The sequence below is a fragment of the Cellvibrio sp. genome (assembly GCF_046347455.1).
Taxonomy (GTDB): Bacteria; Pseudomonadota; Gammaproteobacteria; order Pseudomonadales; family Cellvibrionaceae; genus Cellvibrio.
The window spans coordinates 519,043-612,400 of sequence record NZ_JAXMGC010000002.1; the positions used below are offsets into that span (position 1 = coordinate 519,043).

Genomic DNA, 93,358 nt, shown 5'->3' on the forward strand with positions numbered 1-93,358 from the left:
CTTGACCCAAAAGGTGGTGGATTGGATCGCGCGCGCTGAGCATAAGCCAGCCTTATTTTTATCGGCCTCCGCGATCGGTTACTACGGCATTCAAAAAATTGGTGACCAGACTGAATTAAATGAAGAGTCTCCCTCACAATCGATTTTTATGTCGAGCTTGTGCCGCGATTGGGAAGCGGCAGCGCGTTCTGCGAGTGAATATGGCGTGCAGGTTGCCACCATGCGTTTTGGATTGGTCTTAGGGCACGGAGGTGCGCTACCTATGATGCTATTACCCATCAAGCTGGGTATGGGCGGCGCGTTGGGGACTGGGAAGCAATGGATGTCGTGGATTCACATCGATGATTTACTGCGCGCAATAGCGCACATCTTGCAACTCGCTGAAAATCCAGCGGCACAACATTCGCTCAAGCCCTCCTACAACTTCACCGCTCCCGAAACTGTTTCGCAACTTGAGTTCAGCAAAGTTGCAGCGAAAGTCTTGCATCGCCCATGTTTTATTCCAACACCTGCGTGGCCCATGCGTTTGGCTATGGGCGAACAGGCAGATTTATTATTGGAAGGGCAGAGGGTTGTGCCTGCAAACTTATTGGCGAGTGGGTTTGAGTTTAAATATCCGCAGGTCGAATCAGCTTTATCCCAGTTATGTTCCTAGCCATGACAAATAATCAGTCTGGTTTACCTCCTCATGGAGTGGCCAAGGATCAAATTATTTTATTCGATGGTGTTTGCAAACTCTGCAATGGGTGGAGCCGTTTTATTATCCGCTGTGATACGCACAAAAAATTCAAGCTTTGCGCGGTACAGTCGGAAGAAGGTCAGGCGATTTTAAAATGGTTTGGCTATCCCACCGATTATTTTGAAACCATGCTATTGATTCAGGGGAATCGCGCGTTAGAGAAGTCAGATTCTTTTTTGGCGGTCGTAAGCCAATTACCATTTCCGTGGAAAATCTTAGTTGTGTTTAAAGTGTTCCCGCGAGCGTTTCGCGATTGGTTTTATGATCGCATTGCATTAAATCGTTACAGGATGTTTGGTAAGTACGAAATGTGTATTTTGGCTTCACCTGATCACGATGAGCGGTTTTTATAAAAAACCACCGCACCCGTTGAGGTTTCCGTTTGGAAGAAGGTGCAGTGGTAAAAAGGGAAAGGATATTGTGGGGATATCCTTTGTAGCCGCCGTGGTGTTAGCGGCTGGATGTGACCGAGTGTGGAGCTCGGTGGTAACTGCGAAACTGCTGAAAAACTCCTCGTATCCTTACCCGAATTATCCAATCGTCCTTAAGATTTAGCAGCAACGCTAGCGTTCAGGGTTACAGGCTTTTCGTAAGTAAAAGGCTGTAGTAATTCATCGGGTTTGCCTTTGCAGGCTTTAGCCAAGAGTTCGCGGCGCTGGGCCAGCAACAAGCCAATGGCTTCACTGTGCTGTTCGTCAATACCGGGAATATTTTCTTCAATGAGCTGAGTGATGTTGGCGGCAAGTTCTAAATACTTATCGTGTTCTTCTGCTAGTTTTCTGTCTTCAAACATGCTGCCATCCCGATCACAGAGCCATACGGCGACTACTGACATAAACCTTACCTCGTGGTTATACTGTTTTTATATACAGTATTGGCTGGCGGTGAATTTGTCAACGTCTATTTGTCGCGGCGTCCTACAGTCTTTAACAAATTCGAGCAAATCTCGCCTATTTTCGAAAGTCTTGGGTTTTTATACTGATTTCACTTTCCCAAGAATGCTTGGGTCAGGCTACCGCCATAGCGGTAGATTTATCAGTGTTTACAGGATCTACACCATGAGCAAACAGACCATGAGTCAAAAGATGTTTTTAAAACCCCTCGGATTGGCTATGTGCTTTGCCCTCGGCGCTCAAGATGCCGCAGCCGCAAATACAGGGAGTTTTTATATCGGAGCCGATGTGGGTTCTACCCAAGTCACCGGTGATACCTCCACTGGCAAAGATTCAGTTTTTGTAGCGGGGCAGAAATTCAAAGATTCTGACACTAGCTATGGATTGCATGCAGGCTTTCAGTTCACGGATTGGTTTGCGGCAGAGTTGGGTTACACCGATTTCGGTAGTACCAGCAAGCGCTTTAAAATTCGCCCTGACATTATGTTTATTGCTGCTCCGAACGATACGCAGGTTTTGGATGCAAAAGGTGTTTCGCTCTCAGGTGTATTCAGTTACTCCTTGAGTCAGAGTTTTTCTTTCTTGGGTGTCGTGGGCGTTACATCCATCAATTACGACAGCACCTGGAAGGGCGGATTTTCGCCAATGAAGGGCAGCTTGCGCGAGCATCACAGCTTTACCGAACAAGGATTACTACTTGGCGTTGGTGGCCGTTACGCGCTTACAGATTCGGTCGCATTGCACGTTGATCTTCGCCGCAATGATGTAGGTGACTTTGCGTTGGATGCTGCCAGTGTCGGGCTCGAGTACAACTTCTAATAGAAAATATTAGCAAACAGGGAGGTTTTGCTTTATGGCTATATCTTCCCCTTCATACCGTGGATAATGCGCGCTCTTTGATAGCCAACTTGTTAAGGATTTCGTGTGTCTGACGCCGCGCCCAAACGTAACATGCTGCGCTCCAGTTTAATTACTGGCTCTATGACGATGATGTCGCGCGTAACCGGATTGGCGCGCGACCAGCTGCAAGCCTACTATCTGGGCGCCGGTGCAGACGCCGACGCGTTCAATGCCGCATTCCGCATCCCTAATTTTTTCCGCCGTTTGTTCTCAGAAGGTGCTTTCTCGCAGGCGTTTATCCCTGTGCTCTCGGAGTATCGCGCTAAAGGTTCGCAAGAAGTACTCAAGAACTTGATCGACCGTGTAGCGGGTTGTCTAGGGTCTGTATTAATTCTGGTGACAGTACTGGGCGTGGTTGGCGCACCCGTGTTGGGGGCAGTTTTTGCCTCGGGCTTTATGGATGAACCGGCCAAGTTCGAAAAATACACCTCGCTGATCCGCATTATGTTCCCCTATTTGATGCTGATTTCCCTTAGCGGATTTATGGGGGCCATTCTTAATAGTTACGATCGTTTCGCCATCTCAGCCTTTACGCCGGTGTTACTCAACATAGTGTCGATTTTTGCGATGCTCGTGGTTGCCCCCTTGATGGGCTCAGTGGTCTTCGCGCTCGCGTGGAGCGTGTTGCTGGCGGGTGTCTTGTCGATTGCTTTCCAGGCGCCTCATTTGAAGCGCCTTAACATGCTGCCGTCCCCCAAAATGGATTGGAAAGATCCGGGAGTGAAGCGCATTTTGACGCTTATGGCGCCGGCGATTTTTGGCGTGTCCATTGCGCAGATAAATACCTTGTTCGACTCCATTGCAGCATCATGGCTGCCCGAGGGAAGTATTACCTGGCTCTATTATTCGGATCGTTTGGTAGAGCTGCCCTTGGGTATTTTTGCGGTGGCGATCAGCACGGTGATCATGCCCAACCTGTCGCGCTTGCACGCGACTGAATCTTCTGAGGATTTCAGCAAAACACTTGATTGGGCCGTTAGGTTCATTTTGCTCATCGCCTTGCCCGCCACGCTCGCGCTGGTCATTCTCGCCAAGCCGGTCATTTTTACCTTGTTCCAACACGGTAAATTTAACCCACAGGACGCGCTTATGTCGTCTTACAGCTTGCAGACCTACGCCCTGGGGTTGTTGGCTTTCATGCTGATTAAAGTCTTGGCACCGGGGTATTTTGCGCGGCAAGACATCAAAACCCCCGTGCGCATCGGCATGATCGCTATAGGTGTGGGCATTGCGCTCAAAGTCTTGATCGTCGCTCCGCTCAATATCTACTGGCAGATTGGTCATGTCGGTCTTGCACTTTCCACGGCCTTGGCTGCTTACGTTAACGTGAGCTTGCTTTACCGCGGCCTGCGCAAACGTGAAGTTTATCGTCCGGCAGCCGATTGGAAGAAAACCTGGCTGCGCTACGGTTTGGCGAATGCGCTTATGGTGGCGGTTTTAGTCGTCGGTACCCACTATCTCAACGGCTGGGCAGCCTGGAGCATTTTGGAGCGTATCGTCTACTTGGCCGTTTTGTGTGTTGGCGGCGGGTTGGTTTACCTGCTTGGGCTGGGTTTGGCTGGTTTTCGTCCTAAAGATTTTCGCGCCCCGCATTAACAGCAGGGCGCGCTGCTCCTGTATACTTCTCGCCCTTTGACGAGCGCGCACTGAAAGTCGCTCGATGGACAGCAACCAGATTCAGGTATCGGCAACCCGTGCAGATAGCGCAACGAGAATTTATCCGCGGCTTACACAATCTTCGCCCCGAGCACAAAGGCTGTGTGGCAACGATTGGTTCCTTTGATGGTGTTCACCTTGGCCACCAAGCGATTTTGCGTCAGCTTAAAGACGTTGCCCGCGCTCAAGGCCTACCTGCAGTTGCAATTGTATTTGAGCCGCAGCCCACCGAGTTTTTTCAAGGCGATAAAGCGCCCGCGCGCCTAATGCGCATGCGCGAAAAACTCGAAGCTTTATGGGCGGCCGGCATTGATAAAGTCTTGTGCCTCAACTTCAATCAGTCGCTACGTAGCCTATCGGCAGAACAGTTTATCGAACGCGTTTTGGTGCAGGGCTTGGCGATCAAGCATCTGGTCGTTGGCGATGATTTTCGCTTTGGTTGTGATCGCAAAGGCGATTTCCATTTACTCCAAACCAAAGGTAAAGAATTTGGTTTTGAGGTAAGCGATACCCATACATTGGAAATGGATGGCAGCCGCATCAGTAGCACGCGCATTCGCCACTTGTTGGAAGCCGGAAATTTTACAGAAGCTGAAAAGCTACTGGGTAAACCCTACGGTGTTTATGGGCGCGTGGTTTACGGCAAGCAACTTGGTCGCCAATTGGGCGTTCCCACCGCCAACGTTGAGCTGCGCCGTTACCGTTCGCCATTGCACGGAGTCTTTGCGGTAACTGCGGTATTTACTGATGGCAGCCAGGTTCATGGTGTTGCCAATATTGGTGTTCGCCCAACAGTAAACGGTTTGAAAAAGCCGTTGTTGGAAGTCCATTTGTTTAATTTCGCGCGCGACATTTATGGCCAGGTGATCGACGTTGTGTTTCATCACAAACTGCGCGACGAGAAAAAATTTGCCTCTTTGGATGAATTAAAAGCACAACTGCAAACAGATATTAGCCAAGCTAAAGCTTTTTTTAATATCTAACCCGCCTAAACTTTTCCAGCGTAAAAGGTGTGTTATGGGGCGCATTTGGGAGCAGGTCAGTTCAACCATAGTGGCTGAATTCTCAGATTTAAATGATGTGACTGAGCTTACGCGGGTGAGTGTGCGTTTGCTTATCGCCGCCATCTTGGGTGGCATTTTAGGGTTTGAACGCGAACAGCGTGGAAAATCTGCGGGAATAAAAACCCACATGTTGGTGTGCATTGGCGCTGCTTTGTTTGTGTTAATTCCGCAGCAAGCAGGCTTGGTTTCACAAGCTGATTTGAGCCGCGTGATGCAAGGCATTATTTCAGGTATTGGCTTTCTCGGTGCGGGTGCCATCCTAAAAGGTAATGACGAAAAAGACCTCAAAGGTTTAACAACAGCCGCTGGAATTTGGTTAACAGCGGCGATTGGTGTGGCGGCAGGGTTGGGGCGCGAATCTTCAGCAATCCTATGCACGCTGCTCGCGCTTATGGTGTTATTGATTATCCCCAAGCTAGCGAGTTTGGTTAGCCACAAAGACAACAGTTAATTTTTTTTAAACACACATTGTGAATAAGTTGAACGTGATGACTGATTACAAAGCAACATTGAATTTACCGAACACCGATTTCGCCATGAAAGCGAACCTCGCCCAGCGCGAGCCGGAAATGCTGAAGCAATGGCAAGCGAATGATCTTTACCAAAAAATTCGCAGCGCACGTGCAGGTCGCGAGCAATTTATTTTGCACGATGGCCCACCTTATGCGAACGGTGATATTCATATTGGTCACGCGGTTAACAAAATTCTGAAAGACATTATCGTCAAAAGCAAAACGCTGAGCGGTTTTGACGCGCCCTATGTTCCCGGTTGGGACTGCCACGGCTTGCCGATCGAACACAATGTGGAGAAAAAAATCGGCAAAGCAGGCGACAAAGTCGATGTAAAAACCTTTCGCCAAAAATGCCGTGAGTACGCTGCCAAACAAGTGGACGGTCAGCGTGTAGATTTCGTGCGCATGGGCGTGCTGGGTGATTGGGAAAAACCCTATCTCACCATGGATTACAAATTTGAAGCTGACATTATCCGCGCCCTTGGCAAAATTGCAGAAAATGGCCATCTCCACAAAGGTTTTAAACCGGTTTATTGGAGTGTTGTTGGCGGTTCCGCACTCGCAGAAGCTGAAGTCGAATACCAAGACAAAACGTCTTTCTCTATCGACGTAAAATTCGCATTTGTTGATCAAGCGGGCGTAGCAGCAAAAATTGAAAGTGTAAGTGGCACCGGCGAAATCGCGTTGGTCATTTGGACAACGACTCCTTGGACCTTGCCTGCAAACCAAGCCGTTTCTGCGAACGCAGAAGTGGATTATGTGTTGGTGCAAGTTGGCGATACACGTCTGCTTGTTGCAGAGGCTTTGTTAACCAATGTGTTGGGTCGCGCGCAAACTACGGAACATCAAATCGTTGGTCGTGTGAAAGGTGCGGCGTTAGAAGGCTTGTTGTTGCAGCATCCTTTCTACAATCGCCAAGTTCCTATTTTATTGGGTGATCACGTTACGACGGATGCCGGTACCGGCTTTGTTCACACGGCTCCAGACCACGGTGCGGACGACTTTAATGTGGGCGTGACATACGGAATCGGCACGCTCAATTACATCGACGACAACGGCTACTACCGTTCAAACGTAGATATTTTTGCGGGCGACCACGTTTATAAAGTTGATGAAAAAGTTATCAATTTATTAATCGAAAAAAATGCGCTCTTGGCGCAAGGCAAAATTACACACAGCTTCCCACATTGCTGGCGAACAAAAACACCGTTGATTTTCCGTGCGACACCGCAATGGTTTGTGAGCATGAGTAAAAACAATTTGCGTGATCAAGTTGCAAAAGCGGTTGATGGCGTTAATTGGGTTCCTGATTGGGGCAAGGCTCGTATCGACGCCATGTTGGCTACGTCTCCTGATTGGTGTATCTCTCGCCAACGCACTTGGGGCGTTCCCATCGCATTGTTTGTGCATAAAGAAACGCAAGAATTGCATCCAAAAACAGCTGAGCTTATAGAAGCAGTTGCGCAAAAAGTTGAACAAAGCGGAATGGATGCTTGGTTCGATTTGGATGCAGCAGAATTGTTGGGTGCGGAAGCCGACACTTATCAAAAAGTTACCGATACACTCGACGTGTGGTTTGATTCCGGCGTCACTCATTATGCGGTATTGGAAAAACGCGCAGGTTTGCGTTTCCCTGCGGATTTATATTTGGAAGGTTCTGACCAACATCGCGGTTGGTTTCAATCATCGCTCAAAACTTCTATGGCGATGAATGGCGTTCCACCTTACAAAACTGTGTTAACTCACGGCTTCGTGGTGGATGCGCAGGGCCGTAAGATGTCGAAATCCATTGGCAATGTCATGTCACCGCAAAAGGTGATGAACGACTTGGGCGCGGATGTTTTGCGTCTGTGGGTTGCGGCTACTGATTTCAGTACTGAAATGAGTGTGTCGGATGAAATTCTAAAACGCACAGCGGATTCTTATCGTCGTATTCGCAATACTGCGCGCTTCATCTTGTCCAATTTAACGGGCTTTAATCCTTCCACTGATGCCGTTCCTATGGAAAACATGTTGCAGCTCGATCGCTGGATTGTTGAGCGTACTGCTGCTCTTCAGAAAGAAATTATCGATGCTTACGATGGCTATCATTTGCATTTGATTTATCAAAAACTCCACAATTTCTGTGTTGTGGAGTTAGGTGGTTTCTACCTCGATATTATTAAAGATCGCCAATACACCACCAAAGGTGATTCGCTTGCACGTCGTTCCGCACAAACTGCATTGCAGCATGTAATTGAAGCTATGGTGCGCTGGATTGCACCAATCCTGAGTTTTACTGCCGACGAAATTTGGAAAGAAATTGCCGGTGAACGCGACTCAACGGTGTTTACTGCGGAATGGTATACCTTGCCTGCAGTTCCAGCTGATTCGTTTAGCAACGACTATTGGAGTCTAGTAGCCGATGTTAAAACAGCGGTGAACAAGGTACTGGAAGCTAAACGTGCATCAGGCGAAGTAGGCGGCTCATTAGGTGCAGAAGTCACGCTTTACTGCGAAGACAGTTTGGCCGTGGAATTGCGTAAGCTCGAGAACGAATTGCGCTTTGTGTTGATTACATCAACCGCAGAAATTCGTTCGCTCGCTGAAAAAGAAAACGCCGAACAAACCGAAGTTTCTGGATTGTATGTTGCTGTTAAAAAATCCGAGCACGCGAAATGCGAACGTTGCTGGCACCATCGTGCGGACGTAGGTGCTAACGCAGCTCATCCGGGCATTTGCCTGCGTTGCGTTGAAAACGTTGATGGCAAAGGTGAGGCGAGAAGTTTTGCCTAAATATTTCTGCAGTTCAATTAAGTAATGTTCTGTTAGATAAAGAAAGAGATATGTAGTCATGCGTAATTTAGCATTAGGCCCTGGTACTAAAGTCACTCTACATTTCGCGCTGCGCTTGCCAGATGGCGAATTGATTGATTCTAACTTTGAGCGTGATCCCGCCACATTTACCGTGGGCGATGGCAACTTATTGCAAGGTTTCGAAAAAGCTATTTTTGGTTTGCAAGAAGGCGATCGTAAAACGGTGGTGATTAAACCCGAGAATGGTTTTGGTCAGCGCAACCCAAATAACATCCAGGAGATTCCACGCAGTCAATTTGATGCGGAACTGGAATTGGAGGAAGGTTTGGTGTTGTCGTTTGCCGACGCACAAAAAACTGAATTGCCGGGTGTGGTAAAACGTTTTAACGATGACGTTGTGACCGTGGATTTTAACCATCCACTCGCTGGTCGTGATATTGTCTTTGAAGTTGCTATTCTAAAAATCGAGCCTGCTCAGGTTCATTAATTGTTGCAGTAAATAGGTAAAAGCATGACAGAAATTAAACTTGCCAATCCCCGTGGATTTTGTGCAGGCGTTGATCGCGCGATTGATATTGTAAACCGCGCGCTTGATGTTTTTGGTGCGCCTATTTATGTGCGTCACGAAGTCGTTCACAATAAATTTGTAGTGGATTCCCTGCGTGACCGCGGAGCTGTATTTGTTGAAGAAGTGGATCAGGTTCCTGATAACGTTATTTTAATTTTCAGTGCGCACGGTGTGTCGCAAGCAGTTCGAAAAGAAGCTGAAAGTCGCGGTCTGCAGATTTTTGATGCGACTTGCCCGCTAGTGACCAAAGTGCATATCGAAGTGACGCGTTACAGTCGTCAAGGGCGTGAATGTATTTTAATTGGCCACGAAGGCCATCCCGAAGTTGAAGGGACCATGGGGCAATACAATAACGCAAACGGCGGTGAAATTTATTTGGTGGAAGACGAGGCGGATGTTGAGGCATTGGTTGTAAAAAATCCGGATGCTCTCGCTTACGTCACTCAAACAACACTGTCTATGGATGACACTGCTAAAGTAATTGATGCCCTACGCAAAAAATTTCCCAACATCCAAGGACCACGCAAAGACGATATTTGTTACGCAACAACGAATCGTCAAGATGCGGTACGTCAACTTGCTCTCGAATGTGATTTGGTTCTTGTTGTAGGTTCACCTAACTCATCCAACTCGAATCGGTTGCGCGAACTTGCTGAACGTTGCGGCACAGAGGCTTACTTAATTGACGGCCCGGATGACATCAACCCAGATTGGATTAAGGCAAAAAACTCAATAGGCATTACCGCTGGTGCTTCAGCCCCTGAGGTCCTGGTAAAACAAGTGATCGAAAAACTCCAAACCTGCGGCGCAACAGCGCCACAGGAAATGGAAGGAACTCCTGAAACTATTAGTTTTTCCTTACCGAAAGCTTTGCGTTTGTAATCCAGATAATGTGTTCAAATGGTGGCACATTCCGCTGAGCTTAGTTCTGTCATTCGCAAACGGCCACCCCTCGCCAGTATGAGTTTGTAACCCTTACCGGGGGAAATTGCGCAGATACTAATACTGCCGGCCAAGAATGCACCTCCCGGATGGCTGTCTGCCTTACGGCTTTCTCCTGTGCCTATGAAGGATATGTACTCATCCACAGGGTTATTCGTTTTTATCTTTATCCCATCTGAGGCGGGTTGAACCACCAAAGCTTCTTCTGTTGAATCCTTAATGCCGTTTTCATTGGTATCAAAAAAAATTTCCCAGCCATCCTCCCAACGGATTTGCCGGCGCAGCGTAGTGCGTTTGTTCGCACTTACCGCTCTTTCGCGGGTAAATTCGATTGCTCCCATTAGGCTTTGGCTGAAAGTTTTAGTCTTATTATTTTGTACTTGATGAAATAGGCCTGGCAGTCCTGCAAAAAAGAGGATGCTTATAATACAAGTGCTGGTGATTAGATCTAAAAGGGAAAAGCCTTGCTGATGCATGTGTGTCTCTCCTTAGACAATTTAGTGGGGGAAGGCCGCAGGCTTATATGCCATATATAGCCACTCGTTCATCCTTGTTGACCGTACATCTTGACTGTCAGTCAAATGCTAACTGAATGTGATACTTTTGATCAATAGTATTGCTGTAAATGCGTCTTTGGTTAATGCAGCAAGTCAGAGAGAAAATTATGCAGCTTATAAATCGTCAAAACGCGTTTACTCTTGTTGAGTTACTGGTAGTGCTTATCGTTATGGGTGTGGTACTCCAATTGGCTTTACCCAATTTTAGAACGGCGATGTCTAACAACCGCAGTGCTGGGGTGGGCGGTGAGTTAATTGCGGCCTTAACTCTGGCGCGGACGGAGGCCATAAAACGTGCTAAATGGGTGAGCATCTGTCCGACGGCTAACGGGAGCAGTTGCGGTTCGGCTACGGACTGGGCGAAGGGCTGGATAGTGTATGTAGATGCAGCGACTTCGGATACGGATACAACGGCAACCGTCTTAACAAGTACGAATATAATTCGGGTTTGGAATGACCTGCCTCGCGGATCCGTAATCACTGCAAAAAAGTCCGCAACAAACTTGTCTTATATACGTTTTAATCCCTCCGGACTGCTCGCGCGCGTTGGCAATGATACGACACCGCGTATATTGAACGCGTACATCTCGAATTGTAAGGGCAACCAGCAGTATCAAATAAGCTTGGGCATAGCCGGTATGGTAACCAATACACTTATTGCTTGTCCTTAAGGTCGAGGAGAAAAAATGAAAAATATTCGTTGTCAGCAGGGCGCGACATTAATAGAAATCGCTATTACTGTTTTGATTCTCTCCACATCGCTGTTAGCGATGGCCACTTTGCAGGCACGCTCTTTACAATTTAATAAAAGTGCAGTGTTACGTTCACAAGCAAATATTTTTGCTTATGACATCATCGATCGCATTCGAATTAATCGCGGTGATGCCAGTGCCAATATTTCTGCTTATACAGCGGATTACGCAGTTACGCCGTCCGGCAATAGTGTTGCAACCTCCGATGTGAGTGAATGGCGCGCTAACTTGACCAACGCGTTACCTAACGGCAAGGGAAAAATCAGATGTGAGCTGTCGACTCGTGTTTGCTCAGTAACGATTCAGTGGTCAGAAGAGCAAATATTTGGCAGCTCGTCAGCGGACGCAACCTCCGAGCTTGTTTATTCAAGTTCAATTTAAGGTAAGTGAAAATGATGAATAACCAAAAAGGTTTGTCCCTTGTTGAACTAATGATATCAATTGTTATTGGCTTGATTTTGCTCACTGGTGTTACCCGGGTTTTCTTGAATAGCAAGGCGACTTATTCAACTCAACAGGCCTTGTCACGTGTCCAGGAAACAGGTCGGTTGGCTATTGAATTTCTATCGCATGATATCCGCATGGCAGGTTATACGGGCTGTGGTAGCCGCGCGAGCATCCCGATAACAAATACTTTAAATAGCCCAACGGCATTTAGTTATGATTACGGCAACGGAATTATTGGTTATACCGCAGCTTCCGTCCCCTCCGGATTATCTCCCACTCCGATAACCAGCCCTTCAACAGATGTTATTTCCATCAGGGGAGCTTCGGGCTCAGGAATAAAAGTCATTCAAAATAATAATGGCGCGCAACTGTTTGCTAGTGTTGACTCGGTAGAAACGAATGGGTGTGGTACAACAGATCGTATTAGCGGGTTATGCGAGAACGATATTGTTATGGTGACTGATTGCACTAAGGCAACAGTTTTCCAAATCTCTAACCTTACAACCACAGGGAGTGGAGCAGGGGCTCAGCTAAACGTTGTTCATTCCGGTTCTGGTACTCCAACGCCGGGAAACGCGGTTACCAGCTGGGGAGGGAGTAGCGTGAGCGATACCTTTGGTCCTGGTGCAGAAATAATGATGGCAACTAACACTACCTATTTTATTGCAACAGGAACCTCGGGGCGTCCCAGTCTTTACCAGCGAGTGAATGGAGGGACTTCCACCGAGTTACTAGAGGGCGTAGAAAACCTTAGCGTTACCTACGGTGTAGATTTGCTTCCCGCTGGAGTACCTGATTTTGTACCCGAGAGTTACGAAACCGCTACGACCATCAACTCAACTCCCGCGAATTGGGCAAATGTTCGTTCCGTTAGAATTGAAGTTCTGGTGGCCAGCATAGAAGACAATGTGCTTCCCGAAAAACAAAAATATAAATTTCCACTAAGTGCGGCAACCCTGACGACCCCAAGTGATAGGCGCCTACGTCAGGTGTTCACAACTACCATTGGAATTAGAAGTCGCTTGCACTAAAAATGCTTGCGCAACATTTAATGTGTTGAGGTCATCATGAAGAAAAAATTGGACATATATCGGCATCAGAATGGCGCGGTATTGATCATTGGTTTGATTATGTTGTTGCTCCTGACAATTATAGGTCTTGCCTCAATTCGGGGGACAGATTTGCAGGAACGAATGACGGGAAACATGCGCGATCACAATTTAGCATTTCAGGCAGCAGAAGCTTCATTGCGAGCTGGTGAGGAAGTATTAAACGCTGGTGCCTTGCCAAACTTCAGTGGTGCAACCATTGGATATTATCCAGATTTGATGCAGCTCAGCTCCTCCAATCCCAAGCCATTATCTTGGTCGAGCGCTGACTGGACTCGCTTGCATAACCGTCCTGTAACCTGGTCATCGACCGATTGGGATAACTGGAGCATCAGCTTGCCTGCATCGACAATTTCTAATGTGGCGCGTCAACCGCAATTCATTGTTGAGCGCTTGGTTATTCCTGCGAAGACGGCTCTTCAAGGTGGAGGTAAAGATGTGGTTAGTTTGGACGCTAATCCACCAGGAATTTATTACCGAGTTACTAGTCGTGGGCTAGGTGGTACATCAGATTCCGAAGTTATTTTACAGTCAACTTTTGCTCGTTGAGTCTAATCATGGAGCTCATCATGAAGTCACTTCATTTTGTTAGTGTAAAAATTGCAAAACTGGCAGCACTATTTTCGTGCGGGCTATTTTTATTACTGACTCAAATTACATATGCTGCGATACCAGAGCAACGTCCGCTGTTTCTCATTCCATCAGTTCGCCCGATTGTTATGTTAAACATGCCTAAAGAGCAGCAACTGTTTTATAAGTTGTACACAGATTATTTTGATTTAACCAATGCCAGTGGCGGCGCTCCAGATACAGTTCTGGATGGCGCTGATTTGACGTACAACAATTCCTATAATTATTACGGTTATTTCGATAGTGATAAATGCTACACCTACTCTTCTACTAATTCCCGTTTTGAACCTAGCGCTTGGGCAACAAGTAGCGGAACTGAGCCAACATCTACTACCCCTTACGCAAAAAACTGTACTGCTACAAACGACTGGAGCGGCAATTTTTTAAATTGGGCCTCCATGACCCGTATGGATGCCATTCGTAAGATTTTGTATGGTGGTTACCGGTCGACAGATACAGCTAAGTCCGTCTCAGCGGATGGTGAAGTCGTTTTGGAGCGTGCGTTTTTGCCTAATGACGCGCATTCCTTTGCGAAATTTTATTTACCTTCTTCCAATGCTGTCACGGAGTTACAAAAAGTTGTACCTGATGAGCTATCAGATGCGTCTGGCCTGACTTTGTGTAACACCACCGACTCCGCTGATCGCAGCGCGCCAGGGTCTGCTGCGGCTTTATCATTGTCGCAAAACGTGACGAGTCCGCCGCTGATTAAAGCTGCCAAAGGAAACTATTCGCTGTGGGCTGCAAACGAACGGTGGCAGTGTCGTTATAGAGATGTTGGTTTTAATCCGACAAATGCAAATAACTCAGCTAACAGCGGTATATCTGCAAGTGCAAATAGTCCTCGTCCTGGAGGTTATGTAGATAATGCGAACCATGCCAATGATGTTCCGGCTGCCTACACTAATTATGTGGCTCGAGTACAGGTTTGTAAAAGCGGACTGATAGCGGCTCCAGCTTATGATAATGAAAAGTGTAAGGAGTATTCGACTGGTAATGTGCGCCCCGTGGGCCTCTTACAGAAGTATGGCGAAGCCGATTTGGTTCGGTTCGGATTGGTTACCGGCACCTACAGTTTAAATAAACAGGGCGGAGTCTTACGCAAAGCTGTGGGGACGTTTGCAAACGAAGTAGAAGCAGCAACTGGACGATTCCTCAACCCCACCTATAGCATTATCCGTACGTTAAATAGTCTTCGTATATACGGTTATAGGTATGACGACGGCACATATCATGGTGTCGCTTGGTCGGATAATTGTATCTGGAACATAAATGCCTTTAATAACATAAATGCCTTTAATGATGGCAAATGCACCAACTGGGGCAATCCGCAGGCTGAAATCTATTTGGAATCCTTGCGCTATCTGGCAGGTCTCGGTGCCCCTACGGCTGCTTATAACGGTGATGACTCTGGCTTATTGTCCGGCTTAACCAAAGTTCCAGATACAAACACAACCGCGGGCACCGATTGGGCTGACCCCATAGATTTTAGCGACTCCGGAAATTATTGTGCCCCCCTTAACGTGCTTCAATTTAATGCTTCGATCACGTCTTTCGATGACGATGGGATCAATCTCACTCCATCTCCATTTTCAGCTGCCGCTACTGGAACCTTGGATAGCTACACCAATACGGTTGGCATTGGGGAGGCTCTTGCTGGGGACTATTTTATGGGTTCGAACGGCACGGGTGCGTTGACAAACGGTTTTTGTACGGCCAAAACCATTGGAAATCTCTCAGATGTTTCAGGTGTGTGTCCGGAGGCCCCTCGTCTACAGGGAAGTTATAATCTTGCTGGTCTGGCCTATATGGCTCGTAAGTATGGGTTAAAGGAGCCATCCGCAAGCACGCGCACCCGTCAGAAAGTAATGACGTACGGTGTTGCTCTTGCCGCAGCCCAGCCTAAGGTAGATCTAGCTATTCCCGGAACCAATCCTACGAAATACGTAACCATTATTCCTGCTTGCCGTAACCAGAACAGTTCAAGCAACTGTGCGATTGTAGATTTCAAAGTGATCCCCGATACAGCCTTAACAACCTCTACCACAACGGTAGGAAAGTTGTATGTCAACTGGGAAGACTCGGAGCAGGGGGGTGACTTTGACCAAGATATGTGGGGGACATTGGAATATTCGGTAACGAATGCACAATTAACCATTACAAGTAATGTGTTTGCTCAATCTGCATCAGGCGTCAAAATGGGTTTCGGCTATGTTCTCGCCGGTACGGCTGATTCAGACGGCTTGCACATTGCAGCGGGCGCAAACGGCTTTGATGAGCGTTTGGAATGCCTAACCTTAGCTTTGAATTGTGATGTGAACCAGGCTCATACGGATACCTATGCATTAGGGGTTCCTGCGGCAGCGGTGGCAAAATCCTTACAATTGCCCCTGTATTACGCTGCAAAGTGGGGGGGCTGGGCTGACGTTAAGAATAGTTCTGGTGTGACGGCGCAACCTACAGATGCTCAAATTGCCGCTACTGATCCTCTGAATCATACCTCCGGCGGCACTTATTACTATGCAATAGATCCGAAGAGCCTCGAAAATGATATTAATAGGGCTGTTGAGCAAATGGCTAATATCGTTGGCTCTGCTTCCACTGTGGCTGCTAACTCAACAAACTTGCAGACTGATACGCAACTTTTTCAGGCTCGTTTTGATAGCACCAATTGGACTGGCCAAATGTTGGCTTACGGTTTAAATCGCGATGGCACTTTAGGAACAGTATTGTGGAACACGGATAATACTTTAACTAGGCCAACACCAGCGGTAAGTCAAAGTGGCGGCGTGCCTAGTGGGCGCAACGTATATACGTCGAATGGTACTTCAACTACTGCTATTGCTTTGACTGCGCCAACTGACGCAGCAGACCTGCGAGACGCATTGAAATTAAGTTCTGAAAGTACTTACACGAATGCTGATGCTCGTTTCTATTGGCTTTTGGGTTCGTCATTTAATGAAGGTGCGGGCGTAGGAAAAGGTTTAAGAGTCAGGACGAAGGTGATGGGGGATATAGTGAACTCAGACCCTGCTTACGCTGGTGCCGCTTCGCTACGCTTGGATAAATTGCCCACAGGTACAAGTAGCTACGGTGCGTCTTCTTATCTAGCTTATGTGGTCGCTAAAGCTAGCAGAACACCAGCTGTTTTTGTCGGCGCGAACGATGGCATGTTGCACGCGTTTAACGCGAGCACAAGTGGTTCAGATATGGGTAAGGAAATCTTCGCCTATATTCCACGTGGCGTCTATTCGAAACTGGCCAACCTATCTTCACCCGCTTACACACACAGCTACGCGGTAGATGGCCCGATATACGTAAACGATGTTTATATCAATGGAGCGTGGAGAACGCTTGTTTCGGGTACGTTGGGTGCTGGTGGTCGCGGGGCTTATTCTTTAGATGTGACAGATGTATTGGCAGGAACTTCAACAGCTCCTAAGGTTGTTTTCGACGTTAGTGCAGATGATTCTCTCACTCCAACCAGCCTGAAAAACGACTTAGGTTATTCATACAGTAAAGTTGTTATTGTTCCGACAGTAAATGGAAAATGGACAGCATTTTTTGGTAATGGTGTCGAGAGCAATAACGGATACGCGAAATTGATTGCGGTTGATATTAACTCTTCGGCTTCGAATACAAATCTGGCGGCGTCTGGTTCTTATGTGGCAATCGACACCAAGGCAAAAATGAGTAGTACGCAGAACGGACTTGCTGGAATGGCATTGCTACCTGATACGAATGGCATTATTACCTACGCATATGCTGGCGATATTATGGGGAATATGTGGAAGTTCGAGATGACCAACAACAATAGCAGTAAATGGAAGGTCGCTTATGGTAGAGGGTATTCACCGGACCCTTTAATAAGAGTAATAGATAAAAATGGTGCTGGTCAGCCCATAACGACAGCTCCCGTCTTAGGTAACAATGCAAAAAAATCAGCCACAGCAACAATGGTTTATTTCGGTACCGGTAAATATAACGAGGTAGCGGATGTCAGCGATACTCAAAGACAAAGTATTTACGGTATCGTTGATGAGGGTAACGCGATAACCTTAACTGTCGCAAACCGCACTACGACCTTGCATCAAAAATCTATAACCGCAGAAGCTAGTGGTGTAAGAACTATTAGTGGTGATACTAACACTGCAACTAGTACCGCCGTTGACTGGACCAATTCAGCTATTAAAGGGTGGTTCCTTGATTTGGTGAACCCAACTACCCCCTCGCTGAGAGGCGAACGCGTAATTGCCAAACCATTATTGATATACGATAGATTGATATCTTACACATTCATTCCTTCATCCAATCCATGCGCGTTTGGCGGTGAAGGTTGGATAATGGATTTAGGTGGTGTAGGCGACCTATATGGTGCTTACAAAATGTTGAACAGTCATAAGTTAGACTATCCTATTGTTAGTGAGCCGCTACCAATTGGTGCGGGCGAGTATACGTTAATTGCAGGTAGCCAACTCGGGGGTATCACGCATGATTCAACTATTACCACAGAGAAAGTGGCAAACCCAGCTGGTTCTAGTGGTCGCATGTCCTGGCGTCAGCTTAAATAAGAGAATCTTATGAAAAAGTTCAGATTGAATGCCGGCTTTACTCTTGTCGAGCTTCTAATTGTTGTTCTCATTGTTGGTATATTGGCTAGGCTTGCTTATCCTAACTACCTCAATGCAACATTAAAAAGTGGTCGTGCTGATGCGAAGGTTGCTCTGGGGGAGGTCGCTCAGCGCTTGCAGCGATGCTTCACTACCGGCAATAAGTTTAATCCGTCTACGACGGGGGCTTGTACAATATACGACTCCATAAAATCGAGCGCTTCAGGTTTCACGTCATCTGAAGGATTCTATGTTATCAAGGAGGCGCAAGCCAACGACGTATCTGCAACAAGTTTCATTATAACCGCTGCACCTGTTTCGACTAAGCGCCAAAGTAAGGATACAAAATGTGCAAAATTGACCTTAACTCACACAGGAGTTCGCGCCGCTTACGACAGTGGTGGTACTGATACGACATCGGAATGCTGGTAAAAAAATCCCGCCTCGGCGGGATTTTTTTATTCGTCATCCAAGCCAAGTTTTTGTAATCGGTAACGCAATGATCTAAAGGTGATGCCCAGCTTTTTAGCCGCAAGGGTTTTATTCCAGCGAACTTTTTCCAAAGCATCGCAAAGAATTTCTTTTTCCACTTCAAGTAGGTAATCATCTATCGAAGGGTATTCTGCACAGCGTGCGGGGTAGTCGATGCGATTGTTTTTGTCCGTTGATGTTGATGTAAATCGCGAGCTATCCACTTCAGGTTTTGCAAATAGTTGAGCATCGCCATTTGGATTTAATTGGAGGTCATCTGCGTCTATTTCATCGTTATCGCAAAGCGTGAATGCTCGCTCTAAAATATTTTCTAATTCCCGAACATTGCCGGGAAATGGATAACTGTCCAGACGTTGTAAAGCAGCGTTGGATAATCTGGGTGCAGGCATCTGCATTTCGTTTGCAATTTTATCTAAAAGATATTTTGCCAGTAGCGGAATGTCTTCTCGTCTTTGGCGTAAAGGCGCAACACTGAGTTGAATTACGTTTAAACGATAAAACAAATCCTGCCTGAATCTTCCTTCTTTAACTTCTGTTTCTAGCGATTTATGTGTGGCACAAAGGATGCGCACGTCAGTAATGGTTTCTTCTGCAGCGCCAACGGGGCGTACAGATTTTTCTTGAATGGCACGCAAGAGTTTAACTTGCATCTCTAATGGTAAGTCTGCTACTTCGTCAAAAAATAAAGTTCCACCTTCTGCGGCTTGAAATAAACCTAATTTGTCTTGGTGTGCGCCGGTAAAGCTTCCTTTCTTATGGCCAAAAAATTCGCTTTCCATTAGCTCGCGTGGAATAGCACCACAGTTTACGGCGATAAAGGGCTTTGCTGCGCGCGGCCCCAGCTCGTGGATGGAGCGCGCAACCAATTCTTTACCAGAGCCAGATTCACCACTGATATAAATAGGCGCTTGCGAGCGAGCCAATTTTTGAATACTACGCGTTAAGTCTTGAATAGCTTTAGATTGGCCAATGATAAAACTTTCGGTGGGCAATTTTGCTGCGGGCAATTGGCTCGATTGAATTGCGGTATTCACCAGCTTACGTAGCACGTTTAAATCAACAGGTTTGGATATGAAGTCAAATGCGCCGGCTTTCATGGATTCAATAGCCGTATCTATACTGCCGTGCGCCGTAATAACCGCAACGGGAAGGCGAGGGAAGTTCTGTTGGATAAACTCAACTAAATCTAAACCCTTGCCATCGGGTAAGTGCATGTCGGTCAAGCACAAGTCATAGGTTTTTTGCAGCAGTAATTGCTTTGCTTTAGTAATATTTTCGGCGCTATCTGTTTCTAAATGCATGCGGCCGAGCGTAATTTCTACTAGCTCGCGAATGTCGGGTTCATCATCAATAATGAGTAAACGTTTGTTGGTCATGGCCTAATTCCCATTTTTATATTGCACTAGCACCCAGGGTTTTATTACCAGCGCCCACAAAACTGCATCTTGATCGTACCATTCTTGAGCTTGCGAATCTTTAACGGCATCTACCAATCCGGCTTCCATCCAAACTTTTACTTGCGTTGCATTATCTTTGGTGATTTGAGTCGCAACATGAATTAAATCGAGTGATTGATCCACTGCAATCGCATTACCGCTGGCAAAGAATCGCTGAAGTTCATGCCAACGAATTTTTGCAGTTTCCAGTACGAGTTCCGATGCCAATTCTTTTTCGTTCATAAGATTTCTATTTGCACTTGTTGTTGAATGCTTGAGCGACTTTTGATTGATTTGCTTTCCCAAGTTGGTGGCTAATGTAATTCCCTGCTTGGATAAGTTTCTCTAAGTCTACGCCGTGCTCAATACCTAAACCATTCAGTAAATAAACCAGATCTTCTGTCGCTAAATTACCCGATGCGCCAGCGGCATAAGGGCAACCGCCTAATCCCGCAACGGAACTATCAAAAACTTGCACGCCCATTTCGAGTGAGGCATATACATTTGCGAGCGCTTGGCCGTAGGTGTCATGTGCATGTATTGCGATTTTATCGATCGAAATTTCTTGCGCTACCTCGAAAATTATTGTTTTTATTTGGTTTGCAGTGCCTACGCCAATGGTGTCGCCTAAGGAAATTTCGTAGCAGCCCATTGTGAATAAATCGCGAGCAATTTTAGCGACAAGTTTTGGGTCAACATTACCCGAATAGGGGCAGCCTGCGACGCAAGAGATGTAGCCACGGACCGGAATATTGTTTTCTTTTGCTGCGCTAATTAATGTTTCAAAGCGTTGTATGCTCTCCGCTATTGAGCAATTGATATTTTTTTGGCTAAAAGCCTCAGACGCTGCTGCAAATATGGCGACTTCGTCAGCGTTGACGCTTACGGCGCGCTCGTATCCTTGCAGATTGGGCACAAGCGCAGCGTAAGTCACATCAGTTTTGCGAGAGATGCCCGAGAATACCTTAGCGCTGTCAGCCATTTGCGGAACCCATTTTGGATTTACAAAACTGCCAGCTTCGATATATCGCAAGCCTGAGTCTGTAAGCATTTCGATGAGTTTAATTTTGGTTGAAGTGGTAATGGTTTGCTTTTCATTTTGTAAACCGTCGCGTGGGCCAACTTCTACAATACGAACGTCTTTTGGAATTTGCATTTAATCTTCACCCCAACGTGGCATTAAATCTTGTTCTATGCCTAGTTGATCCAAAAGGCGCGCTACTATGAAATCGATAAGCTCGTTAATAGTTTGTGGCTGCATGTAGAAGCCAGGACTTGCAGGAATAATGACTGCGCCCATTTGCGTTAGCTTTAACATGTTTTCCAAATGTATTTGTGAATAAGGCGCTTCACGCGGAACCAGAATAAGTTGGCGACGTTCTTTCAGCGCAACATCAGCAGCGCGCTCAATTAAATTATTGCTGGCACCATGAGCGATTGCAGACAGAGTTCCGCCACTTGCAGGGCAAACCACCATAGAGCTCGGTGAGCTTGAACCGGAGGCAACAGGCGAAAACCAATCATCTTTTGCGAGTAGCTGTAATTGTTCTTCATCCGCAGCGAATATTTCATTTAAAAAATCCTGCTGTTGTTCAAAGCCAGCAGGAAGATCCAAATCGGTTTCGGTGCGAATAACAACTTCAGCAGCGCTCGAAAGCATCAAATAAACTTTACAGTTTGCAGCTAACAAACATTGCAATAAGCGTAAACCGTATTGTGCACCTGAGGCACCTGTAATCGCGAGGGTAATACTGCGTTGCTTCAGCATAAAAATCTCCGCTAGATAATGGCGCGTAAGATATCAGATATGAATGGTCTGTGCAGGCATCTTATAAAAGACGGATTGTTATTCAAATAGACAATAATACGGCATATTTTGAATCTGTGCTGCTTGATAGGCGTCAATGGCTTAGTGTCTAAACCTATTAATATTGCTACTGGTCATTTACGTGAGTTTATTTAATGAATTTACTGCAAGCTACAGGCGACAAGGCGCACATCCTATTTGATAAGGACGGCCACCAGTGTATTCAATTTAGTGATCTGGTGGTGGGTGAGGGTATTCAATCAAATCAATTTTTAATTATTGATGGAAAAGATGCGGCGTTGATTGATCCGGGCGGTGATTTAACCTTTACACCGCTTACGATTGAAATTGGTAAGCGCGTAAAGATTAATGAGTTGAAATACATTTTCGCGTCTCACCAGGATCCCGATATTATTGCGTCTCTGCCGCGTTGGCTAATGCATACCAATTGCCAAGTGGTCACATCGAAATTGTGGTCGCGCTTTTTGCCGCACTTGGCCTCTACTTTTGTAACACAGCAATACGGCCAAGCTTTAGAGAGGCGTATTATTTCGTTAGGTGATTCTGGAGGTGCGATTCCATTTGGTCGGTCAAGCATTATCGCCTTGCCCGCGCATTTTTTACATTCCGTTGGGAATTTTCATTTCTATGATCCGGTGAGCAAAATATTGTTTAGTGGCGATATGGGTGCTTCATTGTTGGAAGACCATGCTGACACAGCGGTTGTTGATTTTCATGCTCACATTCGGCATATGCGCGGCTTTCATCAACGCTATATGGCAAGTAATAAAGCATGCAGACTTTGGGCGAATATGATTAGAAAGTTGGATGTTGAAATGATGGTGCCACAACACGGAAGTCCCTTTGTCGGGAAGCCAATGATTACGCAGTTTTTGGATTGGATTAGCGAATTGGAATGCGGAATAGATTTAATGGATCAACAAAGCTTTAGTTTTAGGTTTTAGTGCTGATTTAGGTGGGGCGACTTGCTGCCCCACACTTTTACAGCGCGTGTTGTTTCAGTTGCTCAATCAGCTTTTGATGAACCCCACCAAAACCACCGTTGCTCATAATCACAATGTGAGTGTTTTTCTCGCAAAGAGAAATGGCAGAGTGAATTAAATCATCGAGATCGCGTAAGAGTTTGGCTGGGACAGAGCTTTTGTTGACAACCTCATCCATTGCCCAGTCCACGTTCGCAGGTTGATACCAAAGAACGTCGTCCGCATCGGTACAGCTTTGGTTGAGTGCGTTTTTGTGCACACCCATGCGCATGGTGTTCGAGCGTGGTTCTATTATGGCAATAATTTTTTCTTCGCCTACTTTTGCGCGTAATCCTGCGAGTGTTGTTTTAATAGCGGTAGGGTGATGCGCGAAGTCGTCATAGACTTTGACACTGTGTACGTCGGCCAAAACTTCCATGCGGCGTTTTACGCCCGCGAATTGTTCCAGTGCTTTAGCAGCATGTTCAGGTGTTACGCCAACGTGACGCGCTGCAATTAGCGCAGCCAGGCCGTTGTTAACGTTGTGTACGCCTGTTTGAGTCCAATTAACCTGAGCAACTTCTTCTCCTTTGTGTAGAACGGCGAATGAAGATCCATCGCTGGTCAATAATTTTGCTTGCCATTCGCTTGCTATTGAATCGTCTGTAAATCCAAATTGCTGTTGTGGCGTCCAGCAACCTTGTGCGATGACTTCTGCAAGTGCTTTGTCGTTGGATGGAGAAATAATCAAACCATTATTAGGTACTGTGCGCACCAAATGATGAAATTGTTTTTGAATGGCTGCAAGGTCAGGAAAAATATCAGCGTGGTCGAATTCCAAATTGTTGAGAATAACTGTGCGTGCGTTGTAATGAACGAATTTAGAACGCTTATCAAAAAAAGCGCTGTCGTATTCATCAGCTTCAACCACAAAAAAGGGTGTCGATCCCAAGCGTGCTGAGGTTGGAAAGTTTTTAGTGACGCCACCAATTAAATAGCCGGGCGACATGCCCGCATATTCTAAAATCCACGCTAGCATGGAACTGGTAGTGGTTTTTCCGTGCGTACCTGCAACAGCCAAAACCCACTTGCCTTGCAACACATGATCGCGCAGCCATTGTGGGCCGGATGTATAAGGAATGCCTTGATTGAGTACGTATTCCACCGCAGGATTACCGCGACTCATGGCGTTGCCAATAACTACTAAGTCGGGCGCGGGTTCTAGGTGAGCGGGATCAAAGCCTTGCATCAACTCTATGCCGGCTTGCTCAAGCTGCGTGCTCATAGGCGGGTAAACATTGGCATCGCTGCCGGTAACACGGTGGCCAAGATCTTTTGCGAGTTGCGCGAGGCTGCCCATAAAGGTGCCGCAAACGCCAAGAATATGAATATGCATGGTTAAGCTCGTATCCGTTTTATTGGATGCGAGCTTACCACGAACTTAAGGGACACATAAATTCTGTTGTGTTTTTGCGTTTATTAAGCAGCGTTAATCTTTGGCATCTCAATATGTGATGATAGATAGCGTGCGCGCTTTGACACTTTCATTAAGGTCAAATCTGCGATGAACAATCCGTCAACACAATTGCCAAATTCTGAGTCCACACTAAAGGCGAGCAGTTGGTAACCACCTTCTTCATAAAGCGCGGCATATTGTTTAAAAAGCACAGGCAACTTATGTCCTTGGGTTGCAAATTTTTGTTGCAAAATCTCAAAGCCCTGATCGCGGTTTAATCCTGCAAATTCCTTTTGCAAATTAATGAGCTCATCCTCATCTGTTTCGTGTGGATGTTTTCCATCCGCCAGCACTTCGTTCGCTTGTGGATCTGCGGGGCTGTAATAGCGCTGATAGTAAAACACCAAGGCATCACGTAAATTTTTAGGATATTGCGCGCTCATACTCACGGGCCCAAGCACGTAACGAATTTCTGGGTGATGTTGCAAATAGGCACCTAAACCTTGCCACAAGTAATCCAAGCTCGCTTTGCCCCAATAATGCGGGTGGACAAAGCTGCGACCTAACTCCAATGCCTGCTCCAGATATGCTTGGGCTGCAGGTTGGTAATCAAACAATTCCGCTGTGTATAAGCCTTTAACACCTTTTTTCGCGATAATTTTTTGGGCTTCGCCTAAACGATAGGCGCCTGCGATCGTCAGCTTATCTTCGTCCCAAAGGACTAAATGACGATAATAATGATCGTATTTATCCAGATCGCGACGGCTTCCGGTGCCTTCGCCAACTTTGCGAAAAGTATGTTCACGCAAGCGGCCTATTTCACGCAATACGGTTGGGTGATCTTCGTAAGTGCATAAAAATATTTTGTGGTTATCGCGGGTTTCGCCAATCAGTTTTGCGCTTTTCAATTCCTTTTTTAATGCGCTACTGTCCTCCGGGTGTGCAATTGTTTTTTCCGTTACAAAAATAGCTTTTTTACCTTTGCCTATTTTGTACAGGTGCTTTTTAAGGCGTTTGATGAGTGCTTTGTCCGCGAGTTGATTTGATTCCAGCGCGTGATGTGGAATAGCTTCCCCCACACGGAATTTAATTTCAGCTGAGCGTTTATTAAACATTTCATGCGCGAGCAAAGCCGTTGCAAGCGGCTTGAAAATCATAGAGGTGGTGTAAAACAGCCACGAATTTTTAGCAGAAACGAATATTGGCAGAATGGGGCACTTGGCTTTGCGAGCAAAATGCAAAAATCCTGCTTGCCATTTCCCATCGCGAATACCGCGCGCGCTTGCACGTGAAACTTCTCCCGCAGGGAAAATAATAATGGCTTGTTCATCTGTGAGTGCGTTAAGAATATTTTTGTAACTCTGCTTGTAGGCGCCGCGGGTCATATTGTCGAGTGGCAGTAGCAATTCATGCAGCGGCTCAAACGCCATCAGCATGTCATTGGCAACGATTTTCACATCGCGCCTCACTTCGCTAATCAGACGAATTAACGCCAAACCGTCAAGCGAACCTATGGGGTGGTTTGCGATAACAATTAAACGCCCAGCAGCAGGAATGTTGTCGCGGTCGCGTTGGGAAACGCTGTAACTAAAATTAAAATAATCAAAGATGCGATCTATAAAATCTATGCCCCTAACGCCCTGGTTATCGCGCAGGAAATTATTCACTTCTTGTTCGCGCGTCAGCTTGCGCAAAATAGATAGTGTCGAGTTACGAATGAGCGGCGCTTGGTCAGCAAAGCCAGGGAATTTGTTGGTGACGGATTGTTCGATGTTGAGCATGAGTCGCACCTTGCAGGCTGGATTTTTCCTGCAAGGCTATGACTAAAAAATGACAGTTGGATGATGCGGAGGTTACAGATTTGTGTCTAAAACGATTATTGACGAAGCAGCAATTGTTCTTCTTGTTTGCTCACATAATCACTGTAAGGCGCTTTAATGTGAAGGAGCTTGCCAGAGTTCAAATCAAACTCGGCATGATTTTGCAAATTGGTATTGAGCAGGCTGCCGTTGACTAAAATGTCGCCCTTGTTAGGTGTGAGGCTGTTGTTGTGCTGAACCAAAAACTCTTTGACTAAAACACACCCTGCCGATTGCGGCGGAGCCGGCAAGGGTTGAATCGCCGCAGCAAGTTGAAGGCGCGGGCTGGGGTTCCGCGCTGCCATATTTAATAAAATTTGCGCGCAACACACGGCGCGAAAACTACATTCGTGAATTTCTTCGCCGGTGAAATCAATCTGCAATGTGTCATCAGCGAGGAGTTGGCGTTGGCCGTTATAAAGGCTTAGCAAACCTTGTAATTGCTTTTCAAAGCGACGAACAACCCCATTAAAGCCTTCGTTGTTAAGTTGTTGGTAAAGCTTGCTGAGGTTCAACATATGCAAGCTTAAACGCACAGATACTTGAGTGGGCGCAACCGGTGCTGCGGGCTCGGGGGCTGCAGGTTCTTCTGGCTCAGGAATGGTTGGAATCTTTTCTACAACTGCTGTAACAATTTGATCGGCACTGGGAATTTTATCGCGCAGCGCGCTCCACCAGCGGCGGTGGATTGACCACCAGATAATCAGTAAACAAATGGTAACGGCGGTGGCCCAACAGGTCAGGAAAAACTCATCGTGCGCGGTACGGCGCGGTACTTCCAAGGTCACTTCCAAATATCCCGCAACATTGTTGTGGAGCGCTACAGGTGCCGTGAAGTTGTAGCGTTTGCCAAGCGCTGGTTGGTTGGGTCTGTAACCGCTTTGCACAAGAAGTTTGTTGTCCACATTGCGCAGCGTTGCGCCTATCACGTTCGGGTACTGACCCACTTCCTGCAAAATGGCTTGCAGGCTAACCATATCTTGGTTGAGTGTTGCATCTACAGCTTGGCGAGCCGTACTTGAGGCCAAAATTTGACCATAACGCTCGATGTTAGCTTGCTGGTTGCGATCAGCGTTATAGAGATAAAAGGTTGCTCCCATCAACCCCAGCACCAGCAAAAGAACGCTGCATAAGCTAAGTTGCGGATAGGTACGATAGTGACTGAACAGTGACATGTAATTCTCAAGCAAACAGTGTTATTGGAACCAGTCCGTGATTTGGCAATGCCTGACTGACAGGCATTCTAATGGGGCGCCATTCTAGCCTAATTGCCCCTGCTTCTGTAGGTATTTAAACAGGAGCTAAAGCCTCGAATCGGCGTGCTTTCACCAATATTTGAGTAGGTTCATGTAGGCGACTTAGGCTAAAATGCCGCGCACAAAAACAACCTTTGCTTATCCTGTCCCCGTACCTCAAAACTGGGATGCCTCGTGGAGTAACCCGTGAATAGTATTTTATTGATTAATGCATCTGGCGTTGACAAGCCCGGCGTAACGCGCGCTATCACCAAGGTGTTGGCCAAGCATAGCGCTAACATTCTGGATATTGGCCAAGCGGTTATTCACGATACACTCGCATTAGGCATTTTGGTTGAGATTGAGTTGAGCGGGGATACTCGCGCTGAACTGGAAAGTGAAATTGAACAATGCACTGCACCACTCGGTATTCAAGTGCGGTTCCAAACCATTAGTCACGATAACTACGCCCATTGGGTGGAACAGCAAGGAAAAACTCGTCACATAGTCACCTTGCTCGCTCGCCAAATTTCGGCTGCACAAATCGCTGAGTTGACCGCGGTTACTTCGCTGCATGGATTAAATATTGACAGTATTAATCGTCTCTCAGGGCGTGTTGGTTTGGATGTTGTTAAAGGCGAAGCTGAAAACACGGGCAACGCCTGTGTTGAATTCTCGGTGCGCGGTACGCCACAAAATATGGCCGCGCTGCGCGCTGATTTTATGGATTTATCCGTTCGCTTGAATGTGGATATTGCCTTCCAGCGCGACACCGTTTATCGCCGTAATCGTCGTCTCGTATGCTTCGATATGGACTCAACACTAATTGATGCCGAAGTGATTGATGAATTAGCAAAGGCTGCTGGCGTAGGCGAAAAAGTATCTGAAATTACCGAAGCCGCCATGCGTGGTGAGTTGGATTTCAAACAAAGTTTTGCCGCACGCATGGCGTTGCTGAAAGGTTTGGATGAAAGCGTACTTGCAGGCATTGCGGCTAATTTACGCTTGAACGAAGGTGCGGAAAAATTAATTTCCTCACTGAAAAAGCTTGGCTACAAAACTGCAATTTTATCCGGCGGATTTAATTACTTTGGCCGTTATTTACAAAATAAACTCGGCATCGATTACGTGTACGCCAACGAATTGGATATTGTGGACGGCAAAGTAACGGGCAATGTCGTGGGAACAGTTGTTGATGGTCAACGCAAAGCTGAACTTTTAGCGATGCTCGCACAACAAGAGGGGATTGCGCTTGAGCAAGTCATCGCCGTAGGTGATGGTGCGAATGATTTGCCAATGCTCAGTGTCGCAGGGTTGGGCGTTGCTTTCCGTGCAAAACCTTTGGTAAAAGCCTCTGCAGAGCATTCAATTTCAACGCTAGGTTTGGACGGAATTTTGTATTTGTTGGGCTTTAGAGAGCGCGATAAGCTGCTCTAAGAACATGCGCTATAAGCGCATGTTCTTTAAAAAAGTGCTGCTATTTAAGACTCCATATTGAAATCATAATTAAGATTTTGCGAAGGCTCTTGTAAGTAGTGGCCTTGGATGTAGTGCGCGCCTGCCTGCCATAGTGTTGATAAGACGCTCGCGTTTTCCACAAAGGGCACTATGGTTACTTTATTTTCTGCATGAAGTTTTTCAATCAGTTCAATCAAGGCCGCTGAACTTTCATTCTTGTGCTGAATGTCGGTTGTGAACGACCCATCAATTTTAATCATCCCCGCCGCGACGTGTTTAAGTGCATTAAATGGATTTAATGAGCAACCAAAATTGGTAATGGACATTTGGGTTTTCATTTTTGCCAAACCGTCTGCAAAGGCTTTGGCGGCATTCAAGTGATTGGTGACATCCACTTCGTTAGCTTGGAATGTGATTGAGTCGGGGGCGAGTTTCGCCGCTTTAAACGCGACCGCAAGCCAAGGTAATAAAGTATCGTCACATAGGGATTGACGCCCCAAATTCACAATCAGTTTTGTCTTGTTGCCTTTGGCTCTATGCTGCGACAGCATTTTGATGGATTCCAATATCACCCAACGATCTATCTTGATGCTAAGGTTAATTTTGTTTGCTTCTTCCAGAAAATCGTCGGGTTCTATTTCAACGCCTGCTTCGTTAAGCATGCGTAAATAAACTTCGTAATATTCTTCTTCCGAACCACGTAAGCTAATAATAGGTTGGAACAACAGGCGAAACTTGTCATTGTCGAGCGCCTGCTGAATTTCAACGGCGATATCGCGAGTTGATTGGGCTTTGTCGGTTACTTCTGGTTCGAATAGGCTGGCGCTATTACCCTGCGCTGAGCTGACCTTTTCCATTGCTACACGTGCTTGTTCGATAACGGTGCTTGCGCTGGTTGATGTTTCGTTGACTATGGATACACCGATACTGCAGGTAAGTTGTATCGTTTTTCCATCCACTTCGATAATGTGCTGGTCAATGGCTTTACAGAGTTGCACAGCGCGATTCACAGCGGCATCCGCCTTAATGTTTGTAAGAAGAATAGTAAAGCTGTGATCGCCGAAGCGAGCAAGAATGTCAGTCGGAGTGCTTTTGTTGCGCAATACGGCAGAAATATCACCTAGCACCAAGTCGGAACCCGCAACACCGTAAGCAGAAGAAACTCGTTCGTTAAAGTTGTCCAGATTTATATATAGCAAGCTTAAAGATTGCTGGTCGCCAATATGATCAATAGTGTGTTCTAGCATTTGCATCATATGCTGACGATTAAAGAGACCGGTCACCAAATCTTGCGATTTAATTTGGTCAATTTGCGCTTGCAGTTCTTCATTATTGGAACTGATTTCAGCACGCGTTGCTCGCGCCAGAAATTGAATGCAAGGTTCCTCATCATAGGTAACATGTGATACTTCCAGATTCACCGCGGTGGGAGTTCCATCCTGCATTACACCGCCAAAAGCTAGCTGGCTGGCACCGCCATCTTCTCCCTTCAGTGAGAACTCTTTAAGGAAGTTTTTAAGTTTGTTCTGCTCGCTGTCTGCAACCATATCCATGATTGGCATTGCTTCAATTTCATCGCGATTCTCATAACCGAATAATTCAGCAAAAGATTCGTTAGCGTATAGGTACAGGCCATCTTGTACATAAGCGATTGCATCGCGGGAGGAGTCCAGCAACTGCTGGCTGCGACGTTCTGCTTCGCGAAAACGGCGGTCTGCCGAACGGCGTGCTTGGCGATCGTGACGATTGTTCATTTCACGTTGGATAACCAGCAACAAATGCTGGTCATCGTCCAGATTAACCACATCGACGGCACCCATTTTCATGCCTTCAACACGTGCAAACAGTTCTTCATCTTCGTGCAATAAAATTACGGGTACATCTTTATTGAGGCGGCGAATATGTTTAAGGGCGATTTGCGGAGTGGGATTGGTTGTATTGTCGTTACCTATCAATAAATCCCAGGTTTGCTCTTGCAGAAGTTTAACTAGCGCTTCTTCACTATCGACATGTTGGGCGCGGCTTGGGCGGCCTGCATTGTGCAGCATGCTAATAAGGCGTTCTGCTTCTGTGCGTGAGTTGTTAAGGATGATCAGGCGAATGGTATCTATTGAGGTCATATTATGCTTTCTGGGCCGATCCTTTTAACCGCTGAGTGCGGAATCTGTGCCAACTATCGGTAATGAGTTGCGTTGTGATTTTTCAATCATACTCAAATTATAGGGTTATCTTACTTTAATCTTTTGTTTGCTCAAGCTAAGTGTCGATTTATGCGACTTGGTTATCTCTCGGTTGGTAGGTGCAGGTAATTTTGTGGGCAACAAAATACCCTAATCTTTATGTATCCCAAATCGAATCAAAGTCGTCTTTGGGCGCGGTTTCCTTCGGTTTGGGAGCCATGAGTTCGCGGTAGGTGAATTGGCTAAATGCTCCGGTACCGAATAATCGACGGGTTAATTGGATGTTTGTTTGGTCTCCGCGCAAATCCTTGTCTCCTTTGCGGAAAAGCCGTGCTTTTGTGTATTCCCGGAAAGACACTGCATTTGTGATCAGTGTTGCAGGTTGGTTGATCGCCTTCAGTGCAGGGATTTCCAGCGCACGCAAATACTCGGACGAGTCACCCGTTTTATGGATTATCGCCAGGCCCACAGGTGTGGCTTGGGCGGATAATATTTGAATTCCGAGTTGGGTTGCCCCTTTTGTTTGGTTGGCCCAACGTACCACGCCAAGACTCCAGCGATTGCGTTGCGGATCGCGCAACCCCAAGAGCTCGCCTGCTTTGACTTGGCTGGGAATTTCATCGCGCCATTCGATGCAATAGCCGCCCGGGCTACTATCGATCAAAGGTACGTGGTAGATCGGGTAGGTGTCTTTTAATATGTTTTGCTCTTGTTTCTGGATGGCGTATTCGATGCTATCCGTTGCCACGGCTTTGCCTGCTAGTGGAGTGCCCTGAATATCGAAGGTGCTGTCCCATGGGTCGTCTTTGGACTTATTTTTCTGTGTATTTTTCAGCTGAACACCGCGTTTTTGAAATATAGCCCCCAAACTATCTACCGACTGGGTTCCCAAAGTGCGGTTCAAAAAATGTGTAAAAATGGTTTCGCCGGCTAGGTAGTAGTGGATGTTAGTGAGCCCCACAGCGACGTCGAGCGCGCCGTGACTATGCTGCCGTTCAAAATTGCGTTGGGCGAGAAGATTCCACGCTCGGATGAGGTGAAGGGTGAGTGCGGGCGTAAGGTTTAGCTCGTTACGCAAGCTGGGGCTTTCCGTCGACTCCTGTGCGTTGGATGTGCTTACTTCATTGAGCTTTTTGCATATTTGCGATGTATTCAGCTCCAAAAGCAGCCTATTTTCACCGCCGGAAAAGCGCGATCGATACATGGGTGGGCCGCTGGAATCCATGGCGACTGCAAAGAGATTGTCGTGGTGGCTCCCTGTTTGGCTGTCGTGTAATTCCGCCAGAGCGCTAAGGTCGTTAAGCGCATCGAAGGTGGCGATTATTTCGTCTTGCCGCAATTGGTTTGGGCGCGCGCAGGCGAGCAGTAGGGTGCGCACATAAGCCAATCGAATGTTGTGGCATTTTTGTAGCTGCCCGTAGCTGTCTTCCACCGGGTTCTCAGATATGCCAAAGCGTAATGCGATTTGGTAGAGGGAATGAAGTTCTGTCCAAAGCTGTGCTGAGACGGGTACGTAAAGTTGGTAGTACCTTAACAACAAAAGGCTTATACCTGTGACTGCGCGGTGGATTGCCAACTGAAGAAGCTCAGTGTCGGGGGTGGGTTGGTGGCATAGATCGCGCACCGCAACCAGATACCCATTGATCAAATGCTTTTGCATGGCTTGGGCAACAGTGGCAGTTTTAACGGCGGGCTCGGGAAGAATCAACGGTTGGTTGAGAAAGTGTTGTGTCAGGCCCTCAATGATCTGCAGAGTTGGGCTGCGTAGGATTTCCAGCACTTGAATGCGGTTAGCTGGGGTGGTCTGGTAGCGGCCTACTTCGGGCAATGCTTGGTACAACAATCCGCTTACAAATTGTATTTGCGTTAGTGGCAACGACCGAACCCACGCTTTTACGCTACTGTCCCTGCTACCGTCGCAAAAGTTCAACTGTGCCAAATCCTGGATCGGCACATTGAGTTGCTCTATCAGCTGTTTGAGGGGTTGCAGTTCTGTCATGCCACTAGACGATCGCGTTAGGTTCGTTAACGGTTTATGTATTTACACTATAGTCCAATTATCAGGTTTGGCTTAGCTTTGTCAGCTAACATCTTGTGTTGGTTATTGTTTTCCGAAATTGGAACCCAGTTGTGCGTCTAATTGCGCCAGTCGTTGCGGTGTACCCACGTCGCTCCACCCGCCTCTGAATATTTCTGCACTAATACGGTTGTGTTCAATAGCATGCCGCAAGACTTCACCCAGCGGAAACTTCAGTCGCTTCTCGGGGTAATTATTGATTAGTCGCGGATGAATAAGGCTGATTCCGGCAAAGGTGTATTTTTCCAGTTGCGGGTTGTTTTCGAGCTTGCCATTAGCGTTTGGTGAGAAATCTCCGTTGGGGTGGAAATCAGGATTTGGCACCAGGACAAGATGTGCGTCTTCGTTCTTATCCAAGCGATATTTGGCGAGATTATCCAAGGGGTAATCAGTCCACACATCGCCATTCAGCAATAGAAAAGGCTCATCTCCCAACAGATCAAGAGCATTGAATAAGGCGCCTGCGGTTTCGAGTGGTTCGGGTTCTTCGGAATAGCGAATCTGTAATCCAAACTTTTCACCGCTTTTTGCGAAATCGCGAATCTTTTCCCCCAGATAAGCGAGGTTAATGATGACTTCAACTATTCCCGCCTTTGCCAAGCTTTCAAGGTGATACTCCAGCAGCGGTTTACCTCCCACCGACAGAAGCGGTTTAGGTAAATGATCGGTTAGCGGTCGCATACGCTGGCCGAGACCGGCGGCCAATATCATTGCTTTCATTCGTTTTTCCCCGCTGTTACGTAACCGCCATACCATGGTTGTTGCTCAATTGCGGGCAAAAGCTGTGTGCGAAACCAATCGGTAAATTCTTCAAGTTGGGGGTAGGATTGAGCAACGCTCAGGGTGTAGTGAATCACAAGCGGCAAGTCTTTCAGGTAGTTGGGTTTGCCGTCACGCAAATGCAGGCGAGCAAATATCCCCAGTACCTTGATATGACGCTGTAAGCCAATCCAGTCAAACCAACGCAGGTAACGCGCCTCGTCAATAGACTCGTCCAACACCTTTGCGTTGATGGCTGCTTCCCGATATTCCAGCGCTAGTCCGGTGACCAATTCGGCAGGCCAGCTGATGTAACAATCGCGGAGGAGTGAAACCAGATCATAGGTACACCCGCCCCAGAGCGCCCCTTGGAAATCAATCACGCCGAGGCTGCCATCTGCGCGGATGATTAGGTTGCGGGAATGGAAGTCGCGATGCACAAGCGTCTGTGGCTGTTCCAAGGCAGCGTCTTCCAGTGTTTTGTATAGCGCGTCTAGCATGATTTGTTCAGACGTATTTAGCGCATAGCCCAAAAGGTTCCCCACAAACCACTCGTTAAAAATCTCGAGTTCTCGTCTTAATAGCGCGCGATCGTAACGAGGGATAAGGCTTGGTTGATCTGGGCAGGCTTGCAACCCCAGAAGGCTTTTAAATGTTTGCCGGTATAGTTGCGGTGCTGTTTTCAAGTTCAAATGGCGATGCAATAGCTCATCGCCAAAATCTTCAACCAATAGAAAGCCTTGAGTTTCGTCTACAGCCAAGATCTTGGGTGTATTTACCCTGTTTTCTCCCAGATAGCGCGCCAGAGCGACAAATTGACGGCTATCTTCTGTTTGTGGTGGAGCGTCCACGGCAAGCCATTGTGAGGGAGATTCAAACCGAAAATAGCGACGGAATCCGGCATCGCTGGCAATAGGTGAAAGCTCGAGTGATTCTCGCTGTAACTGCTGTGCTGCCCAGAGGCTTAGCTGTTGCTGGCGCTCACTTGATGAGGGGGCTGAAGACATAGTCGCTCCTGATGAGATAGGCATGAGCCGAGCGCGATTCTACTGGAACTTGGCCGCGAAAACAGAAGCGGATGCCTATCTCGGGAAATCTAAACCCACATAGCGAAGGGTTTTAGGTATTCTCACAGTGAATTCATTCCCTGCCACGCCTGATTGCAGTAGAATCGCGGCAATTTTTTGCATGATCTTTGGCGATTAAAACCGCGACGACTCTTAAAGATCTTCTCCCACGAGACAGTTGTTAATGGCATTAGCCCCAGTATTTCCCTTAAAGCGGATGGTTATTGGTTTGCGCGCTGCAGGTTTCGCTGTAGCCGTGCCAGTTTTTATTTGCGCCGCCCCTGTGTTTGCCGAAGATTCTCCGGGCTCGCGTTTGGCTCAAGAGTTTGAAGATAGTCGACACTTGGACTGGGTTCCTGTTGAGAATCTGACCGAAGCACAAAAGCAAAGTTTGCCCAATCAATGCTGTAAAGGAGCCTATATACCTCCCGAGCGAACGGACGCGGAAGCAGATTTAGAGCCTGAGAAGGCTCCTGTTCGCACCCATTCCGACGAAGAAGTCAGTGTGAGGCAAACCCGGCTTTCGTTGCGCGGTAATGTGGCCATTACCCAAGGGAATCGCTCGATTGCCACAGAAAACGTCTCTTACGATAAGGAGACAAAGCAGGCGATCATGACGGGCGGTATTCAGTTGCGCGACCCTGAAGTCATGGTGCGTGCTGATAATGCCCAAATGAATCTGGATTCTGGGGACGCGCAATTCGATAACGCCCGTTTCGTACTTTACGAGACGCGTGTTCATGGAGTCGCGCAAGAGTTGCAGCGTTTCGGTACTAATGTCATCAACCTTCAGGAAAGCATGATCAGTAGCTGCGAGCCGGGTGATAACGCGTGGTCAATCCGTGGTTCGGAAATATCTTTGCATCCCGATGAGCATTACGGCACGGCCGAAAACATGCGGTTGAACATTAAAAATATCCCCGTACTTTACACACCTTATATACGTTTCCCTCTCGGTGATGAGCGCTTGACCGGTTTCTTAACGCCGACACCTGGTTACAGTACCCGCAATGGTTACGAAATGTCGGTGCCGTTTTACTGGAATATCGCTCCCAGTACAGATGCAACGATTACCGCACATTACATGTCTAGTCGTGGCTACATGCTTGAGCCGGAGGTGCGCAATTTAACGAGCTATTTTGAATCGCGCATAAGCGGAAGTTTTATTAATAATGATCACGGTGGCTACAGTAGCTCTGCCGAACAAAAGATTGCAGATGGCGAACTTACCGAGGAAGAAGCCTATCCCTACCGTGGGCATGATCGTTGGTTTGCGAAATTCGAGCAGGAAGGTGGCAAAGGAAGGGATTGGTCTACCCTCATCAGCTACGCAGACTTGAGTGATAGAGACTACTTGCGAGATATGTACAGCGGCTCCGTCGAATCCAGTCGTCAGGCTTACATTCGCCAAATGGCCTCGGCAGATTATCGGTCCGAGCATTGGTTTAGTGGTGTGAAAGTCGATGAGTACCGTCTATTAACGACTACTCAGTTGCCGTACCGTGAGTTGCCGCGTATTCATCTCGACGGTAGCTATCAAATCAGCGATTGGGTATTAAAACTTAATAACGAATACGTTAAGTTCGCCGAGAACCGTTATCTCCAAAGTTCCTTTTCCACACAAACTGACTATGACAACAAGCTCGCTAACACCATTTATGGTGAGCGTATAAATACCGATTACAGCCTTATGTGGGATAAATCTTTCACATGGGGATTTGTGAAACCAAAAATCGGTGTAAAAGCATTGGCATATGATTTGGACGATAAAAATTTGGTGTCTGGTTCTGACTCAGCTCCGCGTTTTGTCACGCCCCAAGCCAGTTTAGACACCGGGCTTTACTTCGAGCGTGAAGCCAATGTTTTTGGCGGGAATTATGTGCAAACTCTTGAGCCTCGCGCTTTCTACTTTTACAGTGCCTATAGAAATCAGGATTCGCTTTTCAAGCTAACGCCGAATAAAAGCTTTGTAAACTTTGATACTGGGGATCTTACGTTTAACTACAGCCAGTTGTTCCGTACCTCGCGGTTTGCCGGTGGTGACCGATTGGATGACGCTAATCAATTATCGCTGGCGGTATCTACAGCGTTTGCATCACAAAACACCGGTGCTGAGCGTTTGCGCATGAGCATTGGACAGGTTTTTTATTTCCGCGATCGCGAAGTGACAATCTTTGATAGAGATACGGCAACCTCTGAACTCATAGACGATACTCGTCGCGCAACCTCTGATTGGGCCGTACAAGTAAGCGGGCAGGTGAGTTCGCGCCTACACATGAGTGCAGACGCAGCCTACGATCAGAATCAGGATCGGTTGGATAGTGCAAACGCCGGCCTTCACTACATGGACGACTCCTATCGAATTGCCAACATTACTTATCGCTACACCTTGAAGCAGGTGGTTAATAGTCCATCTAATCCAGTTCCGCAGATCGTCCAATCAATCAACCAACTGGATACATCAATAATCCTTCCGATTAACAATCGCTGGAGTATTATCGCGCGCAACAACCACGATTTTACTCACGGTGTGGAACTAGATACTTTTGCCGGGCTCGAATACAACGATTGTTGTTACAGAGTTAGATTACTCGGCCGTCGTTGGTTACGAGTGGACTACACGACGGAAAATTTCCTGGCCAATTTGACTAACAAAGACTTCGAGCCGGGCATTATGCTCGAACTGGAACTTAAAGGTTTGGGTGGAATGGATCGTAAGATCAGCAATCTGCTTGAACGTACAGTGACAGGTTTTAAAGACCGCGAGAAAAATTTACGCTAGCTAACAAGTGAAGACATTTATGCAAATGAGATTAATGAAAAAAAAATGCAGCCTTTTGATTGCGGTGCTTTTATTGGTTGCACCGCAATTTGTACCGCAAGCTATGGCTGCCAAAGCGGTTGGTCTTGACCGTGTTGTTGCGATTGTTGATGAAGATGTGGTCTTGGAGAGCGAGTTGAATGATCGCTTGCAAGCGGTGTTGTCGCGTTTGAAAGGTCAGTACTCCCAAAGTCAATTGCCGGAAGAAAGCGTGCTGCGTAAGCAAGTATTAGAGCAGCTTATTGTTGAACGCGTGGAATTGGGTTTGGCCAAGCGTTACGACATTAAAGTGGAAGAAGATGAAATCGACCAAGCAGTTGAACGGATCCGCGAAAAAGGCAAGATGACAAATGAGGAACTGGCTGCTGATTTAAAACGCCAAGGTCTATCAATCAGTGGCTTGCGCGCACAAATTCGCGACGAGTTAACCATCAACCATTTGCAACAAGGTGTGGTTAGTAGCCGTATTAAAATATCGCCACAGGAAATCGATAACTTCCTTGCATCCAGCGACGGTAAGTTTGCGACTTCGCCGGATTACCACATAGGTCATATTTTGATTGCCGTTCCAAGCTCTGCCGATTCAGATACCATTGCGGCAGCGGAGAAAAAAGCAAAAGATATCTATCAAAAATTACAAGGTGGCGCTGATTTTGCGCAAATGGCCATTGCTAACTCTAATGATCAAGCCGCTTTGCAAGGTGGTGATATTGGTTGGCGTAAGCTTGCGCAATTACCAGAGCTTTTTGGCAACCAACTTGCGAGTTTGAAAGTGGGTGAGGTAACTCAGCCTTTCCGTAGTGGCGCGGGCTTTCATATATTAAAAAATATTGAGCAGCGTGGAGGTGGGCAGCAGCTTATAGAGCAGACTCATGCTCGTCACATTCTGGTGAAAACATCCGAAATTGTGGACGATAACCAAGCGCGCGAAAAATTGTTGGCGCTGAAAGAAAGAATTGAAAAAGGCGAAGATTTTGCGAAGTTAGCAAAAGAAAATTCTGAGGATACCGGCTCCAAACTGAGCGGTGGCGATTTGGGTTGGTCCGCTCCCGGTATGTTTGTAGCTACCTTTGAAGAGACTTTGGCAAATACTCCCATCGGAAAAATTAGCCGTCCTTTTAAGAGTCAATTTGGTTGGCATATTTTGCAAGTGCTTGAGCGTCGTAAAGAAGATATGAGTGAGCAAATGAAGCGTAACCAAGCTCAAAACGTGATTCGCTCACGTCGCTTTGATGAAGAGTTTCAATTGTGGTTAACGCAAATTCGCGAAGAGGCCTTCGTCGAAATAAAAAATTAGTAATTCTCTAATAATTAGAGCGCGGCTAGACAAGTCTTACAAAGAATCTTGTTGATGCCGCGTTTTGGTTTTTTATTGCTTTAGCAATTGTATTGGTAGGTTAATAATGGACGCATGTTTTCGTATCGCCCTTACACCCGGTGAGCCCGCGGGCATCGGTCCTGATTTGGTGGTTAGCCTTGCTCAACAGGCGCAAGCTCACGAAATAGTGGCAATTGCCGATCCTGCGCTTCTACAAGAGCGAGCGCGGCAGTTGGGTTTACCTTTGCAGATTCGAATTGTGAATTTGGTCGATTCACCGCGTCCGTCGGCTCCCACAGAGTTGGCCGTATTGCCCGTTGAATTGAATACAACTGTTACACCTGGTGAGTTGAACGTGCTCAATGCAGGTTACATTTTAAAGACGCTTGATGCGGCAATTGCGGGTTGTGTTTCAGGTGATTTTGCCGCCTTGGTTACCGGCCCCGTTCACAAAAGCGTTATTAACGACGCTGGCATTAATTTCAGTGGCCACACCGAGTACCTTGCCGATAAAACCGCGACTGAAAAAGTGGTGATGATGTTGGCAACCAAAGGGCTGCGTGTTGCTCTTGCTACAACTCATTTGCCTTTGAAAGATGTTGCGGCTGCTATCAACGAAAAGGAGTTGACGCAGGTCATCAAGATTTTGCATCGCGATTTGCAACAACAATTTGGTATCGCAGAACCCAAAATTTATGTTTGTGGTTTAAATCCTCATGCAGGTGAGGGTGGGCATATAGGACGCGAAGAACTTGAAATTATCGAGCCAACCTTGGATAAATTGCACACGCAAGGGATCCACTTAATTGGGCCTCTACCAGCGGATACTTTATTCACGCCTAAATATCTTGATCATGCAGATGCAGTATTAGCTATGTATCACGATCAGGGCTTGCCAGTTTTAAAATACAAAGGTTTTGGTCAGGCCGTAAATGTAACCTTGGGGCTGCCGATTATTCGCACCTCGGTTGATCACGGCACCGCGCTTGATTTGGCTGCTACCGGGAAAGCAGATTTAGGTAGCCTGCGCACTGCACTGAGTTATGCGCTGGATATGGTAGAAGCGCGTCAGCGTGCGCAAAAAATAAACTAGGCAGCAGCAATAAAGTAGGCAGTAGTTAATGACTAAGAAATTTTCAGGCGATAAGCATTTTAATAGCCAAGGCGAACACAAAGCGCGTAAGCGATTTGGCCAAAACTTTTTGATCGACCACGGGATTATTCGCGACATAGTGCGCGCGGTTCATCCTCAGAAACAAGATTTAATTGTCGAAATTGGCCCGGGCAAGGGTGCGATCACGCAATTGCTTGCAGACAGCTGCGATAATTTGAGCGTGATCGAGTTAGACCGCGACCTTGTGCCTTGGCTAAAGGTAAAATTTGAAAAGCACCCCAACTTTCATCTGTACCAAGCAGATGCTTTGCAATTTGATTTTGCGCAGCTTATACAAAATGATCAACCTTTACGTATTGTCGGAAACCTTCCGTACAATATTTCCACGCCTCTCATTTTTCATTTGCTGAGTTATTCATCGCAAGTACGCGACATGCACTTTATGCTTCAGAAAGAAGTGGTTAAACGTATGGCTGCTCAAGCGGGTGATAGCGCCTATGGCCGATTGGGAATTATGGTGCAATATTATTGTGAGGTTGAAAATCTGTTTGAAGTTCCGCCAACCTCGTTTGATCCAGCGCCAAAAGTTGATTCAGCGATTGTACGTTTGGTGCCATACAAAAATATTCCGCACAAAGCGACCAACATTAAAACGCTTGAAAATTTGGTGAATGTTGCGTTCCAGCAACGCCGTAAAACCTTGCGTAATGCCCTGAAGCAATTGCTTGATCCTGAGGTGATGGAGCAATTACCCATAGATACATCCGCGCGCGCGGAAGATATTAGCTTGGCGGAATATGTCGCCACCAGTAATCTTTTAGATCAGCTTACGCAATCCACTACAAATAAAAGCGAGCACGCCAGTATTTAGTCATGGCCAACAAAATTAACGTCACTGTTAAAACAACCTACATGGCAGACCAAACGCTGCCACGTCAACGTTACGTCTATTCCTATACCATTACTATTGCGAATCAAGGCGATGAAGCTGCACAGTTAATCAGTCGTCATTGGTTCATTCGCGACGCCAATGATAACGTGCAAGAAGTGCAAGGTATCGGCGTTATTGGCGAGCAGCCGCACATTGCGCCGGGTTCAAGTTACACTTATACCAGTGGAGTTGTGCTTGAAACTGAAACGGGCATTATGGAAGGTACCTATGAAATGCGCGCCGATAGCGGTGAAACCTTTGATGCGCAAATTCCAGCATTTGCACTTGTACCGCCGCATGCTGTTCATTAATTGATTTAACTCGGGTTATACATGTCCACATACGCAATTGGTGATATTCAAGGTTGTTATGAATCACTCCAATGTTTATTGGAGAAAATTGCGTTCAATCCTGACCAAGATAAACTGTGGCTAGTGGGGGATTTAATCAATCGTGGGCCAGACTCGTTAGCGACCTTGCGTTATCTTTACTCGATTCGCAGCTCAGTCGAGTTCGTACTGGGTAATCACGATTTACATTTTATTGCGGTCGCATATGGACTTAGAAATAAGGGGCAAAACGATACGCTTGATGCTTTGCTGAATGCATCAGATCGTCAAGAATTAATCGATTGGCTTATTCAAGGAAAACTTATACACACGGATGAAAAACTAGGCTTCACTATGGTTCACGCAGGCATACCACCTATTTGGACTTTGCACCAAGCCCAAGCTCACGCCCGCGAAGTAGAAGCCGTTTTGCAAAGCCGCTACTGCCGTGAATTTTTAAGCAGTATGTACGGTAACTCACCCAAGCGATGGAAAAATAAATTAATTGGTATGGATCGTTTGCGGTTGATTACCAATTATTTTACCCGTATGCGTTTTTGTTCAAATGATGGAACCTTGGAGTTAGAAACAAAAGAAAATGCCGCTGCTGCTCCCTTAGGCTTTGCTCCTTGGTTTTCGTTTAATGAACGCAAAACAGTCAATGATAAAATTCTGTTTGGTCATTGGGCTGCGCTTGAAGGCAAAGTAAATACACCTAATGTTTATGCTCTGGACACCGGTTGTGTTTGGGGTGGTTCACTTTCTGCACTACGTTTGGAAGATCTTCAACTTTTCAGCTGCTTTTGTGAGGCCTGAGTATTTTTCTGCAGGCGTTATTCATTTTTCGTTCAGTTAAAATTGCTAACCTCCTCCTACCTTAAATTGCAGCTATAAAAGTTGCTTTGCTTGTTTCTTTGTTGTTAAGGATTTTTTATGAAATTTAAATTAATGTTTGCGGCTACATTGCTCGCAACTTCTGGGTTTGCTATCGCTGATTCTTATCAAGCGGAAGTTGGTGCCAGTGCCACGCGTTGGGATGTGAATAGAATGAATAGCCGAGTAAACAGCTATGAGGCCGACGGAAAATATTATTTTAGTCTCGTTAAAACCGACAATGTGCCTTTGGCTGAAGCTGCCTATCTTGGTAAAAGCAGCAATGCATTTTTAACGCTGGTGCGCAACTCGGGGCGCGGGTTTTTCTCGGATAGCAATATTTATTCAGGTGGTGTTGAAGTTTATATTCCTGAAAATTTTTTATATGTCAGAGTTGAAGGTATGTATCAGCGCAGCGATGGGAGTTCAGATACAAGTGCGCTTACAACAATAGGTCTGACCCCTCTCGATGGTTTGCGTCTCACCACTAGCTGGAACAGCGATGAAAGCTACCACGCAAATATAGACGCTAAATACGTAACTTCATTGGGTGAGGGGCAGTTCATTAATGTAGAGGCCAGCGTGGTGGATACAGATCAGGGTACTAAAACCACGATTGGTGGTGATTATTACTTCGATACTAGCTTTAGTGTAGGCGCTGAAGTTAGCGATGATAAGTACTCTACAGATTATTTAATCCGTACACGTAAGTTTTTTACAGAGAGCTTTAGTGGTGAGTTGGATTATGTTGATACGGATTTCGGAAATCTTGTTGCCTTAGGTGTAAGTTATAGGTTCTAAGGAAAAAGCGCGTCCCGCCCTAAAAACAGATTGTAGTTTTCGGGGCGGGAAATTCACTTAAACCAAAACGGGTTTTAATGCTGGTGTGTTGTGAATCAACCAAGCAGCTGAACCAACAAGTGCGGCCTTATCATTAACGATAACTTTAATAGAAATATCGCTAACGTATTTTCTCATGGGGCCTTTGTTTTTGTAGCGTTCTTCAAAATTGGTTTCTGGCAAAATGCCTAACAATTTTGGTGTAATTCCACCGCCAATCACCACCCCGCCGCGCGCGCCTGTTGAAACAGCTTTATCGCCAGCCACTGCTCCTAGTGTATTGCAGAAGGTGACTACGGCTTCGCGGCAAATTGGGTCTTCATTCGCCAAACCTTTGGTGCTTACATCAGCGGGTGAATAATTTTGTGCTTCAACACCTGCGATGTTTGCCAATGCGCGATACAAATGAACCAAACCAATCCCAGACAAAATATTTTCTACTGAAACGTGAGATTGCTCTTTCAGAAGATAAGATTTGATGGCCAATTCTTTTTCTGTTGTGGGGGCAAAGCTCGCGTGGCCGCCCTCGGTCGGAATAATTTTCCATCCGCCGTTTTCCGGTACTAACAACGCCATGCCAAAACCAGTGCCAGGGCCCATAACGACTATTGGAGCTTCTGGGTCTGAATTTGCTGCATACAGTGTTTTGGTTTCATCGGCAGACAAAAAGGGCACTGCGTAGGCAAGCGCCGCAAAGTCGTTAATAACATGCAGGGTTTTCATGCCCAATTGATCGCGCAGTTCGTTGATTTGGAACTTCCAGCCCAAGTTAGTCATTTGCGCAAAGCCGTGCTCAATGGGGCCGGCGATGGCAAGACATGCGTATTCAGGCATATCGATTTTAAACTCCGCGCAGCAGGCTTTAATCATGCTGCCCATATCTGGGTAGTTAGCGCACTTGAGTGTGATTTGCTGACTGGCGGTGTAGTTGGGTTTGCTGGTGTTGGGAGTCTGTTCGACCAAGCCAAAGCGAGCGTTGGTGCCGCCGATATCTGCAACCAATAATAAGCCCATGCATTAGTCCTCTATGTGTATGGAGTTGGATTTTTTGTAATGGATGAAAGTAGGAGGTTGGAGTGTGAGGTGTGAGACTCTAAGCCAGCTTTCGGTTGCTGATTATGACTTATTTCCACATACATGGAAGTCTATGTGTCATTGACAGCGCTGTCAATAATCGTTAGCCTATCGGCTATTCAACGGCTTAGCAGCATTTTGTCCATAAAATTTATGGTTGTTTGGATCTATAAATCTATTTTTAAGGGTAAAATTTAAATGCTGAACTGCGAGCCGGATAGCTCGCACATAAAATGAATAAAAGATGTAGCCAGCACTCGCTAAGCATATCTAAGTCATCTATTTTTCTTTATTAATTGCTCGCACCTCCATCTGTCTATGGGGCGTGTTTTTTATTTTGATTTGTAACCGGAGGTTTAGAGGTGATGTGGCCCACGCTCACGCACGCGGTAAAAAAAGATCCTGCCATTGAACAAGAGATCGAAGAACTTTTGGCTCGTATGAGTGTGGAGGAAAAAGTAGGGCAGTTGATTCAGCCCGAAATTCGTCACCTTACGCCTCAAGATGTTAAGGACTACCACATAGGCTCCGTGCTCAATGGTGGTGGTTCGGTTCCCAACGGAAACCGTTATTCCAAAGCGGCTGATTGGCTGGCAATCGCAGATGCATACTATTTGGCGTCAATGGACGAAAGCGATGGCAAAGTCGCTATTCCGATTATGTGGGGCACCGATGCTGTTCACGGCGTGGGTAATATCGTGGGCGCAACGCTGTTCCCGCATAACATCGCCTTAGGTGCGACAAACAACCCAGATTTGATTTACAAAATTGGCCAGATCACCGCCACTGAAATTGCTGTGACCGGCTTGGATTGGGATTTCTCGCCCACCGTTGCGGTTGCGCGTGATGACCGTTGGGGTCGCACCTATGAATCCTACTCTGAACACCCCGATTTGGTTCGCTCATATGCGGGCAAAATGGTTGAAGGTTTACAGGGTGTTGCGAATACGCCCGATTTCCTCGCTAAAACCCGCGTTATTTCTACCGCAAAGCACTTCCTCGCTGACGGCGGAACTCTTAATGGGATTGATCGTGGCAACACCATGGTTGATGAACAAACCCTCTGTGATATCCATGCGGCCGGTTATTTCAGTGCAATTGAAGCTGGCGTACAAACGGTGATGGCTTCCTTCAACAGCTGGCAAGGCGAGCACATGCACGGTCATAAATATCTGTTGACCGATGTGCTGAAAGGCAAATTGGGCTTTGATGGCTTAGTTGTGGGCGATTGGAACGGTCACGGTTTCATTGCAGGTTGTACAGCCTTGGATTGTCCAAAAGCGATCAACGCAGGTCTCGATATTTTTATGATCGCCGACCCAGAATGGAAAACCCTTTATAAAAATACGCTCGAGCAAGTGAAAAGCGGTGTGATCTCTATGGAACGCACCGACGATGCCGTTCGCCGCGTACTACGCGTTAAATTGCGCGCTGATTTGTGGAACAAAGGCCTGCCTTCCACGCGCCCCTTATCAGGTAAGGATGAATTGCTTGGTGCCGCTGCGCACCGTGAAGTTGCTCGTCAAGCTGTGCGGGAATCTCTAGTGCTTCTTAAAAACAAAAATAACATTTTGCCACTTTCTCCCAAGGCCAAGATTCTGGTCGCGGGCGATGGAGCAGATAACATCAGTAAGCAAACCGGTGGTTGGTCGGTTAACTGGCAGGGCACTGGCAACACCATGGCGGATTTCCCGGGTGCCACAACCTTGTGGATGGGAATTGAAGCCGCAGTGAATGCAGCGGGTGGTCAAGCTACTTTGAGTCCTGAAGGTCATTACAGTGAAAAGCCCGACGTAGCTGTGGTTATTTTTGGTGAAGACCCTTACGCAGAAATGCAGGGCGATGTGCAAAACGTTTTGCTGAAATCTGGCGAAACAAAAGATTTGGAATTGCTGCGCAAATTGAAGGCTGACGGAATTCCGGTGGTTTCGTTGTTCGTTACAGGTCGCCCCTTGTGGGTAAATCGTGAATTGAACGCGTCTGATGCCTTTGCCGTAATTTGGCAACCGGGTACCGAAGGTGCAGGCGTTGCCGATGTACTTTTCAAAGGTGCTGATGGCAAGCCGAGATTTGATACCACCGGCCGTTTGACCTTCTCTTGGCCTAAGCGTCCTGACCAAGCGCCGTTGAACGTGGGTGATGAAAATTACGATCCGCTATTCGCCTACGGTTTCGGTTTGAGCTACAACGACAAGGACACATTGGGTGATGATTTATCGGAGGAGGGAATTCAACATCAAGCAACAACCGATGTGTTGGAACTCTTCAAGCGTCGCCCAATGAGCCCTTTTACGATTATTTTGGAAGGCAAAAACAACGATCGCGCAGATCTCAATGGCAATATCGCCAAGGTGTCGTCTTTAACGGTTACTGCTGTTGACCGCGATGTTCAAGAAGATGCGCGCCGCGCTCAGTGGAATGGAAATGGTGAAGGTTTTGTTGCCATTTCAACCTTGAATCGCCAAGTCTTGAGCGATTACTTGCATTCGAACTCAGCCTTGATATTTGATGTAAAAGTCGATCAGGCACCTAAAGGCAATGCCCGCGTCCGCATTGGTTGCGGTCCGTCTTGCTATACCGAAGTGGATCTTACTGAGCAATTTAAGAAGATTGCTGGCCAAGGCTGGAAAACGGTAAAAGTGGATTTGGTGCTATTCCCCGATGCAGGCACAGACTTTGGTTTGAAACGCACCCAAGAAGAATTGTTCGAGCTGGTGCTGGATCCTTTCGCCTTGGTTGCAAACAATGAGCTGGATTTAGTTTTCTCAAACGTTCGTATCGAAAAGAATGCTGGTCAAAATGGCACGGTCAGATGCGAATAAGTCTTGCTGATCCATCTTAAGAAGCCGCCTTGTGCGGCTTTTTTTATGGGGCAATGTTCAGTTTTGATTTTGCTGGCGACAAAAAGTTACCTTGATCATGGATAAGCCTCTGCCTCCTCCCCCTAAAATCCTCCTCACTATAATCGTTCATGATAGTAATTAGAAAAAGGTGTTTTGCCTGTTAATGGCGCAAATGCAAAAACGGGCGTGCATTTTTTTGTTCTAAAGCGGGGCACAAAATTTTCACAAAATGTTTATTTATGGCGCGGTGTTTTTTATAGCGTCACCAACAAGGTGCGTTACGAAAATGCGACAAAAATTAACTCTTAAAAAATTAAATTTCATAACCGATTGATTTCGATGGATAAAAAATATTTTTTGTGGCGCATTTTTTTGTTTGGCATAGCGCTTGCTCTAGTCGAAATTGCTCATGCCAAAAAATCTAATTTCAAAAATTAGATAAAATGCGATGAATTTTTTAAATCGCGTCGCAAAAAAATATGGCAGGTGTGACCATGACTAACGCTACTTTTGGAGAACGCCCTATGAAAAAACACACTGCTCATCTTCTTTGCGCTGCCGCAAGTTCATTATTTTTTTCTGCGCAGAGTGCGCACGCCGCACAAACACTGACTGAAGGTTTGGTGTCTGGCAGTTCGGTTAAAGTTAATATTCGTACTCGCTATGAAGATGTGAGCTGGGATGGGTATGAAGACGCGGATGCGTTGACTGTAAGAGCGCGCTTGTCATATCAGTCCGGTGCGTGGAATGGTTTTGCAATCACTGCGGAAATGGATAACGTGACTGAAATTGATCACGAAGTTGATTACGCCACTTGGGCTGCAGATCCCATTAACTCAGGAGCAACAAAGCACGCGCAAATTTTTGATCCGCAAGGAACCGATTTGAACCAAGCGTTGATATCCTACACCACGTTTAACAACTCAATTAAATATGGTCGTCAACGTATTGTGCTGGATAATTCGCGTTTTATCGGCAATGTGGGCTGGCGTCAAAACGAGCAAACTTATGATGGTATTTCGTTTACTAACAAATCTATTCGTTACACCAATATTTTTGCTGCGCACATCACTAACGTAAACCGTATTTTCGGAAACGCGGTTCCCATTCAAGGTGATTATAAACAAGATACTAATTTGTTTAACGTGAGTTACACAGGTTTTGAAGCTGGCAAATTAACGGCCTATGCGTATCTTATCGACAATGTTGATGATGCAACGCTAGTGGGCACTGGCGCTGCTGCAAATAAGTCTGCGGCAATTTCAAGCAACACTTATGGCGTGCGTTGGTCTAGCACAGCGAATCCGTCATTCATGTACAACCTTGAGTACGCGAAACAAAAAGGCGCAGGCTCAAACCCACTGGACTACACCGCAAACTATACGTTGGTTGAGGCTAGTACAACGATCGGTCGTTTTGTCCCATTGATTGGTTATGAGGTGTTAGGCTCAGATAATGGTAACAAAGGTTTCGCGACGCCTTTTGCAACCTTGCATATCTTTAACGGTTGGGCAGATCGTTTCCTTGCAACTCCGAAAGAGGGTATTCGAGATGTTTACGCAAGCTTGACTGCAACCGTACAGGGCGCAACCTTGGTTGCAGCATATCACTCTTACGAAGCCGATGAAAAAAGTTTGGCCGTAGGCCCAACCCTTGGAAAAATTATCGACTACGGAAACGAATGGAACTTGAGTGCAAGCAAAAAATTTGGTGCAGTTGTGTACACAGCTAAATACGCGAAATTCGATAATGGCAACTGGGTGCAAAAAGTGGGGGCGCAATCTTTAGCGTCTGATACTTCTAAAGTGTGGTTGCAAGCGGATTGGAATTTCTAATTTGTAACTCCTGAACAAAAAATCCCCGGTTTAATCGCCGGGGATTTTTTGTTTCAGTTTAAAGCTTTTTAATTTGTATCGATTTTTTCCTTAAGTGATTTGGCGTTCTCCGGTAACTCGGTTAGGGTAATGAGATCTGTATCTGCTTCCCACAAACCGCGATAACTTAATTGTTCCCAGCCCCAGCGCAACCACTTCAGTAAAGAAGCAGCCAACCACAAAGCCCACAACAAAATTACCATTTTGTAACACCACAGCGGTAGTGAAATAACCCATGCTGTGGGGAATGTTGCTTCACTGTGATCTTGGTACCAATAGAAATTAGAGTTGTAGCTGTTGTTGCCGACAATATGCATATCAGGCGAGCTGAGCAAACCATTAGGCAATGTTGCTACCAATGCAATCAGTGCTGCTATTGAGAATGCGAACAAGCCGAGCTGCAAAAATTTGAACTGCCAGCGCTTGCCTATGCTGGAAAGTTTCCCGCGTTGACTGAGCGCAAGTAGCCACGCTGCGACGAAAATAAATGTCCACATGCTCAGCGTACAAATTCCCAAGCTTAATAAAATCCACTCGTAAGATTTGAGGGGTGTTAACTGAGTGCGACCTAGTCCGTAAGCGACGAGCGCCATCACTACAAGCATTCCCCACAGTAATACACTGGGTCCGACTTGCGGGCCACCGATCCACAAAACCCAGCGGTTGTAAGGCATCTCCAAGTTAATATGTTGATTGCTGCTGCCATTTTCCAAGGTGAAATTTGGCGTTGTTGTAATGATGCCGACGCCGTCATCGTGCTTCCAATTGATGAGAATATTTTGTGAGCCCGGGCGTAGCGGAATTTTCAGTACGCCATTTGTTGTGCTCATCAATTGTTCGGAGTTGTCTATGCTTAATTTTGAAAGCTTGGCGCCTTCCGGCAATTTAAAGGTGTACTGGCTGCCTTGATTAGAACGCACGCGTAAACTTAATTCGCTCAGGCTATTACTGCTTCCGGGTTTGTAATTAAGTGCAGCCATATCTATGGTGAGATGATCGCCTTTTACGGCTTGCGGCCGCATTATGTCAATCGCAAGTGTTTCGCCGGGCCAAGGTTGCCACACAGGAATATTTTCGTGTTGCTCTAATTGTATGGGTGAAATGCCGGTTGTTTGTGCATGCCAACGCGAGGAAATATCTAACACCCAAATTTCCGCCCAAGGCACATTTTGCGCTGCGGTAAGTTTTATGGGTGATGCCTCCGTAAGATTGGATGACCACGAAAATTCGTCTTCGTTGTTTTCCATATGTACGGCAATTTTTCCATTTGTATTTACTTTTGTTGATAGCGGCGATTCACCTTCTAACAAAGGTACTTCTACGTTAATCGCGCCTGATGCGGGAGCAACGCGCGTAACCACGGTTTCCACGTTCCAATCCAAATCCAGTTTTAAAGTGCGCCTAACTGTAACAAAAGTTGCTATAGGGTCGGGGCGAAGCTGGTCTGCTTTGCCGGAAGTTTGGTCGCGCTCCGTGCGTTGCAATTGCACAGATTGGCTGGTTTGTTCCGCTGTTGGAAGTCCGCTTAATTCCCAGCCGATTGCAGTAGATGTCAGGTTGTGTAGTGGCAAGGGAAATTGCAAATTCAATGCATCCTGTCCCTGAGTGTTGGCAAACAATTCGACCTTGTGTTGCCCCTTGGGCAGGCTAATAAGCAAACCTTGATTAGCGGTGTATACAACAGATGCGGGTTTGCCATCGAGCGTGATTTGATTTGGGCGCCATTGATGATGTGCAGATGGTAGCGGAAATGAAATAAATTCGGCCGCATTAACGACGAGCTCGAGCGCGAGTTGATCTTGTTTTACATTGATATTTACGCGTTCTATAGCGGCGCAATCGGGTAAACATTTTGGCGCTTCAGTGAGGCGAGCTTCTAATTCTTTAAGAAGTGTGGTGTCAATATTTACGTCGGCTTGGGTTGGTTCCGGAACAAACCATCCAGCGCTTGCCAATAAAATTACGGAGGCGAGGGGCGCAAATTGCTTTCCGCGAAATTTAATGGAGGGTAGCTGAATGCCGCTAATCGCAAAAAATTTTCGCAATAGCACCAGTGTTAAGAAAATGGGCAATAGAATCGCTAACAAATTTCCAAGCTTGTTGAAAACGGGTGATATCAAAAAGAGTTTGGTGGTTTCATCTTTCTTCACGGGGCCATCCCAACGCAGCGTAACAAGCTTATGATTGTGTGTGGGAACGGCTAAACCTGTTTGGGTTTGCAATGAAGGATCGTAGCGTTTGGTAAAGTTTTTCTGCATTTTAACACCGCCAATACGCTGCAAGGATTCCGCAACATCGGTATCTGGAAATTTTCCAATATCTTCAGCGGAAACAGCGTCCAATTTCGCATCGGAGCGAGCACCGGTCACAACAATTTCCTCTGCTTCATATTTTTCGGGGGGCGCAGCAGGAGCGGGAGCAGCAACAGGAGCGGCTTTATATTTATTATTGGATTGAAGCATCATTGAGGAACTCACTACCCAAAAATCTTCATTTTCGAGTGAGGGGTTAATCATAATGCGCGCTTCGCGAACCATAAACGGCAAGCTAATAAAGGCGAGGCTTAAAAAACTCACATAACCGTAACGCAAAATCCAAGATTTAAATTTACCGGTGACCAAGTTCGCAAGCGCTATAACCGCCAGCAAATTAAGCCAAATAAAAATCGGTGCACCCAGGCGCTGGTAAATGGCGATTAATCCCAAGCCTGCGATAATTCCAATTGATAAGTTGGTCATGCGAGCAAAAGCCACGGCAATAATAAGAACTGCAAACATGTCCCATAGTGTCCATTCAGAAATCCAACTTCCGTATTCGCTGCTCGTGCCTGTTGCAGTTAGTAGCGACCAGCCGGGCGGAAGAAACAGTCGGGTATCGATTGTGTTCATATCTTGATTCCAGCCACTCACGGGTATCGTCAGGCTGCGTTCCAGTTTGCTCACCGCTTGTAGCGATAAATCGCGTGAACGAATTTCAACTCCGGCATTTCCGGTTTTATCTATCTGGGTAATGACTTGGGCCTCACCATTAATACTTGCGCTGGTTAGTTCCATCGGTTGCGATGTTTCTATGCGAGAGTTGTGAATATTGCCGCTCATGCTGTCGTTAAAAATAAAATTTTTGCCGGTAAAGCTTAACCAAGCATTGCGTTGTAGCTGCAGTTCATTGGCGGCCTCTTTGTTTTCGCCCCGGTAGAGTTCTTCTAATGTGAAGCGTGTTTGCGGTGTTACTAAATAGGCGGGCAGGTTTTTCCAATCATCGGGTAATTGTGTTTGTTGTGGGTCCACAGATTGCGCACCGGAAATTTGTGCGCTGCGCAATTGGCGTTGCGATTCGAAAACCCAAATTTCTTCTTGCGGCCATTGCTCGTTATTGGCGTTGTAGGAAAAATTTTTATTGTTAGCGATAGATTGGCTAACTAAAGTTATTTCCCAATTGCCCGGCTTAAGTTGCACGCGTAGATTTCCATTTTTTTCAACACGTGCAGGCAAATCGCTTTCAAATTCCAACAGGGTGAAACCATCTAACAGCAATTGCCCCATCTCTAGTTCGCGCTCTTTGCCGCTTACACCCAATTGCATTTGGGTCGTCATTCGCAAAGGAATTGTGTCTTGGATTTTTCTGAATACGCGAACGCTCAGAGCGTCTTGATGTGTTGCGGCATTTTTCGGTTGGTTATTCGCGAGCCATAATTGATTGTTGTCTTCAATGGATGGATTGCTAACGGCTTTTCCCTGCAGGCTTAGTTGTACCAAACCGATTTGCGGTGGAATTGTCAGAGTGCGTGGCATATCCAGCCAGCTTAAATTACCGATAATTTGGTGTGAGCCGGGCGTTAAATAAACTTCAGGTACGCCATCGTGGTCGCGCGTTACCAAAGTGTTTTGGTTGTCCTTAATTGCATGAGGCCAAACACCATTGCTGCCGGGAAGTCTGATCCACCCGCTTGTATAAACTTCGGCTTGCAACTTGAATGTTGCACCCTTATCGGTTGCGTCCAAGGTCAGGCTCGAATACCACTCGCATGAACGCTTGTTGTCATTGAACGCAACAGGGCAATTCAACTCTGGGTGTTTCTCTAAAACCCAAGGTTTCCATTCATCCAGCGATTTCGGAATTTCGATGGCATATGCGGTAGTACTTATGACGAGCATTAGTGGACCAAAAATGCGGGTAATAAGAATGAGCATGCGTGGATTCCTTTTTATTAGTCAGCGTGAGCAAGAGTATACGAGCCGGTGGCTGCCGATGCGAAGAGGCTAAGCGAAGGAGGCTGAAGGAAGTGTGAATGGTGTAGCGGCTCGGGTGGAAATAGCGGGCATAAAAAAACCGCCAGATTTGCATCGGCGGTTTTTCTGCTGCTGCGTTTATTCAGCAATCGTTTGAGGCAAGTTATTTCTTGGGATAATCGCGCTTCACACTACCGGTGTACAGCTGGCGTGGACGACCAATCTTGTAAGAGGTGCTGACCATTTCATCCCAGTGTGAATACCAACCAACTGCGCGGCCCAACGCGAAAATCACGGTGAACATTTCAGTTGGGATTTCAATGGCTTTCATAATGATGCCTGAGTAGAAATCCACGTTTGGGTAGAGTTTCTTGCTGATGAAGTAGGGGTCTTCCAAGGCGATTTGTTCAAGGCGTTTTGCAATCGCCAAGAGAGGAGAATTGCCTAAACCTAACTCACCCAATACTTCGTCACAGGTTTGCTTCATCACTTTGGCGCGTGGGTCAAAGTTTTTGTAAACGCGGTGGCCGAAGCCCATCAGGCGGAAACCTGAGGTTTTGTCTTTGGCGCGTGCAACACAAGCTTCAATGTTTTCTACAGTGCCGATTTCTTCCAGCATTTCCAACACGGCTTCGTTCGCACCGCCGTGCGCAGGGCCCCAAAGGGTAGAAATACCTGCCGCGATTGCTGCGAAAGGGTTGGTACCTGATGAGCCTGACAAGCGAACAGTAGAAGTAGAGGCGTTTTGCTCATGGTCAGCGTGGAGGATAAAGATACGATCCATTGCTTGAGCGATGGTTTTGCTAACGTTCGGCGCTTTGCCGGCTTCGCCGAAGGTCATGTGCAGGAAGTTTTCTGCATAATCGAGGCTTGCATCGGGCGCAATGAAATCCAAACCTTTACGGTGTCTGTACACCATGGCAGACAAGGTTGGCATTTGAGCAATCAAGCGATAAGCGGTTTGTTTACGGCTCTCTGGCTTGGTAATGTCGATTTCGTCGTTATAAACCGCGGCTAAGGCAGCCACAGCGCTACACAGAATGGCCATAGGGTGCGCTTCGCGTTTAAAGCTTTTAATCACATTGGCAACGGTTTGGTCAACGGCAGCGTTTGCTTTGATGGCGGCAACAAATTCAGCTTTTTGGTCTGGGGTTGGCAATTCGCCGTTGAGGAGGAGGTAACAGGTTTCGAGGTAATCAGAGGAGACTGCAAGCTGTTCGATGGGGTAGCCGCGGTGAAGGAGAATGCCTTCGTCGCCATCAATGAACGTAATCTTGGATTCGCATGAGGCGGTGGACATAAAGCCCGGGTCAAACGTGAAAAAGCCATTTTTGGTAATACTGGTGACGTCAATAACGTCTGGTCCGACACTGCTGGCATAGATAGGAAGGTCAATCGTGCTATCAATACCATCAATCGTTAGGTGTGCTTTCTTGTCAGTCATTACTGACTCCTGTGCTTACTAATAGGACTAATGTGCTTGAGTATGTTCGCTGTTTCGATCCATTCTCGTGAGGTTGCATTTTTCGTGTGAAATCAGCGGGCCCCTGAGCGAGATGCCGATACTGCTCACCTGCAAGTTGCATGCTCAAGTGGGAAAACCTTGCGCCGCATGTTACAGCTACTTTCTCTTTTTAAGCTGCTTCTAGTTACAGCTACTTTATAGACTAGTCGAAATTCGACCGTGCCGTTTGTTTGCGGTCGGCATTATAGATGACTTAATTGCTGCAACGAAAGTTTTTGCCAATAAATAGGGCGCATTTGGTTAAACTTTTTTACTGTGATTTTGTGTGTCCCGCACGGGGTTCATATTTGTCGTTTTGTTTTGCACTAAATTGGCTCTTGAGCGTATTTTTGTGCGCTCTTATGAAACAAAAAATTCTGCGAAATCCAACGAAATTCTTCAATTTTGCAGAAATTTTGAGCGATTCGGCGAAGGCGCAAAAACATCGTCTGGATTTGGTTTTTGTCACGGGTTTTTGTTTGTGTTTCTGTAAGTCACTCTCTATAATGCTGCGCGACTTGCAGGATGCCCCAGCGATTGCCCCAAAATCTCCCATTTTCGTCAATTCTGGTGCTCACTCTACATAACCTGCCCGCGATGGGCTAAAAGGTGATCCAAACGTGAAGAAAAACAGACCTGTCAACCTCGATCTTGCCACCATCAAACTTCCTATTACCGGCTTCGCATCTTTCTTTCATCGTGTATCTGGCATTTTTCTGTTTGCCGGCGCCGCTGTATTGCTGTGGATGCTGGATTCAAGCCTGGACTCACAAGAGAGTTTTGCCGCCGTACGCGATGCTTCAGCAAACCCGGTTTTTAAGGTTGTGCTGTGGGCTGTTTTGTCAGCTTTGGCGTATCACACTGTGATGGGCCTTCGTCATTTGATGATGGATTGTGGTGTTGGCGAAAGCCTTGAAGGCGGTAAGCGTGGCGCAACCATCGCTTTCGCAGTGGCTATCGTTTTGATTGCATTGATAGGAGTTTGGGTATGGTAACTTCAGTAACAAGCTTTGGCCGTAGCGGCCTGTACGACTGGTTAATCCAGCGAGTAGGCGGCGTGATCATGGCCGCTTACCTTCTATTCATTGTGGTGTTTATTGCTCGTAACCCTGAGCTTACCTATGAACAATGGAGCGCTTTATACAGCCAGTTGTGGATGCGTGTGTTCAGCTTCGTAACCCTGCTTTCTTTTATTTCCCACGCCTGGATTGGTTTGTGGGCTGTGTTGACTGACTATTTGACCGAGCGTTTGATGGGTAGCAAAGCCACTGTATTGCGCATTTTGGCGCAAGTTGCCTTGGGCGGCGTGGCTGTGACCTATCTCATCTGGGGCATCGAAATACTTTGGGGTTTTAAATAATGGCTAGCATTCGCACAATTTCATTCGACGGTATTGTGGTTGGCGGCGGTGGTGCGGGTATGCGCGCTGCGTTGCAATTAGCGCAATCCGGTTACAAAACCGCGGTAATCACTAAAGTATTCCCAACACGTTCGCACACGGTTTCTGCACAAGGCGGTATTACCTGTGCAATCGCCAGTGCTGACCCTAATGACGATTGGCGCTGGCACATGTATGACACCGTAAAAGGTTCAGACTACATTGGTGACCAAGACGCTATCGAATACATGTGTTCAGTAGGCCCAGAGGCTGTATTTGAATTGGAGCACATGGGGTTACCTTTCTCTCGTACCGAAGAAGGTCGTATCTATCAACGTCCTTTCGGTGGTCAATCCAAAAACTTTGGCGAAGGTGGCCAAGCAGCGCGTACTTGTGCTGCAGCTGACCGTACCGGTCACGCCTTGTTGCATACCCTTTACCAAAGCAACGTTAAAAACAAAACCGTATTTTTGAACGAGTGGTTTGCGGTAGACCTCGTTAAAAATGCTGATGGTGCAGTGGTTGGCGTTATCGCTATCAACATCGAAGATGGTGAGACTGTATACGTAAAAGCTAAGGCGACCGTTTTGGCGACAGGTGGCGCAGGTCGTATTTACGCTTCTACAACTAATGCTCACATCAATACCGGTGACGGTGTTGGTATGGCTTTGCGCGCTGGCTTCCCGGTGCAAGATATCGAAATGTGGCAGTTCCACCCAACCGGTATCGCTGGTGCAGGTGTGTTGGTGACTGAAGGTTGCCGTGGTGAAGGTGGTTACCTCATTAACTCCGATGGCGAGCGTTTCATGGAGCGCTATGCGCCTAACGCGAAAGACCTCGCAGGTCGTGACGTTGTTGCACGTTCAATGATTCAAGAAATTATTGCTGGCCGCGGTGTAGGTCCAAACAAAGATCACGTGTTGTTGAAGCTTGATCACTTGGGTGAAGAAGTTCTGGAAAGCAAGTTGCCAGGTATTTGTGAATTGTCGCGTACCTTCGCTCACGTTGATCCTGTTTACGCTCCAATTCCTGTGGTTCCGACCTGTCACTATATGATGGGCGGTATTCCAACCAATATTAATGGCCAAGCATTGCGTCAAGATGCTGAAGGCAACGACGTTGTAATCGACGGTTTGTTCGCCTGTGGTGAAGTCGCTTGTGTATCTGTTCACGGCGCCAACCGTTTGGGCGGTAACTCATTACTCGATTTGGTTGTATTTGGTCGTGCTGCTGGTTTGTACATCGAGAAAGCCTTGCGCGAAGGTGTTGAGCACAAAAACGCAACCCAGGCTGACATTGAAAAAGCCATGGAGCGCCTCAACAAGATCAATACTTCAACCTCTGGCGAGAGCGCTTCAGTTCTTCGCAAAGAGTTGCAAACTATTATGCAGAATTACTTCGGTGTATTCCGTAAAGGCGAGTACATGCAGAAGGGTATTCAGCAATTGGCTGAGTTGCGCAAGCGCATCGAGAATGTATCAATTACCGATAAGAGCAGCGCATTCAACACTGCACGTATTGAAGCGTTGGAATTGCAAAACTTGCTCGAAGTGGCTGAAGCAACGGCAATCGCTGCTGAAGAACGTAAAGAATCCCGCGGTGCACACGCTCGTGAAGATTATGAAGATCGTGACGACGCCAACTGGTTGTGTCACTCCCTGTATTTCCCCGGTGAGAAGCGCGTTACCAAGCGTGCGGTGAATTTCAAACCGCATACGATGGAAGCCTTCCAACCCAAAAAACGTACTTACTAATTTAGGGGATGACAGATATGTTGAAAGTTGAAGTTTATCGCTACAACCCTGACACCGATAAAGCGCCCTACATGAAGACTTACGAGTTGGATACCGGCGGTAAAGACTTGATGGTGTTGGATGTGCTTGAGCTCTTGAAGGCTCAAGACGAAAGCTTGGCTTACCGTCGTTCATGCCGTGAAGGCGTATGTGGTTCAGACGGTATGAACATTAACGGTAAAAACGGTTTGGCATGTATCAAGCCAATTTCCGAGGCTACTGGCGGAAGTGGCAAGTTGGTGTTGCGTCCGTTACCGGGCTTGCCCGTAATTCGCGATTTGGTTGTAGACATGACCCAGTTCTACGATCAATACAAAAAAATCGAGCCTTACTTGCAAAACGATACTCCTGCGCCAGCTATTGAGCGCTTGCAATCACCAGAAGATCGCGAGAAGTTGGACGGTTTGTACGAATGTATCCTTTGTGCATGCTGCTCAACCAGTTGCCCATCTTTCTGGTGGAACCCAGATAAGTTCATTGGCCCAGCTGGTCTGTTGCAGGCTTATCGCTTCTTGGCGGACAGCCGCGACTTGGCGACTGAAAAACGCTTGTCCAAATTGGATGACCCCTTCAGCGTATTCCGCTGTCACGGTATCCAGAACTGTGTGGCCGTATGCCCGAAAGGTCTCAACCCGACACGAGCCATTGGCCATATCCGCAACATGTTGTTACAGAGCGCTACCTAAGAGTGGCGCTTTTCTGTATCTGCAGCTTTGAAATTTGTGGCTTAGCGGCGTTTTGCAGCTAAGCTTTTTAGACTGTTCGTTTTCCCTGTCATTTTTATAATAGGGTGCGATTTGAAAGCGGCGTCTGTTGCTTTAGCAATGGGCGTTATTGTGTAGTTAATTAGCTAGTTGATAGCAGGGTGTAGCAAGCCCCATAGCGTGGCGGCGAACCCGTGATTAAGGTGGGTGGAATGCAAGACAGCATTATGGAGCATTTTTGGAGTAGTTCGCACATCTCTGGTGGGAACGCTGCATACGTCGAAGAGCTCTACGACACATATTTACACAATCCTAATGCCGTTCCTGAAGAATGGCGTAATTACTTCGATCAGTTGCCCCGTGTAAGCGGTGTTCTGACCCAAGATACTCCCCATTCTGTTATTCGCGCCCAATTCGAACAATTAGGCAAGTCCCGCGTTCGCACCGTGGCTGCCGCTGGTGGTTCTGTCAGTGCTGAGCACGAGCGCAAGCAAGTTAAAGTATTGCAGCTCATTAGCTCTTATCGCTTCCGTGGTCATCAAAAAGCGCAACTCGACCCCTTGGGTTTGATGGTTCGTGAAACTGTGCCTGATTTAGATTTGGGCTTTCACGGCTTGACCAACGCTGATTTGGATACTGTCTTCAATACCGGTAATTTGTACATCGGTAAAGAAGAAGCCACACTGCGTGAAATCATTGAAGCCTTGGAAAAAACCTATTGCGGCCATGTGGGTGCAGAAATCATGCACATCACTCCATTGGCTGAAAAGCAATGGCTGCAACAACGTCTTGAAAGCGTTCGCTCAAATCCGGAATTCAGCAAAGAGCAAAGATTGGCTCTGTTAGAGCGCTTGACTGCTGCAGAAGGTCTTGAGCGTCACCTCGATTCCAAATACCCAGGCACCAAACGTTTCGGTTTGGAAGGTGGCGAAAGCTTTATTCCGCTCGTTGATGCCTTGGTAAAACGCTCCGGTACTTTCGGTGCGAAAGAAATTGTTCTTGGCATGGCGCACCGCGGTCGTTTGAATGCCTTGGTAAACGTATTCGGTAAGAACCCAGCGGAACTCTTCGCAGAGTTTGACGGTAAGCGTTCACTGAATACCTCTGGTGACGTGAAATATCACTCTGGTTTCTCATCCAATTTGATGACTCCCGGTGGTGAATTGCACATGGCAATGGCATTCAACCCATCGCATTTGGAGATCGTTTCTCCAGTGGTTGAAGGTTCTGTGCGCGCTCGCCAAGATCGTCGTAAAGACCACAATGGCTCCAAAGTAGTACCTATTAATGTTCACGGTGATGCGGCCTTCGCCGGGCAAGGCGTGGTGATGGAGACATTCCAAATGTCTCAAACCCGTGCTTATGGCACTGGCGGTACTTTGCACATCGTAATCAACAACCAAGTGGGCTTCACCACAAACAAGCGTGAAGATGCTCGTTCAACTGAGTACTGCACCGACGTTGCCAAAATGATCGAGTGCCCGATTTTCCATGTGAATGGTGATGATCCAGAAGCGGTTTTGTTTGTTGCGCAATTGGCGGTGGATTACCGTTACGAATTTAAGAAAGACGTAGTCATCGATTTGGTGTGCTACCGCCGTCGCGGTCATAACGAAACTGATGAGCCTTCAGCTACTCAGCCGTTGATGTACCAAGTGATTCGCAACCAAAAAACTACCCGTACTCTCTATGCGGATAAGTTAGTTGCTCAAGGTTTATTAACCCAAGCTGCTGCTGATGAGTTAACAACCAATTACCGCGCGGCTTTGGACCGCGGTGAACACGTAGCAAGCGGTTTGGTTAGCGAGCCAGATCGTAGCTTGTTTGTGGATTGGACTCCTTACATCGGCCATGATTGGTTGACGCCTGCCAATACCGGTGTAGATTTAAAAACTCTGCAATCTGTTGCCAACAAAATGCTTGAAATCCCAAGTGGCATTGTCGTGCAAAAGCAAGTAGAAAAAGTTTACGAAGACCGCCGCAAAATGGCTGGCGGTGCTCTGGCGCTTAACTGGGGTATGGCAGAAACCTTGGCCTACGGAACCTTGCTTGAACAAGGTTATTCTGTACGTATGACTGGTCAAGACGTGGGCCGTGGTACCTTCTCCCATCGTCACGCGGTTATTCACAGCCAAAAAGACGGCACAGTTGCTGTTCCGTTGAAAAATGTAAACCCAAATGTTGATTTCGAACTTTACGATTCTTACCTGTCAGAAGAAGCTGTATTGGCATTCGAATATGGCTATGCCACCACCGCACCAAAAGGTCTGGTGATTTGGGAGGCTCAGTTCGGTGATTTCGCCAACGGCGCTCAAGTGGTTATTGACCAGTTCATCACATCGGGTGAACACAAGTGGGGCCGTCTCTGTGGTTTGACCATGTTGTTGCCACATGGCTATGAAGGCCAAGGTCCAGAACACTCATCTGCGCGTTTAGAGCGTTTTATGCAGTTGTGTGCTGAGCACAATATTCAGGTTTGCATTCCATCAACACCGGCGCAAGTGTTCCATATGTTGCGTCGTCAGGCGATTCGCCCAATGCGTCGCCCGTTGATTGTGATGAGCCCAAAATCTTTATTGCGTCATGAATTAGCGACATCAACTTTGGAAGAGTTGGCGAATGGTCAATTCCAAAATGTGATTGATGATTCCGCCAACCCAGATAAAGTTGAGCGTCTGATTTTGTGTAGCGGTAAGGTTTACTACACCTTGTTCAAAGAACGTGCCGCGCGTAAGCAAGACAATGTTGCGTTCATCCGTTTGGAACAACTTTATCCGTTCCCCGATGTGGAATTGAAAAACATCCTCAGCAAATACAAAAATGTGAAGAGCATTGCTTGGTGTCAGGAAGAGCCTATGAACCAAGGCGCCTGGTATAGCAGCCAGCACCACTTGCGTCGTGTTGCACATGATCTCTACCCAAACTTGTATTTGGAGTATGTTGGCCGTGAAGCCTCTGCTGCACCAGCAGGTGGTTACATGTCTGCCCATATTGAAGAAGAGAAACGTTTCGTAAACCTGGCGCTAACGCTTCCTGCACAAAAATAAGCCGGAATCAGCCTTAACTAACACGTCATATACCAAGCCGAGAGAGAAGGAATAGTAATGAGTATCGAAATTAAAGCCCCAACGTTCCCAGAATCAGTTGCTGACGGCACCATCGCGACTTGGCACAAAAAGCCAGGCGAAGCAGTAAAGCGCGATGAGTTAATCGTTGATATCGAAACCGATAAAGTGGTTTTGGAAGTGGTGGCTCCTGCCGATGGCAGCATCGCTGAGATTTTGAAAGGCGAGGGCGATACCGTACAAAGTAATGAAGTTATCGCTAAGTTTGTTGAAGGTGCGGCGGGTACAACTGCTGCACCGGCTGCGGCTCCTGCTGCGCCAGCTGCTGTATCAGCACCCGCTGCTGCGGAAAAGTTGGTTAATCCTGCTGCTCGCAAAATGGCTGATGAGAAAAATGTTGATACCGCTGCAATCGACGGTACTGGCAAAGGTGGCCGCGTGTTGAAAGAAGACGTGGCTAACCATGTAAAATCTGCGCCCGCTGCAGCTCCTGCATCAACCGCTGCTGCTCCAGCGCCATTGCAAGCTGTAGGTGACCGTGTTGAAAAACGCGTTCCAATGACTCGCTTGCGTAAGCGCATTGCTGAGCGCTTGCTTGAAGCATCTAACACCACCGCTATGTTGACTACTTTCAACGAAGTGAACATGAAACCAATCATGGATCTGCGTGCAAAATATAAAGATCAATTTGAAAAGGCACACGGTGGCACTCGTTTGGGTTTCATGAGCTTCTTCGTAAAAGCAGCAACTGAAGCATTGCGTCGCTTCCCACAAGTGAATGCGTCAATCGACAACAACGATATTGTTTACCACGGTTACCAAGATATCGGCGTTGCTGTATCTACCGATAAAGGTTTGGTTGTACCCGTATTGCGCAACACTGAAAACATGGGTTTGGCCACTATTGAAAACACCATTCGTGATTTTGGTTTGCGCGCACGTGATGGCAAGTTGGGCATTGAAGAAATGTCTGGCGGTACCTTCACCATCACCAACGGTGGTACCTTCGGTTCCTTGCTTTCAACGCCAATTTTGAACTTGCCGCAATCAGCAATCCTTGGCATGCACAAAATCCAAGAGCGTCCAATGGCGGTTAACGGCAAAGTAGAAATCCTGCCGATGATGTATTTGGCGCTTTCTTACGATCACCGTTTGTTGGATGGTAAAGATGCTGTTCAATTCCTGGTGGCGATCAAAGATTTGCTGGAAGACCCAGCGCGCATTCTGTTAGAGATTTAAAAAGTATTTGAAACGCTCGTGCTAACCCTCGAGCGTTTTTTTATGTAAATGGTTGCTGCTCACAAGGCGTTAATCGAAATTAATAAGTTGAAGCTAGTGATGACTGCTAGCCAATCAAACGTAGGAACAAATTATGTCTGAAAAATTTGATGTGATAGTTATCGGCTCCGGCCCTGCAGGCTATGTCGCCGCCATCCGTGCCGCTCAATTGGGCTTGAAAACTGCCTGTGTTGAGAAGTGGAAAAACGAAGAAGGCAAGGGTGTAAACGGCGGTACTTGCTTGAACGTAGGCTGTATTCCTTCCAAGGCGCTGCTTGATAGCTCTTACAAATATCATGAAGTAAAAGAAGATTTAGGTCTTCATGGTATTACCACTTCAGGCGTAGAGCTGAATGTTTCCTCGATGATTGCGCGTAAAAACCAAATCATCAAAAACCTGACTGGCGGTATCGCAGGTTTGTTCAAATCGAATGGCGTAACCAGCTTATTCGGTACAGGTAAGTTGCTCGCTGGCAAGAAAGTTGAAGTCACCGACTTTGAAGGCAAAGTGACTGTATACGATGCTGAAAACGTAATTCTCGCGTCTGGCTCAAGCCCAATCAATATTCCTCCAGCGCCTGTTGATAACGACGTTATTGTTAACTCTACCGGTGCATTGGAATTCTCTGAAGTTCCCAAACGTCTCGGCGTAATCGGCGCTGGCGTAATTGGTTTGGAATTAGGTTCTGTTTGGAATCGTTTGGGTTCTAAAGTGACTGTGTTGGAAGCACTCGACAGCTTCCTCGCGATCATGGACCAACAAATTGCAAAAGAAACCCAAAAAATTCTGACCAAACAAGGTTTGGATATCCGCACCAGTTCACGCGTGACGGGTTCAAAAGTTAACGGTAAAGAAGTGACCGTAACTTATTTGGATAAAGACGGAAAAGAACAACAAGAAACCTTCGATAAGTTGATCGTTTGTGTTGGTCGTCGTCCATATACTGAAAACTTGTTAGCTGCAGATTCAGGTGTAAACCTTGATGAGCGCGGTTTCATTTTCGTTAACGAATTCTGCGCAACAAATGCTCCTGGTGTTTGGGCAATTGGTGACGTTGTTCGCGGCCCAATGCTCGCGCACAAAGGTTCAGAAGAAGGTGTGATGGTTGCTGAGCGTATCGCTGGCCAAAAAGCACAAATGAACTACGACATTATTCCAAACGTTATCTACACCCACCCAGAAGTTGCTTCTGTAGGTAAAACTGAAGAGCAAGTAAAAGCGTCTGGCGAGCCGTACAACGTGGGTACTTTCCCATTCGCTGCGTCTGGCCGTGCAATGGCTGCTAACGAAACTCAAGGTCTGGTAAAAATTATTGCTCACGCCGTAACTGATCGCATTCTTGGTGCTCACATTGTTGGCCCAAGCGCTGCTGATTTGGTACAGCAAGTGGCAATTGCAATGGAGTTTGGCTCCAGTGCAGAAGATTTAGGCATGATGGTGTTCGGTCACCCAACCTTGTCTGAAACTATCCATGAAGCAGCGCTGGCGGTGCATGGTCATGCCATTCACATTGCCAACAAGAAGAAGCGTTAATTAATTTAAGAGATACCAAAGAGTTCTCATCCCAAAGGCGGCCATCTACTCACAAGGTTTATGGCCATCGATAACCTCAGTTGACACGATCCTTTTTTAACGTGTTCAACATCGTCAAATGGAACAACACCATGAATTTGCACGAGTATCAGGGTAAGCAGTTGTTTGCCCAATATGGCTTGCCAGTCTCTAAAGGCATTGCTGCCGCAACCGTTGAAGAAGCTGTTGCTGCTGCAGATCAAATCGGCGGCGATATGTTCGTCGTTAAAGCGCAAGTACACGCTGGTGGCCGCGGTAAAGCGGGCGGCGTGAAATTGGTTAAGAGCAAAGATGAAATCCGCGCTTTCGCTGAAAAATGGTTAGGCAAAAATTTGGTGACTTACCAAACTGACGAGAAAGGCCAACCAGTAAGTCGTATTTTGGTTGAAACCTGCACTGACATCGCTAAAGAATTGTACTTGGGTGCTGTTGTTGACCGTTCCAGCCGTCGTATCGTGTTCATGGCTTCTACCGAAGGTGGTGTAGAAATCGAGAAAGTTGCACACGAAACTCCTGAGAAAATCCTTAAAGCGACTATTGATCCATTAGTAGGCGCGCAACCTTTCCAAGGCCGTGAGTTGGCATTCAAACTCGGTTTGGAAGGTAAGCAAATCAACCAATTCGTGAACATCTTTTTAGGCTTAGCCAAGTTGTTCAAAGAGAAAGATTTGGCCTTGTTGGAAGTGAACCCATTGGTTATCACTCCAGAAGGCAACTTGCACTGCCTGGACGCAAAACTGGTTATCGACGGCAATGCTTTGTACCGTCATCCAGAATTGAAAGCTATGCAAGATCCAACACAAGAAGATGCGCGTGAAGCTCATGCCGCTGCTTGGGAATTAAACTATGTTGCTCTCGGTGGTGATATAGGTTGTATGGTTAACGGCGCTGGTTTGGCGATGGGTACCATGGACATCGTTAAATTGCACGGCGGCCAACCTGCAAACTTCCTCGACGTTGGTGGTGGTGCGACCAAAGAACGCGTTGTTGAAGCATTCAAAATCATTTTGTCTGATGATGCTGTGAAAGCAGTATTCATCAACATCTTCGGCGGTATCGTTCGTTGTGACATGATTGCTGAAGGTGTAATTGGTGCGGTTAAAGAAGTAGGCGTGAAAGTACCTGTTGTTGTTCGTCTGCAAGGTAACAATGCTGAATTGGGTGCGAAAGTGTTGGGCGAAAGCGGCCTTAACATTATTGCCGATACCGACTTGACTGGCGCTGCCAAGAAAGTTGTTGCAGCTGCTGCGAATCAATAAGGGGCGAAGAACATGAGCGTTTTAATTAACAAAGACACCAAAGTAATTTGCCAAGGTTTCACCGGCGCGCAAGGTACTTTCCACTCAGAACAAGCGATTGCTTACGGCACCAAAATGGTTGGTGGTGTAACTCCAGGTAAGGGTGGTCAAACTCACCTTGGCTTGCCAGTGTTTAACACTGTGAAAGAAGCGGTTGAAGCGACTGGCGCAGATGCATCGGTAATCTACGTTCCAGCACCTTTCTGTAAAGACTCAATCCTTGAAGCAGCTAACGGCGGCATCAAGTTGATCGTTTGTATTACTGAAGGTATTCCAACACTCGATATGCTTGACGCAAAAGTGAAGTGTGACGAGTTGGGCGTGCGTTTGATCGGCCCTAACTGCCCAGGTGTTATCACTCCGGGCGAATGTAAAATCGGCATCATGCCAGGCCACATTCACAAGCCAGGTAAAGTTGGTATCGTTTCACGTTCAGGTACTTTGACTTATGAAGCTGTGAAACAAACTACCGATTACGGTTTCGGCCAATCTACTTGTGTAGGTATTGGTGGTGACCCAATCCCAGGTTCAAACTTCATCGACATTTTGAAGTTGTTCCAAGCTGACCCACAAACCGAAGCGATCGTAATGATCGGTGAAATCGGTGGTTCTGCGGAAGAAGAAGCGGCTGCGTTCATCAAAGCAAACGTAACCAAACCAGTTGTATCTTACATTGCCGGTGTAACTGCCCCAGCAGGTAAGCGCATGGGTCACGCCGGTGCGATTATTTCTGGTGGTAAAGGTACTGCTGACGAGAAGTTTGCTGCTCTTGAAGACGCCGGTGTAAAAACCGTTAAGAGCTTGGCTGACATCGGTAAAGCGCTGAAGGAAATCACTGGCTGGTAATATCAGCGAGTTGATAAAAAAAGGCGACCATTGAGTCGCCTTTTTTTATGCTCGCAATTTGAATTTTTATTGAATCAGGTTTAAGAGAGTAGTTACTACTTGTCTAGTGCATCTTTTACTAACAACACTGGTAGCTCAGATTTCTGCGCTCGCTCATTACCGATCATCTCATCGTAGGGTGATTGTAAAACAAGCCATCCTCTCTCAAATCCCATTTCAATTAAGTGCTGCTTGGCACGATAAAGGCTGGGGAATTTTCTCAGCTTTCCATTCCCGTCTTTTTCATATGCCACCTTTTCAGAGATACCAAAGGGCTCAAGCGTTGTTCCCACAAAATAATTAGCGCAATCACTGTAGCTGAAAATTAATGCACGAGTAGATGAGTTCATTTTTCCATCCCTATCCGATTATGTGATTTAACTTAAACGCATATTTAAAAACTTAACTATTTCTAGCACATGCATAGTTCGCACAATAACGCTTGGATGCCCAGCGCGCATAAAGCGAGTCAACCTTCGCTCGCCAACATGACCATCGCAATGGTCTCCATAAAAAACCTATGGGTGTGAATGACCAAGCCATAACATTTGCATCGACACCTCTGATCCATGTGCCGTCCGGTTGTTGTAAATGCAAATTGCGTAGAAGTGTTTCTTTGATATCTTCATCCACTGATGTCATTGCATGAATATCAACAAGCGCTAGCGACGGATTTTTAAGTCGGTTTAATAACGCCATTTCTTTTGCACACAAACTGCATCGACCATCAAAATAGAGTTGGTGTTGGGCAGTAGCAGCAGGGTAATTATCAAAGTCAGCCGTCATAGGACGTTACCACTAATCAATATTACTCATCTTTACGCTTAGGGTGTTTGTATGGATCAAAGCAGATGATCCGGACAAGGTCTCATATCGTAAATAGCAAACAGATTAGGGTTTAGAAACCTGAGCTTAGAGGCACTAAGATTCGTAATGAAATTGAAGCCGGGATACAAACTCCTTTCGCGGCTCTGTGGGGAGGCTTGTTAGGGCTTATACCATTTTGGGGGCTTGCCCTTTTAGGGACGTTCAGTGAACGAGTCCCGTCGATTGTTTTGTTCAATTATCTTGTGAATTACTCAGCACTTATCGTGTCATTCCTCGGTGCCATTTGGTGGGGGTTAGCGGTTTCGCAGCCGAACGCAAATTTACGGCATTTTATGTTTGGATGGAGTGTGTTGCCTTGTGTTTTAGCGTGGTTTACTTTGGCACTCCCAACTGCAATTTCATTGCTAGTATTCGCTTTTCTCTTGGCGCTTCAGCTGTTGATGGATTACCTATTCTTGTGGCGCACTCGCACAGTTAGTTATTGGGTGTGGTGTTTGCGTCGCTTGCTGACTGTGTTGGCAGTACCTGCGTTGCTAATGGCGGCTTTCCAATTATGAAACAAGCAAAGAATCCATTTAATTATTTTAGCGAATCTGATCTCTCACGAATTATCGAAATGGCGTGGGAGGATCGCACGCCCTTCGAAGCAATCGAATCTTGCTTTGGTCTCCCTGAGCCTTCGGTTATTCAACTTATGCGTCGCGAGCTAAGGCCATCATCATTTCGTTTGTGGCGTGAGCGGGTGCATCATCGTAAAACTAAACATCTCGCTCTACGCGATCCGGCAATCAGTCGTGGTTACTGCCCAACGCAATATAAGCGTTAATTCATTTATGACACATCATAAACTCAACTTGCCACAGAAAACTTGTCCGATTTGTTTGCGGCCGTTTACGTGGCGGAAGAAGTGGGCGCGCGACTGGCCAAAGGTTATTTATTGCAGTGAGCGTTGCTCCAGGCGAAAAGGAAAATCATGAGTCGATTGCGTTTGATTTTAGGCGACCAACTTAATATCAACCACAGTTGGTTTCGCGAACGCGGCGCAGATGCAGCAGATATCATTTATGTGCTTATGGAGATTCGCAGCGAAACAGATTATGTGGTTCATCATGCACAGAAAGTGCTGGGCATTTTTGCAGCCATGCGTGGGTTCGCAAATGCGTTACGCGCCGCCGGCTTTCATGTTCATTACATCCGTTTGGGGGATGCGGATAATCAACACCACTTTATTAATAACCTACGCGAGCTAGTTAATCGATTTGGTATTTCTGCTATAGAGCGCCAACAAGCTGATGAGTATAGGGTTGAATCTTTACTGTTAGGCGCGTCTTCCGAGCTAGGTATTCCTGTTAGTTGTGTTGATAGTGAACATTTTCTTGCCGATAGAGAAAAAATCGCAAAAAAATATGCGGATAAAATTCCACGAATGGAGTTTTTTTATCGAGAACTTAGAAAGCAATATCGCATTTTGCTGGATGAAAATAATCAGCCTATTGGAGGGCAATGGAATTTTGATCAAGAAAATCGTAATCGATGGAAAGGAGACCCGGCTATTCCTGAATGGTACGCTTTGTCCGCAGACCTTACTGATATTTGGCAAGAAATCCAAAGTTGCGGTGTGCATACTATGGGAGATGCGCAAGCTGCAAATTTTCCTTGGCCGATAACGCGCGCACAAGCTAAGGCTTGGCTGAAACATTTTGTAGAAAACGGTCTGCCTAATTTTGGTGAATTTCAGGATGCAATGACTACGCAATCGCCACGATTATTTCACGCTGGAATTTCATTTGCGCTCAATATCAAACTTTTACACCCATTAGAAGTCATTCACGCAGCGCTCGCTGAGTATGAAGCAGGACGAGTGAGCATCTCGACAGTTGAAGGTTTTGTTCGGCAGATTTTAGGTTGGCGTGAATTTGTGCGCGCTGTTTATTGGGCACGCATGCCACATTACGCAGAATTAAATGAACTTCAGCATCACAGACGTTTACCGCGTTGGTACTGGGATGCCGATACCAAAATGAACTGCCTACATCACGCAATAAGCCAATCGTTGGATGGTGCCTATGCTCACCATATTCAGCGTTTAATGGTTACTGGAAATTTTGCGCTCTTGGCGGGGTGCGCGCCAGATGAAGTAGATGCATGGTATTTGGGAATTTATATAGATGCCTTTGAATGGGTGGAAATGCCTAACACGCGCGGCATGAGCCAGTATGCTGATGGAGGTTTAGTGGGCAGTAAGCCCTACGCTGGCTCTGCGAGTTACATCAACAAAATGAGTGATTACTGCAAAGGCTGCCATTACAATCACAAGCGTCGCCACGGGGAGGGCGCTTGTCCTTTCAATAGCCTCTACTGGCATTTTCACGTGCGTCATGCTCAACGGCTAGCTAGGAATCCGCGCATCGGAATGACCTATAAGTTGTGGGGCAAAATGAGTGAACAAGAACAGACGCTCACCCTCACACAAGCTGAAATTTATCTTAAAAAACTAGACAACCTTTGAATCACTATCTCTTAGCTTAACCTCTTTTATTGATTTCAATCATAAGCCCATTAAGTAACTTTTAAGATAATGACCGAAATTCCAGTTTGAGGCTTTCGGTATGGCGCTATTCTCGCAACCCTTACAATGGGACAGTGAACTTATCAAAAAATACGATTTGGCTGGCCCACGTTACACCTCCTACCCAACTGCGCCCCAATTTCACGATGGCTTTTCTGATGCAGATTTTCAGAGTGCCGTAACACGCAGCAACCAAAGTGCGCGACCTTTGTCGCTTTACATCCACATCCCGTTTTGCGAAGCGCTGTGTTATTACTGCGGTTGCAACAAGGTTGTTACCAATAATAAATCACGGGCACTTCCTTACTTACAAGCTGTAGAAAAAGAAATGGAAGCGACCGCCAAGTTGTTTGATTCTGAACGCGTTGTAAAGCAATTGCATTGGGGCGGCGGAACGCCGACCTTTATTAGCGACGATGAAATGTCGCAACTCATGAGCGCAACTCGTAAGTATTTTAATCTGCTGGATGGTGATGAGGCTGAATACTCTATTGAGGTTCATCCCGGAAAAGTAACCAGCAACACCATGGCGCACTTGCGTAAACTGGGTTTCAATCGCGTGAGTATGGGCGTGCAAGACTTCGATGCAGATGTTCAGCTTGCGGTAAATCGTTTTAACAGTAGAGAAGAAGTTGAGCGTTTAATAAAAGATTTACGCAAGCAAGAATATCATTCCATCAGTATGGATTTGATCTACGGCTTACCTAAACAAACCTTAAATAGCGTTCGCGAAACCCTGGCGCAAGTAATAGATCTTTCGCCAGACCGCCTATCGCTTTTCAACTATGCGCACATGCCGCATTTGTTTAAGAGTCAGGAATTAATTATTGCTTCGGATTTGCCATCGCCCATGCAAAAGCTTGAGCTGCTGCATATGGCGATAGAACAACTACAGACTGCAGGTTACGTTTATATCGGCATGGATCATTTCGCAAAGCCTTCGGATTCGCTGGTAATTGCGCAGCAACAAGGTAAATTGCAGCGCAATTTCCAGGGCTATTCTACTCACGGTGATTGCGATCTTTTAGCCTTTGGTGCGTCATCGATTAGCGCCTTTGGTGATGTCTACATTCAAAATGCAAAAAACGTAAACGACTATCAGATGCGTATTCATCAGCAAGGACAGGCTCGCATTCGAGGTTTGCATCTCACGCGGGATGATTTGATTCGCAAAGAGGCAATCAACCAATTGATTTGTCATTTTGAATTAAACCTAAATACGCTTAGCGATCAATTCGGAATTAATGCGCCGCATTATTTTTCAGATGAGCTAAGCAGTCTCGTGCCTCTGGCTGAAGATGGTTTAATTAAAATCGAACAAAATAAAATAAAAGTGCTTGATGCTGGCCGGTTGTTGATCCGCAGAATTTGTATGGCGTTCGATGCTTATCTAAAGAGCGGCGAGCAAGTTCGTTATTCAAAGGTAATCTGATTTAATTTCAACGCAGCGAGTACTTTTAATGTCTCGCTGCGGTGGATTTTTTTAGGTGCTAAAAGTATTCCTCAAGCGTAATCCGTTAGCGCGACCCATCCACGAATCTTGCTGATGTAAACAAACGCAATCCCCAGATTATTTACATAGCGTGCATCGCCTGTTTCCGGCTGATCGTATTCTTCCAATCCTTCCAATGCCAGAGTACTCGCCAAAGGCGGCTTCCACTGTAATGACTGCGGTGCAGAAGGCATGCTAAGTTCTTGGTCACTCCAAACCATGCCGTCTCGCTCAACCGGAGATGCATTCGCAAAATCGGCAGGAATAAAAATTGCGGAGGTTCCCGCCATCTTTTTGTACATTCGTTGTCTCATAATATGCCTCCTCTTATCTGAGAGCATTAAAGCAGCCGAGCGGAACACTAGGTTGACTCGGATCAAAAGAGGGTAACAAGACCGATACATAAAAACCTGTATATAATATCAATACTGTTTGCGCATACAGGTTTTTTGGTGTAGTCTAGATTCATAGCTGGGAGGTACCATGACTTCTACGGCATATAATCCCAAAATACTGTCTTCTACTTATTTTTCACGTTGAGGTGTCAAATGGATGCGAACAAAGAAAAGGCGTTACAAGCCGCGCTAAGTCAAATTGAACGTCAATTTGGTAAAGGAACTGTTATGCGCATGGGCGACAAAGAAGAAGTCGCCATTCCTTCTATTTCTACTGGCTCTATAGGGCTTGATGTCGCCTTGGGTATAGGTGGCTTGCCAAAAGGGCGTATCGTTGAAATCTACGGCCCTGAATCATCTGGTAAAACCACACTTACTTTGCAGGTAATCGCTGAGGCGCAACGCGCCGGGGGCACTTGTGCGTTTATCGACGCGGAACACGCCTTGGACCCTATCTATGCCGCCAAGCTTGGGGTTAACGTAGAAGACTTGATCGTATCCCAGCCTGACACCGGTGAGCAGGCGTTGGAAGTTACCGATATGCTCGTTCGCTCAGGCGCGGTAGATGTGCTTATTGTGGATTCTGTTGCAGCCTTGACCCCTCGCGCTGAAATTGAGGGTGAAATGGGTGATCACCACGTAGGTTTGCAAGCGCGTTTGATGTCCCAAGCGCTGCGGAAAATCACCGGTAACATAAAAAGTGCTAACTGTTTGGTGATATTCATTAACCAAATCCGTATGAAAATTGGCGTAATGTTCGGCAACCCTGAAACAACTACTGGCGGTAACGCACTTAAGTTCTATGCATCTGTGCGCTTGGATATACGCCGTATTGGCGCAGTTAAAGAGGGTGAGGAGGTTATCGGCTCTGAAACGCGCGTTAAAGTCGTTAAGAACAAAGTTGCACCACCCTTTAAGCAAACCGAATTCCAAATCCTTTACGGTTCAGGTATTAACCGTTTAGGCGAGGTTATTGATTACGGCGTTAAGTTGGGTCTGATTGATAAAGCGGGTGCTTGGTATAGCTATCAGGGTAATAAAATCGGCCAAGGCAAAAATAACGTAATGAAGTTTTTGCAAGAAAACCCTGTAATTGCTAAAGAATTGGAAGCTAAGGTGCGTGCTGAGTTGCTCGAGTCTCCAGCGCTTTCACTGAGCGCTAGTGGCGCTGATTCAGGTGATGATATGGATATGGCTGAATAAGAGGGATGCAAGCGAACTGCTAGTGTTTTTACAAGTCTAAGCCCAGTGTTGCGCGGCATAGGGAGTCTGAGTATGCTGCGCAACAGATTATTAATGGCTTCGTTAGAGGTTTGACATGTTTAAAACCAGTTTTTTCAGTTTGCTTCTTGTGATCTTTGGTTTGAGTGGGTGTGCTACCAAGCCATATGTGGCAACAGACTATGAGGCGAGCTACAACTTTGCAGCACTCAAGTCCTTCGCAATCAAGAGTGCCAAGCAAGATACCAAAGAGAACATTCTTATATCGCCATTCACCTTGACCCATATTCACGGCTTGGTGATTAGCGAATTATCCAAGCGTTATCAATCTGTAAGCGAATCTGCGGCACCTGATTTTCTAGTCACCTACCATGTGGTTATGGAAGATAAGCTAGAACCTACAGCCTATGACCAAATGTATGGCTATGGATTCTGGGGTAGGGGTTACCGTTATCCCTCGCCCTTGTTCTATCGTCCGGCTTACGATGGTGGTGTAAGGGTTTACAATCAAGGCAGTCTAATCATTGATATGGTCGATGCAAAAACTCAGCAACCTATTTGGCGCGGTGTGTCAGAGAAGCGTTTGAGTAAGAGTCTGAGCCCGCAGAAACAACGTGAAATTTTGACCAGTGCGGTGATGGAAGTATTGGCCCAATTCCCTCCCGTGGCTAAATAGTAATTCTTCGTTTGAAAAAAGGCCGCTAAGCGGCCTTTTTTTATGGTCTGTGCTATGAAAAGTGAAGTTACACCTGCAAGTGTTCGCATGTCGGCCATGAATTTTTTGGCGATGCGAGAGCATTCTGCCTACGAGCTGAAAACCAAGCTCGCCAAAAAGTTTGATCAACATGATTGGATCGATGCTGAAATTGATAAATTAAAAAGAGAATGTTTGCAGAGTGATGAGCGTTTCGCGGAGGCTTACACCAATATGCGGCTAAGGCAAGGAAAAGGGGCTTTGGTCATTCGAATGGAGCTGCGAGATAAAGGAATATCGGAAGAAATAATTTCTCAATACCTGTCCAATCACCAAAACTGGGATCAATTTGCGTTGCAAGCCTACGTTAAAAAATTTGGCCGTACACCTGCGTTAGATGTGAAGGAGAGGGCGCGTCGGATGCGTTTTTTAAGTGCGCGGGGGTTCTCCTCATCCAATATTCAGTATGCAATTAAGCACGCAACCACTTCTGAAGAATAATGTGCAAATTCCGTTAATATTTATTAACTGCAATATGTTCAGTAATGAACAAGTGTTAAACTCGAGCGAATTATCTTACAAAATCCCGTTTTAATTAAACTTCGTAAACCAGCTGGCCTGAAATGCTTTTACGAGTAACCCGTCGAGATTAACTATGTCTTCGCTCCTATCGGTACGCTTATTAACCTGCGCACTAGCTTTCATTTCTTTTCCCGTTTTTGCCCAAAAGCCTTCAAAGCCTGAAAAGCCATTAGATGTAATCGTGCAATCCGTTGCATACCGCGAGCTTCAAAACAATATAGAAGCTCTTGGAAATTTACGTGCCTTTGAATCCGTCACCATAACCGCTAAAACTACTAAAACCGTAACGCAAATTCGCTTTGATGATGGTCAGCGAGTTGAAAAAGGGGCAACACTGGTTGAAATGACGAATGCCGAAGAGTCAGCACTTATGGAAGAGGCGCGCTTGACCGCGGTTGAGGCGGGCAAGCAATTGGAACGCACCCAATCTCTGGCTAAAAACGGTGCGGTATCACCGTCATTGCTGGATCAGCGCACCCGTGAATACGAAGCTGCGCGCGCTCGATTTAATGCGTTACAAGCTCGTTTCAAAGATTTAATTATCACTGCACCTTTTAGCGGCGTTGTTGGTATTCGGGACGTAAGTCTCGGTAGCTTAATTGCTCCCGGTCAAGTTATTACGACCCTGAATGACGACAGTAAAATGAAATTAGATTTTACTGTCCCTGCAATTTATCTCCGCAATCTGCGTATCGGTTTGCCAATAGACGCGCAGAGTCGTGATCTCGGCGATAAAACTTACAAAGGAAAAATATTTAGCATCGACAACCAAGTTGACGAATCAACTCGCTCGATAAAAGTGCGTGCGATTTTCGATAATTCTAACCAGGAGTTGAAACAAGGTTTGTTGATGACCGTTGTTGTGCGAGCAGATATTCGTAAATCGCTGGTGTTGAGTGAAGCGGCATTAGTACCAATGGGTAGCAATAACTTTGTATTTGTTTTGCAGCCAAATAAAGAAGGTAAGGGTGCGAAGTGGGTAGCGGAAAAACGTCAGATTTACATTGGCCAACGCTATAGAGGTTTGGTGGAAGTGGTAGGCGGTTTGCAAGAGGGTGAGAAGGTGGTGACTCACGGCTTGCAAAAAATCCATGCGGGGCAAGCCTTAAATATTATGGCTGAGCAATCAAATGATCCTGCAAAAAAGCCGGAGCCTTTAGCAGAACTCTTGCAGCAAAAAAAAGCTGAGGGCAAATAATTATGATGCTCTCCGATGTTTCTATTCGACGACCGGTTTTCGCGTCTGTTATTTCGCTGTTGTTGTTGGCCTTCGGTATTCTTGCATTCGATCGATTGTCACTGCGTGAATACCCCAACATAGACCCGCCAATTGTTTCTATTCGCACCTCCTATCCCGGTGCAGCAGCCAATATCGTTGAAACGCGTATTACCAAACCATTGGAAGACCGGATTGCTGGTGTAGAAGGTATTCGTTACATCGAATCCAGCAGTGAAAACGGTGTCTCCAATATCACCGTCACGTTTAACATTGAGCACGATATTGAAGCAGCGGCCAACGATATTCGCGATAAAGTTTCCAGTGCGGTGAGTTCTTTGCCGATTGAAGCTACTGCACCAGAAGTTCAAAAAATTAATTCCGATGACGAAGTTATTGTGTGGATGAGTCTCGCTGGTGAAGGCATGACGGTGCCGGAGTTATCAGATTACGCGAAGCGTTATGTGGTAGATAAATTTTCTGCGGTGGAAGGTGTTGCGCGTGTTCGCATCGGCGGTGAGCAGCGTTACGCCATGCGAGTGTGGCTCGATAGAAAAAAGCTCGCTGCGCATAACCTCACGGTAAACGATATTGAAAACGCATTGCGCACGGAAAACGTTGAATTGCCAGCGGGTAGTGTTGAATCAAAAGATCGGCAATACACAGTGCGAATGGCGAGAACCTATCGCACAGATGAACAGTTTTCGCGGTTGGTTGTAAAACATGCCGCTGATGGTCATCTAATTCGTTTAGGCGATATCGCAAAGGTTGAGAAAGGCACGGTTGAAGACCGAAACCTGTTTCGCGGTAATGGCGTTGCGCAAGTCGGTATAGGTATCGCAAAACAATCTACAGCAAATACACTGGATGTGGCTCGCGGCGTTAAGGAAGAAAAACTGCGCATGAATGCTAATTTGCCAAAAGGTATGAGCATTGAGGATAGTTACAATAGTGCGATTTTTATCGAGCGAGCCATTCACGAGGTTTACATTACTTTGGTGCTCGCAGTGTTGTTGGTTGTGGGTGTTATTTATGTTTTCTTGGGTAGCGTGCGGGCAATGCTCATACCCGCGGTGGCTGTGCCGGTTTCTATCGTTGCGACTTTTACAGTGCTAGCTGCATTAAATTTTTCGGTAAACATGCTCACCTTATTGGCGCTGGTCTTAGCCATAGGTTTGGTTGTGGATGATGCGATTGTTGTACTTGAGAATATAGTTCGGCACATCGAAGAAAAAGGAAAACCTGTTTTGTTGGCGGCTTACGATGGTGTGCGCGAAGTTGGTTTTGCCGTTATAGCTACGACGCTTGTACTAATTTCGATCTTCATTCCTATCGTATTTGTAAAGGGTGATGTCGGCCGTCTGTTTTCCGAGTTCGCCATTACTATGGCGGCGTCTGTTGCTTTCTCCGCTTTAGTGGCTTTGACCCTTTCGCCAATGCTCGCTTCAAAAATTTTACGCAAAGAAACTAAACGTGTGGCCTTAGTGGAAAAAGTTGATGTGAAAATGCATCAGCTACGTGATTTGTACAAAAAAGTAATTTTAAAAAGTCTGGGAAAAAAACCTATTACCATCGCTGTGTTCATTTTTATGCTTTGCGTATGTTTTTTAATGGCTGTGTTTATTCCAACGGAATACGCGCCTAAAGAAGACCGCGGCAACTTCCAGATTATGATCAATGGCCCAGAGGGCGCCACCTACGATTACATGGAAGAATACATGGCAGAGATTGAAAAGCGCGTTATGCCTTATGTGGAATCTGGCGAGGTGTCGCGCTTAATGGTTCGTGCTCCGCGTGCGTTTGGAACTTTCGAAAGTTTTAATGGCGGTGTTGCAATTGTTGCGTTGAATGATTGGAGCGAGCGTCGTAACGCGTTTGTTATTATGGATGAGATCAAAGCAAAAATTAGTGATTTACCCGGCGTGACAACATCCTTGGTCATGCGTCAGGGATTTGCGAGTGGTTCATCCAAGCCAGTCCAATTTGTAATTGGTGGCGGCACCTATGAGGAGCTTGCGCAGTGGCGCGATATCCTGTTAGAAAAAATTAATCAAAATAATCCCGGCTTAACCAACATCGATTGGGACTACAAAGAAACCAAACCGCAAATAGAGGTGCGGGTTGATACTGACCGTGCCGCTGCGTTAGGTGTAAGTGTTAGCAATGTGGGTCATACGCTGGAAACCTTATTGGGTTCGCGCAAAGTAACAACCTATATCGAACAGGGTGAAGAATATGATTTACTCGTTCAAGGTGAGCGCGACGAACAGCGAACTAAAAATAGTTTGGAAAATATGTATGTTCGCTCGGATTCTACCGGTAAATTGATTCCCTTGGCCAACGTGGTCACTCTTACTGAAGTAGCTGACGCCAGCCGATTGAATCGCTACAACCGCATTCGCTCGCTTACGATTGAAGCGGGGCTCGACGGAAAATATACCTTGGGCGAATCTCTTAATTATTTAAATCAGCTCGTAAAAGAAAATTTACCGCCAACAGCAACGGTAGATTATCGCGGCATGTCACGCGATTTCAAAAATTCCAGCGGCTCTATGTTCTTTATGTTTGCCCTAGGTATTTTAATTACCTACCTCGTGTTAGCAGCGCAGTTCGAAAGCTACGTCCACCCCTTTGTTATTATGCTCACTGTTCCGCTCGCCATCGCAGGTGGATTATTAGGTTTGTGGATAACAGGCAGTACCATGAACCTCTATTCGCAGATTGGTTTAATTATGTTGATAGGTTTGGCGGCGAAAAACGGCATTCTGATTGTTGAATTTACTAATCAGCTACGTGACCGAGGTGTAGAGTTTACCCAAGCATTGCTTGAAGCTTCATCTGCACGTTTGCGTCCAATTATTATGACCAGTTTAACCGCGGTGGCTGGTGCGTTGCCTTTGGTTATATCGTCCGGTGCGGGTTCAGAAACCCGTTTTGTAATCGGTGTGGTGGTAATTTCTGGCGTAATCGTTGCGACATTTTTTACGCTGTTTGTGGTTCCCGTTGCTTATGCTCTCTTGGCAAAAAACACGGGTTCACCAAAAGATGTAAGCAAAAAGCTTGAACAGGAAATTGCGCGTTTTAATGCGGTAGATGAATAATCGAGAAGGGAAAACTCGCTAGCCGCAAAAGCGGCTAGCGAGTCGTGAACTTAAATCTTAATACGCGCTTTTAGGAACTCAACAATCTCCGCGACAGGAACTTCTTGTTTCTCTGCATCGCGGCGGCCTTTGTATTCAATGCTACCCGCTTCCAAACCACGGTCGCCGATAACGATACGGTGTGGAATACCCATCAAATCAGTGTTGGCCAGCTGAACACCCAAACGTGCTTTTTCATCGTCCATAAACAATACATCAATGCCTGCAGCTTGCAGCGCGGTGTAAATTTCTTCCGCCTTTTTCGCTACGGCTTCTGACTTATTCATATTGATCGGCACGATTGCGACGTGGAATGGTGCGATCGCATCTGTCCATATAATGCCGTTCTCATCGAAGTTTTGTTCGATAGCTGCAGCAACAACACGGGTTACGCCAATACCGTAGCAACCCATAATCATGGTTTGCTCTTTGCCGTTTTCGTCGAGCACGCGAGCTTTCAAGGCTTCTGAATATTTGGTGCCGAGTTGGAAGATGTGGCCAACTTCAATACCCCGTTTAATTTCCAAGGTACCTTTACCGCAGGGGCTTGGATCGCCCGCAACTACGTTGCGAATATCGGCAACCAAGGTGAGTTGCGCATCGCGTCCCCAGTTCACTCCCGTCAGGTGGAAGCCATCTTTATTGGCGCCGCACACGAAGTCAGCGGCGTGGGCTGCTGAATGGTCAACTATGACGGGAATATTTAAACCAACAGGTCCGATAGACCCAACGCTTACACCCAGCTCCGCTTTAATACGTGCTTCAGGTGCGAAGGTCAGCGGAGCAGCCACGCCAGTGAGCTTCTCGGCTTTAATATCGTTCAGCTCGTGATCACCACGAATCACCAATGCAACGAGTGGTTGCGTTTTATCTTCGCGCACTTCACCCAACACAATTAAGGTTTTGAGTGTTTGCTCTGGCGATACTTTCAAAAAGGCGCAAACTTCTTCGATGCTGTGCGCACCCGGCGTTGCCACTTCCTTCATCAAATGTTGTGGGGCAGGGCGAGGCGTTGATGGCGGCAAGGCTTCCGCTTTTTCAGTGTTAGCTGCGTAATCGCTACCGTTGCTGAATACAATTGCGTCTTCACCGCTCGCGGCCAAGACGTGGAACTCATGCGAAAAGGCACCACCAATTGAACCTGTATCGGCCAGCACCGGGCGGAACTCCAAACCTAAACGCGTAAAAATATTGCAGTAGGTTTGATGCATAACATCATAAGTTTCTTGCAAGGATTCTGTGGTGTTATGGAAGGAGTAGGCGTCTTTCATAATAAATTCGCGTGAGCGCATTACGCCGAAACGTGGGCGAACTTCATCGCGGAATTTAGTCTGGATTTGATAAAAATTAGCGGGCAGTTGTTTGTAGCTGTTGATCTCGTTACGAATCAAATCGGTGATAACTTCTTCGTGCGTTGGGCCCAAACAGAAAGGACGATTGTGGCGATCGCTAATACGCAACAACTCAGGGCCATATTGTTGCCAGCGGCCAGATTCTTCCCAAAGCTCTGCGGGTTGTACTACAGGCATCATCACTTCTTGTGCGCCAGATTTATCCATCTCGCTACGAATAATATTTTCAACCTTGCGCAGTACACGCAGCCCTAAGGGCAGCCAAGTGTAAAGGCCTGACGCCAGCTTGCGGATCATGCCCGCACGTAGCATTAACTGATGGCTAATAACTTCTGCATCGGCAGGGGTTTCTTTTAAGGTTGCAATTAAAAATCGACTGGAACGCATAGATAGGATTCTTCGCAAAGTGGCTATAATGGAATGAAAGACGCATATTCTACGGTGCCGAGCGCAATTGGTACAGGCGCCAATCTACTGATTAGCAGAGGTAAATATTATGTTTGAACTCCACCCCCGTTTGGCCGCGGATTCGGTCGTTATTGGTCGCTTTGATTTGTCGCTGCTGCTGCTCAGTAAAGACGCTAATTACCCATGGTGCATTCTGGTGCCGCAAGTGGAGGATGTATTTGAAATCCATCACTTGAGCGAAGAAGAACAGGTACAGTTGATCAGGGAATCCAGCCGCCTCTCTGAGGTGATGACCAGCTTGTTTGATGCACACAAAATGAACGTGGCGGCGCTGGGCAACGTGGTGCGTCAACTACACGTTCATCACATAGCACGCTTTGAAAATGACCCAGCTTGGCCACAACCTGTTTGGGGCAAATTACCGGCAAAAGACTATACCTCGTCGGCGTGGTCGGAGCTGGTTAAGCGTTTGCAAAATGCATTGGTGGGTGAAGGCTTTACAGTGGTTTGATAAAATTTGAGCAAATAAAAAAACCCCGCATAAGCGGGGTTTTTGTTTTTCAGGGCAAGGCTAATTAAAGAGCCATTTCCTTCAGTTTTTTCAACGGACGAACTTTTACAGAAGTGCTAGCTGGTTTAGCTTTGAACATCACTTCTTCGCCAGTGAATGGGTTAATGCCTTTACGCGCTTTGGTCGCTGGCTTTTTCACGGTGGTGATTTTCAACAAGCCTGGCAGAACGAACTCGCCAATACCTTTCTTCTTAACATGGCCTTCAATTACGTTGGTCAATTCGTCCAACACTGACTGAACTTGCTTTTTGCTCAACTGAGTTGCATCAGCAATTTGTTGCAACATTTGAGTTTTGTTTTGACGCTCAGCAATTGGTTTAACAACTGCAGGAGCTGCTTTAACAGCAGGTGCTTTTTTCGCTGGAGCAGCTTTAGCTGGTGCTTTTTTGGCAGCGGCTTTTGGAGCTGGTTTGGCGGCAGCTTTTGGTGCAGCTTTAGCTTTGGCGGCAGGTTTTGCAGCGGCTTTAGCGGCAGCAGGCTTTGCAGCAGGAGTCTTTTTAGCAACCATGGTGGATTCCTTTATTTGAGATGATCGTTAGGTATGTTTATTCTGTAAGCAAGCGGCTCAATCGGTCGATGCGCTACTTGTGGCTCGCTCGAAAACCCCTGTTTTTCTAGGCTCAAAATACCTAGTGCAAGGATTGGAGCTATATATAAAGGATTAAAATGGAATCAGCAACAAAAAACTGGGCTAATTCCCGAAGAAAAGTGCAAATATTTGTGTTGAACGCGCTTTTTGCCGAGTAAATCTCGTTGTTCTGCACTCAATTAAATAAATGGCTAAATGAAGAGCTGTTGTAACTCGGGCTCGGGTTCGCCGTATTGCCAAATATAATCGAAGGTTTCGCGCAAGCGCTTTACTTCAATGGCGGCATTAAAATTTGCAAAACCTTTGTAGCTGGACTCATCATTTTTATAAAGAAGCGCATCTGTATCGCAGAGCATAAACCCCATGTCGGTGTTTTGTGGTTCTACAGTCAATTTGCGCAGCATAATTTTGCTGGAAAGACGTTGGTGAAGCTTTGCTAGCTGATGGCCAGTTTCCACCAGTTGTTTTGAATTCTTAACAAGAATTTGTACTTGTGCGTAACGGCTGGTGCGCGAGAAATTTGAAAGAGCTTCAACGAATTCAGAGCTGCCGTAAACGAGTTGATCCAAATCGCGGCTGAGGATTGCAATTGAGCGCCGTGTTTGTTGCACCAGCTTTAAGGACTCAACCTGAAAATCGCCCACCGAATGCAGCAAAAAAAGTTCAGGGCTGACAGATGATGCTTCACTCATAGTCTTCTCTTGCGTTGTGACCGCACCACATTTCAATGTGCGGAATACCTGCATCCATAAAAACTGAGCCGCGTGCCACAAACCCCAAGTGCTCGTAAAAGGCTTGGCGCTGGGTTTGTGCGTGCAAATAAATAGGGCAGCCCACATGATGTTCTTTGCAGTAGGCGACTAATTCGTGCATTAATTGCCGGCCAACACCGCTATGGCGGTGCGCTTTCAAAACCGCAACGCGGCCAATGTGCAGCAGAGACTGATTCTCCAGTAATAGGCGAGCGCAAGCAATGGCCTCACCCCGAGCATTTTGTACAAGAAAGTGAATCGCAGTTTCATCCTTGTCGTCCCACTCATCCGCTATAGGCACCTGTTGTTCTTGCATGAAAACTTGTTCACGAATAGCTCGTAGTTCCTGTCCATGTGTTTGCCAGTCAGTCGCGATAATTTTCATATTCTCAATATCGGCTACGTCAAAAAATTAGCATTAAAGCTCGTTACTCATTCATCGACCAAGAGTGTTTCCTGATTGATCAATTGGGTAATGACCGCACGATCATACAGGTCTTCAACTAAAGGTTTAATTTGTTCCCAGGTAATTTCGAGTTGCGCACAGACTAATTCAGCGAGTTCGCGGGAGCAGCAAAAAGCGTGGCCATCGGCAAACAATTGTGTTGAATCATTCTGTGTGTGAAATGCTAAACGCGCAGCAGGGTGACGCCATAACATTTGCCCTTCTGCCAGCGCTGCTTGCCAATCATCAGCCGTAATTTCGTCGTCGCTTTCGATGTCATCTTGCCCGTATTTGCGTTCAGTCATATGTTTGCCGAACCAATGGGCGATATTTTCCGCAGTGAAATGTTGCTTAATGATGTCCTGAATTTGCGCAATGGCGTCCGCGTTAATTTCGCCTGGGTTATCCTGAAGCTTCAGGTAAGGGTCACTAAACCGCAAATCATTATTTAAGCTTTGGGCGATGTCGTGGCTCAGTTCATCCACAATCGACGCATGGCTAGGCGCGCGGAATCCAATCGAATAGGTCATGCAGTCGCCTTGCGCAACGCCCCAATGTGCAACACCGGGCGGAATGTAAAGCATATCGCCGGGTTCAAGTACCCATTCGTCTTGAGTCTCAAAACTTTCCAAAATATGGAGCTGGGTGCCTTGCAGGTGAGGTGAATTTACATCGCACTGCTGGCCAATTTTCCAATGGCGTTTGCCAAGACCTTGCAATAAAAATACATCGTAGTAATCAAAATGCGGGCCTACGCTGCCTTGATCGGGCGCAAAGCTGATCATGATGTCATCCAGGCGCCAGTTAGGAATAAACCGGAAATTATCTAGCAGCAAATTTACTTCAGGCACCCATTGATCTACGGCCTGAACTAACAAAGTCCAATGAGTTTCAGGGAGTGATGCAAAAGTATCTTCATCAAAGGGACCATTGCGCAATTCCCATTTGGTCTTGCCGTTTTCCAGAATAATTCGCGATTCAACCTCTTCTTCCAGCGCCAAGCCTGCAAGCTCATCACCGTCGATAGGCGATTGGAAATTGGGGAATGCGTTACGAATTAATAAAGGTTTCTTTTGCCAGTATTCCAGCAAAAATTTTTGGATGGGCATATCGCCGAGATGGGTCAAAGGTATTGTCATTTTGTACTCGAATATTTCGTCTATTAAGTATCGTTTGTAGATGCTTGCCTGCCGCAGGCCTCACTTTTCTTTGCTTGTCCAAAGAAAAGTAAGCAAAAGAAAATACACCCAACTCGTTCGGTTTCCTGCGCGTTTCGGAAAATTGCCGTCGTTCCGGTGCGACATCCATGTCGCATCGTCACTAAAACGCACGTCCTGTGCGTTTTCCGGCAATTTTCCTCCAATGCTCGGCGAACTCGCATCGGACCCGATTGGTGCCATATCAAATGTGTAATGTTGTACTTTACTTTTTGATTTGGGTTACAAGTTAGTATTTAGTCTAGCGGGTAGCACAACTGTAAAAGAGTAAAGCTAATATTTTTCAATCCTAAGCTCCTGTTTGCCAGCTTAAAAATTGAGAATAGGGATTATTGTGTATGAATACCTTTTTGTTTGGCTTCAATAAAGCTCATATAAGTTACTTTTCTAAAAAGAACTTTAAAATCCTCGGTGCTACGCTTTCCTTCCCACAACTCTACATCTGGATTTTGACCCGCAAGGATTAACGCTATTATTTCAAATGATTCAAAATCAATGTCAGGACCAAAGTAGACGCCTTTTAACGCAGCAGCTGGATAAGTGAATTGAATATTCGCTTCATCGTGTATGCCTCTCCATTCTTTTTCATAACTCCAAGAGCTTGATTTTGTGCAAAATAAATTTAAGATCTCTGTTAAGTCATCCTCAAGTATTATATTGGTTAAGGATATCTTTGGCATTTTCGAGGTGTAAATTACTTTTCTGATTTGATTGAAGGGGATGTGCTCAGTGTCAAAGGCTAAGCAAAATCCTTTATAATTGCCACCGTAGCGTGACCACATTAATAAGTCGTTGTTTATCTCTGAAAAACATGTGACACCTCTTGTAGATAGAAAATTTTCACTATGATCTTGTAAGGCTTTTTTTGCTACATTGACAAAAAAACTTAGTAATTCATCGGCGCTAGATGATTTAAGGTGAAAAGTGACATGAGGAGGCAAGTTATTTTTTGCCAAATATTTTGCTCTAACTTTTTCAATTTCGTTTTTAGTAGGAGGCAAAATGCTTGCTTTTAATGCGCAATCGTAAGGGTCGTTAAAGTTTAAAGGTGAGCCGTAAAATATAGATTGAGCTTTAAGATTTTTTAAGCTCTGGACGGAAAAGGGTTCATATTTATATATAGTCTTAGGTTTCTTCATGGTTGTTATTTGTAAAAAGAGCCCTTAAGGGCTCTTTTGTTTGTCAGTTTAAATATCAAATCGCTTTAGCCTGCGCTACCGCATTCCCAATATAATTTGCGGGTGTTAGCTCACGCATGGCTTGTTTCGCATGCTCTGGAATATCCAAAGTCTCAACGAAGGCTGCCAATACTTCTTTAGTGATAGTTTGTCCGCGAGTTAATGCCTTCAGCTTCTCGTAAGGCTCATCAACATTGTAACGGCGCATAATGGTTTGAATTGGCTCGGCCAATACTTCCCAGGCGTTATCCAAGTCTTGCGCGAGGCGCGCGCGGTTAATTTCGAGTTTGCCCATGCCTTTTAAGGTTGATGCAAAAGCAATCATCACATAACCAAAACCAACCCCCATGTTACGCAATACGGTTGAATCGGTTAAGTCGCGTTGGAAACGAGAAATAGGCAATTTTTGCGCGAGGTGAGTAAATACCGCGTTGGCGATACCCAAGTTACCTTCGGAGTTTTCAAAATCAATCGGATTAACTTTGTGCGGCATGGTGGATGACCCCACTTCGCCCGCAATGGTTTTTTGCTTGAAGTAACCGTAAGAAATATAGCCCCAAATATCACGGTCGAAATCGATAACGATGGTGTTGAAACGCGCTATGGCATCAAACAATTCGGCGATGTAATCGTGTGGTTCAATTTGGGTAGTGTAAGGGTTCCAGGTTAAGCCCAAGCTCTCTACAAATTGTTGCGCGTTGGCTTGCCAATCCACTTCTGGATAAGCAGAAATGTGTGCGTTGTAGTTGCCTACAGCGCCGTTAATTTTTCCGAGTAATTCTACGTCTTTAACCAGTTTCAATTGGCGGCGCAGGCGCGCAGCAACGTTCGCCATTTCTTTACCAACGGTAGTTGGCGATGCGGTTTGGCCATGAGTGCGTGAGAGCATGGCGTCTTCCGCGTAATCATGGGCGAGTTTTACTACGCCATCGATAATCGCTTGCGCGTCTTTAATAAATTCTTCACGGCCTGCTTTCAACATCAATGCGTGCGAAAGGTTATTGATATCTTCTGAGGTACAGGCGAAGTGAACGAATTCCAATACCGCTTCTAATTCTGCATTGCCCGCGAATTTGTTCTTCAGGAAGTATTCAACCGCTTTAACGTCGTGGTTGGTGGTGCGTTCGATCGTTTTAACGGCTTGCGCATCGAGTTCACTGAAGTTTTCTACAATCGCATCCAGTTGTGCATTAGTTGCAGCGCTAAACGCGGGAACTTCAGGAATGCCTGCATGACGGCTGAGTTGTTGCAACCAACGAACTTCCACTTCTACGCGGAAACGAATCAAACCAAATTCACTGAAAATTTTACGCAATGCAATGGTGCGGTTGCCGTAGCGGCCATCAACAGGTGATACAGCATTGAGCGCGGTGAGTGTTGCAAAGGAGTCGTTGGATGTAGGAGCCATTCGGGTTCTCTTGAAAAGTAAAAATTAAAAACAAAAAATAAATTGGGCGGTTAGCAAAACAAGTAGGTGTTGCGCGCGTTTTGGTGCTTCATCTGGTGACGCGCTATCTCTTGGTAGCTCTTCGGCTAACTGTTCTCTGTTTTATACCTCTGCAAGAGAGGTTTGACCCTGTTTTGAAAAGGCCGCCATCATAACTGAAAACGCCTGATTTTTCAGGCGTTTTCACGGGTTCAGTAAGGTAATCCACTCAACAGCTTATCGACTTGCGATGCGATGGCTTTCCGCTGCAGGAGCAGCTGCCAGCGAGTTCCGCCCAACTGGCGCCACAGCATGGCAGAGCGTATGGCCGCTAATAGAAGTGCGCGTATTTGGCTGGCGATTCGCGGTTGTTGCAGGTAATTGTAGTCGCCCATCACCTGAATGCGAAAACGGAAGGTGCTTATGGTTTCGCTGTAGATTTGGCCTAGGTTGCCAACCACGTTGTCGTGGGTTGAGCTGAAGTGTTCTGCTTGGCTGGCGGCTTGTGACACGCGCGAGCCGATGGTGTTCATCATGTCGCGGCGGCCCGCCAGTTTCTTTTGCAAATGCAAAGCGCCCAAGGCGTAACGCATGGCTTCTTGATGTTTGTGGTTGCCGGCGAGCATATCGCGCAAGGCTTCCAAGCCGAGGCGCAGGTTTTGCGCGTTACCGCCGTAAACCGCGAGCGTGCTGGCCGGATTTAGGTCAAAGAGGCTTTCAATGCTGCACTTGTACGCGTCTTGCTGTGCAAAGCCAGTTTTGGCAACTTGGCTCACCAAAATAGTTGCTTGAACAACGCCCGCTAGCGCCAAGGTAATGTCTTGAAGGTTTTTACTCACAGTGAATACTCGTAGTTGCGTCTATGCAAGGAATTAGACGTTGTCCGTAGACTCAATCACAGCGCCGCCGAGGCACACATCGCCTTGGTAAAACACAACCGACTGACCGGGTGTGATGGCGCGCTGCGGGGCATCAAAAAGAACGTCTAAAGTTCCATCCGCCAGAATGGTTACGCGGCACGATTGATCTTCCTGCCGGTAGCGGTTTTTGGCGGTACAGGTAAAGCTAGATGAGGGCGTACCATCTGAATTTAAAGGCTTGTCGCCATTCGGCTCGCCGTTAATCCAATGGGCTTGCTGCGCGATGAGGTGATTGGTGTACAGCAGCGGGTGATCGGTACCTTGCACAACCACCAACACATTGCGATCCAAATCCTTGCGAGCCACGAACCAGGGCTCTTCGTTTGCGCCTTTAACGCCGCCAATTCCCAAGCCTTGGCGTTGGCCAATGGTGTGGTACATCAAGCCCGAGTGCTGGCCAATGACGGTGCCGTCCGGTGTTTGGATTTCGCCCGGTTGGGCGGGAAGGTATTGCTGTAAAAAGTCTTTAAAGCGGCGCTCGCCAATAAAACAAATGCCGGTGCTGTCTTTTTTGTTGTGGGTGACCAGGCCGTGTTCTTCGGCAATGCGGCGAACCTCAGGCTTTTCGATATCGCCCACCGGGAAAAGTGATTTGGCAAATTCCGCTTCGCCCACGGCGTGCAGAAAATAGCTTTGGTCTTTGTTTGGGTCCAAGCCCTTCAGCAAATAGGTGTGTCCATCGCGATCAGCGCGGCGAACATAGTGGCCAGTCGCGATGTAATCACCACCCAAAATTTTGGCGTACTCCAAAAACACCTTAAATTTGATTTCGCGATTGCACAGGATGTCCGGGTTAGGGGTGCGCCCGGCTTTGTATTCGGCAAGGAAGTGTTCGAATACGTTATCCCAATACTCAGCAGCAAAATTTGCGGTATGCAGTTTTATGCCGATCTTTTCACATACGCGTTCAGCATCAGCCAAGTCAGCTTTGGCCGTGCAATATTCGGTACCGTCATCCTCGTCCCAATTCTTCATAAACAGGCCTTCAACACGGTAGCCCTGTTGCTTGAGCAGTAATGCCGATACAGAAGAATCAACACCGCCGGACATGCCGACGATCACTAGAGGTTGAGCGGAAGATTGGGACATAAGACGAACTACAGCTGGGAAAGTGAGCTGCGCATTTTACGCGGGTTAGCCAACCACTTCCAAGGGAAAACGACGGCCTGCGCGGTAGTCTTCAATAATTTGCAGGGTCATGGGGCTGCGCAGCTGGTCTTTACGGGCAACCAGTTCTTCGTAAGTCAGCCAAACGGCTTCGATGATGCCGGTATCTAGCTTTCTGGTAGCGTCATGGGTCAGAGCTTCACCAATAAAGGTGGTGCGCATGTAGGTGACACCGTTGCTCGGCGCGGTGTAAAGGTTTACCCCCACAACGCCTGTTAATTTGATTGTCCACCCGGTTTCCTCCAGGGCTTCACGAATGGCGGCCTCGCACAGGGTTTCGTCGGGGTCCAAGTGGCCGGCAGGTTGGTTGTAAACCTCTTTGCCGTCAGCCTCTTCATAAACCATGAGGTAGCGATTATCGCGTTCAACAATGGTGGCAACAGTTACATGGGGTGCCCAAGTCATTTGGAGATCCTTAGTTTTATAAAGCAGCAATCCTAGCGTGTGTGTCTATACAAATTCCAGTAGATCTAAGCTCTACCTGAGTGGTGGATTAAAAATTGAGCTGCAGCAAGTACGAATCTAGCCTCCGTGAAGTTTTCTAAATGTGGCGCCCAAGTCCAAATGATGTGCAAGGGCAATCACAATGACGATGGCTATAACTACGGTGATTAAAACAAGTGCAGATTTTTTCATAATACGCTCCTAAGTTTATGGGTTGAATGGAATAGGGGTGTAGCAAAAATAGCTTTATAAAAATGCGAGAACTTCACGTAACTTAAAACGCGTTGCATATAACGCTGGTGCAATGCTAGCGGCAAACGCGCCCACAAAAACAAGAACAAGCCAAATCACTAAACCTTTTATTGAAAAGGCGAGGCTCAATGGTTGGAATGAAATATTACTGAGAGTGCGAGCCATTAATGTTGAAAACACAGTTGCAATTGGCAGGCTTAATACATAACTCAGTAGCGCAATTAAAAAGACTTCGTTGATTACCAGCGAAAAAATTGTGGCGTTTTCGGCACCCAAGCTGCGCATGACTGCAAACTCTCGTAACCGTTCACTGACATTGGTGCTCATCACGGTGGCCAAACTAAACAGGCCAGCTACACCCATGACTACAGCGATCATGACCAATATCAACACCATAATCATCAAGTGACCCTTGCCGCTTTGCTGGCGAAAATTTTCTGTAACAAGGTTGTTAATCGGCACACCCGCTTGTGCAAATTGCAATTTTAGTTGCGAGGCAATTTTCTCAAGATTGGCGGGCTCTGTGTTGTGCAATTGGACGCGAAGGCCATTTACCTTGTTCGATATCAAGGGCGCGTAAAGGCTTGCTCCCGTTAGTGGCTCTTCAATAATTCCGGCTAATTTGAATGTGCGATTTTCGTTTTGAATGTGAATATAAATTTCATCGCCAATGTTTGTGCCGGGAAAAAATTGATGGTAAGCCATTTGATTAATAACAATGTCATCTGCTTTTTGAAGCCAGTGCCCGCTCTGCATATTTAAAGACATGCTCCGCGTTTTTATTGGCAACCTAGTTAAACTCAAGCTTCCGTGCCCACCATCGGGATAGACCTCTTTTATAATTAATCCGTCAGGACGCGAAGCAGACGCGCTTGTCCGGTTAAAAAACTCCGTGTGTGCGATCTCTGGGTTTTTCTGCACGAGAGCTTGAATTGATTCGGTGAATTGCGTTTCAGGAATGCTGATATCAATTTGATACTGACGATGCTCATGAGCAGCAATTGCTAAATGGTTCCAGGACGATAATAAATTCCGGCTGGATAAAAAAGTCGCTCCAGTAAATGCCAATAGCAACAACGTAAAGCTTAATCGACCAGGGCGACGAGAAAGATTGCGCAGAACCATAGCCCACAAGGGCGATAAAAAATTGATAGATGTTTTGATGTTTGTTTCTGCAACACCATGGTCATCCAATGCAGCCCGTACACTTTTATTGGCTGCGCGGCGAATGGGGAAATATGCCAAAAACACCGGCAAGCCCACGCAAAAGGTGCCATTCAAAATCCACAAGCTTAGCGGAAGTGCATTGTCAACAATCTTAAGATTAAGTGAATCGGCTGTCATATTTACTAGCCCGCGACCAGCCATGATGCCTAGTGGAAAACCAATCATCACCGCTATTAAGCCTATGGCGGTTACCAAGGTTAAATAGAGTGCAGCGATTTGTGATGAGCTGGCGCCTAATGTCTTCATGATGCCAATTTGACGTACCTGCTGTGCAAGCATTCCCCACACGGTGGTTGCAATCAATAAAGCACCCAAAAAAACGGCCAGTAAACTGAACAAAAACAGCATATTCAAACCGGAGATCATTTGTGTTTGGTGGGGGTGCACATTCGGCGGTGGAATATGAATTTCATACACTTGAATAAACTCAGCGATATTTTTTATTGCATTTGCTGCAATCTTTTCTATGGCTGGGCGATTCATGTTTTCAGGCGCAACAGTCATTTTTAAATAGCGGCTGCTAACGGGTTCGTTCAATGCCTGAAAAGTCGCGCGTGAAATATAGCCATAAATCATGTGCTCGGTGTTGGCGGGCGCAAGGGCGGGGTCGTGCACTAACCCGCTGATCTTGAGATGGTGAGCAGATGTTTTTCCTTGGAGTTTAATGAAGTCACCCACCTCGAGCTTTGCAACTCCCAGCGCTTTGCGCTCTAATAATGTTTCACCTTCCGCTGGCCAGCTTCCTTGATCAAGTTGTGGTTTGTTAATGTGTAAATCACGTGGATCATCTGAAATAAAAATGAGTGCCGTAACCAATTCTTTTGGTGCCACCTCAACCTGAAAATACACTTTTTCGCCTATTTCAGCGTCGGTAATGAATGGATTTTTTCGCAATGCTGCCAAGGCCCTCGGTGATTCGTCAGTTCCGCCCAAAGTGTCTATTAAAAGATGTGCAGCCGCAGGATTGGTATCGAGATAATTTCTCTGCATTTCACGCGTCAGCACTTTGTAAGTGAGCAACATTGCGATAATGGCAGCGGAACATAGGGCTATGGCAATAATCATCATGGCAAAACGACCGGGCGTTGCAACCAAGTCGCCCCACAATTTGCGCAGTGCGGTTCTCATGGGGTTACTCCAACAATCGCGCCGTCTTTTAAGTGAATTACACGGTCCACGTGTTGGCTGATGTCCCGTTCGTGGCTTACGGCAATTAAAGTCTTCCCTTCACGCGCGAGTTCACCAAATAAAGTGAGAATTTCATTTGAGGTAACGGAATCAAGATTGCCCGTAGGCTCGTCGGCGACTATGAGTGGGGGATTGTTGGCAAGTGCACGCGCAATGGCAGCGCGCTGTTGTTGTCCACCAGAAAGTGCGGCAGGTAATTTATTCGCGTGTTCTGCAATGCCGACGCGCGCCAGCAGCTCAAGTGCGCGCGCTGATCGTTGTTTTCTTGAAAATTGTTTGCACAAATCCATGGGTAAAATGATATTTTCCAGGATTGTTAGCGTAGGTAGGAGTTGAAAAAATTGAAACACTATACCGACATTTTTGCCGCGCCATTGCGCCAACGCATTTTGGTTTAAGGCGGTGATGGATTGGTCTTGAATTAAAATTTCTCCGGAGGTGGGTGCATCAATTCCGGTAATTAAATTAATTAAAGTGGTTTTGCCGCTACCGGATTTGCCCACGATGGCGATTCGTTCACCGGCAGCAATTTCCAAATTGATGTTGTCTAATACATGGACTGGATTTGCAGCAGATTCATAGGATTTATATAAATTGGAAATTGAAACCAGTGATTGTGTCTTCAAGGTATTTTCTCGTCCCTATATTCAGTAAAAGGACAAGATAGTGTTTTTTGTTATACTCGCGAAGAACAAAAACGCCTGATTTGTTCGGTTTAATGGGAAGAGAAAAACTATGACAAAAGCGGAAAAGTTAAGCGCAAGGGAGCTGGTACTTGGTGCATTTCATTTGCTGTTGGTTGAAAAAGGCTACATCAATTTAACCGTACAAGATATCCTCAAAAAAGCAGGAGTCGGCCGCACAACTTTTTACGCTCATTTTACGGGTAAGGAAGATGTGTTGCGTAATTCCGTGGGGCAGCTGCGCAAATGGTTGGTGTCAGTGGTAGACGCGCAGGCGGGTTTTTTGTCATTTACCTTACCTTATTACCAACACATCATTAGTCATCATGAGATTTACGACCATCTTGTCGGTCGTGAAGAGTTTTACACCTTTGAACGTTATTTTATGCGCATGCTGACAGAACTGATTCTTTCAGAAATTCACTCTCCTAAATATTCTCCGGCGCAGCAAGCGAAAGTAGAATTGATTGCGCTGTACATCGCAGGCTCTATCTGGGCAACTAGTGCCTGGTGGTTGGAGCGTAAGCACTTGTCGGCGGAAGAAATGAATGATTCGTTCAGGAAACTGGTACTACCGGGATTAGAACAGAGTCTAAAAAATCTCTAATCCTCCCTCGCTGCGAAGCAGGGGAGGTTATTGAGCTTTATCTGGAGTCAATTCTCGGTTGGTTTTCGCGATGGTTTAACGATCACC

Annotated in this window: 78 protein-coding genes (1 of these 78 cut by a window edge); 47 read left to right on the plus strand and 31 right to left on the minus strand. The window is 46.5% G+C overall.

Translation table 11 applies throughout. From position 1 onward, the window contains the following. Together U1F02_RS06095 and U1F02_RS06100 are read left to right on the plus strand one after the other, a co-directional pair. Positions 1–655, plus strand: the 3' portion of a protein-coding gene (locus tag U1F02_RS06095; protein WP_409989478.1) for a TIGR01777 family oxidoreductase. Its footprint begins 314 nt before the window's first position; the window shows 655 of its 969 coding nt (coding positions 315–969); its start codon lies off the left edge, out of view; the stop codon is at positions 653–655. A 2-nt stretch (positions 656–657) separates the two neighbouring features. Then, complete coding sequence (locus U1F02_RS06100) at positions 658–1,092, plus strand: thiol-disulfide oxidoreductase DCC family protein (RefSeq protein ID WP_409989479.1); 435 nt, start codon at positions 658–660, stop codon at positions 1,090–1,092. A 191-nt stretch (positions 1,093–1,283) separates the two neighbouring features. On the opposite strand, the gene U1F02_RS06105 is transcribed toward U1F02_RS06100, so the two are convergent. After that, entirely contained in the window at positions 1,284–1,574 is a 291-nt protein-coding gene (locus tag U1F02_RS06105) for a YebG family protein (protein WP_409989480.1), read from the minus strand. Between the two features lie 223 nt (positions 1,575–1,797). Here U1F02_RS06105 and U1F02_RS06110 point away from each other — a divergent pair, with 223 nt between their 5' ends. From U1F02_RS06110 to ispH, 7 genes are all read left to right on the plus strand, one after another. Next, entirely contained in the window at positions 1,798–2,451 is a 654-nt protein-coding gene (locus U1F02_RS06110; protein WP_409989481.1) for an outer membrane beta-barrel protein, read from the plus strand. 132 nt (positions 2,452–2,583) lie between these two features. Next, positions 2,584–4,128, plus strand: a complete 1,545-nt coding sequence (gene murJ / locus U1F02_RS06115; protein ID WP_409989557.1) for a murein biosynthesis integral membrane protein MurJ — start codon at positions 2,584–2,586, stop codon at positions 4,126–4,128. Positions 4,129–4,232: 104 nt separating this feature from the next. Continuing rightward, entirely contained in the window at positions 4,233–5,171 is a 939-nt protein-coding gene (gene ribF, locus U1F02_RS06120; RefSeq protein WP_409989558.1) for a bifunctional riboflavin kinase/FAD synthetase, read from the plus strand. A gap of 34 nt (positions 5,172–5,205) precedes the next feature. Continuing rightward, complete coding sequence (locus tag U1F02_RS06125; RefSeq protein WP_409989482.1) at positions 5,206–5,703, plus strand: MgtC/SapB family protein; 498 nt, start codon at positions 5,206–5,208, stop codon at positions 5,701–5,703. Between the two features lie 37 nt (positions 5,704–5,740). Beyond that, on the plus strand, positions 5,741–8,539 hold the full coding sequence (gene ileS / locus U1F02_RS06130) for an isoleucine--tRNA ligase (protein WP_409989483.1): 2,799 nt from the start codon (positions 5,741–5,743) through the stop codon (positions 8,537–8,539). A gap of 58 nt (positions 8,540–8,597) precedes the next feature. Continuing rightward, positions 8,598–9,047 carry a peptidylprolyl isomerase gene (locus U1F02_RS06135; RefSeq protein WP_409989484.1) on the plus strand — a complete coding sequence of 150 codons (450 nt, stop codon included), beginning with the start codon at positions 8,598–8,600 and terminating at the stop codon, positions 9,045–9,047. A gap of 24 nt (positions 9,048–9,071) precedes the next feature. Continuing rightward, the gene (gene ispH / locus U1F02_RS06140) at positions 9,072–10,010 is read left to right on the plus strand and encodes a 4-hydroxy-3-methylbut-2-enyl diphosphate reductase (RefSeq protein WP_409989485.1); all 939 of its coding nucleotides are present in this window, start codon (positions 9,072–9,074) and stop codon (positions 10,008–10,010) included. Positions 10,011–10,024: 14 nt separating this feature from the next. On the opposite strand, the gene U1F02_RS06145 is transcribed toward ispH, so the two are convergent. Continuing rightward, positions 10,025–10,546, minus strand: coding sequence for a GspH/FimT family pseudopilin (locus U1F02_RS06145; protein WP_409989486.1), 522 nt, complete (start codon positions 10,544–10,546; stop codon positions 10,025–10,027). 188 nt (positions 10,547–10,734) lie between these two features. Between U1F02_RS06145 and U1F02_RS06150 the strand changes: the two genes are divergently transcribed. From U1F02_RS06150 to U1F02_RS06175, 6 genes are all read left to right on the plus strand, one after another. Beyond that, the gene (locus U1F02_RS06150) at positions 10,735–11,298 is read left to right on the plus strand and encodes a GspH/FimT family pseudopilin (protein WP_409989487.1); all 564 of its coding nucleotides are present in this window, start codon (positions 10,735–10,737) and stop codon (positions 11,296–11,298) included. A 15-nt stretch (positions 11,299–11,313) separates the two neighbouring features. After that, positions 11,314–11,760: a type IV pilus modification protein PilV gene (gene pilV / locus U1F02_RS06155; protein ID WP_409989488.1), complete on the plus strand. Its 447-nt coding sequence runs from the start codon at positions 11,314–11,316 to the stop codon at positions 11,758–11,760. Positions 11,761–11,771: 11 nt separating this feature from the next. Then, positions 11,772–12,857 (plus strand): PilW family protein, encoded by a 1,086-nt coding sequence (locus U1F02_RS06160; protein WP_409989489.1) that lies wholly within the window; start codon positions 11,772–11,774, stop codon positions 12,855–12,857. Positions 12,858–12,893: 36 nt separating this feature from the next. After that, positions 12,894–13,484, plus strand: coding sequence for a PilX N-terminal domain-containing pilus assembly protein (locus tag U1F02_RS06165; protein WP_409989490.1), 591 nt, complete (start codon positions 12,894–12,896; stop codon positions 13,482–13,484). Between the two features lie 179 nt (positions 13,485–13,663). Next, positions 13,664–18,136 (plus strand): pilus assembly protein, encoded by a 4,473-nt coding sequence (locus tag U1F02_RS06170; RefSeq protein WP_409989491.1) that lies wholly within the window; start codon positions 13,664–13,666, stop codon positions 18,134–18,136. 9 nt (positions 18,137–18,145) lie between these two features. Beyond that, positions 18,146–18,607: a type IV pilin protein gene (locus tag U1F02_RS06175; RefSeq protein ID WP_409989492.1), complete on the plus strand. Its 462-nt coding sequence runs from the start codon at positions 18,146–18,148 to the stop codon at positions 18,605–18,607. A gap of 26 nt (positions 18,608–18,633) precedes the next feature. Here the strand turns inward: U1F02_RS06175 and U1F02_RS06180 are convergent, their stop codons facing one another. From U1F02_RS06180 to U1F02_RS06195, 4 genes are read right to left on the minus strand one after another with little or no spacing between them, the layout of a single operon-like run. Next, positions 18,634–20,043, minus strand: a complete 1,410-nt coding sequence (locus U1F02_RS06180; protein WP_409989493.1) for a sigma-54-dependent transcriptional regulator — start codon at positions 20,041–20,043, stop codon at positions 18,634–18,636. 3 nt (positions 20,044–20,046) lie between these two features. Then, entirely contained in the window at positions 20,047–20,346 is a 300-nt protein-coding gene (locus U1F02_RS06185; RefSeq protein ID WP_409989494.1) for a DUF2288 domain-containing protein, read from the minus strand. Positions 20,347–20,353: 7 nt separating this feature from the next. Further along, positions 20,354–21,259 (minus strand): hydroxymethylglutaryl-CoA lyase, encoded by a 906-nt coding sequence (locus U1F02_RS06190; protein ID WP_409989495.1) that lies wholly within the window; start codon positions 21,257–21,259, stop codon positions 20,354–20,356. Continuing rightward, positions 21,260–21,871, minus strand: coding sequence for a flavin prenyltransferase UbiX (locus U1F02_RS06195; RefSeq protein WP_409989496.1), 612 nt, complete (start codon positions 21,869–21,871; stop codon positions 21,260–21,262). It lies immediately after the preceding gene. 194 nt (positions 21,872–22,065) lie between these two features. Between U1F02_RS06195 and U1F02_RS06200 the strand changes: the two genes are divergently transcribed. Further along, complete coding sequence (locus tag U1F02_RS06200; protein WP_409989497.1) at positions 22,066–22,875, plus strand: MBL fold metallo-hydrolase; 810 nt, start codon at positions 22,066–22,068, stop codon at positions 22,873–22,875. A 37-nt stretch (positions 22,876–22,912) separates the two neighbouring features. Here U1F02_RS06200 and mpl read toward each other — a convergent pair whose 3' ends face one another. The 3 genes from mpl to U1F02_RS06215 all read right to left on the minus strand — a co-directional run bounded on the left by mpl (position 22,913) and on the right by U1F02_RS06215 (position 27,383). Beyond that, entirely contained in the window at positions 22,913–24,289 is a 1,377-nt protein-coding gene (mpl, locus tag U1F02_RS06205) for a UDP-N-acetylmuramate:L-alanyl-gamma-D-glutamyl-meso-diaminopimelate ligase (RefSeq protein WP_409989498.1), read from the minus strand. An 83-nt stretch (positions 24,290–24,372) separates the two neighbouring features. Then, positions 24,373–26,130 (minus strand): GNAT family N-acyltransferase, encoded by a 1,758-nt coding sequence (locus U1F02_RS06210; RefSeq protein ID WP_409989499.1) that lies wholly within the window; start codon positions 26,128–26,130, stop codon positions 24,373–24,375. Between the two features lie 95 nt (positions 26,131–26,225). After that, positions 26,226–27,383, minus strand: coding sequence for a hypothetical protein (locus tag U1F02_RS06215; RefSeq protein ID WP_409989500.1), 1,158 nt, complete (start codon positions 27,381–27,383; stop codon positions 26,226–26,228). A 267-nt stretch (positions 27,384–27,650) separates the two neighbouring features. Between U1F02_RS06215 and serB the strand changes: the two genes are divergently transcribed. Beyond that, positions 27,651–28,880, plus strand: coding sequence for a phosphoserine phosphatase SerB (serB, locus tag U1F02_RS06220; RefSeq protein ID WP_409989501.1), 1,230 nt, complete (start codon positions 27,651–27,653; stop codon positions 28,878–28,880). 44 nt (positions 28,881–28,924) lie between these two features. Here serB and U1F02_RS06225 read toward each other — a convergent pair whose 3' ends face one another. From U1F02_RS06225 to U1F02_RS06240, 4 genes are all read right to left on the minus strand, one after another. Further along, positions 28,925–31,021: an EAL domain-containing protein gene (locus U1F02_RS06225; protein ID WP_409989502.1), complete on the minus strand. Its 2,097-nt coding sequence runs from the start codon at positions 31,019–31,021 to the stop codon at positions 28,925–28,927. A 217-nt stretch (positions 31,022–31,238) separates the two neighbouring features. Beyond that, positions 31,239–33,080, minus strand: coding sequence for a hypothetical protein (locus tag U1F02_RS06230; protein ID WP_409989503.1), 1,842 nt, complete (start codon positions 33,078–33,080; stop codon positions 31,239–31,241). A 102-nt stretch (positions 33,081–33,182) separates the two neighbouring features. Continuing rightward, a complete protein-coding gene (gene murU, locus U1F02_RS06235) occupies positions 33,183–33,878 on the minus strand; it encodes an N-acetylmuramate alpha-1-phosphate uridylyltransferase MurU (protein WP_409989504.1) in 696 nt (231 codons plus the stop codon). Further along, on the minus strand, positions 33,875–34,924 hold the full coding sequence (locus tag U1F02_RS06240) for an aminoglycoside phosphotransferase family protein (protein WP_409989505.1): 1,050 nt from the start codon (positions 34,922–34,924) through the stop codon (positions 33,875–33,877). Before U1F02_RS06240 ends, murU begins: the two co-directional genes overlap by 4 nt. A 244-nt stretch (positions 34,925–35,168) precedes the next feature. Between U1F02_RS06240 and U1F02_RS06245 the strand changes: the two genes are divergently transcribed. From U1F02_RS06245 to U1F02_RS06275, 7 genes are all read left to right on the plus strand, one after another. Further along, complete coding sequence (locus U1F02_RS06245) at positions 35,169–37,766, plus strand: LPS-assembly protein LptD (protein WP_409989506.1); 2,598 nt, start codon at positions 35,169–35,171, stop codon at positions 37,764–37,766. Between the two features lie 34 nt (positions 37,767–37,800). Then, positions 37,801–39,102: a peptidylprolyl isomerase gene (locus U1F02_RS06250; protein ID WP_409989507.1), complete on the plus strand. Its 1,302-nt coding sequence runs from the start codon at positions 37,801–37,803 to the stop codon at positions 39,100–39,102. 106 nt (positions 39,103–39,208) lie between these two features. Then, positions 39,209–40,216 carry a 4-hydroxythreonine-4-phosphate dehydrogenase PdxA gene (gene pdxA / locus U1F02_RS06255; protein WP_409989508.1) on the plus strand — a complete coding sequence of 336 codons (1,008 nt, stop codon included), beginning with the start codon at positions 39,209–39,211 and terminating at the stop codon, positions 40,214–40,216. A gap of 28 nt (positions 40,217–40,244) precedes the next feature. Continuing rightward, positions 40,245–41,108: a 16S rRNA (adenine(1518)-N(6)/adenine(1519)-N(6))-dimethyltransferase RsmA gene (gene rsmA, locus U1F02_RS06260; RefSeq protein WP_409989509.1), complete on the plus strand. Its 864-nt coding sequence runs from the start codon at positions 40,245–40,247 to the stop codon at positions 41,106–41,108. Between the two features lie 2 nt (positions 41,109–41,110). Beyond that, positions 41,111–41,479, plus strand: a complete 369-nt coding sequence (gene apaG, locus U1F02_RS06265) for a Co2+/Mg2+ efflux protein ApaG (protein WP_409989510.1) — start codon at positions 41,111–41,113, stop codon at positions 41,477–41,479. A 21-nt stretch (positions 41,480–41,500) separates the two neighbouring features. Continuing rightward, entirely contained in the window at positions 41,501–42,313 is an 813-nt protein-coding gene (locus U1F02_RS06270; RefSeq protein ID WP_409989511.1) for a symmetrical bis(5'-nucleosyl)-tetraphosphatase, read from the plus strand. 117 nt (positions 42,314–42,430) lie between these two features. Further along, the gene (locus U1F02_RS06275; protein WP_409989512.1) at positions 42,431–43,171 is read left to right on the plus strand and encodes a putative porin; all 741 of its coding nucleotides are present in this window, start codon (positions 42,431–42,433) and stop codon (positions 43,169–43,171) included. Between the two features lie 57 nt (positions 43,172–43,228). Here the strand turns inward: U1F02_RS06275 and glk are convergent, their stop codons facing one another. After that, entirely contained in the window at positions 43,229–44,224 is a 996-nt protein-coding gene (gene glk / locus U1F02_RS06280; protein ID WP_409989513.1) for a glucokinase, read from the minus strand. A 425-nt stretch (positions 44,225–44,649) separates the two neighbouring features. On the opposite strand from glk, the gene U1F02_RS06285 reads away from it, so the two are divergent. Together U1F02_RS06285 and U1F02_RS06290 are read left to right on the plus strand one after the other, a co-directional pair. Next, positions 44,650–47,106, plus strand: coding sequence for a glycoside hydrolase family 3 protein (locus tag U1F02_RS06285; RefSeq protein ID WP_409989514.1), 2,457 nt, complete (start codon positions 44,650–44,652; stop codon positions 47,104–47,106). A 545-nt stretch (positions 47,107–47,651) separates the two neighbouring features. After that, on the plus strand, positions 47,652–48,962 hold the full coding sequence (locus U1F02_RS06290) for an alginate export family protein (RefSeq protein WP_409989515.1): 1,311 nt from the start codon (positions 47,652–47,654) through the stop codon (positions 48,960–48,962). Positions 48,963–49,030: 68 nt separating this feature from the next. Here U1F02_RS06290 and U1F02_RS06295 read toward each other — a convergent pair whose 3' ends face one another. Both U1F02_RS06295 and U1F02_RS06300 read right to left on the minus strand, forming a co-directional pair. Next, positions 49,031–53,191 carry a hypothetical protein gene (locus U1F02_RS06295; protein ID WP_409989516.1) on the minus strand — a complete coding sequence of 1,387 codons (4,161 nt, stop codon included), beginning with the start codon at positions 53,189–53,191 and terminating at the stop codon, positions 49,031–49,033. Between the two features lie 202 nt (positions 53,192–53,393). Beyond that, complete coding sequence (locus U1F02_RS06300) at positions 53,394–54,674, minus strand: citrate synthase (RefSeq protein WP_409989517.1); 1,281 nt, start codon at positions 54,672–54,674, stop codon at positions 53,394–53,396. Between the two features lie 680 nt (positions 54,675–55,354). Between U1F02_RS06300 and sdhC the strand changes: the two genes are divergently transcribed. From sdhC to sucD, 9 genes are all read left to right on the plus strand, one after another. Continuing rightward, entirely contained in the window at positions 55,355–55,729 is a 375-nt protein-coding gene (sdhC, locus tag U1F02_RS06305) for a succinate dehydrogenase, cytochrome b556 subunit (protein WP_409989518.1), read from the plus strand. Then, the gene (sdhD, locus tag U1F02_RS06310; protein ID WP_409989519.1) at positions 55,723–56,094 is read left to right on the plus strand and encodes a succinate dehydrogenase, hydrophobic membrane anchor protein; all 372 of its coding nucleotides are present in this window, start codon (positions 55,723–55,725) and stop codon (positions 56,092–56,094) included. The genes sdhC and sdhD overlap by 7 nt, the downstream gene beginning before the upstream one ends. Beyond that, positions 56,094–57,866 (plus strand): succinate dehydrogenase flavoprotein subunit, encoded by a 1,773-nt coding sequence (gene sdhA, locus U1F02_RS06315; RefSeq protein WP_409989520.1) that lies wholly within the window; start codon positions 56,094–56,096, stop codon positions 57,864–57,866. The genes sdhD and sdhA overlap by 1 nt, the downstream gene beginning before the upstream one ends. A gap of 17 nt (positions 57,867–57,883) precedes the next feature. After that, positions 57,884–58,591 (plus strand): succinate dehydrogenase iron-sulfur subunit, encoded by a 708-nt coding sequence (locus U1F02_RS06320; protein WP_189416252.1) that lies wholly within the window; start codon positions 57,884–57,886, stop codon positions 58,589–58,591. 230 nt (positions 58,592–58,821) lie between these two features. Beyond that, the gene (locus U1F02_RS06325) at positions 58,822–61,656 is read left to right on the plus strand and encodes a 2-oxoglutarate dehydrogenase E1 component (protein WP_409989521.1); all 2,835 of its coding nucleotides are present in this window, start codon (positions 58,822–58,824) and stop codon (positions 61,654–61,656) included. 57 nt (positions 61,657–61,713) lie between these two features. Beyond that, positions 61,714–62,913: a 2-oxoglutarate dehydrogenase complex dihydrolipoyllysine-residue succinyltransferase gene (odhB, locus tag U1F02_RS06330; protein ID WP_409989522.1), complete on the plus strand. Its 1,200-nt coding sequence runs from the start codon at positions 61,714–61,716 to the stop codon at positions 62,911–62,913. 133 nt (positions 62,914–63,046) lie between these two features. Beyond that, positions 63,047–64,486 carry a dihydrolipoyl dehydrogenase gene (gene lpdA, locus U1F02_RS06335; protein WP_409989523.1) on the plus strand — a complete coding sequence of 480 codons (1,440 nt, stop codon included), beginning with the start codon at positions 63,047–63,049 and terminating at the stop codon, positions 64,484–64,486. Positions 64,487–64,617: 131 nt separating this feature from the next. Next, entirely contained in the window at positions 64,618–65,784 is a 1,167-nt protein-coding gene (gene sucC, locus U1F02_RS06340) for an ADP-forming succinate--CoA ligase subunit beta (RefSeq protein ID WP_409989524.1), read from the plus strand. 12 nt (positions 65,785–65,796) lie between these two features. Then, positions 65,797–66,669, plus strand: a complete 873-nt coding sequence (gene sucD, locus U1F02_RS06345; protein ID WP_409989525.1) for a succinate--CoA ligase subunit alpha — start codon at positions 65,797–65,799, stop codon at positions 66,667–66,669. A gap of 95 nt (positions 66,670–66,764) precedes the next feature. On the opposite strand, the gene U1F02_RS06350 is transcribed toward sucD, so the two are convergent. Then, positions 66,765–67,058, minus strand: coding sequence for a DUF6482 family protein (locus tag U1F02_RS06350; protein ID WP_409989526.1), 294 nt, complete (start codon positions 67,056–67,058; stop codon positions 66,765–66,767). A gap of 52 nt (positions 67,059–67,110) precedes the next feature. Continuing rightward, positions 67,111–67,494, minus strand: a complete 384-nt coding sequence (locus tag U1F02_RS06355) for a DCC1-like thiol-disulfide oxidoreductase family protein (protein WP_409989527.1) — start codon at positions 67,492–67,494, stop codon at positions 67,111–67,113. A gap of 185 nt (positions 67,495–67,679) precedes the next feature. Between U1F02_RS06355 and U1F02_RS06360 the strand changes: the two genes are divergently transcribed. From U1F02_RS06360 to hemN, 5 genes are all read left to right on the plus strand, one after another. Continuing rightward, positions 67,680–68,093, plus strand: a complete 414-nt coding sequence (locus tag U1F02_RS06360) for a DUF3429 domain-containing protein (RefSeq protein ID WP_409989559.1) — start codon at positions 67,680–67,682, stop codon at positions 68,091–68,093. Beyond that, the gene (locus tag U1F02_RS06365) at positions 68,090–68,362 is read left to right on the plus strand and encodes a TIGR03643 family protein (RefSeq protein ID WP_409989528.1); all 273 of its coding nucleotides are present in this window, start codon (positions 68,090–68,092) and stop codon (positions 68,360–68,362) included. Before U1F02_RS06360 ends, U1F02_RS06365 begins: the two co-directional genes overlap by 4 nt. Before the next feature lie 7 nt (positions 68,363–68,369). Next, positions 68,370–68,513: a DUF2256 domain-containing protein gene (locus tag U1F02_RS06370; RefSeq protein WP_409989529.1), complete on the plus strand. Its 144-nt coding sequence runs from the start codon at positions 68,370–68,372 to the stop codon at positions 68,511–68,513. Then, complete coding sequence (locus U1F02_RS06375) at positions 68,510–70,045, plus strand: cryptochrome/photolyase family protein (protein ID WP_409989530.1); 1,536 nt, start codon at positions 68,510–68,512, stop codon at positions 70,043–70,045. The genes U1F02_RS06370 and U1F02_RS06375 overlap by 4 nt, the downstream gene beginning before the upstream one ends. Positions 70,046–70,145: 100 nt before the next feature. After that, complete coding sequence (gene hemN / locus U1F02_RS06380; RefSeq protein WP_409989531.1) at positions 70,146–71,537, plus strand: oxygen-independent coproporphyrinogen III oxidase; 1,392 nt, start codon at positions 70,146–70,148, stop codon at positions 71,535–71,537. 71 nt (positions 71,538–71,608) lie between these two features. On the opposite strand, the gene U1F02_RS06385 is transcribed toward hemN, so the two are convergent. Continuing rightward, positions 71,609–71,911, minus strand: a complete 303-nt coding sequence (locus tag U1F02_RS06385) for a hypothetical protein (protein WP_409989532.1) — start codon at positions 71,909–71,911, stop codon at positions 71,609–71,611. A gap of 234 nt (positions 71,912–72,145) precedes the next feature. Here U1F02_RS06385 and recA point away from each other — a divergent pair, with 234 nt between their 5' ends. From recA to U1F02_RS06410, 5 genes are all read left to right on the plus strand, one after another. Next, positions 72,146–73,195 (plus strand): recombinase RecA, encoded by a 1,050-nt coding sequence (recA, locus tag U1F02_RS06390; RefSeq protein WP_409989533.1) that lies wholly within the window; start codon positions 72,146–72,148, stop codon positions 73,193–73,195. 115 nt (positions 73,196–73,310) lie between these two features. Beyond that, positions 73,311–73,889 carry a DUF4136 domain-containing protein gene (locus U1F02_RS06395; protein ID WP_409989534.1) on the plus strand — a complete coding sequence of 193 codons (579 nt, stop codon included), beginning with the start codon at positions 73,311–73,313 and terminating at the stop codon, positions 73,887–73,889. Between the two features lie 54 nt (positions 73,890–73,943). After that, a complete protein-coding gene (locus U1F02_RS06400) occupies positions 73,944–74,408 on the plus strand; it encodes a regulatory protein RecX (protein ID WP_409989535.1) in 465 nt (154 codons plus the stop codon). Positions 74,409–74,562: 154 nt separating this feature from the next. After that, complete coding sequence (locus tag U1F02_RS06405; RefSeq protein WP_409989536.1) at positions 74,563–75,687, plus strand: efflux RND transporter periplasmic adaptor subunit; 1,125 nt, start codon at positions 74,563–74,565, stop codon at positions 75,685–75,687. Positions 75,688–75,689: 2 nt separating this feature from the next. Further along, positions 75,690–78,806, plus strand: coding sequence for an efflux RND transporter permease subunit (locus tag U1F02_RS06410; protein WP_409989537.1), 3,117 nt, complete (start codon positions 75,690–75,692; stop codon positions 78,804–78,806). A 50-nt stretch (positions 78,807–78,856) separates the two neighbouring features. Here U1F02_RS06410 and U1F02_RS06415 read toward each other — a convergent pair whose 3' ends face one another. After that, positions 78,857–80,584 (minus strand): proline--tRNA ligase, encoded by a 1,728-nt coding sequence (locus tag U1F02_RS06415; RefSeq protein ID WP_409989538.1) that lies wholly within the window; start codon positions 80,582–80,584, stop codon positions 78,857–78,859. A 109-nt stretch (positions 80,585–80,693) separates the two neighbouring features. Here U1F02_RS06415 and U1F02_RS06420 point away from each other — a divergent pair, with 109 nt between their 5' ends. Next, positions 80,694–81,116: an HIT domain-containing protein gene (locus U1F02_RS06420; protein ID WP_409989539.1), complete on the plus strand. Its 423-nt coding sequence runs from the start codon at positions 80,694–80,696 to the stop codon at positions 81,114–81,116. A gap of 64 nt (positions 81,117–81,180) precedes the next feature. Here U1F02_RS06420 and U1F02_RS06425 read toward each other — a convergent pair whose 3' ends face one another. The 11 genes from U1F02_RS06425 to U1F02_RS06475 form a co-directional block, all read right to left on the minus strand. Further along, positions 81,181–81,684: an HU family DNA-binding protein gene (locus tag U1F02_RS06425; protein WP_409989540.1), complete on the minus strand. Its 504-nt coding sequence runs from the start codon at positions 81,682–81,684 to the stop codon at positions 81,181–81,183. Between the two features lie 272 nt (positions 81,685–81,956). After that, positions 81,957–82,457, minus strand: coding sequence for a hypothetical protein (locus U1F02_RS06430; protein WP_409989541.1), 501 nt, complete (start codon positions 82,455–82,457; stop codon positions 81,957–81,959). Beyond that, a complete protein-coding gene (locus tag U1F02_RS06435; protein ID WP_409989542.1) occupies positions 82,450–82,902 on the minus strand; it encodes a GNAT family N-acetyltransferase in 453 nt (150 codons plus the stop codon). The genes U1F02_RS06430 and U1F02_RS06435 overlap by 8 nt, the downstream gene beginning before the upstream one ends. Before the next feature lie 47 nt (positions 82,903–82,949). Next, complete coding sequence (locus U1F02_RS06440) at positions 82,950–84,101, minus strand: JmjC domain-containing protein (protein ID WP_409989543.1); 1,152 nt, start codon at positions 84,099–84,101, stop codon at positions 82,950–82,952. A 407-nt stretch (positions 84,102–84,508) separates the two neighbouring features. Beyond that, complete coding sequence (locus U1F02_RS06445; protein WP_409989544.1) at positions 84,509–85,318, minus strand: DUF2971 domain-containing protein; 810 nt, start codon at positions 85,316–85,318, stop codon at positions 84,509–84,511. A 55-nt stretch (positions 85,319–85,373) separates the two neighbouring features. Then, complete coding sequence (purB, locus tag U1F02_RS06450) at positions 85,374–86,765, minus strand: adenylosuccinate lyase (RefSeq protein ID WP_409989545.1); 1,392 nt, start codon at positions 86,763–86,765, stop codon at positions 85,374–85,376. A gap of 230 nt (positions 86,766–86,995) precedes the next feature. Then, positions 86,996–87,622: a high frequency lysogenization protein HflD gene (gene hflD, locus U1F02_RS06455; protein WP_409989546.1), complete on the minus strand. Its 627-nt coding sequence runs from the start codon at positions 87,620–87,622 to the stop codon at positions 86,996–86,998. 33 nt (positions 87,623–87,655) lie between these two features. After that, positions 87,656–88,792 (minus strand): tRNA 2-thiouridine(34) synthase MnmA, encoded by a 1,137-nt coding sequence (gene mnmA, locus U1F02_RS06460; protein WP_409989547.1) that lies wholly within the window; start codon positions 88,790–88,792, stop codon positions 87,656–87,658. A 45-nt stretch (positions 88,793–88,837) separates the two neighbouring features. Continuing rightward, positions 88,838–89,275, minus strand: a complete 438-nt coding sequence (locus U1F02_RS06465) for an NUDIX hydrolase (protein WP_409989548.1) — start codon at positions 89,273–89,275, stop codon at positions 88,838–88,840. Positions 89,276–89,560: 285 nt separating this feature from the next. After that, positions 89,561–91,921 carry an ABC transporter permease gene (locus tag U1F02_RS06470; RefSeq protein WP_409989549.1) on the minus strand — a complete coding sequence of 787 codons (2,361 nt, stop codon included), beginning with the start codon at positions 91,919–91,921 and terminating at the stop codon, positions 89,561–89,563. Beyond that, positions 91,918–92,607: an ABC transporter ATP-binding protein gene (locus tag U1F02_RS06475; protein WP_409989550.1), complete on the minus strand. Its 690-nt coding sequence runs from the start codon at positions 92,605–92,607 to the stop codon at positions 91,918–91,920. Before U1F02_RS06475 ends, U1F02_RS06470 begins: the two co-directional genes overlap by 4 nt. Positions 92,608–92,716: 109 nt before the next feature. Here U1F02_RS06475 and U1F02_RS06480 point away from each other — a divergent pair, with 109 nt between their 5' ends. Next, positions 92,717–93,271, plus strand: coding sequence for a TetR/AcrR family transcriptional regulator (locus tag U1F02_RS06480; RefSeq protein WP_409989551.1), 555 nt, complete (start codon positions 92,717–92,719; stop codon positions 93,269–93,271). Positions 93,272–93,358 lie beyond the last annotated feature (87 nt).

What these genes read in the sequence shown, in the direction of transcription:
- U1F02_RS06100 (WP_409989479.1), top strand. Translation starts at nt 658, where the DNA reads ATGACAAATAATCAGTCTGGTTTACCTCCTCATGGAGTGGCCAAGGAT.
- U1F02_RS06105 (WP_409989480.1), bottom strand. Translation starts at nt 1,574, where the DNA reads ATGTCAGTAGTCGCCGTATGGCTCTGTGATCGGGATGGCAGCATGTTT.
- U1F02_RS06110 (WP_409989481.1), top strand. Translation starts at nt 1,798, where the DNA reads ATGAGCAAACAGACCATGAGTCAAAAGATGTTTTTAAAACCCCTCGGA.
- murJ (WP_409989557.1), top strand. Translation starts at nt 2,584, where the DNA reads ATGCTGCGCTCCAGTTTAATTACTGGCTCTATGACGATGATGTCGCGC.
- U1F02_RS06125 (WP_409989482.1), top strand. Translation starts at nt 5,206, where the DNA reads ATGGGGCGCATTTGGGAGCAGGTCAGTTCAACCATAGTGGCTGAATTC.
- ileS (WP_409989483.1), top strand. Translation starts at nt 5,741, where the DNA reads ATGACTGATTACAAAGCAACATTGAATTTACCGAACACCGATTTCGCC.
- U1F02_RS06135 (WP_409989484.1), top strand. Translation starts at nt 8,598, where the DNA reads ATGCGTAATTTAGCATTAGGCCCTGGTACTAAAGTCACTCTACATTTC.
- ispH (WP_409989485.1), top strand. Translation starts at nt 9,072, where the DNA reads ATGACAGAAATTAAACTTGCCAATCCCCGTGGATTTTGTGCAGGCGTT.
- U1F02_RS06145 (WP_409989486.1), bottom strand. Translation starts at nt 10,546, where the DNA reads ATGCATCAGCAAGGCTTTTCCCTTTTAGATCTAATCACCAGCACTTGT.
- U1F02_RS06150 (WP_409989487.1), top strand. Translation starts at nt 10,735, where the DNA reads ATGCAGCTTATAAATCGTCAAAACGCGTTTACTCTTGTTGAGTTACTG.
- pilV (WP_409989488.1), top strand. Translation starts at nt 11,314, where the DNA reads ATGAAAAATATTCGTTGTCAGCAGGGCGCGACATTAATAGAAATCGCT.
- U1F02_RS06160 (WP_409989489.1), top strand. Translation starts at nt 11,772, where the DNA reads ATGATGAATAACCAAAAAGGTTTGTCCCTTGTTGAACTAATGATATCA.
- U1F02_RS06165 (WP_409989490.1), top strand. Translation starts at nt 12,894, where the DNA reads ATGAAGAAAAAATTGGACATATATCGGCATCAGAATGGCGCGGTATTG.
- U1F02_RS06170 (WP_409989491.1), top strand. Translation starts at nt 13,664, where the DNA reads ATGCCTAAAGAGCAGCAACTGTTTTATAAGTTGTACACAGATTATTTT.
- U1F02_RS06175 (WP_409989492.1), top strand. Translation starts at nt 18,146, where the DNA reads ATGAAAAAGTTCAGATTGAATGCCGGCTTTACTCTTGTCGAGCTTCTA.
- U1F02_RS06180 (WP_409989493.1), bottom strand. Translation starts at nt 20,043, where the DNA reads ATGACCAACAAACGTTTACTCATTATTGATGATGAACCCGACATTCGC.
- U1F02_RS06185 (WP_409989494.1), bottom strand. Translation starts at nt 20,346, where the DNA reads ATGAACGAAAAAGAATTGGCATCGGAACTCGTACTGGAAACTGCAAAA.
- U1F02_RS06190 (WP_409989495.1), bottom strand. Translation starts at nt 21,259, where the DNA reads ATGCAAATTCCAAAAGACGTTCGTATTGTAGAAGTTGGCCCACGCGAC.
- U1F02_RS06195 (WP_409989496.1), bottom strand. Translation starts at nt 21,871, where the DNA reads ATGCTGAAGCAACGCAGTATTACCCTCGCGATTACAGGTGCCTCAGGT.
- U1F02_RS06200 (WP_409989497.1), top strand. Translation starts at nt 22,066, where the DNA reads ATGAATTTACTGCAAGCTACAGGCGACAAGGCGCACATCCTATTTGAT.
- mpl (WP_409989498.1), bottom strand. Translation starts at nt 24,289, where the DNA reads ATGCATATTCATATTCTTGGCGTTTGCGGCACCTTTATGGGCAGCCTC.
- U1F02_RS06210 (WP_409989499.1), bottom strand. Translation starts at nt 26,130, where the DNA reads ATGCTCAACATCGAACAATCCGTCACCAACAAATTCCCTGGCTTTGCT.
- U1F02_RS06215 (WP_409989500.1), bottom strand. Translation starts at nt 27,383, where the DNA reads ATGTCACTGTTCAGTCACTATCGTACCTATCCGCAACTTAGCTTATGC.
- U1F02_RS06225 (WP_409989502.1), bottom strand. Translation starts at nt 31,021, where the DNA reads ATGACCTCAATAGATACCATTCGCCTGATCATCCTTAACAACTCACGC.
- U1F02_RS06230 (WP_409989503.1), bottom strand. Translation starts at nt 33,080, where the DNA reads ATGACAGAACTGCAACCCCTCAAACAGCTGATAGAGCAACTCAATGTG.
- murU (WP_409989504.1), bottom strand. Translation starts at nt 33,878, where the DNA reads ATGAAAGCAATGATATTGGCCGCCGGTCTCGGCCAGCGTATGCGACCG.
- U1F02_RS06240 (WP_409989505.1), bottom strand. Translation starts at nt 34,924, where the DNA reads ATGTCTTCAGCCCCCTCATCAAGTGAGCGCCAGCAACAGCTAAGCCTC.
- U1F02_RS06245 (WP_409989506.1), top strand. Translation starts at nt 35,169, where the DNA reads ATGGCATTAGCCCCAGTATTTCCCTTAAAGCGGATGGTTATTGGTTTG.
- U1F02_RS06250 (WP_409989507.1), top strand. Translation starts at nt 37,801, where the DNA reads ATGAAAAAAAAATGCAGCCTTTTGATTGCGGTGCTTTTATTGGTTGCA.
- pdxA (WP_409989508.1), top strand. Translation starts at nt 39,209, where the DNA reads ATGGACGCATGTTTTCGTATCGCCCTTACACCCGGTGAGCCCGCGGGC.
- rsmA (WP_409989509.1), top strand. Translation starts at nt 40,245, where the DNA reads ATGACTAAGAAATTTTCAGGCGATAAGCATTTTAATAGCCAAGGCGAA.
- apaG (WP_409989510.1), top strand. Translation starts at nt 41,111, where the DNA reads ATGGCCAACAAAATTAACGTCACTGTTAAAACAACCTACATGGCAGAC.
- U1F02_RS06270 (WP_409989511.1), top strand. Translation starts at nt 41,501, where the DNA reads ATGTCCACATACGCAATTGGTGATATTCAAGGTTGTTATGAATCACTC.
- U1F02_RS06275 (WP_409989512.1), top strand. Translation starts at nt 42,431, where the DNA reads ATGAAATTTAAATTAATGTTTGCGGCTACATTGCTCGCAACTTCTGGG.
- glk (WP_409989513.1), bottom strand. Translation starts at nt 44,224, where the DNA reads ATGGGCTTATTATTGGTTGCAGATATCGGCGGCACCAACGCTCGCTTT.
- U1F02_RS06285 (WP_409989514.1), top strand. Translation starts at nt 44,650, where the DNA reads ATGTGGCCCACGCTCACGCACGCGGTAAAAAAAGATCCTGCCATTGAA.
- U1F02_RS06290 (WP_409989515.1), top strand. Translation starts at nt 47,652, where the DNA reads ATGAAAAAACACACTGCTCATCTTCTTTGCGCTGCCGCAAGTTCATTA.
- U1F02_RS06295 (WP_409989516.1), bottom strand. Translation starts at nt 53,191, where the DNA reads ATGCTCATTCTTATTACCCGCATTTTTGGTCCACTAATGCTCGTCATA.
- U1F02_RS06300 (WP_409989517.1), bottom strand. Translation starts at nt 54,674, where the DNA reads ATGACTGACAAGAAAGCACACCTAACGATTGATGGTATTGATAGCACG.
- sdhD (WP_409989519.1), top strand. Translation starts at nt 55,723, where the DNA reads ATGGTAACTTCAGTAACAAGCTTTGGCCGTAGCGGCCTGTACGACTGG.
- sdhA (WP_409989520.1), top strand. Translation starts at nt 56,094, where the DNA reads ATGGCTAGCATTCGCACAATTTCATTCGACGGTATTGTGGTTGGCGGC.
- U1F02_RS06320 (WP_189416252.1), top strand. Translation starts at nt 57,884, where the DNA reads ATGTTGAAAGTTGAAGTTTATCGCTACAACCCTGACACCGATAAAGCG.
- U1F02_RS06325 (WP_409989521.1), top strand. Translation starts at nt 58,822, where the DNA reads ATGCAAGACAGCATTATGGAGCATTTTTGGAGTAGTTCGCACATCTCT.
- odhB (WP_409989522.1), top strand. Translation starts at nt 61,714, where the DNA reads ATGAGTATCGAAATTAAAGCCCCAACGTTCCCAGAATCAGTTGCTGAC.
- lpdA (WP_409989523.1), top strand. Translation starts at nt 63,047, where the DNA reads ATGTCTGAAAAATTTGATGTGATAGTTATCGGCTCCGGCCCTGCAGGC.
- sucC (WP_409989524.1), top strand. Translation starts at nt 64,618, where the DNA reads ATGAATTTGCACGAGTATCAGGGTAAGCAGTTGTTTGCCCAATATGGC.
- sucD (WP_409989525.1), top strand. Translation starts at nt 65,797, where the DNA reads ATGAGCGTTTTAATTAACAAAGACACCAAAGTAATTTGCCAAGGTTTC.
- U1F02_RS06350 (WP_409989526.1), bottom strand. Translation starts at nt 67,058, where the DNA reads ATGAACTCATCTACTCGTGCATTAATTTTCAGCTACAGTGATTGCGCT.
- U1F02_RS06355 (WP_409989527.1), bottom strand. Translation starts at nt 67,494, where the DNA reads ATGACGGCTGACTTTGATAATTACCCTGCTGCTACTGCCCAACACCAA.
- U1F02_RS06365 (WP_409989528.1), top strand. Translation starts at nt 68,090, where the DNA reads ATGAAACAAGCAAAGAATCCATTTAATTATTTTAGCGAATCTGATCTC.
- U1F02_RS06370 (WP_409989529.1), top strand. Translation starts at nt 68,370, where the DNA reads ATGACACATCATAAACTCAACTTGCCACAGAAAACTTGTCCGATTTGT.
- U1F02_RS06375 (WP_409989530.1), top strand. Translation starts at nt 68,510, where the DNA reads ATGAGTCGATTGCGTTTGATTTTAGGCGACCAACTTAATATCAACCAC.
- hemN (WP_409989531.1), top strand. Translation starts at nt 70,146, where the DNA reads ATGGCGCTATTCTCGCAACCCTTACAATGGGACAGTGAACTTATCAAA.
- U1F02_RS06385 (WP_409989532.1), bottom strand. Translation starts at nt 71,911, where the DNA reads ATGAGACAACGAATGTACAAAAAGATGGCGGGAACCTCCGCAATTTTT.
- recA (WP_409989533.1), top strand. Translation starts at nt 72,146, where the DNA reads ATGGATGCGAACAAAGAAAAGGCGTTACAAGCCGCGCTAAGTCAAATT.
- U1F02_RS06395 (WP_409989534.1), top strand. Translation starts at nt 73,311, where the DNA reads ATGTTTAAAACCAGTTTTTTCAGTTTGCTTCTTGTGATCTTTGGTTTG.
- U1F02_RS06400 (WP_409989535.1), top strand. Translation starts at nt 73,944, where the DNA reads ATGAAAAGTGAAGTTACACCTGCAAGTGTTCGCATGTCGGCCATGAAT.
- U1F02_RS06405 (WP_409989536.1), top strand. Translation starts at nt 74,563, where the DNA reads ATGTCTTCGCTCCTATCGGTACGCTTATTAACCTGCGCACTAGCTTTC.
- U1F02_RS06410 (WP_409989537.1), top strand. Translation starts at nt 75,690, where the DNA reads ATGATGCTCTCCGATGTTTCTATTCGACGACCGGTTTTCGCGTCTGTT.
- U1F02_RS06415 (WP_409989538.1), bottom strand. Translation starts at nt 80,584, where the DNA reads ATGCGTTCCAGTCGATTTTTAATTGCAACCTTAAAAGAAACCCCTGCC.
- U1F02_RS06420 (WP_409989539.1), top strand. Translation starts at nt 80,694, where the DNA reads ATGTTTGAACTCCACCCCCGTTTGGCCGCGGATTCGGTCGTTATTGGT.
- U1F02_RS06425 (WP_409989540.1), bottom strand. Translation starts at nt 81,684, where the DNA reads ATGGTTGCTAAAAAGACTCCTGCTGCAAAGCCTGCTGCCGCTAAAGCC.
- U1F02_RS06430 (WP_409989541.1), bottom strand. Translation starts at nt 82,457, where the DNA reads ATGAGTGAAGCATCATCTGTCAGCCCTGAACTTTTTTTGCTGCATTCG.
- U1F02_RS06435 (WP_409989542.1), bottom strand. Translation starts at nt 82,902, where the DNA reads ATGAAAATTATCGCGACTGACTGGCAAACACATGGACAGGAACTACGA.
- U1F02_RS06440 (WP_409989543.1), bottom strand. Translation starts at nt 84,101, where the DNA reads ATGACAATACCTTTGACCCATCTCGGCGATATGCCCATCCAAAAATTT.
- U1F02_RS06445 (WP_409989544.1), bottom strand. Translation starts at nt 85,318, where the DNA reads ATGAAGAAACCTAAGACTATATATAAATATGAACCCTTTTCCGTCCAG.
- purB (WP_409989545.1), bottom strand. Translation starts at nt 86,765, where the DNA reads ATGGCTCCTACATCCAACGACTCCTTTGCAACACTCACCGCGCTCAAT.
- mnmA (WP_409989547.1), bottom strand. Translation starts at nt 88,792, where the DNA reads ATGTCCCAATCTTCCGCTCAACCTCTAGTGATCGTCGGCATGTCCGGC.
- U1F02_RS06465 (WP_409989548.1), bottom strand. Translation starts at nt 89,275, where the DNA reads ATGACTTGGGCACCCCATGTAACTGTTGCCACCATTGTTGAACGCGAT.
- U1F02_RS06470 (WP_409989549.1), bottom strand. Translation starts at nt 91,921, where the DNA reads ATGAGAACCGCACTGCGCAAATTGTGGGGCGACTTGGTTGCAACGCCC.
- U1F02_RS06480 (WP_409989551.1), top strand. Translation starts at nt 92,717, where the DNA reads ATGACAAAAGCGGAAAAGTTAAGCGCAAGGGAGCTGGTACTTGGTGCA.